This window comes from Actinosynnema sp. NPDC049800, from assembly GCF_040656635.1.
Taxonomy (GTDB): domain Bacteria; phylum Actinomycetota; class Actinomycetes; order Mycobacteriales; family Pseudonocardiaceae; genus Actinosynnema.
Genome location: NZ_JBFAMT010000004.1, coordinates 176,610 through 290,615 on the forward strand (window position 1 = coordinate 176,610; position 114,006 = coordinate 290,615).

The window sequence follows — 114,006 nt, forward strand, 5'->3', positions numbered from 1 at the left end:
CAGAACGGGTCTCGCGCAGGTTGGTGCCCTCCCCGAGGTCCGGCCCTCCGCAGAACGGGTCTCGCGCAGGTTGGTGCCCTCCCCGAGGTCCGGCCCTCCGCAGAACGGGTCTCGCGCAGGTTGGTGCCCTCCCCGAGGTCCGGCCAGGGCGGCGGCACGTACCGAGATCACCAACCCATAGCAGGAAGGCCGCCGCCACTGGCCTCCGAACGCACCACCAATCCGCTCCCGTAACTCAACGACTTGGGGCCGCCGTCGCTGGCGAGGCGTGGCCAGCACCCGACGTCGGCAAGCAGCGCACCGTCATAAGCAGGATGCGAGTGCGCAGAAGGGTGATCGCTTCGTCGACCTGACCGCGTCTGCATAGTAGAGCCGCTAACCATGAGATAGCGTACCCGTCGCCAGAGGCGGCATGAGGACGAAGTAGCACGATTGGCTCGTCGACCCGTCCGTGTTTCACCAACAGCCTGGTCAAATCATAGGTACGGTCCTTGGTATCAGCATGCGGACGGAACAAGGTAATCGCCTCGTCGACCTTGCCTCGGCCGATGAGCAGGTCGGCCAACCGGTAGGCAGCGTGCGTGTCGCCAGCTTTTTGCGCGGTTGGTGAGCTCGCCGATGTGACCGTGTTCTGCGAGTAGGTCGGCCAACGGGGAACGGGCGTAGTCGTGGCCAGCATCGACATGGGTTTGCAACAATGCGATTGCCGCGTCCGCTTGGCCTTGATTGCTGAGCAAGTTGACCAACCGAGTGGTGGTGTATTCCCGGCCGACGCCGACGTGGTTGCGCAACAGCAGGATTGCTTCGTCAACCCGGCCGTGTCGCTGCAATAAATCTGCCAATTCTACGACGGCTAGATCGTCCAGGTCTCAGCTTCGGCACGTAGAAAGGATATTGCTGCGTCGCTTTTGCCGCGTCTTTCGGCGTTGTGGACTAACAGTGGTTTGTCATCGATGTGGTGATGGTGGACGAGAGCGCTTCAGGCATCATCGGGGAGGTAGGTGGCGTGGCGGACGCGTAGGGCGTGTTGGTGGAAGTAGTCGGCTACTTCGTAGCTGGCGGTCTGTCCCATCTCTGCGGCGACAGGGGTGAGGGTTGCAGCGGCACCGTGAAGGGGTGTGGTCGCGTAGGCCAGGGCGTGGTCGAGCCAGTTGGCTGGGGCAGAGGCTTGCTGTGCGGGAGTGAGGTAACCGGGTGCAGCTTCGCCGAGGTACTTGCGACTCAACGGAGCTCTGGAGCCGACGCGACGGGCATCGACTGCGGCGTGCCGCGAATTCACCGACCGCAGTGGCGTCGGCGGGGTGTAGCAACCACCACTCCGACACCACAACCCGGAGCGCTTGGAACAGGTTCCGGGTCTTGCCCACTGACGAGTCGCCGGTCAGGAGCACGAACCCGCCGCGTTCACGCGCCACTGTCAGCTTGGTACGCAGGTCAACGTCGAGATCGCGCGGCACGTACAACGGCAACTCGTCCTCGACCCCGTTCGCCGTGTCCGGACCCGTCTCGTTCGGGGTGCTGCGGCTGGGCTGGCCGAGGCCAGCGCGGATGGCGGCGTGCACGCCCAACAACCGGGCTCGAGCCTCCCGGCCCCGCACCGCGCCAGCCGGCCGACGCAGGTGGGCAGTCTTGGCCCGCTCCCAGGCCGCGAGCCACGGCTGTTGGTCCTGGTCCGCGCTCAGCCCACACACGGTCAGGAACGTGACCACCGTATCCCGCGACGGCATCGACTGCCGCCGAACAGGTCACTCAGCGTGCTCTTCGGTAGCGCCGGCTGGCGACCGTCGCGTGCCGGCAGCGCTGCGGCGGTCTCGGTCAGCAAGGCCCGCGTACGCGTGCCAGCCAACGCGGTGAACCCGCGGGCCAGCTCTTCCAGTGTCTGGATGTCCGCTGGGCCGAGGACCTGTTGCGGATCGCCGTCCACCGCATGCCCCCTTCTGTCCGTCCGGCCGTTCGACACCGGACCGCACCGGACACCGTAACCAGGACATCATCTCGCCGTTCCTCCCCTGGTCACGGCCAGGCTCGCCGACTCAGCGTGGCCGGGTCGCTCCGAACCTCTGACCGGACACCCCTCGCGCTTGCTCCACTACCAGTGCCCAGGGAGACCGGCCGGCTCCCCTGCCGTACACCGCGACCTCAGGAGGAGCAATGACCTGCGAGAAGAGCACTGAAACCGCAAGCCTGACGAGACAACGCAAGATCGGGCTCGCCGCACTCGCCGGCGCCGTGTCCGGCGCCGTCCGAGCGATCGCGGCTTGGATCCTCGAACACCTGCTGCCCTAGCCACACCAACCCGGGCGGTGGGCCCGCGCACTCAATGCCGTGCGGGCCCGCCCTCGAGTTGGAGGACCCGCTCATAGCCAACTCGCCGGGCACCACCTGCGCTGACTTACGTTAACCGTGTATCGCCTTCCTAGATGTTGCGGGTCATGACGTTGATGACGGCGGGGCGGGGCTGAACGGGCGGACGGGTCTTCCGACGGCAGGATGAGAAGTGCGACCAACTCGTCCGCCGAGCAGAAAGACCCGTCCGTGCTCCACCGTAACGCCCCGTTGTCCGTCGAAGGCCGCCACCGCCTGGTGCAACGCTGCAAGACCCGCCCGATCGCCCATGTCGCGGCCGAGATGGGCATCTCGCGGCAGTGCGCGTCGCGCTGGGTCAACCGCCACCTGCGCTATGGCGAGGCCGGGCTGCTGGACCGCCCGAGCGTCCCGCACCACCAACCCACGGCCACCTCCGCCGAGGTCGTGGCCAGCATCGAGCGGCTGCGCCGGAACCACAAGTACTCGGCCCGCCGCATCGCCCTGGAACTGGAAGCCGACGGCGTCCGCATCTCGGTGCGCACCGTCGGGCGGCACCTGGCCCACCTCGGCCTGAACCGTCGCCGATTCCTTGATCCGACCGGCGCGAACAACCGGCGTCCCCGCCGGATCACCGCCCGGTGGCCGGGCCACATGGTGCACCTGGACGTCAAGAAGGTCGGCGTGATCCCAGACGGGGGCGGCTGGCGGGCCCACGGCCGCGGCAGCGAGCAGGCCCGACAGGCCGAACGCGCCAAGAACAAGGGCGCCCGCACCGGCTACACCTACCTGCACTCCGCGGTCGACGGGTTCTCCCGCCTGGCCTACACCGAGGCCCTGCCCGACGAGAAAGCGGTCACCGCGATCGCATTCCTGCACCGCGCCAGGGCGTTCCTCGCCGCCCACGGCATCGGCCACATCCACCGCGTCGTCACCGACAACGGCTCCTGCTACCGCGCCCACGACTTCGCCAAGGCCCTGCTCGGAGCCCGCCACCAGCGCATCAAGCCCTACACCCCGCGCCACAACGGCAAGGTCGAACGCTACAACCGCATCCTCACCGAGGAATTCCTCCACACCCGGATCTGGACCAGCGAACAGCAACGCACCGACGCCCTGGCCGTCTGGAACGTGCACTACAACTACCATCGACCCCACACTGCCGCCGGAAACCAACCGCCGGCCACTCGGCTCCATGACGGCGTCACCAACGTCATGGCCTTATACACCAGATGACGCGCCGGTCTGCCCCGGATGCTGTCGTCGGCATGTTCCGCACGGCCGCCACCGCGTTGAGGAAGCCCTCTGCAGTCTTTAGGGCCGTCCAGAGACGGGGACGTACAGAAGGAAGCTTTACCCCAGCACCTTCACTGCCATCAGGCGTTACGGTCACGTTCGCCGCCGCCGCACTGGAACTGGCCGTACTCCACCGTCGGCAACGGCCGATCTGGGCGACGAGCACGACGCATCGCCAGCCACTGGCGATGGCGAATCTGACACCTTCCCCCTTGGCCGCGGAGGACTATCGCGCCTTGTCGGGATGGGCTTTATGTGGACGTAGGGCTCGCAGTGCTTCTGCTGCCCCATAGGTCCCCGCTGCGGCTTCGGCGGCAAGTTCGTCGATACGGTCGTGCTTGGCGAGCAGGGCTACCAACTGTGAAGCAGCCATGAGGCCGGGCATGGGGCTGGCGTCTGTGTGGGGGCGTAGCACGATGATGGCCTCATCAACGCGGCCCTGCTCGGTGAGTAGCTCGGCCATCTGTCCGGCGGCCCACGGATGAGTGTCGGCGTGGGGACGTAGTGCGGTGATCGCGTCATCGACGCGACCTCGCTCGACCAATAGCTTCGCCAATTTCGTAACGGCGTGCGGGCTGATCGTGGCGAGTTCGGCCAGTTTGTCGATGCGGCCTCGTTTAGCGAGTATTTCAGCCAAAGCATTGGTCGCATCCGGATAGGGGCGCACCACGGCGAGCGCCTCGTCAACGAGATCTTGCTCCGCCAACAGAGGTGCCAGTGCGAAGGCCGCCCATGACTTTGTGGTGGCAAGCTGGGTTAGTTCGTCGATACGGTCGTGCTTGGCCAGCAGGTCCGCCAGTGCACTGGCGGCCGGTGGATCGGTGTCGGCGTGGGGACGCAGCAGCGCGATGGCTTCGTCGACGCTGCCGGACTCGGACAGGAGGGGAGCCAGTGCGAACGCAACCCATGGGTCTGTGCTGGCATGGGGGCGAAGCACGGCGATGGCCTCATCTACGCAGCCGAGCTCCAGATATAGCTCTGCCAGTCGGTCGGCGGCCCAGGATTCCGTGTCGGCACGATCATGAAGCCAGTCGAACGCCTCGTTGCCCCGACCCCCCATCAAGAGTAGGTCGACGAGTTGCCTGCCCACGTGTTCGTTGGTACCAGCCTGGGAATGATCCGCGTCAGCATGGTCGCGTAGCACAGCAATAGTGGCGTCATCGACGCGGTCTAACTCAGCCATCAGACGCGCCAGGTGATTCGCAACCGAGGGCTCGGCGCCGGCGTAGAGCTGCAACACACCGATAGCCTCGCCAACGCGGTCGAGTTTGGTCAGCAAGTCGGCCAACCGTATGACGGCGGACGCACCGCTGCCTGCGGCCGTGTTGATTGCGCGCCAGTAGAGGGTCTCGGCGTGCATGTAGTAGCCGCGACGTTCAGCGCTGCCTGCTAGACGAAGGGTGTCGTTGGCATGATGGTGGTTGACGAGGGCTTCCCAAGCGACGTCGGGCAGGTGGACTGTTCGACGGATGCGATGACTGTGTTGGTACAGGTAGTCGGCGACATCATATCCGGAGACCTGTCCCATGCCCGACGATACGGGGGCGAGCGCGGAGGCAGCGCCGTGCAGTTCCATGGTGGCGTACGACAACGCCTTGTCTTCCCAATCCGCAGGCGCTTTGGCTTGTTGGGCAGGCGTGAGATAGCCCGGCACTGCTGCGGCGAGGTAGTGCCAGGTGAGAGGCGCTTGGGCACCGACACGTCTGGCGTCTAGTGCTGCGGTGATAACGGCCTTGCCGTAGCACTGCTTGGCCGGTGCGTGTTCCCAGTGGTGAATCAGTTGCGGTCCGGCCGCCATAACCTGCGTAAACCCGGCGTCAGGGGTGTTCAAAGCGATGCGGATGCGCAGATCGGTGTCGGCCAGATCCTCTGCCCGTTGCCGTTCATTGGGGCTGAACTCGTCGGGCACCGCGATGATTTCGGCCAGCTTGAGTAGTTGCCGGTCGTTCGCGTACCGGTCCGACTGTCCCGGAATGCGCGGTTCAGTGCGAGATTCGTACTCGTCAGGCCATAGCGTTGCCGCGACTACCGTCCCTGCCGATACCAAACTCCGGATGGTCGCTGCTGGCAGGCCGTGGGGGTGGTTGAGGTAGTCCTGCAGTTCGTCCAGCCACACCACCGTCCGGTCCGTCGGTGCGGCAGCGAACTCGCTAACAGCGACGGCGTCAGCGGGGTGTAGTAGCCACCACTCCGGCACAACGTCGCGCAGGGCCTCGAACAGTGCTCGGGTCTTACCTACTGACGAGTCACCTATCAGCAGGACAAACCCACCGCGTTCACGAGCTCCCGTTAGCTTGGCGCGTAGGTCGTCGTCAAGATCCCGCGACACGTACGCCGGTAACTCGTCCTGGGTTCGGCTCTCGGCCCCCTGTAGCCCTACCCTGTCCGGCTGCGCACTGCTGGTCGGGTCGTCAGGAAGCCGGATGGCCGTATGCACACCCATCCACTGAGCACGAGCGTCCCGTACTCGCACGGCACCGGGTGGGCGACGAAGGTGGGCGGTGCTGATTCGCTCCCACGCCACGAGCCATGGTTGCTGGTCCTGCGGACTCGGAAGTCCGCATACGGTCAGGAACGTGACTACGGTATCCCGCGATGGCATGGACTTACCGCCGAGCAGGTCGCTCAGGGTGCTTTTCGGCAGCGCCGGCTTGCGGCCGTCGCGTACCGGCAGCGCCTCGGCGGCCTTGGTCAGCGAAGCCTGCGTGCGTGTTCCGAGTAATTGTGTGAAGGCGTTGGCCAACTCGGCCAACGTCTCGATCCTCGCCGGCTCAAGGACATGTCCCGGATCACCCTTCACGGCGAGCATCATCCCCCTTCCGGCGCGGTGGTTCAGCGCTGGACCACGGATACCGTATCCCCGTACGACCTCGACCGACCAAGCAGCCGAGCGCACCCCACTGGGTTACGAACAGTCCTTAGATGTGACTCTCTGTGGCCGATGGTCACTGAGCTTGCTGTCGACCAGTCGGAGGACTGGTCGGTGCTCTTCCACACTGAGCATCTACCGAACACGGGGAACGGTCCAGGCCAGTTCGTGGGCGAGGTCTGCGATGGTCAGGCCGTGCTCGCAGGCGAGGTTGAATGCCTCGGTCAGGAGTGCGGGCTGTTCGCCGGGGTAGCCGACTAGCGGCTCAGGGGTGAACCCTGGTTGGCCGTTGAGGTCGTGTAGCCGCTGGTAGGCGCGGCTGGCGGAGGAGTCTGAGAGTAGGCCGAGTTCGCGGCAGCGGTAGAGCAAGGAGTGCACCCGACACTCCCCTACGTCGCGGGTGACTCAACAGCGACGGGTGCCACCGGCTGGTGGTCAGCACGGCGGTCTGCGGCCGTCCACGATCTTGGCTGCGCGCAGTTCGAAGACGGCCGCTTAATGTGCAAACCGGTTCTTCTTCAGATCAGCGCCCTGCACTCGGACGCTATCGAATACGGACGGATGGCAGGGGCACTCCGGCTGGCCGTCGGCCGGTTGAGGATCCGTCAGTGGGAAGATGTCGTAATGCGACGCAAGCCTTCTGCGAGAGTCGCCAGCGAGGGAGTGACCCACACCCAGTCGGCCATCCAGGACGAGCTGGGTTGGCTGTTCCGCGAGCAGCCCACTGAGGACTACGGCATTGACGCGCATGTCGAGGTTGTCGACGGCGAGGACGTGCGCGGGCGGCTGCTGGCCCTGCAGATCAAGAGTGGAATGAGCTGGTTCCGGGAGACTGCGCCTAAAGGCTGGTGGTTCCGGCCAGATGCCGAGCATGTGGCCTACTGGCTCAACCACTCCCTGCCGGTGGCTGTGGTGCTGTACCACCCGGAGACCAAGCGCTGCTACTGGCAGCTGGTGAACCGCCAGACGCTCCAAGAAACATCCGCAGGCGGCTGGAAGCTGCTGGTGCCGGAAGCCCAAGTACTGGACGCAAGCGCGGCGGACAGGCTACGCAAGGCCGCCGAGGGCGACCCGTACGTCCTGCGTATCCGCCAGCTACAGCTCGCGAAGACGTGGATGGAGCTGCTGGCCAGTGGCAAGCGACTGGTGGTGGATATCGAGGAGTGGATCAACAAGACGTCAGGACGCGGCTCCATCTCGCTGGGCGTGGACCACGAGGACGGCGAGAAACCTGAGGAGCTGGCCAGTTGGGGCGTGTTTCTCGGCATGGCGAGCTACGCCGAGGTGGTGCCGCGGCTGTTCGCATGGGCGGACGTGCAGGTGCACGAAGAAACCTACGAGGACGCGGAGTACGACCAGTACAAGGCTGAGTGCGTTATCTACGACAACGAGGGTGACAGCTTCGTCACCGAGGACTTCGCCGAGTGGCGCAGCGGCAGGTTGGCGCAGGGACTAAGGCCCTACGCCAACGGCGCCGACGAGGTGGACTTCTGGCGACTGGAGCTGACGCTCAACGAGTTGGGCAAGGCGTTCCTAGTGGTGGACAGGTTTGGGATGGAGGGCGGGAGATTATTGACGTAGGGCTGGTTGCCAACGACCGAGTCGTTCGCGCCATCGCGTTGACCATCGCCATGGTCGTCGCACACACCTCGACTTCCGGTCCGGCAACGTCGCTTCCCCCGACGTCTACAGGGCAGCGCTGGACTCACGTTCAATGCACACACGCGGGACGGGCCGGAGCCCGTCCCATCGGGTGCTACTCGGGTGTGGACAATCTGAAACTCGACTCCACAACCAGACTGCCGACGCGAACCCGCTGGTCAGCACTGTTCCCATCCTTTGGTACTCCCGCCGGGGATTCGAACCTGCGCACCCATGCGAGGCGACCTCGGGTTATCAGACATGTTCGCCGATCCCCATGCGGAGTTGAGTCTCCTGCGCCCGCTCGGCTGCCGCGCTGGCTCCGTAGTGGCGAGGCATGTCCTCGGAGGTCCAGCCGAGCAGGAGCATGAGGTCGCCGGTATCTCCGCCGGCCTTCTTCCACTCATGGGCGAAGTTGTGGCGCCAGCGGTGGGCGTGGACGCCGGTCAGACCGGCGGCCAGGCCGCGCCGCTTGAGCATGATCTTGATGCCGTTGGGGGCCAGGCGGCGGACGCCGCGGTCGGCCAGCCACAGGTCGGGCAGGTCGGCTCCCTTGTGCTTGGCGCGGGCCCGCAGATAGCGGCTCAGGGCGCGGGCTGTCTTGGGGCCGAAGCGGACGCGTCGGTCCTTGTTGCCCTTGCCGTGGTAGTGCGCCGAGTCGGTGTTCATGTCCAGGTCGGCCAGGGTCAGGTTGCCGACCTCGGACAGGCGGGCGCCGGTGTTGTAGTAGAGGCGGATGATCGCTTCGTCGCGCAGTTGGACGAAGTCCTTGCCCTTGCAGGTGCCCAGGACCCTCTTGGTATCGTCGTCACGGATGACGGGGATGAGCTTCTTGGTCGGCTTGGGCTGCTTGACCCGTTCCATCGGCGAGCGGTCGATATCCTCCTCGTCGACCACGAGCCACTTGAAGAACTGCTGCAGGCCCTTGTGCTTGTTCAGCGCGGTGGCCGCCGAGCGGGTGTCGATCATCCACGCCTGGAACGCCTCGACGTGGCCCTTGGTCACCCCGCACGGGTCGTCGGCCGCGTCGTCGGCGTCCGGGTCGGGCGAGTGCTCGGCTAGGTACCGGGCCAGTTGGGCGGCGGCGAGAAGATAGTTGTAGCGGGTCGTCTCCGGGTGGTTGGCCGAACGCAAGGTCCGGTCCCAGTCCCGCAGGTAGCCGGCCCAGGTTTTCGACAGGCCGGTGGTGATCTTGTCCAGGTCCAGCAGGGGCATCGCGGTGGTCCCTCCGAGTCAAGGTGTCGCTGAGCGACGTGCTCGACCTCGAAGAACGAACCAAGATCACAAAAAGAGGGCCCTCGCAGTGTCTGACCTGCGAAGACCCTCTTGGCCGTCGGGACGACAGGATTTGAACCTGCGACCCCTTGACCCCCAGTCAAGTGCGCTACCAAACTGCGCCACGTCCCGGCCGCATCCCGTTGTGGGGTGCGCGCATAGCTTAGCGCACTCCCAACGGGCCTCCGACACGACCCCCCGGGTTGGTCGATCAGGCGGCCTACCTGCGGAAATGGCAGGGGCCCGCGCTTGGCGGGCCCCTGGTCCCCTCGGTCTCGCCGTTCCCCCGGGCGACGCCTCTCGAACTACTATGCGTTCGCCGGGTTTCGTGCACTACCGCCGAAAGTCGAGTCATCTGCGTCAACTTTCGACGCACCCGTCGGTAGGGTCGCGTCGATCACGAAGCCGCCGTCGGCGCGGGCCGTGGTGGTCAAGGTGCCGCCCGCCTGGGTCACCCGCTCCTTCAGGCCGTGCAGGCCGTGGCCGCCCTGGTCGGACGGTGCCGGCGGGGTCGAGGGGCGGTCGTTGGTCACGGTCACGCGTAGGCGATCGTCCTGTTGCGACAGTCGCACGTGGACGGAGGCGTCGGGGGCGTGTTTGGTCACGTTGGTCAGCGCTTCTTGCACCACGCGGTAGGCCGCGCGGCCCGTGGCTGGTGGTGGGGGATGTTCGCTTCGGTCTTCGTAGTCGACCGTCAGGCCGGCTGCACGCGCCCGGTCGATGAGGGACGAGAGGCCGTCGAAGCCCGGGCTCGGCTCGGTGTTGAGGAGTCCGAGCGCCGCACGCATCTCGGCCAGGGCCTCCTTCGCCAACGCACGCAGGCGCAGCGCGGTGTCGCGGGTCTTGACGTCCTCCGTGGTGGCTGCCAGGGCGGCCGACTCGACCGCGATGAGGGTGGCGTGATGACCTACGGCGTCGTGGATCTCACGGGCGATCCGGGCACGTTCCGCCGCACGGGCGCCGTCCTCGCGCGCCTCCACCTCGGCGATCCGGGCCCGGGACGCCTCGGCGAGGCTCGCGGTCAGCTCGCGTCTCGTCGTGATCAGGGCCCCGAGCGCGGTGGGCGCGCCGGCCACGAACAGGCTGAACGCGAACGTCAGGAGCGCGGCGCCGGGAGCCAGGCCCTGGCTGACGACCACCACCGTGGACGGCAGCACGGTCGCCAGGGCCACCCACGTGATCATCACCGGCACGGTGGACTTGCGGCCGATGCGGTACAGGGCGACGACGGTGGGCGGCAGCCCCAGGCCGCCGACCAGGCCGGGCAGGCACGCGAGCGCCGCGACCCAGGGCCGCCACCGGCGCACCGGCAGCAGCGCGCACGCCGCCAGCGCCGTCGGGATCGACCACGTGTACGGGACGTGGTCGGCCAGCAGCACCATCGCGGCGGGCACCACGACGGCCAGGACCTCCAGGACGATCACCACGTGCCCACCTGGTGCGCGACGAGGGCGGCCTGGACGCGGTTCTCGACGCCGAGCTTCGTGAGCACGGTGGACACGTAGCTCTTCACCGTCGCCTCGCTGAGGCCGAGCGCCCCGGCGATGGCGCTGTTCGGCTGCCCGCTCGCCAGCAGTTCGAGCACCTGCCGCTCACGCGCGCTCAGGCCGTCGAGCTGCGGGCTCCGCCGCAGCCTGGCGGCACGCATCCTGGGCAGCAGCCGGGCGGTGATCCGGGGGTCGAGCACGGCTCCCCCGGCGGCCAGGTCGAGCACGGCGCGCACCAAGGCGTCCGGCTCGGCGTCCTTGAGCAGGAAGCCCTGTGCGCCGAGCTCCAGCGCCGCGGTCACGTAGTCGTCCAGGTCGAACGTCGTCAGCACGGCCAGCGCCGGCGGGTCGGGCCAACTCAACAGCGCCCTCAACGCGGCCAGCCCGTCCATGCCCGGCATCTGCACGTCGACCAGCGCCACGTCCGGCCGGCACCGGCGGACGGCCTCCAGCAGGCCGGCGCCGTCCGCGGCTTCCGCCACGACCTCGACCCGGCCGTCCGCTTCGAGCAGGACCTTCAGCCCCCGACGGAGCAGCGCCTCGTCATCGGCGAGGACCAATCGCACCGGCACGACGACAGGCAACAGCATTCCGCCTGCCGGAGCAACCCGCCGCGACGAACGGCCCCCGTCCGGCCGATCACTTCTTCGTGCGCTTCTCCCGCACCCGCACCGAGATGCGCACCGGGCTGCCCTGGAAGTCGAACTCCTCGCGCAGCTTGCGCTCGATGAACCGCCGGTACCCGGCCTCCAGGAAACCGGTGGTGAACAGCACGAACGTCGGCGGACGCGTGCTCGCCTGGGTGGCGAACAGCACCTTCGGCTGCTTGCCGCTGCGCACCGGCGGCGGGGTGGCGGCGATCAGGTCGCTCAGCCACGAGTTCAGCCGGCCGGTCGGCACGCGGGTGTCCCAGGAGTTCAACGCGGTCCGCAGCGCCGGCGCGAGCTTGCGCACCGCGCGTCCCGTCAACGCCGAGATGTTCACCTTCTCGGCCCACGGCACCCGGACGAGCCCGCGTTCCAGCTCACGCACCATCGCGTGGCGCCGGTCCTCGTCCACGAGGTCCCACTTGTTGAACGCCAGCACGCACGCCCGCCCCGACTCCACGACCATCGTCAGCACCCGCAGGTCCTGCTCGCTGATCGGCTCGGACGCGTCCAGCAGCACGATCGCCACCTCGGCGGACTCGATCGCGGCCTTCGTGCGCAGCGACGCGTAGTACTCCGCGCCGGACGCGAAGTTGACCCGCTTGCGCAGCCCGGCGGTGTCGACGAACCGCCACACCTCGTCGTCCAACTCCACCAGCGAGTCGACGGGGTCGACGGTGGTGCCCGCGACGTCGTGCACGACCGAGCGGTCCTCCCCGCTGAGCCGGTTGAGCAGGGACGACTTGCCGACGTTCGGCCGGCCGACCAGCGCGACCCGGCGCGGGCCGCCGCGGACGGCCTCGTAGGTCTCGCGCGGCGTCTCGGGCAGGGCCTTGAGGATCGCGTCGAGCATGTCGCCGGACCCGCGTCCGTGCAGGCCGGACACCGGGATCGGCTCGCCGAGGCCGAGCGACCACAGCGACGCGACCTCGGACATCAGCCGCTCGTCGTCGACCTTGTTCGCGACCAGCAGCACGGGCCGCTTCGACCGGCGCAGCAGCTTGACGGCGGCCTCGTCGTTGGTGGTCGCGCCGACGGAGGCGTCGACCACGAACAGGATCGCGTCGGCCGTGGCCATCGCCAGTTCCGCCTGCGCGGCGACGGAGGCCATCATGCCGACCGCGTCGGGCTCCCAGCCGCCGGTGTCGACCACGGTGAACTTGCGGCCGTTCCACAGCGCGTCGTAGGCGACCCGGTCGCGGGTCACGCCGGGCACGTCCTGCACGACCGCCTCACGTCGGCCGATGATGCGGTTGACCAGCGTCGACTTGCCCACGTTCGGGCGGCCGACCACGGCCAGCACGGGCATCGGCGGCGTGCCGCCCTCCTCGCCCTCCACCGTCTCGTCGAACGCGGTCCAGTCGGACTCGTCCGCCCAGGTGCCGTCCAAGTCCGTCATCTGACTTCTCCTCGCTGACTGTCGAGCTCGGCCACCAGCGTGGCCAAGCGATCGCGGACCTGCTCGGTGGCCTTCACGAGCGCCTGGCGACCCTTGTCACTCGGCAGCTCGAACGGCTCACCCACGAGCACGTCCACCACGGGCCGGAACCGCCGTCGGGTTCCGGGCGGGCGCAGGGTGCCCCGGCACGCGACGGGCACGACGACCGCGCCGGTCGAGCGGGCGAGCCACGCCGCGCCGGCCTGCGCCTCGGCCACGTCGCCCGTGCCGCGGGTGCCCTCGGGGAACACGCCCACCACGCCACCGGCCCGCAGCACCTTCTGCGCGGCGAGCAGCGGCGCCCGGTCGGGCTCGCCGCGCCGCACGGCCAGCTGGCCGATCTTGCGCAGCAGCGTGCCCGCCACGCCCTTGAACATCTCCTGCTTGATCAGGAACACCACGCGCCGGGGCAGGAGGCCGAACAGGATCGGCCCGTCCGCCATCGAGCTGTGGTTGGCCACGACGACCACGGGGCCTTCGAGCGGTATCCGCGAGACGCCGCGCGCCCGCACGCGGAACAGTGCCCGCAGCGGTGTGCGCCCGATCCACCGGCCGACGTCGTGCAGCCAGGGCGCCGACCCCCCGGGGAGCTGTCCGGTCACCCGCGCACCCGTCCGCTCGGCTGGGCCAGCAGCCCGTGGGCGTCCACCAGGTCGAGCAACGCGGCCAGCGTGCCCGGGAGGTCGAGCGACGTCGTGTCGAGCACGACCGCGTCGTCGGCGGCGCGCAAGGGCGACACCGCGCGTGACGAGTCGTAGGCGTCACGCCGCTGCACGTCGGCGAGCGTGGCGTCCAGCGTGGACTCGCGGCCGGACGCGCTGTCCTGCTTGGCGCGGCGTTGGGCGCGGGCCTCGGCGTCGGCCGTCAGGTAGACCTTGAGCGGCGCGTCGGGCACGACGGCGGTGCCGATGTCCCGGCCTTCCACCACGATGCCGCCCGCCTGCTCCAACGCCTCCGCGATGATCCGGCGCTGCTCGGCGACGAGCAGCTCGCGCACCGCGGGCACGGCCGAGACCGGCGACACGGCCAGCGTGACCTCGGGGCCGCGGATCTCGGCGCCGACGTCCGCGCCGTCGAGGACCGTGGTCGAGCGGTCCGGGTCGGTGCCCTGCACGACCAGCGCGGCGCTCGCGACCTCGGCGACCTCGGCCGCGTCGGCGAGGTCGACGCCGGCGCGGAGCACGGCCAACGTGACCGCGCGGTACATCGCGCCGGTGTCGAGGTAACGCGCGCCCAGAGTGGCCGCGAGCCGGCGCGCCGCGGAGGACTTGCCGGTGCCGGAGGGCCCGTCGAGGGCCACCACGCCACGCAGCTCACCGTGTTCCACGGGATTTCCTCCTCAACGCGACGACGGTCGTCAACCTCTGATTGTGCCTGGTGTGGCCCGTCACACCCGCATCAGGGCCAGTCCTCGCCCTCGTCGACCGGGCAACTCCCGCCCGGTCACGCCGGACGCCGCCGGTGGGGCGAGGAAGATCACGGGCGCGCCTTCCGGCGTGACGAGGGTGGCGCGTGGGCCACGACGTCGGCTCCGGTTTCGTGTGGGGCTGCTCGGTATGGCGGTCAGGCCAGCAGCACCACGTCGACCTTGACCGCAGACCCCCTTGCCCAGAGTGGGTGCATCGAGGGCACGCGGTCTCAGAGGCACCGGGGGCGCGCAGCCTCGCCTGGGACGTCGGCCCGTTCTACGATGCACGACGCTGCGCAAAGGGCCCTCGATGCACGACGCTGCGCAGGGGCCCTCGATGCACCACGCTGGGCAGGGGTTCTCGCTGCACCCACGCTGCGCAGGGGTCCTCGCCAAGGGGACCCCTGCTTTTATCCTGCCGGCAAGGTCTGACGGTGTGGGCGCTCGCGAGCCAGGCTGTGGACTACTCGTCAAAGGGCCGGGAAGCTGTGGACTACTCGGCGGCGGCCGGTTGACGCCGGGCCCGGTCGACAGCGGCGGCGGAGGCGTCGTCGCCCTCGGCCCGCAACCCGGCGACCACGCCGTCGACGTCGGCCGAGGGCCGGTTCTGGCTGAGCTTCCACTTGGCCTCGACCCTGGTGATGGCCACCTCGACCCCCACCACGGCGCGCAGCTGGCCGGCGATGAACTTCCCCGGCGCGTCGTCCACCGCCCAGGGCCGCTCCCGACCGGCTTCGTGCTTCCCGGTCAACTCCCGCACCGCCCGCCCGACCCACTCCGGATCGTCGTGGAACGTGACCTGCCCGTGGACGTGCGCGGTGATGTAGTTCCACGTCGGCACGACCCGCCCGTGCTCGGCCTTGCCCGGGTACCAGGACGGCGAGACGTAGGCGTCCGGCCCGCGCACGATGACCATCCCCTCCCCCACCACCGGGAGCCGCCAGTGCTCGTTGTTGCGGGCCAGGTGCCCTCGCAGCACCCCGGCCTCTTCGTCGTAGACGAACGGCAGGAACGTGGCGACCAACCCCCGCTCCGTGGCGGTGACCAGGTCGGCCGCGCCGTGCCGCCGGAGCAGGTCACGGACGGACTCGTCGTCGGGCGCGAAGTGAGCGGGCACGTACACGTCACCAGCGTGGTCGCCGAAGTGGTATCAGGAAATAGCCACTCACCATCAAACCGAGAGTGCCAGTCGACAGCCTCGGTCCAAGTCGGCGAGCAACAGCCCGCTGCGCGGCTTCGGCGTGAAGTAGGTGCTCTTGCGCGGCATCCGACCGCCCGCCTCGTGCACGGCCAGCACGTCCGCCAGCGGCACGGGCGCGATCAGCAGCACGGCGTCGACCCCCTCGGCGGGCACGTCACCCGTCACCGGGCGCACGTGCGGGCTCTCCGGATCCAGCCCGAGCGCCTTGTCCAGCAGCACCGCCTCGACGAACGCGTGGTCCACGCCGGCCGACGGCAGCTCGACCCGCACGGCGGACGACCCGGCCACCACGACCACCACACCCGGTGACGGGCGGGTCGCCGCGTCGACCGGCGTCACCACCAGCCCGAGCCCCCGCCACGCGACCACCATGTCCGCCAGCGACAGCCCGCTGCCCGCCACGGCCCGGTGGATCGGCCCGATCCGTAGGTCCGGACCGGCCGTGACCAGCGCCAACAGCCCCGACAGCCCGGCCGACGCCGCCACCCGGTGGTTGCCGTCGGCCACCATCAGCGGGTGCTCGCCCGCGGCGTCCAGCAGGGCGTCCTGCCGTTCTCCCGGACCGACGAGCCACAGCCAGTGCCGCCGCCCGCCGGGATCGACCACGGACACGGCGGGCTCGTCGTCGACCTCCGCCACCAGCCGGGTCAGCCGGACCTCGCGGGCCACGGGCACCAGCATCGCCGCGCTCGTCACGCAGCCGAGGCCGGCCAGCACGCGGGCGCGTTCGGCGACGACGTCCGGGTACACCTCCTCGGTGTGCCCGACCGCGGCCGGGTCGACCATGCACAGCAGTCCGTGGGCGGTGCCGTCCGGCCCGTCCACCCGGTACGGCGCGACCACGTCCCGCACCTCGCGGTAGGCGTTGCGCCGCAGGTGGGCGAGTTCCGCGACGGCGTGCGGCAGGGCGTCGAGCAGGCTCGACCCGGCGGCCAGCGCGGCGGGCGTGCGGTGCGGGTGCTGGACCGCGAGCAGCGTGCCGGGACGGGCGCGGGCCAGCGCGGCGACGATCCGCTCCGGCTCGGCGAACTCGTCGACGTCCGGCCCGGGCACGCGGTCGCGCACGACCCAGCCTCGATCGATCGGGCGAACCAGTCCTGTCACTCGACTAGGATCACATGGTGTGAACGTCGAGGTGACGCCGCTTCCGGGGATCGGCACCCGTCAGGACTTCATGATCCGCGCGGGCCGACGGATCGGGGTGATCACGCACCGTGACGGCAAGTTCGAGCTGATCGTCTCGTCTCTCGACGACCCCGACGACTGCACGGCGTCCATAGCGCTGACGCCCGCCGAGGCGAGCACCCTGGCCGGGCTGCTCGGCTCGCCGCAGCTCGTCGCGCACCTGCAGGAGCAGCAGCGCGAGGTCGCGGGGATCTCCACCAAGCAGTTCCCGATCGTGCCCGGCTCCCGGTTCGACGGCAGCCCGCTGGCCGAGACCGAGCTGCGCACCCGCACCGGCGCGTCCATCGTGGCCGTCGTGCGCGCGGGGTCGGTGCACCCGTCGCCGCGCCCCGACTTCGTCTTCCAGGGCGGCGACCTCGTGGTCGTGGTCGGCACGGCGGACGGCCTCGGCGCCGCGGCCGAACTGCTGGGCGGTGGCTGAACACCTTGCACAGCACCGCACTCGCGCTGATCCAACTCGGCGCGGTCTTCTTCGGCCTGGGCCTGCTCGGCAAGATGGCGTGGCGGATCGGCATCTCCCCGATCCCGCTCTACCTGATCGGCGGCCTGGCCTTCGGGCAGGGCGGCCTGGTGCCGTTGCACGGCATCGAGGACTTCACGCACCTCTCCAGTGAGATCGGCGTCATCCTCCTGCTGCTCCTGCTCGGCCTGGAGTACTCGGCCGCCGAGCTCGTGACGGGGCTCAAGCGGTCGTGGACGGCCGGGCTCATGGACATCGTGCTGAACGCGACGCCGGGCGTGATCGCGGCGCTGATCCTGGGCTGGGGGCCGCTGGGCGCGCTGGCGATGGGCGGCGTCACCTACATCTCGTCGTCCGGGATCATCGCCAAGGTCCTCGGCGACCTGGGCCGGCTGGGCAACCGGGAGACCCCGGTGGTGCTGTCGGTGCTGGTGTTCGAGGACCTGGCGATGGCGGTGTACCTGCCGATCCTGACCGCCGTGCTGGCGGGCGTGAGCTTCGTCGGCGGGCTGACCGCGGTGGGCATCTCCCTGGCGGCCATCACGGTCGTGCTGGTGATCGCGCTGAAGTTCGGCCGGTACGTGTCGGCGCTGGTGGACAGCCCCGACCCGGAGGTGTTCCTGCTCAAGGTGCTCGGCGCGGCGCTGCTGGTCGCCGGTGTGGCGTCCGAGCTCCAGGTGTCCGCGGCGGTGGGCGCGTTCCTGCTCGGCATCGCGATCTCGGGGTCGACGGCGGAGAACGCCACCCGGATGCTGGAGCCGTTGCGCGACCTGTTCGCGGCGATGTTCTTCGTGGTCTTCGGCCTGAACACCGATCCGGCGTCGATACCGCCGGTGCTGGCGCTCGCGGTGGCGCTGGCCGTGGTGACGACGCTGACGAAGGTGGCCACCGGGTGGTGGGCCGCGCGGCGGCAGGGCATCGGTCGGATGGGCCGGGCGCGGGCGGGCGCGGCGCTGGTGGCGCGCGGCGAGTTCTCGATCGTGATCGCGTCGCTGACGGTCGCGTCCGGCGCGGTGGACCAGCAGCTGGCGGCGTTGGCGACGGCCTACGTGCTGCTGATGGCGGTGCTGGGGCCGGTCGCGGCACGCGTGGTGGAGCCGTTGGCCAGGAAGTTCACCCGAAAGCGTGGTCCCGCACCGGCGACGGCCTGACCTGTATCTCTTCGGGCCCTGACGGCTCCACTACGGCATACGAACACGCTCGGCGCTCGCGGCCAACTCTTCCGGCCGATTGAGCCCGAGCGTGATCCGGCGCTACACCTGACTGCCGTCCAACCCCGAAGGGGGTCGTCATGTCACAACCAACGGAAGCCGAGACGACCGGCCGCTTCCTCGTGCTCCTCGACGACAAGTCGGTCACGGCCGGCGCGAGGGAGATGAACCGGGTCGCCGGGATCAGCGCCGCGAGCACCGCGGACTCGGCCACCAGGGCCGAGGTCGCCGCGGCCGATGGCGTCATCTTCCAGGACCTCGGCATCGCGGTGGTCAACGCGACACCGGACCAGGTCCAGCAGCTGACCCGGGCCGCCGAGGCGCCGGGCCCGATCTCCGTGGTCGAGGCCGAACGGGTCGTGCACGCCTACACCGCACCGCCCGACACGACCGCGGCGCCCACCGTGGACGAGTCGGTGTTCACGTGGGGCTTGCAGGCCGTCGGCGCGAACATCAGCTCGGCCACCGGCAAGGGCGTGCGCGTCGCCGTGCTCGACACCGGTTTCACCGTCGCGCACCCCGACTTCGCGGGCCGCACCGTGATGACGCAGTCGTTCGTCCCCGGTGAGACGGTGGACGACGCGCACGGCCACGGCACGCACTGCATCGGTTCGGCTGCGGGCCCGCGCAAGGCCGCCAGCGGCGGTCCCGGCTACGGCGTCGCGTACGAGGCGGAGATCTACGCGGGCAAGGTGCTGTCCAACCAGGGCAGCGGCACCGACAGCGGCATCCTGGCGGGCATCGAGTGGGCCATCGCCAACGGCTGCGCGGTCGTCTCGATGTCGTTGGGCGCGAGCGTGCGACCGGGCACGCCGCACTCGCAGATCTTCGAGCAGGCCGCCATGCGCGCGCTGGCGAAGGGCACGTTGATCATCGCGGCGGCCGGCAACGAGAGCAACCGGCCGGGCAAGGTCGCGCCGGTCGGCCACCCGGCCAACTGCCCGTCGATCCTCTCCGTCGGCGCGGTGGACGTGCAGCGGGCGATCGCGTTCTTCTCCTGCGGCACGGTCGACACCGTCGGCCAGGTCGACATCGTCGGCCCCGGCGTGGACGTCTACTCCAGCTGGAACAAGGAGGACGGCGGCCTGGGCATGCACAAGCGCATCCAGGGCACGAGCATGGCCACGCCGCACGTCGCGGGCGTCGCGGCGCTCATCGCGGAGAAGCACGACGCGCGCGGGTGGGAGCTGTGGGCGAGGCTGGCGCAAACCGGTCGTCGCCTGGGCTTGCCTTCCACGGATGTGGGTGCAGGATTGGTGCAAGCTCCCTGAGCCCCTGACGGAGGCGCCCGTGGACAAGGTCGTGGTCTCGGTCGCCGACGACAGCGTGGCCGACCTGCCCACCGTCGTGGCGGCGTTGCGTGACGCCGGGATGGTGGTCGAGCAGGTGCTGGAGGGGTTGGGCGTGGTCACCGGGCAGGTCGCTCCGGGGGTGGGCGACCTGCTCGGTGCCGTGCCCGGCGTCGCGCACGTGGAGGTGGACCGGGCGGTCCAGCTGCCGCCAGAGGTCTGACCAGGGCGTTTCCCGGGCGGGAGGTTCCGCCGATCACGGTGCGCCTTCGCCGGCGTCACCCGGTCGGAGGACGAGAGGTTTGGCGTGGCCACCTCGGGTAACCGGTTGCTGGAGACGAACCGGTCGACCGAGGAGGTCGAAGACGATGAAAGCCCTGCTCGCCGCGCAGACGGTGCAGGCCCAAGGCATCGGTGACGCCACCGGTGACGCCCTGCGCAACGTGGTGACCTTCCTGCCCAAACTCGTCGGATTCCTCGTCGTGCTGCTCATCGGGTGGATCGTCGCCCGGGTGCTGCGCGCGGCGGTGAAGAAGCTGCTGGCCCGCCTGCACTTCGACCGCGCCGTGCAGCGCGGTGGGCTCAGCGACGCGATGGCGCGCTCCAAGTTCGACGCCTCGGGGCTGGTTTCGCAGATCGTGTACTACGCGGTGCTGCTGATCGCGCTCCAGATCGCGTTCGGGATCTTCGGCTCGAACCCGGTGAGCACCCTGCTGACCGAGATCGTGGCCTGGCTGCCGAGGGCGATCGTCGCGATCGTGATCATCGTGGTCGCCGCCGCCATCGCGCGGGCCGTGCAGGACATCACCTCGCGTGCGCTCGGCGGGCTGTCCTACGGGCCGACGCTCGGCAAGATCGCCTCGTGGTTCATCATCGCGCTCGGCGTGATCGCGGCGCTGAACCAGATCGGCGTCGCCACCACCGTCACCACCCCGATCCTGATCACCATCCTGGCCACGGTCGGCGGTATCGCCGTCATCGGCGTCGGCGGTGGCCTGATCAAGCCCATGCAGCAGCGGTGGGAGGGCTGGCTGACGAAGGCCGAGAACGAGGCGCCGCAGGCCAAGGCGCAGGCCGAGGCCTACCAGCGCGGCCGTGAGGACGTGCAGCGGACGGCGCAGGGCGTGTCGCCGGCCGAGCAGACCACCCGGATGACCGAGACCCCGGCGCACGCGGCGAGCATGCCGACGCCGCCGGTGGGCCAGCCGATGCCGCAGGCCCAACCGACCCGACCGGTTCAGCCGCACCCCGGCCAGTTCCCCCCGGGCGAGCAGCGCTGACCGGCGCCACCGTCCGCTGACAACCTGAGAACGCTACGCAGGGGTCCTCGCCAAGGGGACCCCTGCTTTTATTTTGCCGGCACCCACCGACAAAAACGGCAGGCCGAAGCGCCGCCGGCGCGTTCAATGCCACCGGTGCCGACCCGGGTCAGAGGAACTGCTCAGGCAGTCCGCCGGGGCGTCGATGGCCGGGCTCCGCGGAACTCCACGTGCGACCGCCGCCCGGGCCCAGCCTGCTTCGCCGTGCTCTCCGCTCGGCCGCCAAGTCCCGGAACACCGAGTTGACGGTCGACACCACGGCCAGACCCACGAGGAACGTGAAGGCGATCGACGTGACGCGGTCGTCGTCGTAGTCGGCCCGCGTCGGGTCGCGCGGGTGGTAGCGGATGGCCACGAGGTCCCCGGGACGGCGGGCTTCGCCTTCCTTCGGGAGCGTGGCGGTGACCGACCGGCCATCGGCGGTCGTGAACCGCACCACCGGGCGCCACGGGGGATGCGTCGCCTTGCTGTGCTCGACGCGCACCACCTCGGCGTCGACCGAGACCGTCGTCAGCTCCGTCGCGACGTAGACGACGCCGAGGACGAGACCGCCCAACGCGGCGATCACCTTCAAGGCTGTGTTCACCTTCACGCCCCCGCGGTCGGCTCCCGACCTCAGGCTAGCCGGCGTGACGTGGTGCGATCGGCGTTTCCGCGCGAGACCTGGCCCTAGCCTTCCAACGCCGGTTCGTCGCGCCGGGCGAGGTGGCAGACGGAGGCCAGTCTCAGCGTCAGCCAGTCCGCGTTCGCCCAGTCCACGATCGCCGGTGGCTCCCAGCCCTGCGCCTTCGCCTCGTCGAGCACGCCCTTGGCGTACCCGGCCAGCAGCACCGCGCCGGCCACCGCCGCCGCCGGCACGCCGAACGCGAGGATGTCGCGCACCGCCGCACCGTGCTGGTCGATCGCCGCCAGCACCCCCGGCGCCAGGACGCCAGGCGCCAGCACCGCCGCAATTCCGAGTTCGTCGCTCAACCGGTCCAAGAACCGGCGAGCGGGGAAGTCCCTCCAACCGCTCACAAGGCCGACACCCTACGCTGTGCGGGGCAATCGACCCACCATCGAACACGTGTTCTATGATCACGCCGGGTCGAGCCGGATGCGCAGAGAGGACGACGAGAACGTGCAGGCGGACACGCTCGTGGAGCAGGAAGAGACGGTGGACGCCGAGGCGCCCGCCGCACCCGTGCAGCAGGAGGTCGCACCCGTGGCACAGGCAGAGCAGCCCGAACAGCCCGCGGAGGCCAAGCCCGCGGCGAAGCGGCCCAAGTCGACGGCCAAGAAGACCCGCACGGTCGAGCTGACGCTGACCGTCACCGGGACCGCCGACGGCGAGTGGCAGGCAGACCTGGTGCACGGCACCAAGCGGGTCGTGCAGGGCCTGACCATCTCGGCCGCGGCGGTGTCGCGGGCGGCCAAGGAGCTGCACGACGACATCGCGGGCGGTATCGACGAGGTCATCGAGGCGGCCCGCGCCCAGCACCGCACGCGGATGGAGGAGCTGGAGGCCGAGCTCGCGAAGGTCAAGGCCGCGTTGGCCGAACTGAGCGACTGACCTGCCCGGGACGGGTGCCGCCGCCCGAGCGTGAGCGACGGCACCCCACCTTTCGGCCGATCATCGCGCGGTCGACGTCAGCCGGCGTCTATTTGGTAGACGAGCTGGTAGCGGTCACTGCTCATGGTGATGTAGTTGACCTCGACCGCGCGGTCGCCCGCGAAGGCCACCCGGATCACCTGGATCACGGGGAAGCCGAACGGGACCCGCAGGAGTTCCGCTTCACGAGGCTGCGGTGAGCGTGCCGACACCACCTCGGTGAAGTGGGTCAGCTCGAAGCCCAACTCCTCCAGCCGCGCGTAGGTCCCGCCCGGCCCGGTGTCGACCTCTTCGACCCGGGTGCCACCGGCGATGTCGGCAGGCAGGTACGACACGGCGAGCTGCACCGCTTCGCCATCGGCACGCATGACGCGGTCACGCACCACCACCTCGTGCTCCCGCCCCGCGTCCAGCCCGAGGTGGGAGCGGACGTCTTCGCTCGCGTGCTCCCGGCGGATCTTCACCGTGACCGCGGGCTGCCACCCACCGGCCGCCGCATCGGACATGAACGTTCCGCGCCCCTCGGTCCGCTCGGCCTTGCTCAGGCGGTTGCGGGCAAGCCGGACGATCGGCTTCCGCTCCGAGACGAACCACCCCTTGCCGGCCACGCTCAGCACCAGCCCTTCGGCCCGGAGCTGGTCCATCGCGTTCTGGACGGTTTGCCGGGCGACCCCGAAGCGGTTCATCAGGACGCTTCCCGACGGCAGCCGTTCGCCTGGTCCGTAGACGCCCTGGTGGATCTCCCGCCGGAGTTCCTCGGCGATCTCCATCCACGGCTTCATCTGCACCATCACTCCATCGTAGAACCTATCTAGACAGCTCCGGACCCTTTGAGTAGCTTCAACATCGTCAACCTATCTAGGTAGCCTAGATAGGGCCGGGCCGAAGCAAGAGGAGAGTTGTCCACAGATGGTGAAGCAGCAGGCCAAGTCGGATGCGACCGAGCACTCGGTCTACCTCAGGGTCTCCGGTGAGGCGGTGTTCGACGAGTCGATCACCGCCGACGGCGACTACGAAGTCAGCTTCGACCGCGCCGCGACCGTCGCGCTGAGCCCCGACGCGGCCGAGAAGCTCCACTCGATGCTCGGCAAGCGGATCCCGGAGCTGCGCGGGAGCGCCACGACCGAATTCGCCTAGGCCGAGCCGAGCCGAACCTCAGCGTGACGGGTCGAGGACCAGTTTTCCGGTGGTGCGGCGGGCGCGCAGGTCCTCGTGCGCCCGGCGCACCTCGGACAGGCCGTACTCGCCGCCCGGCACGGCGCGCAGGTCGCCCGCCAGGACCAGGTCGAACAGCTCGGCCATGGCGCGGTGGACGACGCGGCCCGGGAGCTTGAACGCGTGCGGCAGCCACATGCCGGCGACGGTGGTCGAGTGGACCAGCAGCTTGCCCGGGGCGATGGGGGTCGGCTGCTCCCGGCTGGCCATCCCGTAGAACGCGAGCCGCCCGAACGGCGCCAGCGCGGCGATGCTCTGGTCGGTCACGGCGCCGCCGGTCATGTCCAGCACGACGTCGACCCGCCGCCCGCCGTTGGCCTCGCGCAGCGCATCGGTCATGTCCGCCGCGGTGGAGTCGACCGCGACGTCCGCGCCCAGGTCCAGCGCGAGCTTGCGCTTGTCCTCGGTGCTCGCGGTGGCGATGACGCGTCCCGCGCCCCACTTCTTCGCCAGCTGCACGGCCAGCGACCCGACCCCGCCGGCGGCGGCGTGCACGACGACGCTCTCCCCCGGCTCGAGGTGCGCGCTGCGTCGCAGCAGGAGCCAGGCCGTCGCCCCCTGCACGACCATGCTCAACGCGGTCAGGTCGTCCACCCCGTCCGGCACGTCGAACGCGGTCGCCTCGGGCACCACGGCCTTCTGCGCGTACCCGCCGAAGTTGGTGAGGCCGACCACGCGCCGGTCGCCCGCCGTGCCGACGACCTCGCCGCCGGGCACCAGCGGCAGCTCCATCTTCGACAGGTAGGAGTTCTCGGCCTGGTGGGTGTCGGCGTAGTTGAGGCCCGCGCGGCTGACGTCGACGAGCAGTTCGCCCTCGCCCGCCACGGGGTCGGGCAGCTCGACCTCGGTGAGGACCTCGGGTCCGCCGAACTCGGTGATCTGGATGGCGCGCACGGTGCTCAGTTCTCCTTGGCGATCGGGTCGTGGTCGAGCCGCACGCGTTCACCGGTGGCGGTGCGCGGGCCCGGCGGGTTGGGGAAGGTGAAGGGCGCGCTGGGACGTCCGGCCTGCACGAACCAGCATTCACCTGGTTTGCCGTCGCGCAACACGGAGACGAACGCGTCGACCACGTCGTCCACGCTCATGACCGGCATCCCCGCGGACTCCAAGGCGGACTTGAAGCCGGTGATGATGGCCGTGTCGGCGAACGACGGGCACACCGCGTTAACGGTGATGCCGTCGGCGGCGACGACCGGCGCCAAGCCGCGCACCAGGCCGACGACGGCGGCCTTGTTCGCGCCGTAGAGGGGGTCCATGGGCATGGCCATCAGGCCCGCCATGCTGGCGGTGGCGACGATGCGCCCGCCGCCCCGCTTCTTCAGCTCGGGCAACGCCGCGTGCACGCCGAACACCACACCGTCGAGGTTGATGCCCATGACCGCGCGGTACCGCTCGGCGTCGAAGTCCTCACCCAGGCCGAAGCCGGTGGCGATGCCGGCGTTGAGCACGGCGATGTCGAGCCCGCCGAACCGCTGCACGGCCGTCGCGACCGCCGCCTCGCTGTGCCGGGGGTCGCGCACGTCGCAGTGCGCGAACACGCCGCCGATCTCGTCGGCCACGGCCTGGCCCCGCGCGTCGTCCACGTCCGCGACGACGACGGACGCGCCGGCGGCGGCCAGTCGGCGTGCCACCCCCGCGCCGATGCCGTTCGCGGCACCGGTGACCAGTGCGACCTTGCCCGAGAACTCCACCGCGCCTCCTCTGGCTGGCATTCCGACCAGTCGGTATGGTTCTCCTGACACGCTCTGGCGTCAAGGCGACGTCGCCGGTAGGTTACTAAGCGGTTGCTTAGGCCCGCAGATCAAGGAGGACTGACCGTGGCCGAGACGGACGCACGGGTGGCCATCGTCACCGGTGCCGCACGCGGCATCGGCGCCGCCGTAGCCACGCGGCTCGCGCAGGACGGCATGGCCGTCGCGCTCCTCGACCTCGACGAGGACAGCTGCGCGGAAGCCGTGGAGAAGATCAAGGCCTCCGGCGGGACCGCGATCGCGGTGGGCGTCGACGTCAGCGACAGCGCGGCGGTGGACGCGGCCGTGCAGCGGGTGGCCGACGAGCTCGGCGCGCCGACCGTGCTGGTCAACAACGCGGGCATCCTGCGGGACAACCTGCTGTTCAAGATGACCGACGACGACTGGGACGCGGTGATCAACGTCCACCTGCGCGGCACGTTCCTGATGAGCCGGGCGGTGCAGAAGTTCCAGACGGCGGCGCAGTGGGGCCGGATCGTCAACCTGTCCAGCACGTCGGCGCTGGGCAACCGGGGCCAGGCGAACTACTCCGCCGCCAAGGCGGGCCTGCAGGGGTTCACCAAGACGCTCGCGATCGAGCTGGGCAAGTTCAACGTGACGGTGAACGCGATCGCGCCGGGGTTCATCGCGACCGACATGACCGCCGCGACGGCGGCCCGGGTCGGCGTCGACTTCGAGGACTTCAAGAAGGGCGCGGCCGCGGCGATCCCGGTGCAGCGCGTCGGCACGCCCGAGGACATCGCGCACACGGCGTCGTTCCTGGTCAGCGAGGGCGCCGGGTTCGTGTCCGGTCAGGTCATCTACGTCGCCGGCGGACCGAAGGACTGACCATGCGGGTATTCGCTGACCTGGAGGAATTCGCGGCCGCCAAGGGCGAGCACCTCGGCCACGGCGAGTGGCACGAGATCACGCAGTCGGAGATCAACCTGTTCGCCGACGCCACCGGCGACCACCAGTGGATCCACGTGGACCTGGAGAAGGCCGCCGCGGGGCCGTTCGGCGCGCCGGTCGCGCACGGCTACCTGACGTTGTCCCTGATCCCGTTGCTCGTGCGGGACATCTACACGGTGCAGGGGCTGGCCATGGGCGTGAACTACGGGTTGAACAAGGTGCGCTTCCCGAGCCCGGTGACCGTCGGGTCGCGGGTGCGGGCCGGGGCCGAGCTGGCGGAGATCACCGACGCGGCGCAGGGCAAGCAGGCGGTGGTGAAGGTGACCGTCGAGATCGAGGGCAACCCGAAGCCCGGCTGCGTGGCGGAGACCGTGGTCCTGCTGGTGCCGGCCGCCTGAACCGACGGGCACGGCACTCGTCCGGGTGCCGTGCCCGGTCACGGTGACGGCGGGCCCACTTCCAGGTCGCCGCTGTAGGTGTCCTTGATGTGCACCCGCACCTTCCGCTCCCTGCCGTCGTCCATGAACGTGCAGCTGAACGTGACGCCTTCCTTGATGGCGATGTGGCCGGGGCAGGGCGCCGAGCTGTCGTCACCGCTCCACCCCGTGATGCCGGAGTCGGGGTGCTGGTCGCGGAGCTGGTCGAACACCTTGGCGGACAGCTCCATCCGGTCGAACGTCCGCATTTGCTCCAGCTGCACGGTCGCGGTGCCGGAGAGCACGGCGACCGTCAGGACCAGGGCGCACACCGCGGTCACCACGGCCGACAGTGCCAAGGTGACGCGCAAGTAGATCGGCATGCGAAGTATGTAACCGATGAGGCGCCACGCCGGCGGCGTATTGGCCGAGATGTGGCACAACGGTGCTGTGGCGACGGTGACGCCGACCGGCCCGCGGCGGCGAGGTGGAGTTCGACGACGGCGCCCGGCAGGCGTTCGCCGAGGCCCCGGCCGGCAGCACGCCCGGGCGGCCGCGGGGTCTGACGGCTCAGGCCCGCGCCTCGCGGGCGACGCGTTCCAGCTTCGCGTGGTAGGTCTCCCAGTCCACCGACGGCAGGTTGTCGCTGCCCGCGCGCAGACCGGCCGTGCCGTCGACCAGCTCGCGGACGATGTCGGCGTGGCCCGCGTGCCGGTTGGTCTCGGCGATCACGTGGATCAGGACGAGGTGGAGGGTGACCGCACCGCGGTCACCCGGCCACCACGGCACGGCGCCCGGCGAGTCCAGGTCCAGCGCCTCGATCGTCCCGTCCGCGTGCGCGCAGGCACGGCGGTAGAGGGAGACGACGTCCTCACGGGACTCCTCGGCCGTCGCCCACATGTCCACGTTGGGCTCGTCCTCGAAGTCCGCCCACGGCAGCGGCTCGGGGAACGGGCGGCCGAACGTGTCGCCGAAGTAGCCGACCTCGATCCCCGCCAGGTGCTTGACCAGGCCCAACAGGTTCGTCCCGGTCGGCGTCAGCGGACGGCGCGCGTCGTAGGGCGACAGGCCCTCCAGCTTCCACAGCACCGCTTCACGCGCGGACCTCAGGTAGCGGTGCAGGTCGGACTTCACGAAGAACCCTCCGAAACGGGACGCAAGGACGCGAGCAGGAGGTCCGCGAAGTGCCGGCCGACCTGCTTGGCCGACATCGGCCCGTCCGCGCTGTACCACTGGCCGAGGTGGTGGACGGTGCCGAAGAAGTAGTGCACGGTCAGGTCCGCGGGCACGTCCGTGCGGAACACGCCGGCGGCCTGCCCCTCCTCCACCAGCGACCGGAACCGCTCGTGGTAGCGCCGCCGTTCCGCCCGCATCTCGCGCCGCTTGTCCTCGGCCAGGTGGTCGGCCGAGCGGAAGTACACCCGCGCCTGGTCGAAGTTGTCCACCGACGTGACCACGACGTCGACCGCCGCCGCGTGCAGCCGCTCGGCCACCGGCGCGGACCCGGACGCGAAGTGGTCCAGCCGCTCGGTCTGCATCCGCAGCAGGCTGCCGTAGATCTCGTGCAGCAGGTCGTCCTTGGACCCGAAGTAGTGGTACATGGCGCCCTTGGTGACGCCCGCCAGGTCCACGATGTCCTGCACCGCGACCCGGTCGAAGCCCTTGGCGGCGAACAACCGCGTCGCGGCGTCGATCAACCGCTCCGGTACCGATGCCATGGGCCAAGCATCGCACGCCCCCTCACTGGAACATCGCGATCGGCAGGATGACCAGCTCCCGGGTGTCCTCGTTCCACGACTGCACCTTGCCCAGGCAATGGGCGTTGAAGGTCCCTTGGGGCACCGAGTCACCCAGCAGCCAGCGGTCGCCGCACTCCAGCCGCACCTGTGGACCGTCCTCGGCCGGTTCGCCGACCGGAGCGAGGAACACCGTCGTGCCGTTGCTCTGGGACGTCATCCGGCACACGCCCTCCACCCACACGTACCGGGTGACCCGCCGCAGCCTGAGCGGACCGGTCGCCATCTCCCACGAGGCCATCAGCCGCTCGAGGGCCGTGTTCCGCAGCACGGTGCGCTCGTCCAGGTTCACGTACACGATGTCGTCCCTGTTCTCCAAACCCTTGACCATGTCGCCGACCAGGTCGACCGGCTCGAAGACCTCCTGGACGACCCTGGTCTGCCCTCTTCTGGAGGAGAACTGGCCGATCTCGCCCAGTCCCGGAACGGCTATCTTGCCGTCCTTGGTGAGCTCGGCCGTCGACGTGACGTCGGCGGGGAACCGCGGGATGTCGATCATCGCGATGATGCGCGACACCATCTCCCCGTCGACGTAGACGGGAGGGCCCGGTGTCGGTGACAGAGCGGACTTGCGCGCCGCGCGCCAGGCGAGCACCGCCACCCCGACCGCCACGACGAGCGCCAGGACGGTCACGATCCACACGAGCAGCCACGGCCACCACACCGACCACCACAGTTCCCTACCGACAGCCACGGATCTCCTTCACCGCCTCCAGCAGCGACCCGGTGGTGGCGTCCACCACCCGCCCGCCGGTCGCGCGCGCCACCCGGTCCAGTTCCACCGGGTCGGCCTCGCCGAACCGGATCGCGTACGTGCGCGCGGGCGGGTCCGGCCACTTGCCCAGGAACTCGTCCGCGCTCATCCCCGCGTTGTTCTCGCCGTCGGTCATCAACACCACCGTGCCGTCGCCGACGATCCGGTAGGCGTGGTCGAGCGCCGACCAGATCGCGGTGCCGTCGTCGGCCAACTCGGCCGACGCCAACGCGCCGGCCAGCACTTCGAGGTCCGCGGCCTGTCGCACCACGATGCTGCGCTCCTCCATCACGGTTCCCGCGAACCGCACGAGCACGACCGTCTCCCCCACCCGGAACCGGTCGAACCCGCCCGCACGGCCGAGCGTCGCGAACGCCTCTCGCAGGCCGGCGATCCGCGGGCCCGCCATGGACGTCGAGTGGTCGAGCACGAACACCACCCGGCCCTGCTCGCCGGCCCGGTCGTAGGCGGCCAGCAGGCTGTTCAAGACCTCCTGCGTGCCGGGGAAGTACAGCGCGGTGCCGATGGGCTCGCGCAACTCCTCGGTCCGCTGGACCTGGGGGTCCACGGGCCGGCGCGAGGTCCGCTCCATGATGGCCCGCTGCGCGGACGGCGAGCGCAGCCACTCGACGGCCCGGTCGTACGCGGCCCGCTTGTCCGGCTTGAGCAGCATCAACGGGTAGTCGGACAGGACGATGCCGTCCTTCGGGTACACGACCTCCAACGGCTCGCGGAGCCGCCCGGACGCGTTCAGCGACAACACGGTCGACTCGTACGCGACCACGGCGTCCACGTCGTCCTGCCGCCGCACGTACTCGTCACCGACCTCGGCCGCGCCGGACGCGCCGAACGCCTGGCCGGTGAGGAAGCCCTGGAGCTTGTCGCAGGTGACGTCCTCGGGCCGCAGCGCCGCACCGGTGCCCGCGGCGGCCGTCGCCACGCCGATCAACGCCGCCATCCCGCTGCCGGACACCCGCGGGTCGGCCATGCCGAAGCGCAGCTCCCCCGCCGCCGCACGGCTCGCCACGTCGGCCCACGAGGCGCCGCGCAACGCCTCCGCCTTGCCCGCCTTCACGCCCAGCACGAGCGGCGAGAGCATCGTGGGGGTGGACAGCGGCAGGTCCACGCCCTTCAGCGCCAGGTACCGGTTCGTGGACAGCCACGCCAGGTCGTGGTCCGCGCCGCCCGCCGCCAGCTCCTCGGCGGCCCGGATGGTGCCCCTGCGGTCGAGCTTCAGCTCCACCCCGGTGTCCCGGCGCAGGTCGGCCAGCAGCGGCTCCAGGTCCGCCAGCTCGGAACTGGCCAGCACGGTCAGCGCGGCCGGTTCGGGCGTGCCGGTGGTGCAGCCGCCGAGGACCGCCGCGGCCACCAGGAGCAGGACCGGCAACCTCATATCGGCACCCGGATCTCCGGGCAGTCGCCGACCTCCCTGATCATGGCCTCCAGGTTGTCCGGCCTGGGCAGCAGGCCTTCGGTGCTGCTCAGGGCGGGCTCCGGCAGACCGCGTTCCCTCAGCAGGTGGGGCAGGGCGGTCGGCTCCTTGTTGTCCAGCCGGAACCCCAGTTCCAGGGCACGTCGGCGCAGACCGGGGTCGTCGCGCACCAGGTCGCCGACCAGCTCCCCGGCCGGGCTGAACGCGATGAGCCGCGGCTCGGTGCGGTGGTGCGCGTCGGGGTAGAGCAGCACCCGGTCGGTGTCGGCCGCACCGGTCCGCGCCACCGCGGTGAACTGGTGCGCGATGTACTGGTGCTCGTACATGACGCCGACCGGGGCGCTGGTGCGGCCGTCGGGGTGGAAGAACGAGGTGCCGATGCCGGAGCCGTGCAGGCCCTCGATCTCGAACACCGGCTTGATCCTCTCCGCCACCTCCGGCGCGCTGCGCTCGTTGGGCGGGACGGAGTTGTTGGCCGCGAACGCGACCAGCCCGAGCCAGGCCGAGCCGGAGTAGGAGTCGCACGGGTTCGGCGTCTGCGCGACGACCTGGTTGCGGTTGTCGACGCGCGGGTCCACCTGCGCCCAGGTCTTCGTCGGCGCGCCGTTCCCGGGGAGGGACAGCTCGTTGACGAAGACGTCCAGCTTGAGGGTGTAGTAGAGGCCGAGGCCCTTCTCGTCGTCCTGCTTCACCGCCGCGCCGGCGCGCACCAGGGCTTCCGCGTACTCCCTGAACGCGCCCAGCACGAGGGGGCTCGCGAACGGGTAGTAGGCCCGACCGCCGAACCGCTCGTGGATCAGCTCGGCCGAGGCCTGGCCGGACGGCATCACGAAGTCGAACTCGTGCACCCGGTCCTGCCGGTCCCTGATGAGCTGCCGCGAGCCGCCCGAGTCGGTGACCTGCACGTCGACGCCGTGGGACATCAGGATCCGGCGGACCTCGGGATCCTGGAAGTACACGATCTTGGACGCCATCATGGCGCGCACCACCGTGATGCCCCGGAACGGCAGCGCGATCGTGCCGGACGTGAGCATCGCGATCACACCGGCGAGCGCGACCGCCACCGATACGCCGAACGGCAGCAGATAGCGCTTGCGCAGGTAGATCGCCCGGGTCTTCGGCCTGCGGACGGCGAAGGCCGGCTCTGCGGTGGAACGGTTCGCGACCACGGAACTCCCCCGTGCGGACGGCGATCTCCCCTGCCTACCAGGCTAGGTCGTCGCGCCGCCGCGGTGGGTTACAAGTCGGGTGATCAGCCTCCGAGGGTCACGCCGCCGTCGACCACGAACGTCGCGCCGGTGGTGTAGCCGCCCGCCGCCGACGCCAGGAAGACGACGGCCGCGGCCAGCTCCTCCGGGTCGCCCACGCGGCCCAGCGGCAGCCGGGAGATGTGCGCTTCGAGGTAGCCCTCGGGGTACTGGTCGGTCATCTCGGAGGCGAAGTAGCCCGGCGCGAGCGCGTTGACCCGGATGCCCTTGCGGCCGGTCCACTGCTGCGCCAGGTCGCGGGTCAGGCCGAGCAGACCCGCCTTGGACGCCGAGTACGCCGCCTGCGGCAGGCCGCCGGAGACCAGGCCGAGCACGCTGGAGACGTTGACGATCGAACCGCCGTTCGCCATCACGGCCGCCGCCGCCTGCGCCATCCAGTACGCGCCGTTGAGGTTGACGTCCATGACGCCGAGGAACTGCTCGGGCGTCTCCCGGGACGCGGGCACCGCCGACGCCACGCCCGCGTTGTTCACCAGCACGTGCACCGGGCCGAACTCCGCCGCGGCGCGCGCCACCTCACGGCAGTCGTCCGGCTGCGCCACGTCCGCCCGCACGACCAGCGCGCGCCGACCGGCGTCCTCCACCAGCTGGGCGGTGTCCTTGAGCCGGTCGGCCCGCCGGGCGGCGAGCACCACGTCCGCGCCCGCCTCCGCCAGGCCCTTGGCGAACGCCACCCCGAGGCCCGAGGACGCGCCGGTGACGATCGCGACCTGCCCGTCCAGCCGGAACTTGTCCAGGATTCCCATTCAGCTCAACCTCTCCAGGATGATCGCCATGCCCTGACCGCCGCCGACGCACATCGTCTCCAGCCCGAACTGCGCGTCACGGGCGCGCATCCCGTTGATCAGGGTGGTCATGATGCGGGCGCCGGTGGAGCCGAACGGGTGGCCGAGCGCGATCGCGCCGCCGTGCACGTTCAGCTTGTCCATGTCGATGCCGAGCGCGCGCTGGCTGCCCAGCACCTGCACCGCGAACGCCTCGTTGATCTCGACCAGGTCGATGTCGTCGACGGTCAGGTTCGCGTGCGCGAGCGCCTGCTTGGTGGCGTCGACGGGGCCGAGCCCCATGATCTCCGGCGAGAGGCCGGACACGCCGGTGGACACGATGCGCGCCAACGGGGTCAGGCCCAGCTCCTTGGCCCGCACGTCGCTCATCACGACCACGGCCGCCGCGCCGTCGTTGAGGGGGCAGCAGTTGCCGGGCGTGACGGTCCCTTGTGGACGGAACGACGGGTTGAGCGCCGACACCGCGTCGTAGGTGACGCCACGGCGCGGACCGTCGTCGGTGTCGACGACCGTGCCGTCCGGGAGGGTGACCGGGGTGATCTCGCGGGCGAAGAAGCCGTCCGCGATGGCCTTCTCCGCCAGGTTGTGCGAGCGGACGCCGAACTCGTCCTGGTCACGTCGGCTGATGCCGAGCGCGGTGGCGACGTTCTCGGCGGTCTGGCCCATCGCGATGTAGTAGTCCGGCAGCTCGCCGTCCTCGCGCGGGTCGTGCCACGGCTCGTTGGTCTCCGCGGTCCGTTGAGTGCGTTCGCGCGCGGCGTCGAAGAGCGGGTTGAAGTGCGGGTCGCCGTGCCGGTAGCGGGAGACGCACTCCACGCCGGCGCTGATGAACGCGTGGCCCTCGCCCGCCTTGATGGCGTGGAAGGCCATGCGCGCGGTCTGCACGGACGACGCGCAGAACCGGTTGACCGTGGTGCCGGGCAGGGTGTCCAGGCCGAGCTGCACGGCGATGCGGCGGGCCACGTTCTGCCCGTGCTCGTCCTGCGGCTCGGCGCACCCCAGGTGCAGGTCGGTGATCTCGGCGCGGTCCAGCTCGGGGACCTGGTCGAGCGCGGCGGCGACGATCCGCGCGGCCAGGTCGTCCGGGCGCAGGTCGACCAACGAGCCCTTGCGCGCCCGACCGATCGGGGAACGCGAGGTGGCGACGATGACAGCCTCGGGCATGGCGGTGCTCCTGTGTCTAGAGGCCGAGGTCGCGGCCGATGAGTTCCTTCATGATCTCGTTGGAGCCGGCCCAGATCCGGGTCACCCGGGCGTCCATCCAGGCGCGCGCCACGCGGTACTCGGTCATGTAGCCGTAGCCGCCGTGCAGCTGCACGCAGGCGTCGATGACGTCGTTCTGCACGTCCGCGCTCCACCACTTGGCCTTGGCCGCGTCCACGGCGGTCAGCTCGCGGCGGGTGTGCGCGTCGGTGCACTGGTCCAGGAACGCCTGCGTCACGTCGATCCTGGTGACCAGCTCGGCGAGGGTGAACTTGTTGTGCTGGAAGGAGCCGATGGCCTGGCCGAACGCCTTGCGCTCCTTGGTGTACTCGATCGTCTCGAGCAGGATCTGCTTGGCGTGGGCCAGGTTGGAGATCGCGCCGCCGAGGCGTTCCTGCGGCAGGCGTTCCATCATGTAGATGAAGCCCTGGTCGACCTCGCCGATGACGTTCTCGGCCGGGATGCGCACGTCCTCGAAGAACAGCTCGGCGGTGTCGGACTCGGGCTGGCCGACCTTGTCCAGCTTGCGGCCGCGCTCGAAGCCCTTCATGCCGGTCTCGACGGCGAACAGGGTGATGCCGCGGGCCTTCTTCTCCGGGCTGGTGCGCGCGGCGACGACGATCAGGTCGGCGGAGAAGCCGTTGGTGATGAACGTCTTGGAGCCGTTGAGGACCCAGTCGCCGCCGTCGCGCACGGCGGTGCTCTTGAGCGCGGCCAGGTCGGAGCCGCCGGAGGGCTCGGTCATGCCGATGCCGGTCGTCAGCTCGCCCGAGCAGAACCTCGGCAGCCAGCGCTGCTTCTGCTCGTCGGTGCACAGGTCGACCAGGTAGGGCGCGACGACGTCGCCGTGGATGCCCAGGCAGGACGACATGCCGGCGCTGACCTTGGACAGCTCCTCGCCCAGCACGGCGTTGAACCGGTAGTCGTTCGCGCCGCTGCCGCCGTGCTCCTCGGGGACCTCCAGGCCGAGCAGGCCCTGCTTGCCCGCTTCGAGCCACACGTCGCGGTCGATGTGGCGCTGCTCGACGAACCGCTCGTAGTTCGGGGTGAGCGTGCGGTCGCAGAACGCCCGCGCGGTCTCGCGGAACGCTTCGTGGTCGGGTTCGAACAGCGAGCGGCGCACTCTCGTTTCCTCCATACTAAGCGGTTGCTTAGGTCTAAGCGTGTGCTTAGCCTGCGGTATCGTTCGGGTTCGTGTCAAGGAGGGCCGGCTGTGACGACGACCAGTGGTGAGTTCGCGCTCCTGGATGAGACGTGGTCCTCGGTGACGCCGCCGGCGGCCAGGCGGATGCTGATCGCCGCCGCGGCCGCGTTCTCGGTGCGGGGGTACCACGCGACGACGACCCGTGACATCGCGGCGCAGGCCGGCATGTCACCCGCGGCGGTCTACATCCACTACCGGTCCAAAGAGGAACTGCTGTTCCACATCTCGCGGATCGGGCACGCGACGTCGTTGTCGGTGTTGACGGGCGTGTCCGAGGTGGACCCGGTGGCGCGGCTGGCGGCGGCCGTGCGGGCGTTCGCGTCGTGGCACGCGGAGTACCACACGACGGCGCGGGTCGTGCAGTACGAGCTGAGCGCGTTGACGCCGGAGCACCTGGCCGAGGTGGTGGAGCTGCGGCGGCGGATCGAGGCGGCGGTGCGCGACATGGTCTCGGACGGCGTCCGCGCGGGCGCGTTCGACGTGCCGGACGTGCGCGGGGCGACGTTGGCGGTGCTGTCGCTGTGCATCGACGTGGCCCGCTGGTACCAGCCCGCCGGCCGCCGCACGCCGACCGAGATCGGCGACCTCTACGCGGACCTGGTCCTGCGCATGGTGGGCGCCACCACCTGACCCGCGCGTGCCCTGCGCCCGAAGCGCGTGTCCTACGTCCCGGCACCTCGAGTTGAACGCTCAGGACGGCGAGCCGTGCGCTGAGCGTTCAACATCGGTGTTCCGACCGTAGGACACGCGGGCTAGCGGACGGATTTCTTGCCGTAGAACCCTGCGACGAGGCTGACGCCGATGGCGGCGATGATCACCTGCACGATGATCTCGATCCAGTCGATGCCGGGCGTGTCCTCCACGCCGAGCGCCCGGGCGATGAACGTGCCCAGGAACGCCGCCACGATGCCGACGATGATCGTCAGCCAGATGGGGATGGCCTGCTTGCCCGGCGCGATGAGCTTGCCCAGCAAACCGATGATGAGACCCACGATCAGAGCGCTGATCACACCGCCGATGCCCACGATGCCTCCTGCGGGTTAGTCGCCTTCGAAGAAGTCCCCGACCGCGTCGAGGGCCTCATCGGTCATCATCCCCACCGCAGACGCCGTCCGCAGCGCCAGCGGCGACCGGGCGAGCCCTGCCCGCACGCCGCGGCGACGTCCGCGCGGGCCGCCCTAGTGGCCGAAACCGTGGGAAGATCGCCTCCCGGAGACCTGGTCCATCCACTGGTGCAGCAGCGCCGCCCAGTCCGTGCGGATCACCTCATCGTGCGACATGGCGAAGTGCCCGAACGAGTCGCCGCCCGCCCGGAACAGCCCACCGCGGCGGTCGGCCTCCAGCACCACGTACAGCCGGTGCGGGTCGGCGACGAAGGTCAGCTCCAGCTGGCTGATCTTGGCCAGGAACTGCCCCGGCGGCAGGAACTCGATCTCCTGGTAGAACGGCAGCTGCTGCGGCACGCCCCGGATCCGCCCCGACTCGTTGTCCGCGCGCTGGAAGCGGAACCCGAGGGCGCCGAACGCGTTCAGCACGTGCTCCTGCGAGCGCATCGGGTGCACGGCCACCGGGTCGAGGTCGCCCGGGTCGACGGCGCCGCGCACCTCCAGCTCCGTGCGCAGGCCCATCGTCATGCCGTGCAGGTGCTGCCCGTGCACGACGGTCACCGGCGTCTCCAGCGGCACCGGGAACTGGAACGGCAGCACCAGGTTCTGCCCCGGCGCGACGACGATCTGCCTGCCGACGACGACCCGCGCGAACTCGACGTTGCGGTTGTGCTCGTTGTCGCCGCTCTCCACCTCGACCCGGGTGACGAGGGACAGCTTGACCTCGTCGATCTCGGCGGGGTGGTCGCCGCCCGCGATGCGCACCTCGCCGGTCAGCGCCTCGCCCGGTCGGGTGTTCGGGTTGGCCAGCACCGTGTCCACCGACGGACCGCCGACTCCGAACGCGCGCAACATCCTCTTGAAAACCACGGTGGGTGCCTCCTGGCCTGCTCTGTGTCACGCCCTTGACCTCGGGTTTCTTCAAGGACGCCTCGACAGGTGCATCGGTTCCCCCTGGACGAACGCTAAGCGCGGATGCCACTATGCGACCGCGGTCACATACTAAGCGGTCGCTCAGGAGGTTGAAGTGCCCACGCTGCTCGTCGCCAACCGGGGAGAGATCGCCGTCCGGGTGCTGCGCGCCGCCGCCGACCTCGGCTGGCGGACCGTCGCCCTGGTCACCGACTCCGACGACGCGCACGGCCGGTTCGCCGACCGCGCCGTCCGGCTGCAAGGCTCCTACCTGGACGTGGACGCCGTCCTCGCCGCCGCCGACGGGTGCGACCTGGTGCACCCCGGCTACGGGTTCCTGGCCGAGAACGCCCGGTTCGCCCGCCGCTGCGCCGAGGCCGGGCTGACGTTCGTCGGACCGCCGCCGGAAGTGCTGGAGCTGCTCGGCGACAAGAGCCGGGCCCGTGCCCTGGCCGCCGAGGTCGGCGTGCCGGTGCTCGCGGGCGCCGAGGACGAGTTCGAGGACTTCTTTCGCGCGCACGGCGCGGTGGTCGTGAAGGCCGTGGCCGGTGGCGGCGGCAAGGGCGTGCGCGTGGTGCGCCGCCTCGCCGACCTCGCCGCGGCCGTCGAGCGGTGCCGGGCCGAGGCGCTGGCCGCGTTCGGCGACGGCACGGTGTTCGTCGAGGAGCTGCTCGAACCCGCGCGGCACGTCGAGGTGCAGCTGGTCGGCACGACGGTGCTCGGCGACCGCGACTGCTCGTTGCAGCTCAGGCACCAGAAGCTGGTCGAGGTCGCGCCCGCGCCCGACCTCTCCCCCGACCTGCGGTCCGCGCTGCACGACGCGGCGGCCACGATCGCGCGCGCCGTCCGGTACACCGGGCTGGGCACGGTGGAGTTCCTGGTCGCGCCGGACGGCCGGTTCGCGTTCCTGGAGGCCAACCCGAGGCTCCAGGTCGAGCACACCGTCACCGAGCAGGTCACCGGGCTGGACCTGGTGCGCGCGCAACTGCTGCTCGCGGCCGAGGTCGAGCCGGACCTGACGCACACGCCACGCGGCAGCGCGCTGCAACTGCGCGTGAGCCTGACGTCCGCGGGGCGGCTGTCGGCGTTCGTCCCGCCAACAGGACCGGGCGTGCGGGTCGACACGCACGCGTCCGTCGGCTACCGGGCCGGCCTCGGCTTCGACCCGTTGCTGGCGAAGGTCGTGGTGCACGCCGACGACCTGGAGACCGCGCTGCGCCGGGCCCGCCGCGCGCTGGACGAGTTCACCGTGGACGGTGCGCGCACGAACATCGGCTTCCTGCGCGGGCTCCTGGACCACCCGGACGTCCTGAAAGCGCACACGGGCCTGGTCGACTCACTGCCCCGGGAGGACACCGGAGCGCGCGCTCCCGTGCAGGGAACGGTCGTCGCGATCGAGTCCGGCACGGTCGTCGTGGAAGCGATGAAGATGCAGCACGTCGTGCCGATCGGCGACGCGCGGGTGCTGGTCGAGGTCGGCGACACGGTCGCGGAGGGCGCGTTGCTGGCCGAGGGCGTGGACCTCGCCGTCGAGGAGAAGGCCGTCGAGGTCGACCTGGACGACGTGCGGCCCGACCTCGCGGAGACGTTGGCGCGCCACGACTTCTCACGTCCCGAGGCGGAGGCGAAGCGGCACGCGGCCGGCCGCCGCGCGGTCCGGGAGAACATCGCCGACCTGTGCGAGGAGTTCGTGGAGTACGGCGGACTGGCCATCGCCGCGCAACGCCGCCGCCGGTCGTTGGACGAGCTGGTCGAGCGCACGCCCGCGGACGGGCTGGTGGCGGGCGTCGGCCGGGTGAACGGCGGCCAGGTCGTCGCGATGTCCTACGACTACACGGTCATGGCGGGCACGCAGGGTCTGCGCAACCACGCCAAGAAGGACCGGATGTTCGAGCTGGCCGAGCAGCGGCGGCTGCCCGTGGTGCTGTTCGCCGAGGGCGGCGGCGGGCGACCCGGCGACACCGACCACGGCGGCGTCAGCGGGCTGGACTGCCTGGCGTTCCACCTGTTCGCCAAGCTGTCCGGGCTGGTGCCGCTGATCGGCATCGCGTCCGGCCGCTGCTTCGCCGGCAACGCCGTGCTGCTGGGCACGTGCGACGTGGTCATCGCGACCCGTGACGCGACCATCGGCATGGGCGGCCCGGCGATGATCGAGGGCGGCGGGCTCGGCGTGTTCCGGCCCGAGGAGATCGGGCCGGTGGACGTTCAGGTGCCCAACGGCGTGATCGACGTGCTCGTGTCCGACGAGGCCGAGGCCGTCGCGGTGGCCAAGAAGTACCTGTCGTACTTCCAAGGTCACCCCGATGGGACGCGCACCGACGCCTGGGAGTGCCCCGACCAGCGGCTGCTGCGGCACCTCGTGCCGGAGAACCGGGTCCGCGCCTACGACGTGCGGACCGTGGTGGAGACGCTCGCCGACACCGGCTCGGTGCTGGAGCTGCGGCGCGAGTTCGGCCGCGGCATCGTCACCGCCCTTGCCCGGGTCGAGGGCAGGCCGCTGGGGCTGATCGCGAACGACCCCGGCCACCTCGGCGGCGCGATCGACGCCGACTCCGCCGACAAGGCCGCGCGGTTCCTCCAGCTGTGCGACGCGTTCGACCTGCCGGTGGTGTCGCTGTGCGACACGCCGGGGTTCATGGTCGGGCCGGACGCCGAGCGCACCGCGACCGTGCGGCACCTGACCCGGATGCTCGTGGCCGGCGCGAACCTCGACGTGCCGTTCGGGTTCGTGGCGCTGCGCAAGGCCTACGGGCTGGGCGCGCAGGCAATGGCGGCGGGCAGCTTGAAGGTGCCGCTGTTCGCGGTGTCGTGGCCCAGCGGCGAGTTCGGCCCGATGGGGCTGGAAGGCGCGGTGCGGCTCGGGTACCGGCGCGAGCTGGACGCCATCGACGACCCGGCCCAGCGCAAGGAGATGTTCGAGGCGATGGTCTCCGCCGCCTACGAGCACGGCAAGGCGCTCAACGTGGCGTCCGCGTACGAGATCGACGACGTGATCGACCCCGCCGACACCCGGCGCTGGATCACCACCCTGCTCACCGGCCCCGACCCCGTCCAGGTCAGGACCGGCAAGAAACGCCCGTTCGTGGACACCTGGTGAAAGGGAACAAGCACATGGTCACGACCGCTCCCCCCGAGCGGCGCACGTTGCGCAAACTCATGGCGGCCGGGCTCGTCGGCTCCTCGCTCGAGTGGTACGACTTCTTCATCTACGCGACCGCCGCGGCGCTGGTGTTCCCCAAGTTGTTCTTCCCCGAGGCGTCGCCGCTGATCGGGCTGCTGCTGTCGTTCAGCACGTTCTGGGCGGGGTTCATCGCCCGACCGGTCGGCGGGCTGGTGTTCGGGCACGTCGGCGACAAGTTCGGCCGCAAGCCCGCGCTGGTGACGTGCCTGGCGCTGATGGCCGCGGCGACGTTCCTGATCGGGCTGCTGCCGACCAGCGCGACGCTGGGCGTGATGGCGCCGGTGCTGCTGGTGGTGCTGCGGTTCCTCCAGGGGATCGCGGTGGGCGGGCAGTGGGGCGGTGTCGTGCTGCTGCTGACCGAGACCGCGGGGCCGCAGCGGCGTGGGTTCGCCGGGACGTTCGGGCAGGCGGGCGTGCCGCTGGGCGTGATCCTGGGCAACGTCGCGTTCCTGGTCGTGGGCGCGACCGTGCCGGCCGCTTCGTTCGCGACGTGGGGGTGGCGGGTGCCGTTCCTGGCGAGCGCGCTGCTGTTCCCGGTGGTGCTGTTCATCCAGTTGAAGGTCGAGGACAGCCCGGTGTTCCGGGAGATCAAGGAACGGCGTGGCGACGGTCCCGCGCCCGCGCCGTTGCGGGAGGTGCTGCGGACGCACCGCAAGCCGGTGCTGCTCGGCGCGGGGCTGATGTTCGCGTCCAACGCGGTGTTCTACGTGAGCATCGCGGGCGTGCTCGACTACGCGACGCGTGAGCTGGGGTTGGCGCGGAACTCGGTGCTCGTGGTGACGCTGCTGTCGTCGCTGGTCAGCGTGCCGGTGATCCTGCTGGCGGGGCGTTGGTCGGACCGGCACGGCAGGCGTCCGCTGATCGTGGCGGGCGCGGTGGCGATGATCGTGTGGGCGTTCCCCTACTTCTGGCTGATCGACACCGCGTCGCTGGGGCTGATCTTCGTCGCGCTCGCCGTGTCGGGGGTGGGGTCGAGCCTGGTCTACGGGCCGGTGGCGGCGTACCTGGCGGAGCTGTTCGAGCCGGGGGTGCGGTACTCGGGGGCGTCGCTGGCGTACCAGCTGGCGTCGATCCTGGTCAGCGGCGGCACACCGTTCATCATGACGGCGTTGCTGGTGGCGACCGGTACGTCACTGTCGGTGTCCGCGTTCCTGCTGGTCATGGGCGTGGTGACGCTGGCCTCGGTGCTCGGCTTGCGGGAAACCCACAAGGTCTGACATGAGCCGAATCCACTAATCCGGATTCAAAGCGGACTGCGACTATCCTCCTCGCGCCTCAATGGACCATCAGCGAAGGGGACGCTTTGACAGGATCGCTGCACGCGGGCGGGGAAAGCGGCAACGACGGCTGACGCCGCTTCCTGGATGACAATCGAGAGGGGTGCCGATCAGGCACCCCTCTCCTTCAGTTCAAGACGCATGCCCATGCCGTGGCGCATGGGCAGGTCGAACCCCTCGAACACGAAGATCGACCGGCCGCTCTCGTCCTCGGCCGGGCCAAGGGTGAAGCCGTTATGGTCTTCCTCGAAACCGATGGGCTCATAGTAGGCGTCGTATCCGCGAGGAAGCGCTACCTTGTACCGCGCATGCCTCACCGGAGTGGCGAACCTGAATGTGAAGTCGTCCGGCGTCCGGTCCCGCATGAGCGGCGCACACATGCCAGGCCACTCGATCTCCACCGCAATGGTGATCTCGCTGTCTTCCGGTGGTGGCTCGGGGAGGTGGACGATCAGGACGAACTTGCCATCGGCGACCCACGTCGACGTGGTCGTCAAACTCGCTCCCGGCAGGTCACCGCCCAGGAACCTCCGCACCGCCACGCCGATCTGGCGCCGGTACCTGGAGGGCTGCGGCCAGCCGCAACCTTGGACCAAGGGCACCACCCACAAGTCCTTGCTCAACACCTTGGCCCGGATCGTGGTCCGCCTGCGCGCGTTCCCGTTCGAGTCGACTCCCACGAACTCGTCCCAGTCCACTATCCGATACGCAGGGCGCTGATCGCCGGACGCGACATCGACCAACTGCGAAATTATCGTCCGATATGACTCGACCTGTCGAACCAATCCGCGGCGATCGGCCAGCAGAAGCAGACCGAGCGAGAGCAGCACGAGGATCGCGGCCACCAGCGCGCCGGCTTTGACGGCGGCACTCCCCAGGATGGCGCCGAGGAGCACGGCGAACGACAAGACGCCGACGACCGCCTTCACGACCACCGGCGCGCCTTCGTCGGCGAGGAGGTCGTCAAGCCAGTGGACGAACCGTTGCAGCACGGCGGCCCCCTACACGCTTGGTCACGCCACGGAGTCGGAGATTATCGACCGGTAGTCACGATTGGCAGCACCCGAGCGGCCCAGCGGGCTCGGATCGCGCGAGGTTCGCCCGCTCGGCGGCAGCACCGCCCGCAGCACCGCGGGGCCGTCCGGGAACAAGATCGACTCGTCTGACGAGTGAACTGTCAACCGGGTGACGTGCGGAACGTTGTGCGCTTGCCGTACGTTGCCGTGCCGTGACCACTCTCCTGGGACGGTTCAAGCAGCGGATGCGGCGGTTCGCGCAGAAGCCCGGCTCCGCCGACCTCACGCCCTACCGGAAGCTGCTCGACGAGGTCAACGAGCAGTCCGAACGCGTGAAGAAGCTCAGCGACGAGGAGCTGACCGCCGCGGCCGCCGCGCTGCGCGACAAGTCGGACTTCGGCCGCCCCGAGCTGGTGGAGGTGTGCGCGCTCGGCCGCGAGGCCGCCGACCGCGCGCTCGGCCTGCGCCCGTTCGACGTGCAGATCCTCGGCGCGCTGGGCCTCCTGGAGGGCCACGTGGTCGAGATGGCCACCGGTGAGGGCAAGACGCTCTCCGGCGCCATCGCCGCGGCCGGCTTCGCGTTGCGCGGCGACCAGGTGCACGTGGTCTCGGTCAACGACTACCTGGCCCAGCGCGACGCCGAGTGGATGGGCCCGCTCTACGAGCTCATGGGCGTGAAGGTCGGCTGGATCAACCAGAGCTCCAAGCCCGAGGAGCGCCGCGCCGCCTACCAGGCCGAGGTCATGTACGCCTCGGTCTCGGAAATCGGCTTCGACGTGCTGCGCGACCGGCTGGCCACCGACGAGGGCAACCTCATCGTGCCCAAGCCGCGCGTCGCCCTCGTCGACGAGGCGGACTCGGTCCTGGTGGACGAGGCGCGCGTGCCGCTGGTCCTGGCGGGCTCCACGGCGGGCCCGGCGGTCGACCCGGCGCTGGCCGACCTGGTCAAGCGGCTGCGCCGCGACCTGCACTTCGAGATCGACGACGAAGAGCGCAACGTCTACCTCACCGGCGCGGGCAGCGAGCTGGTCGAACGGGCGCTCGGCGGCATCGACCTGTACTCCGACGAGCACGTCTCGACCACGCTGAGCAAGGTCAACGTGGCCCTGCACGCGCAGGTCCTGCTGCACCGCGACGTGGACTACATCGTCCGCGACGGCAGGGTGCACCTGATCAACGACACCCGGGGCCGGATCGCGAAGCTCCAGCGCTGGCCCGACGGCCTCCAGGCGGCGGTCGAGGCCAAGGAGAACGTGGCGACCACGGACGCGGGCGAGGTGCTCGACTCGATCACCGTGCAGGCGCTGCTCAGCCGCTACCCCACGGTCTGCGGCATGACCGGCACCGCGGTGGCCGTGGCCGAGCAGCTGCGCGACTTCTACCAGCTGGAAGTGCTGGTCATCCCGCCGAACGTGGAGACGATCCGGGAGGACGAGGCGCCCCGGCTGTACGCGACGCTGGAGCAGAAGGAAGCAGCCGTCGTCGCCGAGATCAAGGAGGTCCACGAGACGGGCCGCCCGATCCTGGTCGGCACGCTGGACGTGGCCGAGTCCGAGCGCCTGTCCCGCAAGCTCGCCGAGGCGGGCCTGGACTGCGTGGTGCTCAACGCCAAGAACGACGCCGAGGAAGCCGCGATCATCGCCGACGCGGGCTCGTTCCAGCGGGTCACCGTCTCGACCCAGATGGCGGGCCGCGGCACGGACATCCGGCTCGGCGGGCACGACTCGACCGACCGGGAGCGCATCGCCGAGCTCGGCGGCCTCTACGTGATCGGCACCGGCCGCCACTCCAGCAGCCGGCTGGACGACCAGCTGCGCGGTCGCGCGGGCCGCCAGGGCGACCCCGGCGGGTCGGTGTTCTTCTCCTCGTTGCAGGACGACCTGGTCACGCAGTACGTGCCCGACCACGACGAGCCGGCGGAGGTGGACGAGGACGGCCGCATCACGGACTCCGGCACGCTGCACACCGTGGAGCACGCGCAGCGCGTCGCCGAGGGCGTGCACCTGGAGATCCACCGCAACACCTGGCGGTACAACAAGCTGATCGAGCACCAGCGCCAGCTGCTGCTGGAGTACCGGGACAAGCTGCTGCGCACCGACCTGGCGTGGCAGGAGCTCTCCGAGCGCAAGCCGGACAAGGCGCACGAGATCAAGGACCTGGACACCGACGTGAAGGTCGGCGCGGCCCGGTTGATCGCGCTGCACCACCTCGACCAGCGGTGGAGCGACCACCTGACGTTCCTGACCGACCTGCGCGAGGGCATCCACCTGCGGGCGCTGGCGCGGCAGAACCCGCTCGACGAGTTCCACCGGGAGGCGATCCCGGCCTACCACAAGATCATCCCGGACGCGTGGGACGAGGCGGAGGAGACCTTCGCCAAGGTGGAGATCGACGCCGACGGCGCGCACCTCGCCGAGGCGGGCGTGCAGCGCCCGAACACCACCTGGACCTACCTGGTCAACGACAACCCGTTCTCCTCGGGCCTGGAGGAGACGTTCAAGGGCCTGGTCAAGCTGGTCCGGCGCCGCTGACCGCGTCCGTGCGCGGGCCGGGAGTCAGGCCCGGCCCGCGCACGGCGTTCAGCGAACGGGTGCGGAGACCTTCCCGTCCTCGACCGGCGCCGCCTGTCGGGGCAGCTTGGAGCGTCTCGGCATCCGCTGCGCCACCGCCTGCTCGGTGAGGGTGCGGATCTCCGCCAGGATGTCCAGGTGCTGCTGGGACGGTGGCGGACCGACGAGGTTCGAGTGGTCGAACGCGGTGCGTTCGGCACGGTGGGCCAGGTTCTGGATGCGCCGGATCAGGTCCCACTCCTGGTCAGTGCGCGTAGAGCGCCGTTGCTCAGTCACCCCGGAAGCAGACACCTCACGCCGGGTGAACGTAAATCACCTGGCAGTGCGAACTTCGCTGGGTCAACTCAGCTACCCCCGCCAGGGCGCTCGAAACGCACCGATCGTGGTACTCAAGGTTCCACCGCCGGGCGATCGGCCACACCGTGCACGCGGGGACGTCCAGGACACGGCCGTTAGGACGGTCACGGCGATCGGTGACAGCCCGGTTATGCACCGATCGACGTCACCTGTGGCAGTGAAAATCCCGATTACCGCCCTTGGTGACGCGGCGTCGTGCAATCCCCCGGTGTGAGGGTCACTCGCAGGTGTGCCGCCGATGGCTCCGCACACCACATCCGCCCCGCCGGCCATGGCGTCCGGACCCATTTCGCGGCCCGGCGGGCCGACTTACCGTGCCTCGGGTGAACATCGTCGTTCCACTGATCGCAGCGCTCCTCGCGACGACGGCGCAGGCCGTTCCCGCGTCCGCCGAAGGGTGCGGGCCACTGCGCGTTCCCGGTGCCGAGCACCAGGAACTGACCCACCTCGCCGACCTGTCCACCGCCGGCGGCCGCACCGACCCCGCCGACTGGGCCGGCCTGACCCCGGCGGGCCTGCCCGCGCCGACGCCCGTGCCGGGCACCCAGGTGGACGGCTACTTCCCCGACTCCTCGACCGGCAACACCAACCACGGCTGGGCGCACGACTCGCAGTTCGTGATCCGGCTGCCGGCGCGCTGGAACGGCGGCCTCGTCGTGGCGGGCTCGCCCGGCGTGCGCGAGCAGTACGCCAACGACCGCGCGATCAGCGACTTCGTGCTGGCCCGCGGTTACGCGTTCGCGTCGACCGACAAGGGCAACACCGGCGTGGCCTTCCACCGGGACGGCAGGCGGCCGGGTGACGCGATCGCCGAGTGGAACCACCGGGTCACGCAGCTGACCCGGGCGGCGAAGGCCGTGGTGGCGCAGCGGTACTGCCGACCGCCGTCGCGCACCCTGGCCACCGGCATCTCCAACGGCGGCTACCTGGTGCGGTGGCAGCTGGAGAACCGCCCCGAGCTGTACGACGGCGGCGTGGACTGGGAGGGCACGCTGTGGACCGCCGAGGGCCCGAACCTGCTGACGTTCCTGCCGCCCGCGCTGAAGGGCTACGCCACCGGTGACAAGGCGGCGGTGGTGGCCGCCGGGTTCCCGGCCGAGTCGGAGTTCCTGTGGCCGTTCCACCACCAGTACTACTGGGACCTGACCCAGCGCATCTACCGCGAGGAGCTGGACCCGGGCTGGGACGGTGACGCGGAGGCGGGCACGCCGTTCTGCGCGCCCGGCACGCCGCTGTGCGACGCGGACTACGACTACGCCGCACGGCCGCAGGCGCAGCGCGCCGTCGAGCGGATCGCGCTGACCGGCCGGATCGGCAAGCCGCTGCTCACCCTGCACGGCACGTTGGACGTGCTGCTGCCGATCTCCCGCGACTCGGACGTCTACGCGGACATGGTGCGCAAGGCGGGCCGCAGCGCGCTGTTCCGCTACTACCGGATCGAGGGCGGCACGCACGTGGACTCGCTGTTCGACGCGTTCCCCGACCGGCTGCGGCCGCTGACGCCGTGCCACCGGTCGGCGTTCACCGCGCTGGAGGGCTGGCTGACGGGCACGCGCCCACCCGCGTCGACCACCGTGCCGCGCCCGGCATCCGTGACCGCCACGGAGTGCTCGCTGGCGTAACCGAAACCGTCCCGCCGCTCGGCTCGCACTGGGGGCAGCCGAGCGGCGGGACACCGGCGTCCGGCGCTTCCGCGCTTCTGGGCCCGCCTGCCGGGCGTGCGGATCTCCAGGGCTCAGCGACGACCGGGCGACGACATCACGGGCCGAGCACCTTCATGAGCTTGAGCGCCAGTTGGACTTCGAGCACCCGGTCCGGCGACTGCCAGTCCTCGCCCAGCAGGCTCGCCACCCGGTCCAGCCGCTGCACCACCGTGTTCACGTGCACGTGCAGCTCGTCCTTGGCGCGGCTGAGGTTCGCGCCGCACGCGAAGTACGCCGTGACGGTCCGGACCAGCTCGGTGCCGCGGCTGGAGTCGTAGTCCAGCAGGGGGCCGAGGGTGGAGCGCACGTACCCGGCGACGTCCGCCCGGTCGCCCAGCAGCACGCCGACGAAACCGAGGTCCGCGAGCGTGCCGCCGGTCCCCTTGCGCCCCAGCTGCAGCAAGGCCTTCAGGCACCGCACGGCCTCTGCGTGCGCGGCGGCCACGGCTTCCGGGCCGTGCGCCGGACCGCCCGAGCCGACGGTCACCGGCAGGCCGACCGCCTTGCCCAGCACCCGGGTCGCGTCCTCCGCCGCGCACGCCAGGTCCGCGCCGGGCAGCACCAGCACCACGTGCTCGCCGTGCACGCCCGCCAGCCCGCGGCACGACGACGCGTGGTGCGCGGCGGCGGCGAGGAGCCGGTCACGGGGACCGTCCGCGACCAGCACCACGTGGTCGGCGGCCAGCTCGACGCCGACCCGGCGGGCACGGGCGCGCAACGCGACCGAGTCCACCCCGGCCGTCAGCAGGTCGGTGATCAGCTCGCCGCGCACCTTGTTCTCCGCCTCGGCGACCGTGCGGCGCAGCAGGAGCAGCAGGGCGGTGACGACGCCCGCGCGTTCGAACAGCCTGCGGTCGGCGTCGCCGAGGTCCGGGCGGTCGGTGAGCGTGATGCCGCCCAGCAGCTCGCGGCCCGCCAGCACGGCGCACACCCACGTGCCGTCCTGCGGGATGGCCCGGCCGCTGGCGCGGGAGGCGTTGACCGCCGCACGGGGCGTGAGCGCGCGGGTGGTGCCGATGCGGGCCAGCTCGACGCCGTCGTTGTCGTGCACCACGATCCCGCCGTCGAGCACCTTGGCCACGGCGGCGGCCACCTCGGGCACGTCCGCGCCGCGCAGCACCAGGTCGGTGAGCCGGTCGTGGGCGTCCTCGGCGCGGCGCATGGCCTCGTTGTGCGCGCGGATCGTCTCGCCCGCGGCCCGGGTCTCCTCCAGCAGGTGCGCGGTGTCCAGCGCGATCGCGGCGTGGTCGGCCAGCGACGACAGCAGCGCCACCTCGTCGGGCGGGAACTGGCGCGGCGAGCGGTTGGCCGCGTAGAGCACGCCGATGACCCGGCGGTCGAGCTGGAGCGGCACGCCCAGGATCGCGACCAGGCCCTCGTCGCGCACGGCCGCGTCGATCGGGCCGGTGTGGTTGAACCGGTCGTCGGCGAAGTAGTCGGCGGTCACGTAGGGCCGCGCGGTCTGGGCCACGAGCCCGCCGAGCCCTTCGCCCATGCCGAGCCGGACCTGTTGGAACAGCGCGGAGATCGAGCCGTCGGTGACCCTCATGTAGGTGCCGCGACCGGGCTCGTTCATGCTCAGGTAGGCGATGTCCGCGCCGAGCAGCAGCCGGGCGCGCCGCACGATCGACCGCAGCACGGCGTCCGGGTCGCGCACGCCGGCCAGGTCGTTCGCGGTGTCGAACAGCGCTTCCAGCTCGGCCTCACGACGGCGGTGCGCGGTGAGCGTGCGGCGGATCCGCAACGCCCACTCCGTGGCGCGGGCGATGTGGTCCAGCTCGGGATCCGGCACACCGGCCGCGCGGGCCGCGGGGAGCACCGCCGCCAACCGCTCGCTGCCCGCGTCGGTCGCGAGCAGGTCGAGCAGCTCCAACAGGTGCTCCACCGCGTCCGCCTCGCTCATACCGTCATGCTCGCACCGACGCCGTGTCCGCGTCGGTCCGGTTCAGGGAGCTGCCCTTCGTCTCCTTGGCCACCACGACCGCGATCACGGTCAGCACGCACATGCCGATCACGTACACCACGATCGGGAACGAGCTGTCGTAGGCGGCGAGCAGGGCGGTCGCGATGAGGGGCGCCACGGCGCCCGCGCCGATCGACGCGAGCTGGTAGCCGATGGACGCGCCCGAGTAGCGCACCTTCGTGCCGAACAGCTCCGAGAAGAACGCCGCCTGCGGGCCGTACATCGCGCCGTGCAGGACGAGGCCGACGGTGACCGCGAGCGTCATCGGGAAGAACGACTTCGTGTCCAGCAGCGCGAAGAACACGAACATCCACAAGCCGATGCCGACCGCGCCGATCAGGTACGTGGTGCGGCGGCCGATCCGGTCCGACAGCGCGCCCCACATCGGGATCGTGACCAGGTGCGCGAACGACGCGATCAGCACCGCGTTCAACCCCGCCGAACGCGGCATCCCCAGTTCCGACGTGATGTAGACCAGGATGAACGCGGTGATCACGTAGTACGACACGTTCTCCGCCATGCGGGCGCCCATCGCGATCAGCACCTCGCGCCAGTGGTCGCGCACGACGGCCACGATCGGGGGCTTCTCCTTGAGCTTGCCGGCCTCGATCTTCTTTTGGGCCTCCAGGAACACCGGCGACTCGGACACGCTGAGCCGGATCCACAGCCCGATCAGGACGAGCACGCCGGAGAGCAGGAACGGCACCCGCCAGCCCCACGACAGGAACGCCTCGTCGGACTGCACGGCGGCCAGCACCGCGAGCACGGCGGTCGCCAGCAGGTTGCCCATCGGCACGCCCGCCTGCGGCCAGGACGCCCAGAACCCACGCCGCTCCGCGCTGCCGTGCTCGGACACGATGAGCACCGCGCCGCCCCACTCGCCGCCCAGCGCGAAGCCCTGGATCAACCGCAGCAACGTCAGCAGCAGCGGCGCGGCCACGCCGATCGCGGCGTAGGTGGGCAGCAGGCCCATGGCGAACGTCGCGCCGCCCATCAGCACCAGGCTGAGCACGAGCAGCTTCTTGCGGCCGAGCTTGTCGCCGAAGTGGCCGAACACCAGGCCGCCGAGCGGACGGGCCAGGAAGCCGATCGCGTAGGTGAGGAAGGCGAGCATGGTGCCCACGAGCGGGTCGCTCTGCGGGAAGAACAGCTTGTTGAACACCAGGGCGGCGGCGGAGCCGTAGAGGAAGAAGTCGTACCACTCGATGGTCGTGCCGATGAGGCTGGCTATGACCACCTTGGCGAAGGACTTCTTCGGCTGCGGAGGGGCGGCGTTCGTCATGTCGGTCACCACTTCGTTGGGGAGGGGGGCGAACGGGGGCTACTGGGCGGTCCAGCCGCCGTCGATCGTGAACGACGAGCCGGTGACGTGACCGGAGTGCGCGCCGCACAGCCACAGCACGACGGAAGCCACCTCGGCCGGTTCGATGAGCTGCTTGATGGCGTGCCGGGTGAGCATCACGTCGGCGAGCACCTGCTCCGGCTCGATGCCGTGCGCCCGGGCCTGGTCGGCGACCTGGTTCTCCACCAGCGGGGTGCGCACGTAGCCGGGGCTGACGCAGTTGCTGGTCACGCCGTGCGGCGCGCCTTCCAGCGCGATGACCTTGCTCAGCCCTTCCAGGCCGTGCTTGGCGGTGACGTAGGCGGACTTGAACGCGCTGGCCCTGGCGCCGTGCACGCTGGAGATGTTCACCACCCGACCCCAGCCGCGCTGGTACATGTGCGGCAGGGCGTGCCGGGCGAGCAGGAACGGCGCGGTGACCATGACCCGCTGCAACAGCGCGAACCGGTCGGGCGGGAACTCGTGCACCGGCGCCACGTGCTGGAGGCCTGCGTTGTTGACCAGGATGTCGACCTCGGCGGGCAGGTCGCGGACGGGGTCGTCGGCGGCGAGGTCGACCACGTGCTCCATGCCGCCGGTCTCGCGGGCCGCGTCGGCGACCGAGTCGCCGTCGCGGTCGACGAGGTGCACCTTCGCCCCGGCGCGGGCGAGGGCGACCGCGCAGGCCCGACCGATGCCGCTGCCGGCGCCGGTGACCAGGGCGGTTCGACCGGACAGGTCGTCGCTGTGACCGGGAACACTCGTCATGGCCCGAAACGCTAGGTGACCTGCGGTGCACCGGACATGTGACGAAGCCCTACAACCTCCGGACAGCCCATGTGTTTAGCCGACAGTTAGCCCGGGAATGATCGGATTGCCCAATACCGGGTGAAGTGATGGTGCGGCCGTAGGTAGGCTGCTTTGGCCCGTTCGGGGGACGTACGAGGTTTTGGGGGTTACGAAGTGTCACTCACGCCGATCTACGACGACCTGCTGCGCGAGTTCGAGGGGATCATCCTCGTCAGCGAGGCGGCCGAGGCGGTCCAGACCGCCGCACCGGCTGCGGCGCAGGCCGACGAGCCGACCCCGGACGAGGGCTGACCAGGGCGTTCAGGACGTCGGGGCCCTCTTCGAGGCGATGAGGGCTTCGACACCGTCCAGCAGCAGCCGCAGCCCGAACTCGAACTGGTCGCCCGCGTACGGCGAGACTCCCTCCCGCACGGCCGCGACCAGCGCCGGGTACGGCTCGAAGTCGACCAGCTCGGCCAGCACGGCGTCGCGTTCGCGCATCTCCTCGGCGCTGGGCTCCGGCGCGTCGAGGCCCAGCCTGGCCTGACCGCGCACGTAGGCGTCGACCGACTCGACCACCGCCATCTTCTCCGCCTCGGACAGGCCGGTGCCCTCCAGCACGCGCAGCGCCGAGTCCATCCACCGCAGCAGGCCCGGTCCGGGCGCGGCCACCGTCGCGACCAGGTGCAGCACCCACGGGTGCTTGCGGTAGCCCTCGTGGTCGGCGCGCGCCCACGCCTCCAGCTTGGCCCGCCAGTCGCCCGGCCGGTCGTCCGGCAGCGGGTCGTCGGCCCCGATCGAGTCCGCCATCAGGGCTTCCAGCTCCGCCTTGCCCGGCAGGTAGGTGTAGAGCGAGGCCGTGCCGACGCCCAGCTCGACGGCCACCCGGCGCATCGACAGCGCGGCCAGGCCCTCGGTCTCCGCGATCCGGATCGCGGCGGCCACGATCCGCTCCATCGTCAGGCCGCGCCGGGGACCGCGGGCGGGGCGGCGGGCGTCCTTCCACAGCAGTTCCAGCACTCGCCGCTGCGCGTCGTCCTTTGCGTCCATGGTGAAACTCAGTATACCGTTCGGAGTTGTACGAACGGTGTTCGAAGTTTTGGGGGACGACGTGGACCGGGGGATGGCGCGGGAACGGCGGACGTTGACGGCGGCGACGCTGGCCAACGGGCCGACCGAGCTGATCGACTTCGTGCTGCCGCTGTGGGCGGGCGCGGCCATCGGGCTGAGCGCGACCGAGGTCGGCGTGCTGATGGCGGTGGAGCTGGCGCTGTCGGTCCTCGTCCGGCCGCTGGCGGGCGTGCTGGCGGACCGGTGGGACCGGCGGCACACCGCCGCCATCGGCGCGCTGCTCTACGCGCTGTCGTGCGCCGGGTACGCGGTGGCCCAGGGCGCACCGCTCGCGTACGGCGCGGCGGCCGTGGGCGGTGCGGGTGGCGCGTTGCTGTGGGTCGCCGTGCGCGCGATCGTCAGCGAACGGCTGGCCGAGGACAGCGCGGTGTTCCCGCGCCTGCTCTCGGCGCAGGAGACGGGCTCGTGGGTGGCGTTCGTGGTGGGGCTGGCGCTCATGGGCTCGATCGGGTACGCGGGGCTGTTCTGGGCGTGCGCGGCGGCGTGCGCGGCGGCGGCGGTGTTCCTGCTCGTCGCGCCGAGGCGTCGGGAAGGCGGCGGCCGGGGCGTCGCGGCGGCCGGGCTGGGCGCGGTGGGCAGGCGGTTGCGGCCGATGCTGTTCGCGGTGGTGATGACCATGGCGGCGGAGGCGGCCGTCGGGTTGCTGCTGCTCCTGCACCTGCAACGCGGGTTCGGCCTGGAGTTGCGGGAGGTGGCGTTCGTGTTCCTGCCCGGCGCGATCGCGATGAGCGCCGCCGCCGAGTACCTGCACCAGTACGTGCTGCGGTTCGGCAGGCGGCTGGTGCTGGTGTGCGCGTCGCTGGCCAGTTGCGCGTTCGCGGTGAGCCTGGCGTGGGCGCCGAACCCGTACGTGATCGCCGGGCTGTGGGTGCTCAGCGGGTTGGCGTGGGCGGCGGTGATGCCGGTGCAGCAGGCCGTGATCGCCGAGGCGGCCGACGGTCAGGTGGGGCGCGCCATGGGCGTGTACGAGGCGGCGTGCCTGGTCGGCGCGTTGATCGGCAGCCTGGCGGCGGGGTTGTTGTACGACGGCGCGCACTGGTGGGTGGCGTGCGTGGTGGCCGCCGGGATGATCCTCGCCGGTGCGGTGGTCGTGCCGCGTGCGGTGCGGCGGCTCGGCGTGCCCGACATCCCGGTGGTCAAAGCCTGACCGGGCTCCTTCTCGGGCCACTACCGTTCGGCTTCGGACGGTGCCGAGGTTCTGGGGGGGCGACGTGGACGCACCGGGTGTGCTGCGGGAACGGCGGGCGTTGAGAGCGGCGGGGTTGGTCGGCGGGCCGATCGAGCTGATCGACCTCGTGCTGCCGCTCTGGGCGGGGGCGGCGATCGGCTTGCGGGCGACCGAGGTGGGTGTGCTGGTCGCGGTCGTGGCGGCGTTCGCGCTGCTCGCGCGGCCGGTCGCGCGGGTGCTGGCGGAGCGGTGGGACCGTCGGCACACCGCCGCGGTCGGCGCGGCGCTCTACGCGCTCGCGTGCACGGGGTACGCGGTGGCCCAGAGCGCACCGCTCGCGTACGGCGCGGCGGCGGTCGGAGGCGCCGGGGGCGCGCTGCTGTGGGTCGCCGTGCGGGCCATCGTCGGGGAACGGGAGGCCGACGACACCGAGGCGTTCCTCCGCGTCACCTCCGCCCGGGACGTGGGGGCGTGGCCCACCGCCGTCCTCGGGCTGGTGTTCTTCGGGATGGTGGGGTTCGCCGGGTTGTTCTGGGCGTGCGCGGCGATGTGCGTGCTCGCGGCGGTGATCCTCTTGACCGCGCCTCGCCGCCCGACGGGCGCTGACGAGGGTCGGGAGGACAACGCGCCGGCCGAGGTGGGCACGGGACGGCGGTGGCCGGCGTCGGTCGCGGAGGCGATGGCGGCGGCCGCGGGGGCGGCCGTCGGGCTGCTCCTCGTCCTGCACCTGCAACGCGGGTTCGACCTCGGGGTGGTGCAGGTGGTGCTCGTGCTGGTGCCCGGCTCGATGGCGGCGGGACTCGCCATCCTGCACGTGCGCCGGCACGTGTCGCGGCACGGCCGCAGGCGGGTGTCGGCGGTCGGGTCACTGGTCGGTTGCGCGACCACGCTGGGTTTCGCGTTGGCGCCCAACCCGTACGTGATCGCGGGGCTGTGGATGATCAGCGGGGCGGCCTGGGGTGCGGTGTTGTCGGTGCGGCAGGCCGTCGTCGAGGCGTCGGCCCGCCCGGTCCTGGGCGTGCAGGACACCGCGGGCCTGGTCGGGCTGGTGGTCGGCAGCCTGGCGGCGGGGTTGTTGTACGACGGCGTCCAGTGGTGGGCGGCGTGCGTGGTGGGTGCGGCGATGGTCCTCGCGGGCGCGGTCGCCCTGCGGTTGGCCGTGGACCTGCTCGGGATCGCCGACGCCCCGCTCGCGAAGGCCTAGGAACGCGGACGGGCCGCCGGGTGCGTGTGCCCGGCGGCCCGATCCGTGGAGCGACCGCCGGGTGCGTGTGCCCGGCGGCCCGTTCGCGGAGCGCTACTTCGGTTGCGGCAGCAGGTCGGCCGGGACCGGCTCGTCCTTCTCCAGCGCGCCGAACAGGCGCAGCGCGTTGTCCCGGTCCCACTGCACGACCGAGCCCGCGCCCGGCACGGTCGGCGTGCCGCCCACCGGCACCGTCACCGTGTCCACTCCCCCGCCCATGGCGAACGCCATGCCCGCGAGGTGGTGCAGGTGGTCGTCGGAGTTCACCGAGATCGAGTCCGTGCCGGCGAACAGCAGCGGGAACGCCTTGAACGGGTTGGCCAGCGTGCCGAAGCTCGTCGCCTTGTCCGTCAGCGCGGCGAGGAACTTGCGCTGGTTCTCCACCCGCTGCAGGTCGGCCGTGGCGAACGCCCGCGAGCGGACGAAGCCCAGCGCCTGCGCGCCGTCGAGCTCCTGGCAGCCCGGCTGGAGGTCCAGACCCGCCAACGGGTCCTGCATCGGTTCCTCGATGCACATGTCCACGCCGCCGACCGCGTCCACGATCCCGGCGAAACCGCCGAAGCCGATCTCCATGTAGTGGTCGACGTGGATGCCCGTGGCGCCCTCCACGGTCTGCACCAGCAGCGACGGCCCGCCGAACGCGAACGCCGCGTTGATCTTGTTCTTGCCGTTGCCCGGGATGTCCACATAGGAGTCGCGAGGGACACTCACCAAAGTGGACTTCCCGGAACCCTCCGGGATGTGCAGCAGCATGATGGTGTCCGTGCGCCGACCGCCCGCGTCACCGGTGGACAGCGCGGCCTTCTGCTCCTCGGTCAGGTCGTCGCGCGCGTCCGACCCGACGAGCAGCCAGTTGGTGCCCGGCGTGTCGGCGGGCCTGCCCTCGTAGTCGGTCAGCGCGTCGATGCGGCGCAACGACCCGTCGACGTAGAACCACATGCCGACGCCGAGCGCCAGCAGCAGCACCAGGACCACCCCGATGATCCGCCCGATTCTCGGCTTGCGGCGTCGGGGCGCCGGACGTCGTCCGGCCTGCTGGTACGCGGCCTGCTGCCCGTACCCGCCCGGTGGCGGCCCGCCCTGTGGCCCGCCCTGTGGCCTGCGCTGCCGCGGTTGCCCGCCCTGTCGGTATCCGCCTTGCTGATACCCGCCCTGCTGGTATCCGGCGCTCATCAAGCGACCCCGTCCGTGTGTCGGTCACTGCTCGCACCTAAAGACGCGGTGCGCGGCAAGAGGTTGCCACCCTAGTGCCACGACCGGCGGCCTCCGCCCCGTGTTCCGGCCCTCGGACGGGTGCATCGCGGCGGAGGTCGTCGGTCGTGGCACTACCGGTCGGGCGGCAGCACGAGCGCGGCCAGCAGGCGGTCCAGCTCGGCCTCCGGGTCGTCGGTCAGGCCGGTGTGCGCGGGCGAGGTCTGGACGATGGTGCTGCGCGGCGCGGTCAGCCAGCGGAACCGCTGACCCGCTGTGGTGCGCGACACCGGACCCGCCGTAGGCACGCCGTCGCACGACAGCCCCAGGTGCTCCAGGGTGGCCCGCAACACCTCCACGTCCAGGAACGGGTCCAGCGCCAGCACCCGGCGCTCGTCGACGTGCACGCGGGCGCCGAGGAAGTCCAGGTCCTTGCAGTAGACGAGCACGCCGACGTTGACGAACTCGCCGCGCTCCTGCCTGGGCACGGCGCGCAGCAGCGCGTACTCAAACACGTGCGGCACGTGCGGCCTCCAGTGCGTCGACCCACGCCCGCGGCGCGGCCAGGCGGGCGGTGAAGAACGACTCGTACGCCTCGCGCACGGCGGCCGGTGTGCCGAACGCCTCGTCCTGCGCCAGCCACTCGTCGGGCACGAGCGCCAGCACCTCGCGCACCAGGTCGGGCGTGACGCGGGCGGTCAGCTCGGCGTCCACCTCGGCCAGGTCGCCCGCGAACGGCAGCATCAGGTGGTCGGCCGCGTCGAACCGGTAGGTGGCCGCCGGGAACCGCTCCGGCCGCCACGAGTGGTGGAAGTACAGCGACGCGCCGTGGTCGATCAGCCACAGTTCGCGGTGCCAGAGCAGCGTGTTCGGGTTGCGCCAGCTGCGGTCGACGTTGAGCGTGAGCGCGTCCAGCCACAGCAGCCGGGTCGCGGTCTCCCGGGACGGCTCGCGCACCACCGGGTTGTAGTCGAACGAGCCGGGCAGGTAGTCGAGCCCGAGGTTGAGCCCGCCGCTGGCCTTGAGCAGCTCCTGCACCTCCTGGTCCGGCTCGGCCCGGCCCAGCTCCGGGTCCAGGTCGACCAGCACGATCTCCGGCACCCGGAAGTCGAGGCGGCGGGCCAGCTCGCCGACCACGATCTCGGCGACGAGCGCTTTCACGCCCTGGCCCGCGCCGCGGAACTTGAGCACGTACATGCCCAGGTCGTCGGCCTCGACCAACCCCGGCAGGGAGCCGCCCTCCCGGAAGGGCGTGACGTAGCGGGTGGCCGCGACCTGGCGCAGCCCGTTCGAGTGGTTCACGGTGTTAGTTTGCCGCTGCTCCGCAGACGGCGGCGAGGTCGCCTGGAAGTCGACCGTTCGCGCCCCGATTTCCGACGATCGAAAAGCGTGATCGCCGGAAATGGGGACGCGAACGATCGACGCGACCTCGCGGGGCGGCGGGCGGTGACCGCGTGGGGCAGTCGGGGTCTAGCGGCGGCGGGCGATCTTGCCGGGGAAGCGGGCGATCTGGCGGGGGTGGCGGGCGATCTTGCCGGAGGAAGCGGGCGAGCTGGCGGGGGGTGGCGGGCTGGTCAGGTGGCGGTGGTCGGGGTGTCCGCGCGGGTGGTGGCGTCGGTCAGGGCGGGGAGGTAGCCGGATTCCTGGCCTGCCCGGTTCGGGTGGTAGGAGCGGTCGACGGGGACCAGGACCAGGCCGTTCAGCCACGGCTCGTCGGCGCACACGCCGTGGTCGTCGAACCGCTCCCGCACGTCCGCGAACTCGAACCCGGCCGCCTTCGCCCGGTCGCCGGTCACCTCGGCCAGCACGTCCGCCGCCCGGTTCACCGCCGCCCGCTTCGGCCCGCTCATCAGGCACCACGTCTCGTGCGAGAACAGCCGCGGGTAGCCGAGCACCACGACCTCGGCCGACGCGGACCTCCGGTCGGCCACCACGCCGTACAGCGAGTCCAACCGGCCGGGCAGCTCGCCCCGGATGAACGCCTCGGCCACGTCGACCCGCTGCACGCACTCCTCGTCGTTGCCCAGGGTGCACGTCGTCATGACGTCGCCGAACCCGGCGTCGTTGCCGCCCGCGGTGATGGTGACGAGCGTGGCGCTCGGCGTGATCCGCTCCGCCTGCCCGGTCACCTGGTCCGTCTTGGCGCCCGCGCACGCGACGAACACCAGGGACGCGCCGTTGCGCTTCGCCCACAGGCTCGGGTACGCGTGCGGGCTCCGCCGGCAGTCGTCGGACGCCTCGCCGCCCGCGCCGAGGCCCGCCGCGTAGGAGTCACCCAACGCGACGAGCTCCGGCGCGACCGGTACAGGTGTGATGGCCATCAGCAGCGCGATCGCGAGCATCTTCATGCACCGGTGCCTACCACTGTGGACAGTCCCGCCGGCGGAAGTTAACCCGTCGGGAGTTACCTCGTCAGGGCGACGCAGACCGGGATCGGCGCGGCGGACGTGCTCGTCAGCCGCAGCTTCCCGGTGCTCCGGTCCACCTCGAACGTGGTGATCGTGTCGGAGTTCTGGTTGGCCGCCAGCAGGAACCGGCCGGACGCGTCGAGCGCGATGTGCCGGGGGAACTTCCCGCCCACCGGCGTCGCCTCGACCAGCCGCAGCGCCGCGCCGCCGCGTTCCACCGCGAACACGGCCACGCTGTCGTGACCCCGGTTGGACAGGTAGGCGAACCGCCCGTCCGCCGACACCACGATCTCCGCCGGGTAGTTGCGCGGCGTGGTCGGCGCGCCGGCCGGCAGCGTGCTCACCTTCTGGCCCGGCGTGAGCACGCCCCGGTCGTAGCCCGCCACCACGATCGTGGAGTCGAGCTCGTTGGCGATGTAGGCGTGCTTGCCCGACGGGTGGAACGCCAGGTGCCGCGGCCCCGCGCCGGCGTGCACGCGCGCGGTGGCGGCCGAGGTCAGCTTGCCGTCACCGCTGAGGCGGTAGCTGTAGACCGAGTCGGTGCCCAGGTCGACCGCCAGCACGAACTCGCCCTTCGGGTCGGCCAGCACCTGGTGGGCGTGCGGCCCGTCCTGCCGGTCCGGGTCCGGTCCCGCGCCGGTGTGCACGACCAGGTCCGTGCGCTCGCCCAACCCGCCCCCGGGCAGCACGGGGTGCACGGCCACGCTGCCCGAGCTGTAGTTGGCCGACAGCAGGAAGCCCCGGTGCAGCGCCAGGTGGCACGGGTCCGCGCCGCCGGTGCTCCGGCTGCCGATCACCTTCGGCACGCCGTCCGGGCCGACCGCCAGCGCGGTCACCTCCCCGTCGGACTTCTCGTTGACCGCGTACACCCACCGGCCCGCGTCGATCACGAACGACGGGTTCGGCACGTCCGGCACCACGCCGGTGACGCGCAGCCTGCCCGTCGCCGGGTCGTACGCACCGAGCCCGAGGCCCGTGCCACCGCCCGCCCAGGACGTGTAGGTGCCCAGGTAGGCGCGGACCTCCTCCCGTGCCCCGGACTCGTCCGCTCGCGCGACACCCTCGGTCATCAGCAACCCCGTTCCCACGCCAACGGCCCCCAGGAACCGCCGCCTGTCCAGAACCACACCGAACCTCCGCTCGACCGCCCGCGGCGGCTCCCACAGTGGCCTGGACCACTGGGCACGAGCAAGAGGCGCGCCGAAGATCGCGACTAGCGCAGCGGGTCGGCTTCCCGGAGCCGTGCCAACTCGACGGCCGGATCGTACGAGGGTTCCGGGTAGGCGGGCGCCAGGCCGCGCAGCGCCTCCAGCAGCAGCCGGGCCACCACCCAGTTCCGGTACCACTTGCGGTCCGACGGCACGACGTGCCAGGGCGCGACCTTCGTCGAGCACTTGACCAGCGCGTCGGAGTAGGCGAGCTGGTAGCGGGAGAACTTGGCCCGCACCTCCAGGTCGCCCGGGTTGTACTTCCAGCGCTTGAGCGGGTCCTCCAGCCGGGCGATGAGCCGTTCGCGCTGCCGTTCCGGCGAGATGTGCAGGAAGCACTTGACCGCGGTCACGCCCTGCTCCGCCAGCTCCGCCTCGAACGCGTTGATCTGCCGGTACCGGCGCCGCCACTCGGTCGACGGCACGAGGTTGTCCACCCGTGCGACCAGCACGTCCTCGTAGTGCGAGCGGTCGAACACGCCGATGTAGCCCGGCTGCGGCACCTGGCGGCGGATGCGCCACAGGAAGTCGTGCCGCAACTCGGTCCGGGTCGGCTTCTTGAACGACGCGATGTGCAGGCCCTGCGGGTTGACCAGGCCCGCGACGTGCCGGATCGTGCCGCCCTTGCCGGAGGTGTCCATGCCCTGGAGCACCAGCAGCACCCGCCGGCTGCCCCCGCCCGTGCCCTCCGCGTACAGCGCCTCCTGGAGCCGGTCCAGCTCACGGCCGATCACCGCCATGTCCGCGGCGGCCTCCGTCTTCGACCGCGGCCCGACCGGCGTCGCGGCCGGGTCGACCTTGGCGAGGTCGAAGGCTTCCGGGTCCACCCGGAAGGCGTCTGATATCGACTGGACCTGCGCGGACTTGTCGGCCATCGTCGGAGAGTAACCCGCCGATCTTGGGCTTGCCGATCGCACAACGAATCGCCGCCAAAACGTCCGATTGCGCAACGAACATGACGGATGCGCAACGCCTGACGGATGAATTCGCTGGCGCAGGCCCCTTAGTGTTGGTGACATGACCGCCATGGCCGCAGCTCTGAGCTCCCAGCACTTCATCTCGCTCGACGAGGAATGGAGCACGCACAACTACCACCCGCTGCCGGTCGTCATCTCGCACGGCGAAGGCGCGTGGGTCACCGACGTCGACGGACGCCGCTACCTGGACTTCCTGTCCGGCTACTCGTCGCTGAACTTCGGCCACCGCCACCCCGACCTGGTCGCCGCCGCGGTCGAGCAGCTCGGCCGGGTCACGCTGACCAGCCGCGCGTTCCACCACGACCAGTTCGGCCCGTTCTGCCGCGAGCTGGCCGAGCTGACCGGCACCGAGATGGTGCTGGCGATGAACTCTGGCGCGGAGGCCGTCGAGTCGGCGATCAAGGTCGCCCGCAAGTGGGCGTACCGGGTGAAGGGCGTGCCGGCCGGCACGGCCGAGATCGTGGTCGCCGGGTCGAACTTCCACGGCCGGACCACCACGATCGTCTCGTTCTCCACCGACGACACCGCGCGGGAGGACTTCGGGCCGTTCACGCCGGGCTTCAAGGTCGTCGAGTACGGCTCGCTGGAGGCGTTGCGCGACGCGATCACCGAGCGGACGGCGGCGGTGCTGCTGGAGCCGATCCAGGGCGAGGCGGGCGTGGTCGTGCCGCCGGCGGGCTACCTGGCGGGCGTGCGGGCGCTGTGCGACGAGCACCACGTGCTGATGATCGCGGACGAGATCCAGTCCGGCCTGGGCCGCACCGGCGAGCTGCTCGCGCTGGACCACGAGGGCGTGCGCGCCGACCTCTACACGCTGGGCAAGGCGCTGGGCGGCGGCATCATGCCGGTGTCGGCGGTGGTCGGCAGCCGCGCGGTGCTCGGCGTGCTGCGGCCCGGTGAGCACGGGTCGACGTTCGGCGGCAACCCGCTGGCGTGCGCGGTCGGGCGGGCCGTGGTGCGGCTGCTGGCGACCGGCGAGTTCCAGCAGCGGTCCCGCGAGCTGGGCGCCCACCTGCACGCGCGGCTGGGCGAGCTGGTCGGGCGCGGGGTGGCCGAGGTGCGCGGGCGCGGGCTGTGGGCGGGCGTCGAGATCGCGCCCGGCGGACCGCGCGGCCGTGCGGCGTCGGAGGCGCTGGCCCGGCTGGGCGTGCTGTGCAAGGAGACGCAGGACACGACCCTGCGCGTCGCTCCCCCGCTCGTCATCACGCGCGCGGAGCTGGACCGGGGCGTCGACGCCGTCGCCGAGGTTTTGGGCACTGTGTCCGATTGACCCGCTTCCGTTCCACACGGACCGACCACGGACCGTTACCGCAGGTCACAGACGTGTCGCGGCACACGTATCCCGTCGTGGCGTGACGCATCCTTACCCGCATGGGTGAACGCAAGCGGGCCGAGGCGGCCGTCGCGCTGGGGCAGTGGGTCGAACCGGAAGAGGTCCTGGCGCGCGGCCGCGAGCTGCGGGCGGCGGTGAGCCACCGGGCGCACCGCGAGCTGCGGCTCGCGCCGGACCGGCCGTCGGTGGTCGAGTTCGTGGACGCGTCGAACGAGGGCCGCCTGCCGGACCTCGTGCCGCTGCGGATCGGCCGGATGCTCGTCTCGCCGTTCGCGTTCTTCCGGGGCAGCGCCGGGCTGATGGCGGGCGACCTGGCCGTGGGCGCGCGCAGCGGGCTGGACGCCCAGCTGTGCGGTGACGCGCACGCGGCCAACTTCGGCCTCTACGGCACGCCCGAAGGCCGGATCGTGATGGACATCAACGACTTCGACGAGACGCTGCCCGGCCCGTGGGAGTGGGACCTGAAGCGACTGGCGACCTCGCTGGTGCTGGCGGGCCGGGAGGGCGGCGTGTCGGAGAAGGGCTGCCGGGACGCGGCGTCCGACGCCGTGCGCGCCTACCGCGGTGCGGCGCGGCACCTGGCCGAGATCCCGTTCATGGAGTCGTGGAACGCGCTGGGCGACGAGTCGGCGTTGTCCAAGACGAAGGCCGACGACCTGCTGGACGACTTCACCAAGGCCGCGTCCAAGGCGCGCAAGAACACCAGCGCCCGGGTGGCGGCCAAGTGGACCCGGCGCGAGGGCGAGCACATCCGGTTCGTGCCGGACCCGCCCGTGCTGTCCCGGATCTCCGACGAGGTGGCGCGGTCCGTCGTGGACGCCCTGCCGTCCTATGTGGACACGCTGCGCGAGTCCCGGTACGAGCTGATCATGCGCTACAGCGTGTCGGACGTGGCGTTCCGCGTCGTCGGCACCGGCAGCGTGGGCCTGCGCAACTACCTGGTCCTGTTGCACGGCAACGGCGACGAGGCGCTCGTGCTGCAGGCGAAGGAGGCGCGACCGTCGGCGCTGGCGCCGTTCCTGGGCGCGCCGCCGGTCAAGCACGAGGGCAAGCGGATCGTGCACGGCGCGCGGCTCGTGCAGGCGGAGACCGACATCCTGCTCGGCTGGACCACGATCGAGGGCCGGGACTACATCGTCCGGCAGTTCCGCAACCGCAAGGGCGAGATCGACGCGACCACGTTGAAGCGGGACGACCTGGACGACTACGGCCGGCTCGCGGGCGCGCTGCTGGCCCGCGCGCACAGCCGGTCGGTCGACCCCCGGCTGCTGGCGGGGTACTGCGCGGGCGGCGAGGAGCTGGACGAGGCGATCGCCCGGTACGCGCTGGACTACGCCGACCGGACGTGCGCCGACCACGAGGAGCTGGTCGCGGCGGTCAGGTCCGGCCGGCTGCCCGCCGACCGCGGATGACCTGCCGGGCCACCTCCACGTCCACGCGCGGAGTCCAGCCGCGCCCGGGTCGACGCCAGGGAGTGCCGAGGCGGCGACGGAGCGCTAGGTTGGCTCAGGTGGACTCCCTTGGGGTGGACTGGATCGGGCTGATCAGGCACGGCGAGAGCACCGGCAACGTGGCGAGCGAGGCCGCGGAGTCGGCCGGTCACGAGGTCGTGGACCTCCTCGATCGCGACGCGGACGTGCCGCTGTCGGACCAGGGCGAGCGGCAGGGCCGGGCGCTGGGCCGGTGGTTCGCCGCCCTGCCGCGCGAGGAGTGGCCGGACCTCGTGGTCTGCTCGCCGTACCGGCGGGCCATCGACACCGCGCGGCTCACCGTGAGCGGGCGACCGCGGTCACGGGTCGACGAACGGCTGCGCGACCGCGAGCTGGGCGTGCTGGACCTGCTGACCAGCCACGGCGTGGCGGCGCGGTACCCGGAGGAACGGGCGCGCGAGCGGCGGCTCGGCAAGTTCTACTACCGGCCGCCGGGCGGTGAGTCGTGGGCGGACGTGGCGCTGCGGCTGCGGTCGCTGCTGCGCGACCTCGACGGGCGGCGCGTGCTGCTGTTCGGGCACGAGCTGCAGGCGTTCCTGCTGCGCTACCTGCTGGAGTGCCTGCCCGAACCCGACCTCGCCGCGTTCGCGCGCAACACCGTCGTGCCCAACGCCTCGCTGACGTCGTGGCGGCGTGAAGAGGGGCTGTGGGTGCTGGAACGCGAGTTCGAGACCGGTCACCTGGTCGAGCGGGGCGTCGAGCCGACGGAGTCCGAGGACGCGTCGACCCGCACGCCGGAGCCGAGCGCCCGCTAGCCCCGGAACGTCCGCACGACCAGGTGCGTGGTGGCCGCGACGACCAGCGCGCCGGTGACCACGTGCGCCGCCACCAACGGCGCCGGCAGCGCCAACGCCTCCTGCACCGAGCCGATCACGCCTTGGACGACCGACAGCGCGAGCGCGGCGAACGCGGCCGCGGTGCGCAGCACGATCGCCGCACCGAGCTGGAGGCCGACCAGCACCACGACCGCCTCCGCGTGCCACGCGGCCACCTCGGCGAGGTCGTAGCCGAACCGGCGCGCGTCCTCGTCACCGCCGTGCGGACCGCTGCCGGTGACCAGGATGCCCAGCACGACCACGGCGGTCAGCGCCACGGGCATCGCCCTCATGCCGTACCGGAGCCGGAAGTCGGCCGGCGCGGTCGGCACCGCGTCGGGCCTGCCGAGCCGGTCGACCAGCACGACGAGCGCGGCGACCAGCACCATGCTGACCAGGAAGTGGACCGCGACGATCTCGGGCGCGAGGGCGCGGCGCACGCTGGGGCCGCCGATCAGGCCTTGCAGACCCACGCCGACCAGCACGCCGACGGCCAGCGGCAGCGTCTTCGGCGGACGGGCGCGGTGCCGGGCGACCGCCACCATCAGGACCAGCACGACGAGCCCGACGACGACGCCGAGCACCTGTGTTGGAGTGCGCTGCCTCCGGCGTCGCGGGCTCGGTCGCCTGGAAGTCGGTCGTTCGCGCCCTGATTTCCCGACGATCGAAAAGCGTGATCCCCGGCAAATGAGGACGCGAACGACCGACGCGCCCTCGCGTGGTGGTCCGCCGGCGATGCGTCGGAAAGCTGCCAGACCCGGCCGCACCGCCCAGGCAGCCCGGATCGCGCTACCGGGCGCGCTTGACCCGCGTCTCGTCCCACACCGGCTCGTCCACCTCGACGACCTCGCCGTCGGACCGGAACAGCAGGAACCGGTCGAAACCGCGGGCGAACCAGCGGTCGTGCGTGACCGCGACGACCGTGCCGGTGAAGCCTTCCAGGGCGTTCTGCAACGCCTCGGCCGAGTTCAGGTCGAGGTTGTCGGTCGGCTCGTCCAGCAGCAGCAGCGTGGCGCCGGACAGCTCCAGCAACAACACCTGGAACCGCGCCTGCTGGCCGCCGGAGAGCGTCTCGAACCGCTGGTCGCCCTGCTTGCCGAGGCCGTAGCGGCTCAGCACGGCCATCGCCGCGCCCCGGTCGAGCCCCTTGCGGCCGCCCTCGCCGTGCCACAGGACGTCGACCAGCGTGCGGCCGATCCACTCCGGGTGCTGGTGGGTCTGCGCGAACAGGCCCGGCACCACCCGCGCCCCGAGGCGGCACACACCCGTGTGCGCGACGTCGCCGCCGCCGAGCAGCCGCAGGAAGTGGCTCTTTCCCGACCCGTTCGAGCCGAGCACGGCCACGCGGTCGGAGAAGAAGACCTCCGTGCTGAACGGCTTCATCAACCCGGTCAGCTCGAGGTCCTCCACGGTGATGGCGCGCACGCCGGTGCGGCCGCCGCGCAGGCGGGGCGTCACCTTCTCGTCCGTCGGCAGCTCCGGCGGCGGACCCGCCTCCTCGAACTTCTCCAGCTTGGCCCGCATGACCCGGTACTTCGCCGCCATCACCTCGCTGATCCTGGCCTGGATCTGGAGCGTGCGGACGAGCTCCTTGAGGTGGTCGTGCTCCTCGTCCCACCGCCGGTGCAGCTCGGCGAGCCGGTCGATGCGGGCCGCGCGGGCGCCGTGCCAGGTGCCGAACGAGCCCGCGTGCGTCCACGCCGAGTGCGCCTCCACCGTCACGACGTGCGTCGCGGCGACGTCGAGCAGCTCCCGGTCGTGGCTGACCAGCAGCACGGCCTTGCCGGTCTCGCGCAGCCGGTCCTCCAGCCAGCGCTTGCCGGGCACGTCGAGGTAGTTGTCCGGCTCGTCGAGCAGCAGCACCTGCTCCGGGCCGCGCAGCAGCGCTTCGAGCACCAGCCGCTTCTGCTCGCCGCCGGACAGCGTGCGGACCTCGCGGAACCGGGCCCGGTCGAATGGCACGCCGAGCGCGGCGACCGTGACGGTGTCCCACAGCACCTCGGCGTCGTAGCCGCCGACCTCGCCCCACGCGGTGATCGCGTCGGCGTAGCGCATCTGGGTCGGCTCGTCGTCGGTCTCCATGAGCTGGAGCTCGACCTCGTCGAGCGCCTTCGCGGCGGCGCGCAGCGACGCGGGCGACGCGGCCAGCAGCAGGTCGCGGACGGTGCTTCCGTCCCGGACCGAGCCGACGAACTGCGGCATCACGCCGAGGCCGCCCTGCACGCGGACGCTGCCCGCGGTGGGCGTCAGCTCGTTCGACAGAATCCTCAGCAGGGTCGTCTTGCCGACGCCGTTCGCGCCGACCAGGGCGACCACGCTGTTCGTGCCGACCTTGAACGACACGTCGCGGAACAGCTCGCGGCCGTCGGGCAGGCGGAAGGCGAGGCCGTTCGCGTCCAGGTATCCCACCCGCGCATGGTCGGCCATGGCCACCGCGGAGGGCCAGCGGATTAGGCCGGATCCGCGAAGTGTGACGCACCTCCCCGACCACCGGGGTCGGTCGACGGGCGTGACCGGGCGCGGCGCGACTGCGCGATGAGCTGGTGGGCGCCGGCCCGCTCGTGCGGGACCGCGGGGCGGTCCCGGCTCACCGCCAGGTGTAGCCGCGCATCAGCATCAGCAGCGCGCCGAACCCCAGCGACGCCAGGGCGGGGCCGAACGCCCCGAGGAACAGCAGCAGCACACCCAGACCACCGAACGTGGCCACGAGGGCGTAGCTGAGCACGGGGTGCCGGGGTTTGCCGGCGACGAGCGCCGAGGCCAGGCCCGGCTCCTCGTCCGCGAGTCTGCTCTCGATCTCACTGAGGGTGCGGCGTTCCGCTTCGCTCATCACGGCCGAGGGATACCCGGCGCCCCACCCGCAAAACCACCCCGAACGGGGGCCTGAGCAGGCAAGATCAGCGCGACAGGGCTACAAGCCGCGATACCGCCCGCAGGTACTTCTTGCGGTAGCCGCCGCGCAGCATTTCGGCGGTGAAGAGCTCCGAGAGCGGCTCGCCGGACACCGCCACTGGGATGTCCCGGTCGTAGAGGCGGTCGCCGAGCGCCACGAGCCTCAGCGCCACCGCCTGGTCGGGCGCGGGCCGGACGTGGCGCAGGTGCACCGCGGTCACCCCGTCCACCAGCCGGCCGTAGCTCGACGGGTGGATCCGGGCCAGCGCGGCGCACAGGTCGGCGAAGTCGTCCAACGTGCTGCCGGGCGTGCTCACGGCCTTGGCCACGAGGTCCTCGTCGGCCATCGGCGGCGGCGCGTCGGGCAGGCCGCGGTGGCGGTAGTCGGGGCCGTCGACCCGGACCACGGTGAACTTCGCCGACATCGACTGGATCTCGCGCAGGAAGTCGGCGGCGGCGAACCGGCCCTCGCCCAGCTTGTCCGGCAGCGTGTTCGACGTGGCCGCGACCGACACGCCCGCCGCGATCAGCTCCTTGATCAGGCGGGTGACCAGCATCGTGTCGCCCGGGTCGTCCAGCTCGAACTCGTCGATCGCGAGCAGCTTGTGCGCGGACAGCCGGCGGACGGTCTCGCCGAAGCCCAGCGCGCCGACCAGGTTGGTCAGCTCGACGAACGTGCCGTAGGCCTTGGGACCGGGCACGGCGTGCCAGACCGAGGCCAGCAGGTGGGTCTTGCCGACGCCGAACCCGCCGTCGAGGTAGAGCCCGGGCTTGGCGTCCTCGGCGCCCGACCGCTTGAACAGCCGGCCGAACACGCCCCGGCCGCCGCCCTCGGACACGCGTTCGGCGAACTCACGGCCGGCCCGCACCGCCGCGGCCTGGCTCGGCTCGTCCGGGTTGGGCAGGTAGGTGGCGAAGCGGACCGCGTCGAAGCGGGGCGGCGGGACCATCGCGTCCACCAGCTCGTCCGCGGCGACGTGCGGGGTGCGGTCGGACAGGCGCGGCGGGGCGGACATGACCGGATCGTAACGGCGTGCTGGGATGTGGCGGTGCGGATGTTGTGGCCACCACGTGACGGCGAGATCACCGACGACGAGCTCGAACGGCTCTACGACTACCCCGACGGGCTCGACCGGCCGTGGGTGCAGGTGAACTTCGTGTCCAGCGTGGACGGTGCGGTGTCGGTGGCCGGGCGGTCCGAGGGGCTGGGCAACGAGGCCGACCGCAAGGTCTTCATGCTGGGCCGCGACCTGTGCGACGTGGTGCTCGTCGGCGCGGGCACGGCCCTGGTCGAGGGCTACCACGGGGTCAAGGCGGGCGAGGTGCGCGCGTCCCGGCGGGCCAGGCTGGGCCTCGCGCCCGTGCCGCCGGTCGCCGTGGTGACGGGGCGGTGCTCGATCGAGCCGACGTCCACGCTGCTGACCAGCACGACCGTGCCGCCGATCATCCTGACCACGCGGGCCGCGCCCCGGGAGCGGCGTGACGCGCTGGCCGCGGCGGGCGCCGACGTGGTCGTCGCCGGCGAGGAGACCGTGGCCATGGACCTGGCGCTGGCGGCCCTGCGCGAGCGCGGCCTGCACCGGGTCGACTGCGAGGGCGGGCCGAAGGTGTTCGGCGCGTTGATCGACGCGGACCTGGTCGACGTGCTGTGCGTGACGTTCTCCCCGCTGCTCGCGGGAGGTGACGCGGGTCGGATCTCGAACGGTCCGCTGCCGCCGGCGCCCCGGTCGCTGGAGCTGGCGTCGGTGCTGCACCACGACAGCGCCCTCCTCCTGCGGTACCGCAAGGTGACGCCTGATCCGGTGACGTCCGGCCCGTCCACGCCCTGATCCGGATACGGTCCGCTCCCGAACGTGCACGCACCGATTCGGAGGGACCGCCGTGGCCCAGAGCACCGCCGTCAAGCCGGAGACCGGCACCGCGCCGCGTGCGGCCGACGACACCGAGCAGGGCAGGACCACGATCGCGTCGTCGGTCGTGCAGAAGGTCGCGGGCATCGCGGCCCGGGAGATCTCCGGCGTGCACGCCGTCGGCGGCGGGGTGTCGCGGGCGTTCGGCGCGTTGCGCGAGCGCATCCCGGGCGCGGGCACCGTGAACACCGCCGGCGTGGCCGTCGAGGTGGGCGAGAAGCAGGCCGCGGTCGACCTGGACATCATCGTCGAGTACGGCGTGAGCATCGTCGACCTCGCGCGGGCGGTGCGGCGCAACGTGATCGGCCAGGTCGAGCGGATGACCGGGCTCGAGGTCATCGAGGTCAACATCGCGGTCAACGACATCCACCTGCCCGAGGAGGACGAGGAGACCACGCCGACCACGGGGTCCCGGGTCGAGTGACGGACGTGGCGGAGGACGTCGAGGCGGCGGTGCTGGCCCACCCGGAGGTGGCGCGGCTGGACGGCGCGTTCGCCTCCTACCTGCCGGGACGGCGCGTGCTCGGCGTCCGGGTCGGCGCGCGGGTCGAGGTGGCGGTGGTGCTGCGGACCGACCGGCCGATCGGCGAGGTGGTGCCGGAGCTGCGGGCGCGGGTGACGCGGGTGGCGGGCGCCGCGCCCGTGGACGTCGTCGTGGCCGATCTGGAGTGGGAGAGCTGATGAGCGCGACGCAGACGGGTCTGCTCGCGGGCCTGGTCCTCGGGCTGGCCGCGACCAGCGGTTTCACCGCCTTCCTGGTGACCCTGGCGGTCGGGGTGATCGGCCTGGTCGTGGGCCGGGTCCTCGACGGCGAGCTCGACCTCGGCGACCTGCTCGGCCGGGGCCGCGACAAGTGACCGACGCGGAGGGCTCGCTCGAGATTCACCCGACCGTGGTGCGGAAGGTCGCGGCGCACGCCGTCCGGCTCGTGCCCGGCGCCGAGCCGAGCGCGGTGGTCAAGGTCGACGAGGTGGAGGGTGACCTGGACCTCGCGGTGAAGCTGGCGTTGCGCTACCCGGCGCCCGTGCGCACGGCCGCCGCGGACGTGCGGCGGCGCGTGACCGAGGAGGTCGAGCGGATCACCGGCTACCGGGTCCGCTCGGTGGCGCTGACGGTGTCCGCGCTGCGCGCCGAGACCCGGCCGCGGGTGGTGTAGGTGCGGGTCCTGCTGCGGGTGCTGTCGCCGTTGCTCGGGTCGGCGCTGGCCGCGGCCGGCGCGCTGCTGGTCGTCGCGGTCGCCCGGCACTGGTCCGGGCACGGGTGGCCGACGTGGCCGGACTGGTCCTGGGTGGACCGACCGGTGCTCGTGACCGGCGCGTGCGTGGCCGTCGGAGGGCTGTTCCTGCTGGTCGTGGCGTCACGGGCGGGGGTGTCGCAGGTGCCGCTGGACGACCCGGCCGACGGCGTGCGGGTGGTGACCACGCCCGCGTCGCTGGCCCGCGTGGTCGGGCACCGGGTGCGGGCGGAGGACGGGGTGGTGGACGTGTCGGTCACCGCGTCGCGGCGCAAGGTGCGGGTCCGCGCGACCAGCCGCCTGCACGACGAGGCGTCGTTGCGGCCGCGGCTGCTGGAGGTGGCCCGGGCCGCGGTGGACGACCTGCCGATGCCCGTGCGGCCGAAGGTGTCGGTCATCGTCATCTCGCCGAAGGACCGACCGTGAACCGCTCGAACCGCGCCGAACGCGTGCTGGCCGCCGTGCTCGGCGTGCTCGCCCTGCTGGTCGGCGGCGCCGCCGTCGTGCTGCACCGCTTCGCCGTCGACCGGCCGGTGCTGGACCCCGTGGTGCTCGACTGGGCCCGGCGGCACCTGCTGCCCGTCCGGCTCGGGCTGATCGCGCTCGGCCTGCTCGCCGTGGTGCTCGGGCTGTGGTGGGCGTGGCGCGCGGTCCGCCCCGAACGGCACCCCGACCTGCTCCTGGACGACGTGGTCGTCACCGCCAAGGCGCTGGCGGCGGCGGTGCGCGCGGACGCCGAGCAGGTGCACGGCGTGGCCGGCGCGAAGGTGGCCGTGGTGGGCGGGCGCGCGTTGCGGCTGCGGTTGACGCTGCGGCACGGCGCGGACGTGCGCCGGGTGTGGCGGGAGTTGGACGGTCGGGTGCTGTCGCGGGCCCGCGCCGCGCTCGGCGTCGAGGTCCTCCCGACCGCGGTGCGCCTCGATCTGGCGAAGAGGCAGCGCCAACGCGTGCGCCGGGCCCGGTCACCCGGCAGGATGGCCGCGTGGCGCTCCCGTTGACCCCTCCCGTGCAGCCGATGCTGGCCACCTCGGTGGACGAGATCCCGACCGGCTCGGACCTCGTGTTCGAGCCCAAGTGGGACGGCTACCGCTGCCTGGTGTTCCGCGACGGCGACGAGGTGTTCCTCCAGTCCCGCAGCGGCAAGCCGCTCAACCGGTACTTCCCGGAGGCGGAGGCCGCGCTGCGGCGCACGCTGCCGCCGCGGATCGTCGTCGACGGCGAGCTCGTCGTGGCCAAGGACGACAAGCTGGACTTCGACGCGCTGTCCGAGCGGATCCACCCGGCGGAGAGCCGCGTGCGGCTGCTGGCGGAGCGGACGCCGGCGAGCTTCGTGGCGTTCGACCTGCTGGCCCTGGGCGACGAGCTGCTGCTGGAGCGGCCGTGCACGGAGCGCCGGTCCGCGCTGGAGGGGCTGATCACGCCCGGCGACGGCCTCTACCTCACGCCCGCGACCACCGACGGCGACCTGGCCGCGCAGTGGTTCGAGCTGTTCGAGGGCGCGGGCCTGGACGGCGTCATCGGCAAGCCCGCCGCCGGCGAGTACACGCCGGGCAAGCGCACCATGATCAAGGTCAAGCACGCCCGCACCGCCGAGTGCGTGGTGGCCGGGCTGCGCTGGCACAAGGACACCGAGCCGGGCACGGCGGTCGGTTCGCTGCTGCTCGGCCTGCACGACGACGCGGGCGTCCTGCACCACGTCGGCGTCGTCGGCTCGTTCAAGGCGGCCGAGCGGCGGGCGTTGGCCGAGGAGTTCAAGGACCTCATCACCACCGACGAGCACCCGTGGCTGGTGGAGCCGGACGGCCGCCGGCTGCCCGGCGAGATCAACCGGTGGCGGGGCAAGCACGCCGACTGGGTGCCGTTGCGGCCCGAGCGGGTGCTGGAGATCGCGTACTCGCAGACCGAGGGCGGCGCGCCCGCCCGGCTGCGGCACAACGGCCAGTTCCGCCGCTGGCGGCCCGACCGCGACCCCGCGTCGTGCGGCTACGACCAGCTCGAGCAGCCCGCGCGCTACGACGTGGAATCGGTGCTGCGAGGCGAAGTTCGCCCCGCGTGACCGCTCGGGTGAGTACCGTGGTCGGCTGTGGCCGAGGTAGCTGACGTGAACGTGCTCATCCGGGAGTTGGACGATCGCATGCAGCACGACTGCCGGCGGCTGTCGGCGTGGCGGGTCGTGCACCGGACGACCGGGCTGTTCTACACCGTGGTGCTGATCTTCGTGCCCGCCGTGCTGGCGGTGGGCTTCACCTCGTCGGAAACGCCGCTGGGCAAGGTGCTGCTGCTCATGGCGGCGGTGGTGGGCGGGCTGAACGTGACGTTCCGGCCCTACCTGCACAGCCTGAACCGCCGCAGCGCCGTGAACACCATGCGCCGGCTGCGCGACGAGTTCCGCGCCGACGTGGCCGCCACCGTCGAGGGCGAGCTGCTGGCCGTCTACCGCAAGTACTCGGCGACCTACGCGACGATCTTCGAGGAGCGCGGCGGCGAGCTGATCGACGGGCGGCTCAGCGTGGAGGAGCCGCCGCCCGACCCGCCGGCCAAGCCTCAGCACTGAACCTCAGCTGCGGGCCGCGCGCACCTTCGCCACGAAGTCGTCCACGCCCTGCCGTGCGACCTCACGCCCGATGAGGTCCAGCGGCAGGTCGTCGAGCCGCTTGAAGCGCACGCAGCTCTTGCCCATGTCGAGCTTCCGCCCGGTCGCCTCGAACTCGGCCCGGAACTCCTGCTCGCGCTCGCCGTACACGCCCATCAGGTACAGCGAGACGTGGTTCTTCTGCGACGCGAGGGACACGTACCCGAGCGGCTGCCCGTTGTAGGTCTTGCCGGACACCTCCAGCGGCACCGAGTAGGTGATCATCCCCCACTGCACGCCCTCGACGTACCCGGCCGGCAGGTTCGCCAGGATCACGTCCCGCACCGCCGACACCGTGGAGCGCCGGTCCTCCGGCAGCTCCGCGAGGTACTCCTCGACCGTCCCGGCCTTGCTCCGGACCACTCCTCACACCTCCGGTCTGCCGGTCCGGGTGGCGCCGATCGACGCCAGCACCACGCAGAACACCGCGACCCACTGCGCGGGGCGCAGCGCCTCGTGCAGCAGGACCAACCCGGCCACCGCCGCGACGGCCGGCTCCAGGCTCATCAGGATGCCGAACACGCGCGGCGGGATCTTGCGCAGCGCCTCCAGCTCCAGCGAGTACGGGACCACCGACGACAGCAGCGCCACCGCCGCGCCCGCGACGAGCACCACGGGGTCGAGCAGCATCGTGCCCGCCTCGGCCACGCCGAACGGCAGCGCCACGGCCGCGCCGACCACCATCGCCAGCGCCAGGCCCTTGCCGTCGGACGTGCGGCTGCCCAGCGCCGCGGTCAGCAGGATGTAGCCGGCCCAGCACGCGCCCGCGCCCGCCGCGAACAGCACGCCGGGCAGCGACAGGCCGCCGTCGACCCTGGTCAGCAGCAGCACGCCGGTCGCCGCGAGCAGCGCCCACACCCCGTCCAGCCAGCGCCGCGACCCGATGACGGCCACCGCCAGCGGGCCGAGGAACTCGATGGTGACCGCCGCGCCCAGCGGGATGTGCTTGATCGCCTGGTAGAAGCTCAGGTTCATGGCGCCGAGCACCAGCCCGTAGCCGAGGACCACCGCGTACGTCCGGCGGTCCAGCCGCAGCGACGGCCGCCACACCGCGAGCAGGATGAGGGCGGCCAGCACGAGCCGCAGCGTGACCGTGCCCGCGGCGCCCGCCAGGGTGAACAGCTGCTTGGCCACGGCGGCGCCGACCTGCACGCTGACCACGCCCAGCAGCACCAGCGCGGGCGGAGGTATCGCGCCGAACGCCTTGGCCGCGATCGTGACCGGCCCGGAGCGGTGGAGCCTGCGTTCGGGGATGCCCTCGACGTGCACTGTGACCACGCGGACATCCTGCCCCAGCCCGCTCACCGAAGTCTCACCTGGACTGTGTGAGGCTCTGCACCGAACCTCTGGGGCAACCAGCCCACCGGGAGTCCAATGCCGTGGGAGAGAGCGAGGGGACCGCTGTGCCGCGTCGGCGTCACGCCGCTTCGATGTTGGTGGCTCTGAGCGCGCTGGCCGCGTGCAGCGCGGGTCCGTCGACCCGGCCGGTGATCGCCGTGCACGGTGACGGCGAGGAGCCGTCGTCCGTCACCACCCCGTCCGGTCCCCGCGAGGTCCCGCCGCTGGAGAGCTACGAGACGCCCGGGCTGTCCTGGTCGTCGTGCACGGACTCCGCGCGTGCCCGGATGGGTGATTCCGCGCCGGCCGGCACGTGGGAGTACGAGTGCTCGCAGCTCACCGTGCGGCTGGACGTGCCGAGCCGTCCCGGGCGGGGCAACTTGGGTATGTCCCTGCTGCGCGTGGGCACGGGCGGCAGCCCCTTGGTGGTGGTCGGCGAGGCGGGCGGCGAGCCTGGGACGTTGAAGGCGGCGCGGCTGGCGGCGAGCCTGCCCGCGACGGTGCTGAGCACGTTCACGCTGATCGGTGTCGACCGGCGGGGCACCGGCGAGTCGGACCCCGTGCAGTGCGTGCCGGACGCGGCGCGGGTCGGGATCGTGGAGGCCGATCCGGGGGCGGAGTCGAACGAGGACCTGGTCGACGCGTACACGTTGGCGAGCCGCGAGTGCGTGCTCGACATGGAGAACCGGTTGCCGGCGGTGGACTCGTGGCGTGCGTCGGCCGATCTCGAGCAGCTGCGCGAGGCGTTGGGCGTGCCGCACCTGAACGCCATCGGGCTCGGTGAGGGTTCGCGGGTGCTGACGCTGTACGCGTCGCGGTTCCCGGACCGGATCGGGCGGATGGTGTTCGACGGCGCGCCGGACCCGACGTTGGACGTGACGGCCGTGATGCAGACGCGGGCGGTGGCGGCGGAGGAGACGTTCTCGGCGTTCCAGAAGGACTGCGTGGTGCGCGGGTGCCCGTTGGGGGCCGGTGCGACCGATCGGTACAAGGCGTTGCTGGACTCGCTGCGGGACCGGCCGTTGCGCGGCGGCGATTTCGACCTCACGCCGGGGACCGCCACGGAGGCCGTGCTGGCCGGCTTGGCGGACCGGTCGCGGTGGGGCGCGCTGGCTGACGCGATCGTGGCGGCGGAGGGTGGTGACGGCGCCAAGCTGGGTGCGTTCATCGAGCCGCTGCTGCTGGAGCGGGACGACGACCCGCCGCGCATCGACGCCGGGATCATCACGGGGTGCAACGACACGACGACCCGCGTGCCGCCGGAGCGGGTGGCGGGTTTGACGGAGGACTGGCGCACCAAGCACCCGATGTTCGGTGCTCACTTCGCGCGCAAGCTGCTGGCCTGCGGCCCGTTCCCGGTGCCTCAGGCGGTGAAGGTGCCGAGGCTCGTGGGGGCGCCGCCGGTGCTCGTGCTGACCACGGCGTCCGACCCGGTCACGCCGCGTGAGGGCGGGGAGCGTGCGGCGCAGGCCCTGCCGGCCGGGGTCGTGGTGGGGTGGCAGGGCGGCGGGCATGGCGCACTCGGCCAGTCGGCGTGCGCGACGAAGGCCGCGGAGGAGTTCCTGGTGGACGCCAAGGTGCCGTCCAACGGCACCGCCTGCCCACCGTGAGGCCGGCACCACGTCACCCGGCACCCCGACCGCAACCCCGCTACCCTGCCCGCGGACCCTCCCGCGTCCCACCCGCCAGGGCCCACGACAACCAAACACGATCGAGTGAACCTGGCCGGAAAGTGTACGGAAACACTGTTCCCGTACCTCGGTTGAAAAACCAGCGGACCCGCCGAAACCACCCCCGACCGCCCACCACCCGGCACCCACCACCTGGCAGCCGGCACCCGGCAGCCACCACCCGGCAGCCCGGCACCCGTCACAGCAGCCCAACCAGCCGCCAACCCCCCGGACCCTGGCCCCGCCGCCCCGAGCCCTGCACCCGCCGAGCCCGAACGCGACCCCGCCACGAGACGGCCACCGCACACCCTCTCGGCGAACGACGGCCCTGACGCACCACGGACCTGACGACGCCACGGACTCGGCAGCACGGACTCGGCAGCACGGACTCGGCAGCACGGACTCGGCAGCACGGACTCGGCAGCACGGACTCGGCAGCACGGACTCGGCGGCACGGACTCGGCAGCACGACGAGCCCGGCAGCACGAGCCCGACGGCACGACGAGCCCGGCAGCACGAGCCCGACGGCACGACGAGCCCGGCAGCACGAGCCCGACGGCAGGGCGCCTGACCCCCGCGACATGGCGTGTCCGCAGAGGTGATCCGGGCGCGGAACCCTGGGTGCGAAGTCCCGGCCAGGTGGATCCGGGCCGCGAACCCGAGCGGGCGTTCGGACGGCGCGCGAAAGGCCAGCGGCGGCCGGTAGTCGGCGCGAAAGCTGGCGGTGGGTCGGCGCAAAGGCCGGCGCCGGCGGCGGGGCGGCGCGAAGGGCCGGCGGCGGGCGGTGGGGCGGGCGAAAGACCGGTGGCGCTCGATTGGCGGCGGTGGTCGGTGGTGGTCGGTGGTGGTCGGTGGCCCGGACCCCGGCTCGCTGGGGCGGGCCGGGGTCGGGTGGTTGCGGTTTGCGGCCTGCTTGGCAGGCGCGGGATGGACTAGCAGGTGGAGCAGCACCCGCAGCCGGGGCCCGTGCAACCCGAGCACCCGCAGTTGTGGGCTTGAGCGTGCTCAGCGGTCGTGATCTCAACAACCATCTTGTGCCTCCGCGGCGTCGAGGGACTTCGTGCGACCGAAGGTATTTCGACCCCACGGTCCGCCCCTACCGCCGGCCAGGGGAAGTACCCTCACCCGATCGCGGAACGCCAATCATCAATACGTTGCAATACGTGTTCTCGCCAGGTCAGCACCCGCTCCCGCCCGGTCAGCCGGTCAGCTCGTCCAACGCCCGCTGGGCCGCCTCCAGCTCCGCCCGCAGCTGCTCCACCCGCGCGAGGTGGCGTTCGCGGGCCGCGCTGAGCACGCTCTCGACCGCCTCGTCGACCTCCGGCGGCAGCAGCTTCGACGCCTGCGACACCGCCGACGCCGCCACCGGCGCGGCCTTCAACGTGCGCTTCGACCCCCACTGCACGTCGACCGTCCACTCGCCGTCCGCGGTCGACGTGAGCGTCACGGTCACCTCCGCCGGCTTCGCCTGCTTGCGCGCGGCCGGTCGGCGTTCCGCCGGCGCCGCGGGCGCGGCAGGCGCCGGAGCGGGCCTCGGCTTGGGCGGGGCGGGCGCCGGCGTGTAGATGTGCTCCACCGGCGCCACCGGCGGCGGGGTTTCAGCGGCGGGCGCCGGGGTGCGCTTGCGCGGAGCCGGCTTCTCCACGGTCAGCTCGGCCGGCGAGAACGACAGCTCGTCCTTCTCCCCCGTCGGCCGCACCTGGATGAAGTCCCCCTCGGCGGGTTCGGTGAACGCCACCACCTTCGCCGACCGCCCGGCCTCCACCCCGACCGCGGCGGAGGTGAACCAGACCGCGGGCGGTCGGCCCGCGGCCAACTCCGCACGCAGGTGGTCGATGTCCTGCGGGGACAACGAGCTCTGCTTCGCCTTCGCCATCGCCTACCTCCACGACTTGCACAAGATCTGTCGGGTGCAGCTTGCCCTACCCCACCGACAATCCCGCGAGCTGCCGGTCGTGGGCACGTCCCAGCGCCCACTGCGCGACCACCGATCCCACGAGCGCGAGGAGCATGTCCCAGTGCGTGTCCCACACATCACCTTGCGTGCCAAGGAAGTCCGTCGCCGACTCACCCCCGATCACCGCGCCGGCCCACTCCACGAACTCGTAGCCCGCGCTGACCGCCAGGCACGTGGCCGACACGAGGAAGAACGTCCACCGCCCCGGCCGCAGCGGCGTCCGGCGCAACAAGATCTCCCGCGCCAGCACCGCGGGCACGAAACCCTGCACGAAATGGGCGAACCGGTCGTAGTGGTTGCGGTCGGTCCACAGATCGCCGAACGGCACCTCGGCGTAGGTGTAGTGGCCGCCGAGCGCGAGCACCAGCGCGTGCCCGAAGATCAGCCAGTACGCGAGCGGCGTGAGCGGGAACCGGCGGCGCGTCCACGCCAGCAGGGGCAGCGCGATGAGGATCGGCGCGACCTCCAGCAGCCAGGTGACGTAGCTCTTGGGCCGGATGGCCGACACCGCGACCGCCACCACGACGAGTACCGCGAGGGTGACCGGCAGGCGGTCCCTTGGCTGCATCCGGCGATCCTGCCACCAACGGGCCGCCCCGCGCATCAGTCCACAGTGGACGGGCGGCGGAGGACAACGCCCCCGCCGCCCGCGCGACCCCTAGATCGGGTTGCCGTTCGTGCCGCAGATGCGACCCGCGTTGACGCAGTTCCGCACCCGTCGTTCCAGTTCCGGCTGGTCCCACGCGTTGATGAAGTCACCGTGGAAGGTGTACCCCGGCGCGTTGGTCACGTTCACCCCGTTCACCGTCCCGCCCAGCGACAGCCCGCCGCCGTTGACCGGGTAGGTGATCAGGAACTCCAGCCTCGGCAGGACCACGTTGTGCGTGGACGGGCACGACCCGTTCCAGAACACGATGTGGTCCTTGTGGTTGGCGCTGTCCAGGTCCCGGCCGTTCCAGCAGGTCGGGAAGTCGAGGTAGGTCTCCAGCTTGGTGCCGGCCGGGCAGTTCATGAAGTCCCGGCTCGACGGCGACTGCGTGGTGCACGACCACCGCGCGGACGGGTTCTGGTCGGGGCTGGTCGCCCGGGCGTTGCCGACGACGTACCGCAGGTCCGGCGGGTACGCGACGGCGCGTTGCATGTCGTGGATGCCCTGGTAGTACACGGTGACGCTCTCCGGCGCGACCGGCTGCCCGTTCTTGTAGAGCGTGGGCACCCAGTAAGCGGACAGGTCGACCAGCGGGTCGCACGTGGTGCCCGCCGCCTTGAGCGACGTGTACGTGGACGACGCGTTGGTCGACCGGTTGCCGAAGAACTCGTGCACGTGCGACACGCCGGTCTGGTTGGGGTAGATGATCGGGTCGTTGCCGGACCGGTGGCTCGCGCGGCAGTTGGCGCGGAACTCCGACGCGGCCTGGATGCCGGCCTGCTGTTCGATGGCCGCGGCCTGGTGCGCGTCCGGTGCGGCCGGGTGGTTGTCGTGGTTCACCAGGGGGCCCGCGCCCGCCGGCTGGTAAGCGACCACCGACCCGATCAGGGCCAGTGCCAGCGCGACGGACGCGGCGCCGATGACACCTCTCAATCTCGCGTTCATCCGATCTCCTCCGGGTGGAGCGGGATGCGGCGGCAGGTCTAGGAGCCGAACGTGATCCAGTTGACGTTGACGAAGTCGGCGGGCTGGCCGCTGGTGAAGGTGAGGTAGACGTCCTGCTTGCCGGTCAGGCCGGCGATGTTGGCGGGCACGGTGCGCCAGCTCTGCCAGCCGCCGGTGTTGGCGATGGCGAAGCTGCCCAGCGGCGTGGCAGTGGGGCTGCCGACGCGGACCTCGACCAGGCCGCTCACACCACCCGCCGCGCCGCTGGCGACCCGGGCGATGAACTGCCGCCCGGTGCGGGAGCCGAAGTCGACGCCGCGGAAGAGCGCCCACTCGCCGTTGGCGATGCCGGCGATGTTCTGGCCGCCGCCGCTGTCGGTGGTCGTCTCCTTGAACACGCCCTTGTGCTCGTCGTAGGACTCGGCCTGGATCGTGGCGAAGGCGTCCCGGCTCACGGGCGGAGCGGTCGTGGTCGTGGTGGTGGTGGTCGTCGTCGTGGTCGTAGTAGTGGTGGTCGTCGTCGGGTTCACGCCACCGGAGCCGGAGTCGACGCCGCTGCCGGCCGGCCCGCGCCACGCGGTGGACGACGCGGGCACGGACAGGGTCTGCCCGTCGGAGAACGTCACGGTGGCCGTCGTCGTGCCCGGGTTGTAGGCCACGTAGGTGCGGGCGCCGTTCTTGCTCAGCACGGCGTGCGTCGGCACGTTCGCGGTGACGGACGTGTCGGGCGTGCCGTAGGTGTTGAGCGACGTGATCCAGTGGTAGGCGTGCGCCCGCGAGTCGCCGTCCTCCGGCGGCAGGCCGGAGCCGTAGTTCGCCAGCGCCTGCGCCGGGTCGGCGAGCGCGAGGAACTGGGTGATGACGTCCTTCCACTCGACCTCGGTGCCGCCGTTGTTGGCGCGCAGCTCGTTGACGTTCTGGAGGATGTCGGCCTTGTAGTCCGCGTGGTACAGCGAGCCGCCGGTGATCGGCAGCATGTTGATGCCGTGGATCTCCTCCGGGTTCGCCGTCCACCACGTGCTGTAGCTGGCGCCCGCGCCCCACACCATGCCGACCGTGCCGTGCTGGAAGGACGCCGGGAACACCGTGTCGTCCTTGTCGAACCAGTACTGGGCGATCGTGCTCTCCTGCGTGGTGTGCAGGTAGATGCCCGCGTCGCGCAGCGCGGTGTCACCGGTCGCCTGGCCGAACAGCACCGCGGCGGTGGCGAACATCATGCCCTCGGACGAGGACTCCTCGTTGTTGCCGTGCGCGAAGCCGGCGTGGCCGGACGCCCAGCCGTGGCCCGCGTAGGCGTCGAAGTTGCGCAGGAACGGGAAGCGCGACTCGCCGCGGTCGTAGTTGTTGGCGTCCTTGACCAGCAGCTTGACCATGCCGCCGTACCGGGAGTCGGAGGCCCAGGTCGGGTCGTGCTGCGCCAGGACGGCGGCGGCCAGCACGTAGTAGCCGGCGTGGAAGTGGTGGTCGTTCAGCTCGGCGTCGGTGCCGTAGGAGGCCTTGTAGCCGGTCAGCGCGCCCCACGTGGCGTCGTAGACGAAGTGGTTGCCCGCCTCGCCGGACGACGCGGTGAGCCAGTCGGAGAGCCGGTCGCGGACCATGCCGAGCAGCCGGTCGCGGCCGTCGGTGTAGCCGATCTGGTTGGCCACCCGGGCCAGCGCCGCCAGGCGCCACAACGCCTTGCCGGTCCAGTAGGTGTCGCCCGCGCCCTTCCACGGGTCGGCGGCGTTGAGCTCCTGGTCGATCTCGGCGCGCAGGCGGTTCTTGTCGGCTGCCGAGGACAGGGGGAGCGCCGGCAGGACGCCGTTGAACGTGCTGCGGGTCGTGAACGACGAGCCCTCGCGCAGCCGCATCTCACCGCGCGGCGAGGTGTAGCGGTAGCCGGTGACGGTGTCGGTGGAGTTGAGCCACTGGTGCCGGTAGAGGGCCTGCAGGGTGCCGGTCTGGGTTCCCTGGCGCGCCGTGGTCGTGGCCGTGTAGGTGGCCGTGAGCTGGGCGTTCGCCGAGTTGTACGTCCAGTTGACCTTCGTGTCGGTCACGAACGAGAACGCGTAGCGCTGGAACAGCGAGAGCGCGTCGCGGCTCGGCAGCACGGCCACCGAGAAGAAGGCGGCCGACGAGGTGGCCTCGGCGGTGCCGACGACGTTCCAGTTGCTCGGCGAGAACAACGCGTAGTCGCGGCCGTTGATCGTGACGCCGAGGGTGGTGCCGGTGTTGCTCCAGATCGTGGTGGCGCCGTTGAAGCCGACCCTGGCCGCGCCGCCGGTGGCCTCCGCGTACACGTACGGCGAGCCGTGGCCGATGGTCGTGCGCAGGGTGCGCGTCCCGTCGGTCCACAGTGGACTGACCGTCCAGTCGGACCAGCCGTCGACCTGGGTGCGCGGCGCGTTGAGGCCGCTGACGCCGACGAACAGGTCGTCGGTGTGCATGAACTCGTAGAACCGGCCGTCCGGGGTGATGTTCGGGCTGGTCGGGTAGCCGACGCCGAGGCCCTGCGCCGCCGCGTGGAACGTCAGCGGGTGGGCGTACATGTTCTCGGAGTACGGGTTGCCCGGATAGCGCTGGAAGGCCAGCGACGACCACCAGTCGTTGGTCGGGACCGGGCGGCCGGCCATCCGGGCGGTGACCTTCGGCGTCACGGGCGCGCCGTTGGAGTCGGACGGGCCGACCGCGCCCGCCGGGCGGGTGGTGGCGTAGCTGCCTGCGCCGACCGTGACGGCGCTTGCCGTTCCGGGCAGGGCGAGGGGGATCGCGGCAGCCGCGGCCACGGCGACCGCGAGGGCCGCCAGGTGGGGGCGGATTGAACGCACAGGGACCTCCAGCAGGGACTCACAGCTCTGTGAGAGCGCTCTCACGCAAGCCAAACGGTAAACCGCAGGTGAGGCGTGTGTCTACGGTTGGCCGCTACTGACTCTGTCAAGAGCCGGGCTGGTCCTCGACGCGGAGGCGGTACTCGCAGCCGTACTCGACGGCGTACTGGAGGTCGTAGTGGTGCACGATCTTCGGGCCGCCGTGCAGGTGGACGTGGGTGACGGTCGGCTTCGGGGACTCGGGCGGCTTCGCGTGCGAGTCGACCCGGCCGTCGAGGGGACCACCGACGAACCGCACCACGTACGCCTGCGTCATCGGCCTGCCTCCCTCTCTTCGGCGTTGCCCCCATGGTACGAGAGGACCAGTCGGATCGCGGCTGAACCGCTGCCGGAAACAGCCGGTCGGCCGAAGGTCAGGTCCGGAACCAGTGGTCGGCCAGGTCGTCGAGCGTGGTCGCGCCGGTCGGCACCTCGCGCAGGTACCGGGCGACGTTCGAGTAGACGTGCAGCAGCGTGCAGGCCGGCACCTTGCGCGGGTCGACCGTGCGGCCGTAGCCGTCGTGCAGCGCCTTGTTGGCCGCGCGTTCGCCGCGGGTGAGGAAGACGCCGGTGGCGACGAACTCCTACTCGCGGGCGGCGCGCATCGCGGGCTCGAAGTCGAACAGGCCGGTGAGGCGGCCCTCGTCGACCAGCAGGTGGGCGCTCATCACCTCGGTGTGCGCCGGCACGAGTTCCGGGTGCCCGAGGTCGACGGAGTCGAGGAAGTCGGGTACCTGCTCCAGCCACCCGGGCGCGAGCCCGCGGTCACGCTGCCGCGCGACGCACGGCGGGAGGCTGGAGCGTTCCCGCGGGGTGGGCGAACGATTACCGGTCCTCGCCCGACTGCTCGTCGGCTGTCTCCTCGTCGGTCTTCAGCGAGCCGTCCTCGCCGAGGCCGACCCTGTCCAGCACCCCCCAAATGGCGTGGGCGACGGCCGCGTAGTCGCGGGCGGGCACGTCGGCGGGCAGCAGGACTTCGAGGCGTCGGGCGTTCATGCGGCCACCCTGCTCCCAGCCCACCGGGCCACGCGATCCCCCGTCCGTGGCGGGTGGACCACGAGTCCTCCCGCGTCCTCGCCGCACGGCCGCCCGACGTGCGCACTCCGGCGGCCGACCGACCCGCCTCCCGCCCCCTCGGGTCGGCCGCACACCACCCGGGCAGGTGACCGTCAGTCGCCGAAGATCCTGGTCGGGTCCCCGGTGAACCAGGCGTTGTCGATGCGGAGGCGGCGGATCACCCACCGCTCGCCGTCCCGCACGAGGACCACGTCGTAGGGGTTCTTCAGCAGCGCGAACACGCCGTGGTCGGCGGCGAGCAGGTGCTGCGCCTCGACCAGCGCGGTCAGCCGCGCGGTGTCCCCGTCGACCGCGATCCGGGCGTTGGTCACCTGGTGGGTGGTGTCGACCCGTCCGGTGAACATGCCCAGGACCGTGGTCACGATCGCGTCCCGCCCGGACATCAGCGGCGGTCGCGCGCCCCACTTCGCGGCGGCGGGCCGGAAGTCCAGCTCGGCGTCGGCGGCGAAGGCCGACGCGAACAGCGCCCGGTCCTTCAGGTCCTGCCCGAGGCCGAAGCGGTGCAGCGCGTCGAGGACCTCGACCCGGTCCCGCAGCTCCCGCACCACCGCCTCGCCATCGCCGGCGGACAGCGCGCGGTCATCGGTGACGTACATCAGGTGCTCCTGTCGAAGGTTGATCGGCAGGTCCACCCTGCAGCCGGCGGGATCCGGGAACAACGCCGCGTCGTGCCACGATCGTGAAGCGACGGTTGACGATGCGGAGGTCCGGGCGTGCTCGAACGACACGAGATCGACGCGTTCCTCACGCTTGCCGAGGAGCTGCACTTCAGCCGCACCGCCGAGCGGCTGCACGTGTCCACCGCCCGGGTCAGCCAGACGATCCGCAAGCTCGAACGGCGCGTCGGAGTCCCGCTGTTCGACCGGACCAGCCGCCGCGTGGAGCTCTCGCTCGCCGGACGTCGGCTGGAGGAGGACCTGCGGCCGGCGTGGCACCAGGTCGCCGCCGCGCTCGCCCGCGCGATCGAGGCCGGCCGGGGCTTCACCGGGACGCTGCGGGTGTGCTTCACCGGAGCCGCGGGCGGCCAGCTGCTGGTCGGCGTCACCGAGCTGTTCCGACAACGCCACCCCGACTGCGACGTCGAGATCAGGGAGGCGCAACCGGCCGATCTCATGCCGTGGCTGAGGGACGGCACCGTCGACCTCGCGCTGACCACGTTCCCCGTGCTCGAACCGGACATCACCACCGGACCGGCCCTGGTCTCGGAGGCCAGGTTCCTCGCCGTGCCGATCGGGCACCCGTTCGCGTGCCGCGACCGCCTCTCCGTCGAGGACCTGGCCACCGTTCCGGTGCTGCGGCTGCCCGACACGCTGCCCGAGTCCCTGCGCGCCGACCACACCCCGGCGACGACCCCCGCGGGCCTGCCGATTCCGGCCGGGCGGTCGGCCGCGACGTTGCAGGAGCTGCTCACCCTGGTCGGCGCCGGGCACGGCGTCCTGCCGGTGGGCGCCAACGTCCGCCGCTACTACGCCCGCCCCGACACCGCCTACGTCCACCTGCACGACGCGCCACCCGTGCACTGGGGCCTGCTCTGGCGCACCGACAACGCCACCGCCCGCGTCCGCGCCTTCAGCACCGCCGCCGACGACTACGTCACCGCGCGCTGACGACGTCACCCGGAGATCGTCACGCCGCGCTGGACGGCCGGACGGGCAACCGGCCTGACTCCCGCGCTAGTTCCGCTTCCGCGACGGCTGCACGCGGGGCGGTTCGCCGGGCATCTTCGGGTAGTCCGGCGGGTAGGGCATCTCGCCCCGGTCGTCGGCCTCGTACCACTCCAGCAGGCGCTCGATGCCGAACGCCTCGTCGTCCAGGGACGCGTGCGGGTCGCCGTTCTCGGCCAGGTAGGCGGGCACGGTGAGGACGTCGAAGTCGTCCGGGTCCACAGTGGACAGGCGGTCCCACGTCACGGGGGTCGACACGGTGGCGCGAGGTGTGCCGCGGACCGACCAGGCGGACGCGATGGTGCGGTCGCGGGCGGCTTGGTTGAAGTCGAGGAAGACCCGTTCGCCGCGCTCTTCCTTCCACCACGACGTGGTCGCCTTGTCGGGCACGCGCCGTTCCACCTCACGTGCCAGCGCGATCACCGCGTGCCGGACGTCCACGAAGTCCCACTCGGGCCGGATGCGCACCGCCACGTGGATGCCGCGACCGCCGGACGTCTTCGGGTACCCGGTGAACCCCAGCTCCTCCAGCACCTCCCGCAGCACCATCGCGACCGCGACCGCGTCCCGGAAGTCGGTGCCCGGCTGGGGGTCGAGGTCGACGCGCAGCTCGTCCGGCCGATCGGTGTCCGCACGCCGCACGGGCCACGGGTGGAAGTCGAACGTGCCCAGGTTCGCCGCCCACGCGAGCACCGCGGGCTCGGTCGGGCACACCTCGTCCGCAGGTCGCCCGGAGGGGAACTTGATGCGCGCCGTCTCCACCCACTCGGGCGCCCCCTTGGGCAACCGCTTCTGGTAGAACGCCTCCCCGGTCACCCCGTCGACGTAACGCTTCAGGGTGGTCGGCCGGTCGCGCAGCACGCGCAGCAACGGCTCCGCGACCGCCAGGTAGTACTCGACCACCTGGATCTTGGTGATCCCACGCTCGGGGAAGTAGACCTTGCCCGGGTTGGACACCCGCACCACGCGTTCGCCTACGTTCAGTTCCACAGCCTGGGCCACGCGGGCGAGCCTAACAACGAACCACGTGCCCAGCGCGATGATCGCCCGACACGGCCGTGACCACGAACACCACCCTCCACATCGCCCACACCGGTCCGGTGCGCGGGCTCAGCCGGGCGCTCGCGCCGCCAACCCGGTGACGAACGCCTCCAGCGCCAGCTCGAAGCTGTCGTGGTCCAGCTCGCGGGCCACGGCGGGCAGGAGGTGGGCCTTGTCCAGGTTCGGGTACCGGTCGCGGTAGAAGGTCTGGTCTTCCGAGAAGCCGCTGGAGAACGAGCTCAGCGCCGCGCCGAACACCAGGTACATCAACGACGCCGCGATCATCGTCGCCTCGCGCCGCGACCAGCCCGCCGAGACCAGCCCGCCGTGCACGACGTCCAGCCGCCGCAGCGACGCCTCGCGGTGCGCCGGCCCGTACGCCAGGAACGGCACGATGTTGGGGTGCGCGGCCAGCGCCGCCCGGTAGGAACGGGCGCAGCTGCGCAGGCCGTGCCGCCAGTCGCCGCCCTCGAACCCGGACACGTCGACCCGCTCCAGGATCCCGGCGGCCACCTCGTGCAGCAGGTCGTCCTTCGTGCTCACGTGCCCGTACAGCGACGCGGCCTGAACTCCCAGCTCAGAGGCCAGTTTGCGCATCGACAGGCCGTCGAGCCCGTCCCGGTCGATGATGTGCAGCGCGGCGGTCCGGATGCGCGAGGCACTCAGGATCGGGCTCCTCGGCATGTCCGCTCCCCTTGCCTGTGGTCGATTCCGCGCCTAGGTTAGATAACCTAACACCGTTCGGTTAGGAGGTCACCCCGGTGGATCTGCGCATCTCCGACGAACACCGGCAGCTCAAGGAGCTGGCACACCGGTTCACCGAGGAGCGGATCGTCCCGCACGCCACGCGCTGGGACCGGGACGAGGCCATCGACCGCGACCTGGTGCCCGCCCTGGGCGACGTCGGTTTCCTCGGTCTCGGCATCGACGAAGCGTACGGCGGCTCGGGCGGCGACCACCTGGCGTACTGCCTGGTGCTCGAGGAGGTCGCCCGCGGCGACTCGGCCGTGCGCGGCATCATCTCCGTCTCCCTCGGCCTGGTCGGCAAGACGATCGCCAAGCACGGCACCGAGGCGCAGAAGCAGCGGTGGCTGCCGGGCCTGTGCTCGGGCCGCGAGCTGGGCTGCTTCGGCCTGACCGAGCCGGGCACCGGCTCCGACGCCGCGTCACTGGCCACCAAGGCCGTCCGCGACGGCGACGACTGGCTGATCACCGGGCGCAAGGTGTTCATCACCAACGGGACGTGGGCCGACGTGGCGCTCGTCTTCGCCCGAACGGGTGGTCCCGGCCCGAAGGGCATCACCGCGTTCCTGGTGCCGACCGACTCGCCCGGCTTCACCGCCACGGAGATCCGCGGCAAGCTCGGGATGCGCGGCCAGGCCACCGCCGAACTGACCCTCGACCAGGTCAGGGTGAGCGACGCCGACCGGCTCGGCGACGAGGGCACGGGCTTCAAGCTGGCCATGGCCGCCCTCGACCGGGGCCGGATGTCCGTCGCCGCCGGGTGCGTCGGCGCGGCCCGCGGGGCGCTGGAGGTCAGCGTCGCGTACGCCAAGCAGCGCGAGCAGTTCGGCAAGCCCATCGCCGGTTTCCAGCTCGTGCAGGAACTCCTGGCCGACATGGCGGTGGAGACCGACGCGGCACGCCTGCTCACGTGGCGGTGCGCGGACCTCGCCGACCGCGGCGAGCCGTTCGGCACGGAGGCGTCCATGGCGAAGCTCTACGCCAGCGAAGCCGCCGTGCGCGTGGCGAACAACGCCATCCAGGTCTTCGGCGGGTACGGCTACGTCGACGAGTACCCCGTCGGCAAGTACTTGCGGGACACCCGCGTGACGACCCTCTACGAGGGCACCAGCCAGATCCAGAAATTGCTCATCGGCCGGGCGCTGACCGGCGTCAACGCGTTCGCGTAGAGGGAGGACGGCATGGACTTCACGCTCGACGAGGAGCAGAAGGAGATCCGCGACTGGGTGCGGACCTTCGTGCGCAAGGAGGTGGCGCCGCTGGAGCCGGAGGTGCTGCGCCGCGAACGCCTCGGTCAGCCCGGTCTGACGCGTGACGAGCTCAAGGAGCTCCAGGACAAGGCCAAGGCGGCGGGCTTCTTCGGCGTGCTCACGCCCCAGGAGTACGGCGGCATGGGCCTGGGCGCGCTCATGACGGCGCTGTTGGAGGCCGAGCTGGGTCGCACGTTCGTGCCGTTCCGGTTCGGCGGGTACGCGGACAACATCCTGTTCCACGGCAACGAGGAGCAGAAGCAGCGCTACCTGCTGCCCACGATCTCCGGTGAGCGGGTGTCGTGCTTCGCGATCACCGAGCCGGGCGCGGGTTCCGACGCCAAGGCCATCCGCACGTCCGCCCGCAAGGAGGGCGGCGAGTGGGTGATCAACGGCGAGAAGACGTTCATCACGCAGGGCAACGAGGCCGACTTCGTGATGGTGTTCGCGGTGACGGACAAGGAGAAGGGCGCGGACGGCGGCGTCACGTGCTTCCTGGTCGACCGGGACATGGGCTGGAAGTCCGAGCCGATCCCGACCATGGGCCAGTGGGGTCCGGCCGCGCTCGTGTTCGAGGACGTCCGCGTGCCCGAGGAGAACGTGCTCGGCGAGGTCGGTCGCGGGTTCAACCTGGCCATGCAGTGGATCGGCCAGGGCCGCTACCTGCTGCCGGCGCGGGCGCTCGGCTCGTGCGAGCGGCTGGTGGAGATGGCCATCGAGCAGGCGAAGACCCGGGTCACGTTCGGTCAGCCGATCGCCGAGTACCAGGCCATCCAGTGGATGATCGCGGACTCGGCGGTGGAGATCGAGGCGTTGCGCTGGCTCGTGCTGCACGCGGCGTGGCTGGTCGACCAGGGCGCGGACTCGCGGCAGGCGCAGTCGATGGCGAAGCTGTACGGCGGCATCAAGGCGAACGAGATCGTGGACCGGGTGCTGCAGATCCACGGCGGCATGGGCTACACGCGCGAGCTGCCGATCGAGCGCTGGTACCGGGAGCTGCGGCTGCTGCGCATCTACGAGGGCACGGACGAGATCCAGCGCCGCACGATCGCCCGCAACCTGCTCAAGGGCCACGCGAAGGTGACGGGGACGCTCGGCTGACCCGCTTCGGTCGGGCTTGACGGGGTCGCCGGCTCCGCCAAGCCCGACCGGCCCCCGTCAAGACCACCCGGTCGTGATCTTGCCACTGTCGAACGCCAGTTCGAGAATGGACCCATGACCAACAGAGGTAGGGCAGACCCCACCAGGGCTCGGGGAGCGCGCACCAGGGACTGAGCGCGATCACCCGACCACGATGAGTGCATGCGATCACGACCGGCGCTCTTCCCGTCCGACCTGACGCGTCAGCGCATCACGACACCCGCGGGCACGTTCGACGCCGTCGCGACCGGCCCCAGCACCGGCCGCAAGGTGTTGCTCCTGCACGGCGCGCTGGAGTGCGGGATCGAGTGGCGGCACCAGTTGCGGGCGTTGGCGGCCCACGGGTACCGGGCGGTCGCGCCGGACCTGCGCGGCTACTCACCGGGCGTGCGGCCGCGCCGGGCAAGCGCGTACGGGCTGGACCACCTGGTGCGGGACGTGGTCGAGCTGGCGGACGCGCTGGAGTGGACGAGGTTCGACCTGGTCGGGCACGGCTGGGGCGCGATGGCGGCGTGGGTCGCGGCGGCGAGGTTCCCGCTGCGGGTGCGCACGGTGACGGCGGTGTCCGCGCCGCACCCCGGCGCTCTCGCCGAGGCGGTGCGCACGGACCCGGACCAGCGTCGTCGGTGGGCCCGCCTCGTCCGCCTGCCGGAGCCCGGTGTCGCGGAACGCGCCCTGCTGGCGGACGACGGCGCGCGGCTGCGTGCCGGCTGGCCGTCGGCGATCCCGCCGGAGCGGGCGGCGCAGTACGTGCGGAAGCTGGCCGAGCCGGGCGCGCTGACCGCGGCGCTGAACTGGTACCGGGCCAACGACTTCACCGAGGGAACCGCCGCGGACCTCACCGACCTCCACCGCCCGGTCTCGGTGCCCACCCGGTACCTGTGGGGCGAGGAGGACGAGATCATCTCGCCCGACACTGCGCAGAACGCGGCGCGGTGGACCACCGGCCCGTACTGGTTCGAGGTGCTGCCGGGCGTCGGCCACTTCGTGCCGGAGGAGGCCGCGGAGGAAACGACCCTGCACCTGCTCGACCACCTGGCCACCTACTGACCCACCCCCGACCGAACCGCCAGAAGCCCTCACCTCCACCGCCGGCCCAACCCCCGCCGCCGCCGATGCACACGACCGCCCCGGTTCGACCCGACCCACTGCGCCCGACCCACTGCGCCCGACCCGTTGGCGGCGGACCCGGCACGCCCGATCCATTGCCGCCCGAGCCGTTGCCACGCGGACCCAGAGCGGGCCCGGAGCCGGCTGGAGCCTTGTCAGCCGTAGTCGGCGAAGATCCGGCGTTCGATGCCGTCGACGGTGATGTCACCGCCGTGCGGAAGGATCCACTGCGGCCTGGTGTGGCCGAACGGAACGCCGACGCAGACGACCGCCTCGGGGTGGTAGCGGCTCACCACCTCGACGACCGCGTCACGCTGCTCGGCCCGCAGCCGCGCCCGGTCCGCAGCAGGCGGCCGGCGGGTGAAATCCGACACCGGCGGCCGGGCCACCAGGACCGCGTCCACCGCGCCGAGGACGCCGCGTTCGCCGAGCGAGCGGACGATCCAACCGACGTTGCGCGCCGGCAGGAGTTCCTCCGACGTCTCGATGATGAGCACGCCGCCCTGCAGAACGTCCGGCGGGAACGGGAACCGGCCGGCGGTCAGGATCCACTCGATCACCTCCAGGCAGCCGCCCCAGGCGCAGCCGGTCACGGAGCGGGCCGGGCCGGGCCAACTCCAGGGCTCCGTCGCCTCCCGCTCACCGAAGGACTCCAAGGCGCGCGGGTCGGCCCAGTCGATGCCGACGTCCTCGGACTCACCCGGATCGGTGATCTCCAGGCGCTCACCGGTCAGCAGGGCCGCCCGCAGCGACCGGGCGTGGACGTCGTCCACGGCGGGTCCGGGGCCGAGGTGGACCTGGGAGGAGCCGCCGTAGAAGCTCGCGATGCCGTTCGCCCAGAGCCAGTGGTGCAGGTTGGTGTTGTCGCTGGTGCCCAGGAACGGCTTGGGATCCGCCCGGGCGAGGTCCGCGCGCAAGTGCGGGATCACGGTGATCTGGTCCTCACCGCCGACCACGGCGAGGATGCCGCGGATCTGCGGGTCCGCGAACGCGGCGTTGACGTCCGCGGCGCGCGCCACAGGTGTCGCCCCGACGTCCCGCGTCGTCGGGTACTCGACCGGAATGAGGCCGGTCACCTCGGTGAGCCGGCGCATCGCCTGCTCGTGCACCTCGGGAAAGGCGCCTGCAGCCGCGAACGACGGAGAGAGGACCGCGATGCGATCACCCGGTCGGGCCTTCGGCGGGTGGACGAGGTCGAGCGCCATGCCGAAGATCCAAACACGACTGCGGCGGATGCGCGCTCCCCCGCCGAGCGGCCGTCAGGCCAGGCTGGTGAGCATCTGGGCGCAGACGCGGGCCAGGTGCTTGCGCATCACGTCGGACGCGCGGGACGGGTCGGTGGCGGCGATGGCGGCCACCAGGGCGTCGTGGTCGTCCAACGACGCGTGCTGGTGCGGCGGGTCGTCGCGCAGACCGCTGCGCAGCAACACCACCCGCTGCTGCGCCAGCCGCACCTGCTCGGCGATCCGAGGGCTGCGCGCCGCGTCCAGCAACGCCTGGTGGAACGCCAGGTCCAACCGGTACGGGAAGCGCTCACCGGCCGAGTACGCCCGACGCGACTCCTCGCACACCGCGCGCAGCCGCACGACGTCCGCCTCGGTCCGCCGTGACGCGGCCAGCTCGACCGCCGCGCACTCCAGCGCGGTCCGCAGCTCGAACAGCGCCCGCACGTCGGCCTCGTCCGAGATCGGCACGGAAGCGCCCCGGTGCGGCGCCAGGACCAGCAGCCCCTCGGACGCCAGGTGCCGGATCGCCTCGCGCAGCGGTCCCCGCGAGATCCCGAGCCGCTGGGCCAGCTCGACCTCGTTCACCCGCGCCCCGGGCGGAATGTCGCCGGTGAGCACCAGCTCGCGCAGCACGTCCACGGCCTGACCGGCCAAGCTCAGGTGCAAGGGGGGTCTGACGTGCTCACCGCCGGGCGCCGCCTCGTGGCTAGACCGCGTCCGGGGAGCGTCCTGCTTCATCACCGACCACCACCCGGGCACACCAGAACGTGCGCGCCGGCATCGCCCGCCGAGCCACCTCGGGCTCCAGCCGGTGGCGACACGTGACCAGCACAGTGATCAATATAGCGAACCGGCCCGCGGCGGGAGCGAGGCTCACCGACGGCTCGGAACATGCCACGTGTCACGAACGTCTCCTAGCGCACCGGGTCGCCAACGATGTTAACTGTCGACAGTTGGCAGCGCACACGCGCACAGGGTGGAGGTACCGGCATGGCACACGAACTGGTCGCCGAGGTCTGGCGTGGCGAGTTCCTCGAGTCCGTGCACCACGGCTCCGTCATCGCCCTCGACCGCACAGGCCGCGAAGCGCTGGCGCTCGGCCGCCCGCACGACACCGCCTACCCGCGCTCGTCCAACAAGCCGATCCAGGCGCTGGCCATGCTCCGCCACGGCCTCGACCTGAAGGACGAGCTGCTCGCCCTGGCCTGCGCGAGCCACTCCGGCGAGGACTTCCACGTCGACGGCGTCCAGCGCATCCTGCACGCGCACGGCCTGACCGAGGCCGACCTCCAGTGCACCCCCGACCTGCCGATCGGCGAGGACGCCCTCCGGGCCCACCTGGCCGCGGGCCGGGCCAAGGCGCCGGAGTACATGAACTGCTCGGGCAAGCACGCCGCCATGCTCGCGACCTGCGTCGTCAACGACTGGTCGACCCGGGACTACCTCGACCCCGCCCACCCCCTCCAGCGGGCCATCCGCGACACCCTCGAGGAAGTGGCCGGCGAGCGCGTCGGCGCGGAGGGCGTCGACGGCTGCGGCGCGCCGTTGCTCGGCATCAGCCTCACCGGCCTCGCGCGGGCGTTCGCCAAGCTGGCCGGCGCGCAGGACGGCCCGGAGCACCGGATCGCGCAGGCCATGAACGCCTACCCGGAGTGGGTCGGCGGCACGGGCCGCGACGTCACGAAGCTGATGCGGGCGATCCCGGGCGCGGTCGCCAAGGACGGCGCGGAGGGCGTCTACGCGATCGGCCTGCCGACCGGCGAAGCCGTGGCGTGCAAGATCGCGGACGGCTCCAGCCGCGCCAGGGCGGTGGTCCTGGTGGCCGCGTTGCGCAAGCTGGGAGTGGACGCGCCGGACGAGTTGGCCACGTTCCCGGTCCTCGGCCACGGCAGGCCGGTCGGCGCGGTCCGGCCGTCACCCGTCCTGGCGAGTTGAGCCGCCCGGCCGCTTGAAACGCCGGCTACGCTGGGTCCCATGGCCAGCGCCAGAGCCGCCGACGCACCGGACGATCGCCCACTGGGCAGCATCGACGACGAGCTGATCGGACTCGACCCCGACGACCCCGAGACGAGGGCGTTCGCCGAGCACCTCGGCCGGATGCAGCAGCAGCCACCCAGCTTCACCATCGAGGGCACGGTCGCGGGCGTCGGGCAGTTCGCGGACTCGGCGAACCGGGCGGGCGGCCTGCGCAGGCTCACCGCGGTCGTCGTGGTGGGCCTCATCCTCCTGGGTGTGCTGGTCAGCGTCTGGTACTACCTGGGCACCCTCGTCTGGGTGTTCTTCTACTGACTTCCGCCGACGTTTCGGCCGCCGCGGTTTCGACTAACGTGGAGGTATGGAACCTGTCGTCGGCGCCACCCCGAAGGTGGTCCACTCGGAGCTGGAGTGGCGGGAGATCCTGACCCCCAAGGAGTACGCGGTGCTGCGCGACGCGGGCACCGAGCCGGCCTGGGTCGGCGAGTACACGGACACCAAGACCGAAGGCGTCTACGAGTGCCGCGCGTGCGGCGCGGAGCTCTTCCGCAGCGACACGAAGTTCGACTCGCACTGCGGCTGGCCGTCGTTCTTCTCGCCGCTGGCCGGTGACGCGGTGATCCTGCGTGAGGACCGCGCGCACGGCATGGTCCGAACGGAGGTGTTGTGCGCCACGTGCCACAGCCACCTCGGGCACGTTTTCGAGGGTGAGGGCTACGCCACCCCCACGGATCAGCGCTACTGCATCAACTCGGTGAGTTTGCGTCTGGTCGAAACCCCCGGTGGTCGAGCAGACTGAAGGCGCTACTCCGAATGATGACTGATCCACTCCAGGAGGAATCATGCGCATCTTCAAGGGCACTGACGGCGAAGGCTCCGGCGGCGTGGACGGCGCGTCGTCCTCCTGACGGACCACCGGCGAACCGGCCAACCCTAAGGCTTGCTCAAGCCCCCTTGCTGGAGTGTGGCCTGGCGCACACGATTGCCTCCTAGCTGGTGGACCTGGTTCCACCGAGGGCCACAGGGGGTGGACCGTGGAGCGACCGTGGGGGCTTTCAGGCCCGGAATTCCTTGAGCTGTACTGGATCGCTCTGGCCGGGTCACTGGTCTTCGCGATCTTCGTCCGAGTGCGCCTGCGGGGGACGCGGGGAGACGCCCCCGCGGGTGCGCTCGGGTTGCTGGACATCGCTTACCTGACCGGCGGGCCACGTCGAGTGGTCGAGACGTCGGTCGCGTCGCTCATCGACTCGGGCGCCCTGGTGGCCGCCCGCAACGGGGCCGTGCGCCTCGTCGGCTCGCCCGTCGCCGACCACCCGGTCGACCAGGCCGTGCTCGCCGACGCGAAGCGCTACCGCTACCGGACGTTGACGCTGCTCATCACCTCGGTGTCGGAGAAGGACGCGCCGCGCGAGGTCGGCCGCCGGCTGTCCGAACAGGACTACCTGGTCGCGCCGGACGTGCTGAAGAGGCGGTTGCGGACGGGTGTCGCGCCGATGGCGCTGTTGTTCGTCGTCGGTGTCGCGCGCTGGATCACCGAGCTGGCGGTCGGCGCGCCCGAGTGGACGATGTCGTGGCAGCTCGTGCTGACGGGCTTGCTGATCTGGGGGTTGTCGCAGGCGGCTCCGTGGACGCGCACCGCCAAGGGGCGCGACGCGGTGGCGAAGGCTCGCGCAGGCGAGATCACCGGGGGGTGGGGAGGGACCAGCTCGGCGAACGCCGCCGAGCTGGTCGCTCTCAACGGTTTCACCAGCCACCCGAGCATCACGTTGCGTGCCGCCGCACGGCCGCGTCCGCCTGCTCGGAAGGCGTCACGCGGTGCTCGCGCGAGCAGCGCGTACAGCGCGACGAGCGGCGGCAGCACCTGCAGCGGCGGCGGTGGCAGCAGTTGCAGCAGCAGTAGTGGGAGCAGCTGCGGTGGCGGGAGCAGCTGTGGCGGCGGGGGCGGCTGCGGTGGTGGCGGCGGGGGCTGACGGGGTTCTTACGCTTCCGTGACCACGGCCGTCATCGGCCTGACGGCTCCTAGGGTGGCGGCCATGACGTTCCTGTGGTGGTACGGCCCGGCGCTCGTCGCCGCGGTGCTGGTGGGCCTGCGGTGGAAGCGGGTCGCCGGCGACGTGCCCGACCGGCCGCTGTCGTTCGAGGAGATCGGTTACCTCGGTGGTGGCCCGGTGCGGGCGGTCGAGGTGGCGTTGGCGGGGTTGGTGGCCGAGAACCGGGCGCGGGTGTCCGGTTCGGTGGCCGCGGCGGTGCCCGGCGAGGAGCAGCCGGCCACCGCGTTGCAGGCGGTCGTGCTCGCCCGGCTCACGCCGCCGCGTGACCTGGACGAGCTCGTGGTCGGCGCGGCCACCAGCGGTCCCGCCCGGCAGATCGGGCAACGCCTGGTCGCGGGCGGTCTGCTGGTGTCGCCGCGGCGGCGGTTGGCTCGGGCGGTGCTGTCGGTCGTGCCGGTGGCGGCGCTCGTGGTGGTGGCTGTTCTCGCAGGTCCGGGCGGGTGGGTGACGGTCACCGCGCTGTCGGTCACAGGCTTGCTCGGAGTCCTGCTGCTGCTGGGTCCGCCGCCCGTCCTGACCAGGAGGGGCGCGTGGGCGTACGAGGAGGCCACGGCGGGCCTCGCACCGGTCGACCCGGCCGAGGTGACCGCCCGCTACGGCCTGGTCCGCACGACGTCGCGCACCGCCGGACCGCCCGTGCCGCGCAAGGGGTCGGCACGGGCGGAGACGGCGGTGTTCGACGGCGAACGGGCGGAACCGATCGCACCTGCGGAAACGTCACAGGCACCGCTACCGCGGCGCAGGCGTGCCGTGGTGGTCGAACCGCAACGCTGGCAGCGGCGCAACGGCTGGCTGGTGGCAGGCGGGTGGTTCGCCGGTGGGTGGTTGGCCGCGGAGTGGTTGGAGGGCGATGACGGTGGCGACTCAGTGGACGCCGACTTCGGCGGGTTCGGCGGGTTCGACACCTGAGCCGGGGCCCGAGCAGCAGGGCTTGCTGGTCGGCGGGCCGGGCCGCGCGGCCGAGGTCGCGGTGGTGTCGCTGGTCGAGGCGGGCGCCGTGCGGATCTCCCGCGAGGGCTTGGTCTCGGTGGTCGGACGGCCTGGTCACGGCTGGAGCCCGTTGCAGGCGTACGTGCTGCGCTCCGCGCCGAGGACGCTGGGCGAGCTGATCACCGCGACGGCGTGGAGCGCGGAGGCCCAGTCGCTGCGGCAGCACCTCGTGGACGTCGGCCTGGTCACGCCGCCCGGTCGGCGCAAGGCGCTGCGCACGCTGCGCCTGCTCGTGGTGGCCGCCGTCGTGGTCACGATGATCGTGGCGGGCGCGCTCGACCTGCCGTTCGCGTTGGCCTTCTTCACGGCGGTGGCGGGGGCGGTGGTGGCGGTGGTGCTCGGGCGGCTGAGTCGTCCGCTGACCGCCCGGGGACGGCAGGTGGTGCGGGCGCTGAAGCAGGTGGCCGTCTCGCCGAACCGGATCGCGCTGGTCGCCTACTACGGGCTGCTGGGCAAAGTCGAGCGCCACCACGTGTGGGAGGTGCTGGGCATCGCACCGGCCGCGGCGGCGACACTGCGACGGCGATCGCGCGGCAGCGGGTCGGACGGCGGCGCGTCGTGCGGCGGTGGGTGCGGCAGTTGTGCCAGCAGCAGTTGTGGCGGGAGCAGCAGCAGTTCCGACAGCGGCGGCTCGTCGTGCGGTGGTGGCGGTTGCGGCGGCGGTGGCGGCGGCGACTGATCGGGTCGAAGGCGACGAGGAGGCGGTGGCACGTGGAGAAGCTGGGTGTCGGCATCGGGTGGCGGCCGGAGATCGACCTGACCGTCGAACGCCTGCCGGGCATCGACTTCGTGGAGGTCGTCGCGGAGAACCTGCACGTGGGGCACCTGCCCGAGTCCGTCCTGCTCCTGCGCGAACGGGGCATCCCGGTGCTGCCGCACGCGGTCTCCCTCTCGCTCGGCGGCGCGGAACCCGTTGACGCGCAACGGGTCGCGCACCTCGGCGCGCTGGCCGAGGCGCTCGACGCCCCGCTGGTCAGCGATCACGTGTGCTTCGTGCGCGCGGGCGGCCTCGACTCCGGCCACCTCATGCCGCTCCCCCGCACCCGCGACGCGCTCGACGTGCTCGTCGCCAACGTCAAGGCCACGCAGCAGGACCTGCCCGTGCCCCTCGCCCTGGAGAACGTCGCCGCGCTGCTCGACTGGCCGGACGGCGAGCTGACCGAGGGCCAGTTCCTCGCCGAGCTGGTCGACCGCACCGACTGCCACCTCCTGGTCGACGTCGCCAACCTCTACGCCAACGCCCGCAACCTCGGCACGGACGTGGCCCGCTTCCTGGACGAGATCCCGCTGGAACGCCTCGCCTACGTGCACGTCGCCGGCGGCGAGGAGCACCAAGGCGTCTACCACGACACGCACGCGCACGCCGTGCGGCCCGAGGTGCTGGACGTGCTGGCCCAGCTGCGCGCCCGCGTCGACCCGCCCGGCGTGCTGCTCGAACGCGACGACGACTACCCCGCCGACGCCGAACTGGCCGACGAGCTGGCCGCGATCCGGGCGGTGCTGGGATGACCGGACCCCAACGGGACCGGTTGGCCGCGGCGCAGGCGGAGCTGCTGCGGGCGCTCCTGGCCGACGGCGACGTGCCCGAGGGGTTCGACGCGGAACGGGTGCGCATCGAGAGACGCGCGTTGCTCAACAAGCGGCGCGGGATCGTGGAGATGCTCCGGCCCGAGGTCGCCGTCGAGCTGGGCGACCGGTTCCGGCCCCTGTTCGACGCCTACGCCAAGGAGCACCCCAAAGAGGTCGGCACGCGCTTCCGCGAGGACGCCGCGCGCTTCGCCGAGTGGGCGACCGCCCGGGGCGAGCTCCAGCCGCCGAGGAGAAGACGGTGGTGGCGGCGCGCAACCTGATCGGCGTCCCGTTCCGTCCCACCGGCATGTGGAGACGGACCTGGCCGTTGGGCGTGCTGCTGCTGGCCACCGCGTGCGGCCCGATCGAAGGCGTGGCCTGCACGGCGATCGGCACTCGCACCGGCGTGAGCGTGGAGGTCGCGCACCCCGAGGCGGCTTCCGCGAAGATCGAGGTTTGCTGGGACGGCTCCTGTGCAACCCCCTCGCTGGAGCTGTACCCGTCGAGCAGGGTTGCCGAGACGACCTGCACCGGCACTTCCCCGGACGACTCGTGCAGCGCGCGTTCCGAGCCGACGGGAGGCAAGCACGGGTTCGCCGACCTCCCCGACCTGCCCGCGCAACCGGTCACGGTGACCTTGACGCTGCTGGACCAATCCGGTTCTTCCCTGGTGGACCGGAATTTCGTGCTGACCCCCGAAATGGTCTACCCCAACGGTCCGGACTGCCCATCGGGTGGTCCACAGGCAGGTATCTCAGTTGGTGCCGACGGCTCTATTACTGAACGGTAGGTAACCGTTTACTCGGCTGAATTGGTCAAGAACATGCCGACCAATCAGCGGCTGTCCGCCCTTCCCGAACCCTCTAGCGTCGGTGACGTCAAGGGCAACGTCGCTCCCGGTACATCCGCCGCCACCGCGGGTAGCAGCCCTTCCGGCCGCGTACCCGCCATGCGCGGCACTCACCGGGAGGTTCGAGACAGTTGAAGAGCAAACGCATCCGTGGCATGACGTGGGGAGCCGTGCTCGTCGCGGCCGGCCTCACGGCGAGCGGTCCGGGGGTGTCGGGGGCGGAGGACGCCCCACCGGTCACCGGCGAGCACCACGAGGTCACCCTGATCACGGGCGACCGGGTCGTGCTCCTCGATGACGAGGTCACCGCCCTGGTCGCCGCTCCGGGACGAGAACGCACGGTGTTCCACAGCTACCGGCGCGACGGGCACCTGCACGTCGTGCCGCGCGACGCGGCGAAGGCCGTCTCGCAGGGCAGGCTGGACCCGAGGCTGTTCGACGTCACGGGGCTGGTCGAGGCCGGCTACGACGACGGCAGCCGCGACACCCTGCCCCTGATCGTGACCGGCGAGCAGGAGCCGGCGACGGCCGGTCTGCGCGTCGGCCACCCGCTGCCCGCCGTCGGCTCGTACGCCGCGCAGGTGGTCAAGTCCGAGGCCGCGGACACCTGGCACACGCTCGTGTCGAGGGCGAGCGTGCGCAAGGTGTGGTTGGACGGGTTGCGCCAACCGGGTCTGGACCGCTCCACCGCGCAGATCGGCGCGCCGACCGCGTGGCAGGCCGGGCACACCGGCAAGGGCGTGAAGGTGGCCGTGCTGGACACCGGCGTCGACCAGGACCACCCGGACCTGGCGGGCCACGAGGTCGCCGAGCGCAACTTCACCGACGACCCGGACAACACCGACGGCGTCGGGCACGGCACGCACGTCGCCGCGACGATCGCGAGCTCGGGCGCGAAGTACAAGGGCGTCGCGCCGGACGCGGACCTGCTGGACGGCAAGGTGTGCGTGCTCTCGGGCTGCCAGGAGTCGGCGATCGTGGCGGGCATGCAGTGGGCCGCCGAGCAGGGCGCGGACATCGTGAACCTCAGCCTCGGCGGCGGCGACACCAGCGAGCTGGACCCGTTGGAGGAGGCCGTGAACACGCTGTCCGCGCAGACCGGTGTGCTGTTCGTGGTCGCGGCGGGCAACAACTCCCGCCCCGAGACGATCAGCTCGCCGGGCAGCGCCGACGCCGCGCTGACGGTGGGCGCGGTGGACCGGCAGGACGGCATCGCGCCGTTCTCCAGCCGCGGCCCGCGCGTCGGCGACGGCGCGGTCAAGCCCGACATCACCGCGCCCGGCGTGGACATCGTGGCCGCGAAGTCGAGCAGCGGCACGGTCGGCACACCGGCCGGCGACGGGTACGTGTCCATGTCGGGCACGTCGATGGCGACGCCGCACGTCGCCGGCGCGGCGGCGGTCCTCGCGCAGCAGCACCCGGACTGGACGGGCGCGCAGCTCAAGGCGGCGCTGGTGGCGTCGGCGAAGAACAACCCGGCGCTCACCGCGTTCGACCAGGGCGCGGGTCGGGTCGACCTGGCCAAGGCCATCACGACCTCGGTCACCGCCGAGCCCGCGAGCCTGGCCATGGGCCTGCAGAAGTGGCCGCACGGCGACGACACCCCGGTCAGCAAGACCGTGACCTACCGCAACGACGGCACCGCGCCGATCACGTTGTCGCTGGCCACCGAGGTCAAGGCTCCCGACGGCGGCGCCGCGCCCGCCGGTCTGGTCGGCGTGTCGCCGGCGAAGGTGACCGTGCCGGCGGGCGGCGAGGCGACCGCCTCGGTCACCGCCGACACCCGGCTCGGCACGCAGGACGGCCTGTACGTGGGTTCGGTGGTGGCGACCGGCGGTCCGACGCCGCTGCGCACCGCGCTCAGCGTGAACCGCGAGGTGGAGAGCTACGACGTCACGTTCGACTTCGTGGACGGCGCGGGCGCGCCCGCGGCCGACTACTACACGTCGATCATCGGGCTGAGCAACGGCACGTTCGCCTTCCCCTACGACGCGGACGGCTCGTTCACGCTGCGGCTGCCCAGGGGCGAGTACTTCACCAACTCCGACGTGCAGACCGACGACACGCGGTTGGCGCTGCTGCCCCGGCCGGGGCTCAGCGTCACCGCGAACACCACGGTGACGCTCGACGCGCGCACGGCCAAGCCGTTGAAGATCACCGCACCCGACGCGGGCGCGGAGGAGGCGTTGGGCGACGTCACGATGGCGCGCAACCACGGCGACCGGCAGGCCAGCGTGAGCACGGCGTTCCTCGGCGGGTTCGGCCCGAACGTGTCCATCGCGCACGTCGGACCGGAGCTGGCGGCGGGCGACATGACCGCGTTGCTGGGCGCGCAGTTCCGCGGCACGCCGGTCGGCGACAAGCCGGTGACCTACCGGTTCGCCTGGACGCAGCAGGGGAAGATGCCGGTCGGGTTCGTGAAGGACGTGGCCGCGACCGAGCTGGCAGAGGTGCGGACGACGTTCGGCCCCGGACCGGCGGGCCGCCGGTTCGGGCACGGCGGCAACCCGATCACCGCGGGCGGTGTCGGCGGCTGGGCGTGGCTGCCGGACGTGGCCTCGCCCGGTGAGGCGATCAACCGGGTCACCACGGACCTGGCGTGGTCGTGGGGCTTCCTGCAGTTCGGCGCGGAGGGCGCGGTCGAGGCGACGTTGACCTCGCCGGAGCGCACCTACCAGCGGGGCGGCACGCACGACGAGCGGTTCAACGACCCGGTGTTCTCCCCCGCGCTGCCCGAGGCGCGCTCGCCGTACCTGGCGCGCAGCGGCGACGAGATCAGCTTCGCGGTGCCGCTGTTCACCGACCGGGCGGGCAACGGCGGCAACGCGGCGGTGTCGTCGGCCCGGACCACGTTGCTGCGCAACGGGACGAAGGTCGGCGAGACGTCGTACGCGGCGAACGGCCTGTTCGAGGTGCCCGCGGGCGCGGCGGCCTACCGGGTGGAGACCGACGCGGTGCGGGCGACCGGCACGTCGGAGTTCGCCACGAAGGTGAGCGCCGCGTGGACGTTCCGCTCGGACACGGCGGCGACCGACCGGTACGTGCCGCTGCCGCTGTCGGTGGTGCGCTTCACGCCGGAGCTGGACGCCGGCGGCGCGGCGCCCAAGGGGCAGGCCCTGCGCGTGCCGCTGACCGTGCAGCAGCAGGACGGGGCGGTCAACGGCACGATCGGCCGGATCGACGTCGAGGTGTCGTTCGACGACGGCGCGACGTGGACCGCGGCGCCGGTGTCGGGGGGCGTCGCGACCATCTCGAACCCGAACGCGGCCGGCTACGGCTCGGTGCGGGTGAAGGCGACCGACAGCAACGGCAACGCCTTGGAGCACACCGTGATCAGAGCTTACAAGATCGCCTGATCGAGCCCGGAAGGGGCGTCTGCGACCGGCGGGCGCCCCTCCCGGCGAGCAACGCCCGTTGGGCTGCTCGGCCGCCCGCACGCACCACTTTGGGCCGCTGAATCCGCTCCCCCGGCTGGATAGCGTCGAAACGTCGGGGGGCGACGTCCAATCGGTTCACCGCACTTCCACCCCGCCTCCCGCAGGCGCGTTCCACAGCGCGCTCAACCAGATTCGGGAGGTATCTGCGTTGAATCCGAGATCACGAAGGCGCGGCGTCGCTTGGGGTGCCGCGCTGCTGGCGGTCGGACTGGCCGCCGGCACCGCCACGGCTGTCGCGTCACCCGCACCACCACCATCAGCATCACTCAACGTCGCCGACGGCGAGCGGCACACCGTCACCCTGATCACCGGCGACCGGGTCGTCGTCGCGGGCCAAGCGCTCCTGTCGGTCACGCCGGGCCGCGACCGCGGCGGCATCACGTTCCACCGGTTCCTGCGTGACGGCCACCTGCACGTCATCCCGCGCGACGTCGCCCGGCCGCTCGCCGACGGCAAGCTGGACCTGCGGCTGTTCGACGTCACCGGACTCGTGGACGCGGGCTACGACGACGCGCGCCGCGACACCGTGCCGCTGATCATCACCGGCGACCAGCCGCGCACCGGCGGCGTCGAGGTCACCCGCGCGCTGCCCACCATCGGTTCGGTGGCCGCGCGCACCGCGAAGTCCGAGGCCGCCACGGCCTTCCAGGGCCTGGTGAACGACCCGGGCGTGAAGAAGGTCTGGCTGGACGGCATCCGCAAGCCGAGCCTCGACCGCTCGGTGGCCCAGATCGGCGCGCCCACCGCCTGGCAGGCCGGGTTCACCGGCAAGGGCGTGAAGGTCGCCGTGCTCGACAGCGGAGTCGACCAGACGCACCCCGACCTCGCCGGCCGCGAGGTCGTGGAGCGCAACTTCACCGAAGACCCCGACAACAGCGACCTGGTCGGCCACGGCACGCACGTCGCCGCCACGGTCGCCAGCGCCGGCGAGAAGTACCGGGGTGTCGCGCCGGACGCGCAGCTCCTCGACGGCAAGGTGTGCTCGTTGAACTGCGCCGAGTCCTGGATCGTCGACGGCATGCAGTGGGCCGCCGACCAGGGCGCCGACGTGATCAACATGAGCCTGGGCGGCACGGACACCCCGGACGTCGACCCGCTGGAGCAGGCCATCGAGACCCTGTCCGCGCAGACCGGCACGCTCTTCGTGGTCGCCGCGGGCAACTCCGGTCGCCCCGAGACGCTGAGCTCGCCGGCCAGCGCGGACGCGGCGCTCGCGGTCGGCGCGGTCGAGCGGGACGACGCCATCGCGGACTTCTCCAGCCGCGGCCCCCGCGTCGGCGACGGCGCGCCGAGGCCGGACGTCACCGCGCCCGGCGTGGACATCGTCGCGGCCAAGTCCAGCACCGGCCAGATCGGCACACCCGTTGGCAACAAGCACATCGCCGTTTCCGGCACGTCCATGGCCACACCGCACGTCGCGGGCGCGGCGGCGTTGATCGCGCAGCAGCACCCGGACTGGAACGGCGCGCAGCTCAAGGCCGCGCTCATGGCCTCCGCCAAGAACAACCCGGCGCTGACCGCGTTCGACCAGGGCACCGGCCGCGTCGACCTCACCAAGGCCATCACCACCACGGTGACCGCCGACCCGCCGTCGCTCGCGCTCGGCCTGCAGGAGTGGCCGCACGAGGACGACGTCGCGACCAGCAAGGAGTTCGCGGTCCGCAACACCGGCACGCAACCGGTCACGCTCGACCTCACGATCGACGCCAAGGGACCCGGCGGCACGCCCGCGCCGGCCGGTGTGTTCACCGTCAGCCCCACCACGGTCACCGTGCCCGCGGGTGGCGAGGCCAAGGCCACCGTCACCGCCGACACCAAGGCGGCGACCGCCGACGGCGCGTACGGCGGCACGGTCCTCGCCTCCGGCGGCGGCGTCGAGCTGCGCGTGCCGGTGGGCGTGAACCGCGAGGTCGAGAGCTACGACGTGGCGTTCGACTTCATCGACGCGGAGGGCAACCCCGCGGTCGACTACGTCGCGTTCGTCATCGGTCTCGACAACGACAAGTTCGTGGTGCCGAGCGGCACGGGCGGCAAGGCCACCGCCCGGCTGCCGGTGGGCGAGTACATGTTCGTGGGCGAGGTGCTGACCGACGGCACGAACAGCGCCGTGCTGCCGCAGCCGAGCCTGCGCGTCAGCCGCGACACCACAGCGGTCACCGTGGACGCGCGCAAGGCGAAACCGATCTCCATCACGTTCCCCGACCCGAAGGCGGAGCCCGACTTCGGCGACCTGCTGATCACCCGCAGCCGGGACGGCGAGCTGGTGACCGCCCTGGGCGCGGGGTTCGCGGGCGGCTTCCGCACGGTGTCGATCGGGCACCTCGGCCCCGAGCTGCCCGCCGCCGACGTGTCCGTGCTGGTGAGCACGCAAGCGGTGGGCACACCGGTCGGCACGACGCCGGTGACCTACCGGTTGTCGTGGGCCGAGCACGGCAAGGCGCCCACCGGCCTGGTCCGGGCGCCGACCAAGCGGGACCTGGCCGAGGTGCGGTCGGAGTTCGCCGCCGGTCCGGCGGGCAAGGAGCACCGGTTCGCGGGCTTCCCCGTGCTGCCCGGCGGGTTGAGCGGTCTCGGCGTCGAGACGACGGTGACCGCTCCGGGCAGGTCCCTCGACTACGCCACCACGCCGTCGGGCGTCGAGTGGGTGTGGTCGCTCGCGCAGTTCGGGCAGGACGGGATCGAGGCGCAGTTCGACTCGCCGCTGCGCACCCACCAGCCGGGGCGCACGTACCACGAGCGGTTCAACCGGCCGGTGTTCGGGCCGGCCATGCCCAGGTCCCCGTTCCCGTACCTGGCCCGGGCGGGCGACGTGGTCGGCTTCTCGCTGCCGCTGTTCGGCGACCGGGACGGCAACGCCGGCCGGTCGGTGACGTCGTCGGCCCGGACCACGTTGCTGCGCAACGGGGTCGTGGTCGGTGAGACGGGCGAGGCGGCCGCCGGCCGGTTCCTCGTGCCGCCGGGTGCGGCCGACTTCCGCGTCGAGGCGGAAGCCGTGCGCGCGCCGGGCGTCTCGGAGTTCTCGACGGCGGTCAGCGGCGCGTGGACGTTCCGCTCGGACACCGTGCCGGGTGACCGGTTCGCGCCGCTGCCGTTGACCGTGGTCCGGTTCACCCCCGCGCTCGACGCGAACGGCGTCGCGCCCGCCGGCCGGGTGCTGCGGGTGCCGCTCGTGGTCGAGCAGCAGCCGGGCGCGGCCAACGGCCGGGTCGACCGGGTCTCCGTCGAGGTGTCGTTCGACGACGGCAAGTCGTGGACGTCGGCGCCGGTGGTCGGGCGCACCGCCCTGGTGCGCAACCCCGCCGCGGCCGGGCACGCCTCGCTGCGCGTGAAGGGCGCCGATCGCGACGGCAACACGTTCGAGCAGACCCTGATCCGGGCCTACAAGATCGGCTGAGCGAGATCGGGTGACGAGAGGGGGCATTCGCTCGATCGGATGCCCCCTCTCGCACACCATCGACGGTGAGTGATCACCGGCTACCCCGTTCGAGGGGTGAACTCCCCACGAAGAGACGCTGTCTTCACCCTGACGGGTGGATAGCGTCGAAGTCGTTGGGGGGCTTCGACTGTTCCGGTACTCCGCCGCACCGTGAGCCGGCGGCGCCTTCCGACGCGCGCGTTTCCGCAGCGCGACAACCAGATTCGGGAGGTATCTGCGTTGACGTCGAGATCACGAAGGCTCTGGGTCGGGTGGGCGGCCACCGCCCTCGCGGCCGGGCTCGCGGCAGGCACGGCAACGGGGGTTGCCGCCGCGACACCGGAGCGGCACGACCAGGTCGCCGGGCACCGCCTGGCGACCGTCACCCTCATCACGGGCGACCAAGTCCTGCTCAACGGACCCACGTCCGGCTCGTTGCGGGCCGGCCCCGGCCGTGAAGGGGTCGTCGTCCACACGTTCCACCGGGACGGCAACCTGCACGTGGTGCCGGCCGACGCGCTCGACGCGGTGGCCGAGGGCAAGCTGGACCTGCGCCTGTTCGACGTCACCGGGCTGGTCGAGGCCGGCTACGACGACGCGCGGCGCGACACCCTGCCGCTGATCATCACCGGCGACCAGCCGCGCACCGGCGGCGTCCACGTGACCCGCGCGCTGCCCACCGTCGGCGCGGTCGCCGCGACCACGGCGAAGGCCGAGGCCGGCACGACGTTCCAGGCCCTGGTGAACGACCCGGGCGTGAAGAAGGTCTGGCTCGACGGCCTGCGCCAACCCAGCCTCGACCGCTCCACCGCCCAGATCGGCGCGCCGACCGCGTGGCAGGCCGGGCACACCGGCAAGGGCGTCAAGGTCGCGGTCCTCGACGGCGGCGTCGACGGCGCGCACCCCGACCTGACGGGCAAGGAGGTCGCGGAGCAGAACTTCACCGAGGACCCCGACGCCACCGACGTCGACGGCCACGGCACGCACGTCGCCGCGACCATCGCCAGCTCCGGCGAGAAGTACCGGGGCGTCGCGCCGGACGCCCAGATCCTCGACGGCAAGGTGTGCGTCCTCCAGGGCTGCGCCGAGTCGTGGATCCTCGGCGGCATGCAGTGGGCCGTCGACCAGGGCGCCGACGTGGTCAACCTGAGCCTGGGCGGCAACGACTCACCGGAGCTCGACCCGCTGGAAGAGGCCGTGAACACGCTGTCCGCCCAGAGCGGCACGCTGTTCGTGATCGCCGCGGGCAACTCGGGCCGTCCCGGCACGGTCGGCTCGCCGGGCAGCGCGGACGCCGCGCTCACCGTGGGCGCGGTCGAGCGCGACGACAGCATCGCGTACTTCTCCAGCCGCGGTCCCCGCGTCGGCGACGGCGCGGTCAAGCCCGACATCACCGCACCGGGCGTGGACATCGTCGCGGCGAAGGCAGCCACCGGCAGCATCGGCACGCCCGTGGACGAGCACCACGTGGCGCTGTCCGGCACTTCCATGGCCACGCCGCACGTCGCGGGCGCGGCGGCGTTGATCGCGCAGCAGCACCCGGACTGGACGGGCGCGCAGATCAAGGCCGCGCTCATGGCGTCGGCCGAGCACAACCCGGCGCTGACCGCGTTCGACCAGGGCGCGGGCCGGGTCGACCTGGCCGAGGCCATCACCACCTCGGTGACGACGGACCCCGTCAGCCTGTCCATGGGCCTGCAGCAGTGGCCGCACACCGACGACACGCCGGTCACCAAGGAGCTGACCTACCGCAACGGCGGCGCCGCGCCGGTCACCTTCCCGGTGTCCGTCGAGGCCAAGGGCCCGGACGGCAAGCCCGCGCCCGCCGGCATGTTCACCGTCGCGCCGACCACCGTGACCGTGCCCGCCGGCGGTGAGGCCAAGGTGACCGTCACCGCGGACACCAGGGTCGGCGCGGTCGACGGCGCGTTCTCCGGCACGGTGGTCGCCGGTGACGTCCTGCGCACGCCGGTGGCCGTCGACCGCGAGGTGGAGAGCTACGAGGTCGAGGCGACGTTCCTCGACGCCGACGGCCAGGCGCCCACCCGCTACAGCGGCACGGTGATGGGCCTGGACAACGACACGTTCACGTTCCTGGACGGCACCGACAACACCGTGACCACCCGCCTGCCCAAGGGCGAGTACCTGGTGTCCGCCACGGTGGTCACCGGTGACGTGGAAGACGGCCGGTTCGCTGTGCTGCCGCAGCCCTCGCTGATGCTCACCGGGGACGTCTCCCTGACGTTCGACGCCCGCACCGCCAAGCCCATCAAGATCACGCCGCCCGACCAGGGCGCGGTGGCGTTCATCGGCGACATCAACCTCGAACGCACGATCGGTGACCGGCGGACCGGGTACGGCGTGGCGTTCCTCGACGGGTTCCCGGAGAACGCCACGATCGCCCACACCGGCCCGGCGCTGGCCGACGACCAGCTCGAAGTCACGATCGGCGCCCAGTACAAGGGCACGCCGGTCGACGGCGCGCAGGTCTCCTACCGGTTCTCGTGGATCGAGCACGGCCGGGTGCCCACCGGCTTCGTCCGGGCGCCGGCCAAGCGCGAACTGGCCGAGGTGCGGACGAGGTTCGGCCCCGGCCCCGCCGCCGACGAGTTCATCCACGGCGGCGGCGCCATCGGCCCCAACGGCTCCGGTGGCTGGTTCGTGCTGTTCCCGGTGAAGCCGGGCAGCGCGGCGGTCGACTACGTCAACACCGCCGATCTCAAGTGGGTCTGGCAGTTCGCCCAGCTCCAGGGCGAGTTCGGGTTCGTCGCGGACTACCGGTCGCCGGACCGCGCCTACCGGCCCGGCGAGCGCGGCCGGGAGAGCTTCAACTTCCCGGTCTACGGTCCCGGCCTGCCCGCGTCCCGCTACGAGTACCTCTCCCGGATCGGCGACCACCTGCTCGTGCAGGTGCCGTTGCTCAACGACGGCGCGAACAACCTGGGCGGGTCCGCCCACGAGACCGCGCGCACCGCGCTCTACCGCGACGGGGCCGAGATCGGCGAGGTGCCGAGGCCGAGCGGGCAGTTCACCGTGCCCGGTGGCGCGGCGGACTACCGCGCGGAGGTCGACTTCGTCCGGGCGCCGGGCATCTCCGAGCTGAGCTCGCGGGTCACCGGCACGTGGACGTTCCGCTCGGACACCGTGCCCGAGGGTGAGCTCCGCAAGCTGCCGATCTCGGTGGTGCGGTTCGCGCCCGAGCTCGACGCGAACGGCGGCACGCCCGCCGGACGCCTGCTGCGCATCCCGTTCACCGTGGAGCAGCAGCAGGGCGCCGACAACGGCCGCGTCCGCAAGGTCGAGGTCGAGGTGTCGTTCGACGACGGCAAAACGTGGTCCAAGGTGCCCGTCGTCGGTGGCGCGGCGCTCGTGCGCAACGCCGACCAGGCAGGCTTCGCGTCCTTGCGCGCCAAGGGCGCCGACAGCTCGGGCAACACGTTCGAGCACTCGGTGATCCGCGCCTACCGGCTCACCCGGTAACCGCGGACCGGAGCGGAGGGGCGTCCGAGGTCGGGCGTCCCTCCGCCCGTGTCACCACGTGTCCTTGCGGAAGATCGAGCCACCTTCGTCCGGGTCGTCGTCCACCGGCGGGCGGCGCGCAGGGGGCGGCGGCTGCTGCTGGAACGGCTGCGGCGGAGGCGGCGGCTGCGGGTAGTTCCGCACCGGCTGCTGGAACGTCTGGGGCGGCTGCTGGTACGGCCCACCAGGCCCACCCGGCCCTGGACTGCCAGGCCCTGGACCGCCGGGTCCGGGCATCCCGGGCGCACCCGCCACGACCGGCGGCGTCGGGCCGAGGCCCAGCTCGGACGGGTCGATCGAGCTGTCCTCCAACAGCGGCGCGGCCAGCGCCTGCACCTGCCGCGACGCCTCCGCCGACGCCTGGAACACCAGGTTGAGCAGGTTCGCCGCCAGCTCGCGGCCGTTGCGCAGGGCCCGGTCGTCGATGCGCAGGTCGACCAGCTGGCCGTTCGCGGTCACGGTCGCGGTCAGCAACCCGTCACCCGACTTCCTGGTCACCCGCAGCCCGGCCAGCTGTCCCTGCAGTTCGTCGGCCTGCTGCTGCTTCTGCTCGGCGAGTTCGGTGATCCGCGCCAGCTTCTGTTCGAGATCTTCTCGCATCGCGCCCTCGATCCGCTGTACTACTGTCTGCCGCAGGCTAGTGCACCGAACGGCGGCGCAATTCGCGATCCGGTGGAACCAGAGCGTGTTCGCGACCGTCCGAGGGATCGATATCGGGGAGGTGGCGCGATGACGGCGAAGTTCGACGTCAAGCTCGACGGCATCCTGGAGTTCGCGGGCACGTCGGTCCGCCGGGGCGACCGGTTCGACCAGGTCATGGCCGCTCTGGAGGCCGCGAAGGTCGGCCGCGAGTCGTTCGGCAAGATGCCGTCCAGCGGTGACGTCTACGCCTCGTACGAAGAGCGCGTCACCTCGACCATGAACGATCTCAAGGAATGCGCCGAGGCCATGCGCGACATCGCCGAATCGGTGCGCGACACCGCCGAGGACTACCAGGGCGTCGACGGCGGAATCGGAGAGATCCTCACAGACATCGTCCAAGGCCTCGAAGGGCTGGCGATTTAAGAAGGTGGGCGGATGAGTCCCAGCACGACCGTCGAGGTCAACAACAAGATCGAGACTTTCCTGAACGGCTGCCCCGGCCCGGTCCAGGGCATCATCCGGCCGCTGCTCAACCCGTTCCTGGAAGCCATCGACTGGGTCGCGGGCGATCCGGACGACCTGATCCGCGCGGCCGACGCGTGGGAGAAGGCCGCCACCGACATCCGCGCGATCGTGTCGGACGAGGCGAGCGCGCGGCAGGCCGTCAGCGGCGTGTGGCAGGGCCCGGCGGCGGACAAGTTCAACGGCAGGCTGACCGAGATCGAGGAGCAGATCGACCAGCTCGCCCAGAACGTGCAGGACACGTCCGGGATGCTGGTCGAGGCCGCCAAGGGCTGCGTCGACTCGGCGAACCTGATCATCGACCTCGTGATCGACCTGATCATGATGCTGGTGACCGACCTGCTGGTCAGCCTCGCGCTCTCGGTGGTCAGCTTCGGCGCGTCGCTGGCCGCCGGCGCCGCCGCGGCCGCCGCCAAGGCCGCGGCCACCCTCGGCAAGGTCTTCAAGATCGTGAAGAAGCTGGCCGACCTGCTGATGAAGCTCTCGAACATGCTGCGCAAGCTGGCCGAGGCCGCCAAGGCGTACAAGGCGGGCCTGAAGGCGATCAAGGCGCTGAAGAAGGCCGCGGGCACGTTCAGCAAGGAAGGCATCGCGCTCGGCGTGGCCAAGTCGATCTACACCGCGCCGGTGCGCATCCCGCTGGGCCAGGTGCTGGGCGAATCGGTGCCCGGCGGACCGGCGGGCGGACTGTTCAACATGGGCAAGGACGTCTACAACTACGCCACCGACGACGACTGATGCCACTGGTCGACGACCTCAAGGTGTGGGGGGACGACGCGCGGCGCGTGCTCGCCCCCGGTGAGGCCCTGCTCGCGATCACGTCCGTGGGCGTGGCCTACGGCGCGCGCGGCGGGGCCGAACCGGACTTCTGGACCACGCCGGCGGGTCGGGTCGCCGACCGGGTGAACCGGGCCGTGCCGGAGCCGAAGGGCTGGGTCGGCAAGGCGTTGGCCGGCGTCGGCGGGGTGGCGTTCGCGTCGCCGTCGCTCGACCTGCCGGCCGACTTCCCGGAGAGCTGGATCGGCGGGCGCACGTGCTACGGCCCGGCCGGGTCGTCGGCCAGGCAGCTCGAAGCGGTCGTCACCGGGCACAGCTTCTTCGCCGTGACGTCGCAGCGGGTCGTCGTCCTGGTCGCCGCCGACGACCGGATGAGCGTGGCCTGGGCGGCGCCGCGCGACGTCGTGGCGGCGGCCAGGCGCCGTCCCCGGCTCCTCGCGCGGGGACGGTTCGGCCTGGTGTTCCGGGACGGCTCGTGGATCGTGCTCGGCACGTTCGGCGCGCACGTCGGCAGCGCCCACGCCAAGCGCGTCGTCGCCGCCCTTACGGCAGGTTCGTGACCAGCTCGGCGGCCGGCACGCGGGTGCCGGTGTAGAACGGCACCTCCTCGCGCACGTGGAGACGAGCCTCCGTGCCGCGCAGGTGCCGCATGAGGTCGACGATGCGGTGCAGCTCGTCGGCCTCGAACGCCAGCATCCACTCGTAGTCGCCCAGCGCGAACGACGCGACCGTGTTCGCCCGCACGTCCGGGTAGTCGCGCGCCTCCTTGCCGTGGTCGGCGAGCATGCGGCGGCGGTCCTCGTCCGGCAGCAGGTACCACTCGTAGGACCGCACGAACGGGTATACGCACACGTACTTGCGCGCTTCCTCGCCCGCCAGGAAGGCCGGGATGTGGCTGCGGTTGAACTCGGCGGGCCGGTGCAGCGCGACCTGGCTCCACACCGGGGTGGACACCCGGCCGACGGCGGTGCGGCGGAACCCCGTGTAGGCCTGCTGGACCTGCTCGATCTCCTCGGCGTGCCACCAGATCATGTAGTCGGCGTCCGCGCGCAGGCCCGCCACGTCGTACACACCGCGCACCACGACGCCCTTGGACTCCAGGCCGTCCAGGTACTCCTGCGCCTCGGAGGCCGCCGGACCGCGGTCGTCGGGCAGGCGACCGGGCTCGACCCGGAAGACCGACCACATGGTGTAGCGGATGGTGTCGTTGAGTTCGTTGTAGTTCAGGCGGGCCATGGCCCAATCCTCTCACTCACCCGGCGCGGGGCAGCACGTGAGCGGCGACACGCGCGGCGGCGGCGTCCCCGGTCGCGATGCACGCGGGGATGCCGACACCGTGCAGCGTGGCGCCCGCCACGGCCAGGCCGGGCACCGCGTCGACCGCGTCCTCGATGCCTTGGACGACGTCGAGGTGGCCGACGCCGTACTGGGGCAGGCCGCCGCCCCAGCGGGTGACCACGGCGTCGATCGGCTGGGCGGTGACGCCGGTGAGCTGCCGCAGGTCGTGCCGGACGGCCGCGATCAGCTCGTCGTCGTCGCGCTGCAACAGGTGCGCCTCGCCGTGCCTGCCGACGCTGCCGCGCACCAGCACCGGCTCGCCGGCCAGGTGCGCCCACTTGCGGCTGGAGAAGGTGAACGCCTTCGCGGTGAACGGCACGCCGTCGGCGGCCCGCTCGTCCTCCGCCAGCAGCACGCCGGACCGCTCGGGCAGCTCGGTGCCGGGCGGCAGGGCCAGCGCCACCACCGCCATCGACGCCAGCTCGACCTCGGCGTAGCGGCGGGCCGCGGCGGGCGCGACGTCGGCGAGCAGCTTGCGCGCGGCGGGCGCGGGCACGGCGAGCACCACGCCGTCCACGTCCAGGTGCCGCGGCGCGGCGGCGGAGCCGATCTCCAGCCGCCACCCGTGCTCGCGGCGGATCAGGGCGCGCACCGGCAGGCCGAACCTGATCTCGGCCGCGGACGCCTCGGCGAGGCGGTCGACCAACGTCGACAGGCCATCGCGCAGCGTGCCGAAGACCGGCGGTCGGGTGACACTCGGCTGGGGTGGCGCGGGAATCGTGGTCGCGGCGGCGGCCAGCAGCGAACCGACGCCCGAGTCGAGCGCGCGGGCGAGCTGCGGCATGGTCGCGCGCAGCCCGAGCACGTCGGTGCGACCGGCGTAGACACCGCCGAGCAGCGGCCCGACCAGGCGGTCTCCCACCTCGGGGCCGAACCGCTCGCGCAGCAGCGCGCCCACGGACACGTCCGCGCCGTCCAGCCGGATCGGCGGCAGGTCGGGTTCGGCGGCGACCCGGCGCAGGCCCTCGTGCGACAACACCTGGCGCACGGCGTCGACCGACGCGGGGACACCCATCAGGGTTTGCGCGGGGATGGGCCGGGTGTCGCCGGCGGCGTGGATGCTCGCGGCGACCTTCGCCGGGTGCACCAGCTGGTCGGCCAG

Annotated in this window: 110 protein-coding genes, 1 tRNA gene and 1 pseudogene (1 of these 112 cut by a window edge); 53 read left to right on the forward strand and 59 right to left on the reverse strand. The window is 71.7% G+C overall.

The features are described from left to right. The first annotated feature begins 668 nt into the window (after window positions 1-668). The 3 genes from AB0I91_RS07820 (at window position 669) to AB0I91_RS07830 (ending at window position 3,540) form a co-directional block, all read left to right on the forward strand. Window positions 669-833: a hypothetical protein gene (locus AB0I91_RS07820; protein WP_499635940.1), complete on the forward strand. Its 165-nt coding sequence runs from the start codon at window positions 669-671 to the stop codon at window positions 831-833. 1,318 nt (window positions 834-2,151) lie between these two features. Further along, on the forward strand, window positions 2,152-2,286 hold the full coding sequence (locus tag AB0I91_RS07825; RefSeq protein WP_499635943.1) for a hypothetical protein: 135 nt from the start codon (window positions 2,152-2,154) through the stop codon (window positions 2,284-2,286). Between the two features lie 249 nt (window positions 2,287-2,535). After that, a complete protein-coding gene (locus AB0I91_RS07830) occupies window positions 2,536-3,540 on the forward strand; it encodes an IS481 family transposase (protein ID WP_499635946.1) in 1,005 nt (334 codons plus the stop codon). Between the two features lie 286 nt (window positions 3,541-3,826). Here AB0I91_RS07830 and AB0I91_RS07835 read toward each other — a convergent pair whose 3' ends face one another. Further along, on the reverse strand, window positions 3,827-6,412 hold the full coding sequence (locus tag AB0I91_RS07835; protein WP_499635949.1) for a tetratricopeptide repeat protein: 2,586 nt from the start codon (window positions 6,410-6,412) through the stop codon (window positions 3,827-3,829). 720 nt (window positions 6,413-7,132) lie between these two features. Between AB0I91_RS07835 and AB0I91_RS07840 the strand changes: the two genes are divergently transcribed. Continuing rightward, window positions 7,133-8,050, forward strand: coding sequence for a DUF4365 domain-containing protein (locus tag AB0I91_RS07840; protein WP_499635952.1), 918 nt, complete (start codon window positions 7,133-7,135; stop codon window positions 8,048-8,050). Between the two features lie 315 nt (window positions 8,051-8,365). Here AB0I91_RS07840 and AB0I91_RS07845 read toward each other — a convergent pair whose 3' ends face one another. From AB0I91_RS07845 to AB0I91_RS07885, 9 genes are all read right to left on the reverse strand, one after another. After that, window positions 8,366-9,325, reverse strand: coding sequence for a tyrosine-type recombinase/integrase (locus tag AB0I91_RS07845; protein ID WP_499635955.1), 960 nt, complete (start codon window positions 9,323-9,325; stop codon window positions 8,366-8,368). A 118-nt stretch (window positions 9,326-9,443) separates the two neighbouring features. Continuing rightward, window positions 9,444-9,517: transfer RNA gene (locus AB0I91_RS07850), tRNA-Pro, on the reverse strand. Window positions 9,518-9,693: 176 nt separating this feature from the next. Next, the gene (locus AB0I91_RS07855) at window positions 9,694-10,812 is read right to left on the reverse strand and encodes a sensor histidine kinase (RefSeq protein WP_499635958.1); all 1,119 of its coding nucleotides are present in this window, start codon (window positions 10,810-10,812) and stop codon (window positions 9,694-9,696) included. Continuing rightward, window positions 10,806-11,462 (reverse strand): response regulator, encoded by a 657-nt coding sequence (locus AB0I91_RS07860; protein WP_499635961.1) that lies wholly within the window; start codon window positions 11,460-11,462, stop codon window positions 10,806-10,808. Before AB0I91_RS07860 ends, AB0I91_RS07855 begins: the two co-directional genes overlap by 7 nt. Before the next feature lie 49 nt (window positions 11,463-11,511). Next, the gene (der, locus tag AB0I91_RS07865; RefSeq protein ID WP_498782214.1) at window positions 11,512-12,918 is read right to left on the reverse strand and encodes a ribosome biogenesis GTPase Der; all 1,407 of its coding nucleotides are present in this window, start codon (window positions 12,916-12,918) and stop codon (window positions 11,512-11,514) included. After that, the gene (locus tag AB0I91_RS07870; protein ID WP_499608478.1) at window positions 12,915-13,559 is read right to left on the reverse strand and encodes a lysophospholipid acyltransferase family protein; all 645 of its coding nucleotides are present in this window, start codon (window positions 13,557-13,559) and stop codon (window positions 12,915-12,917) included. The genes der and AB0I91_RS07870 overlap by 4 nt, the downstream gene beginning before the upstream one ends. Then, window positions 13,556-14,284 (reverse strand): (d)CMP kinase, encoded by a 729-nt coding sequence (gene cmk / locus AB0I91_RS07875; protein ID WP_498782210.1) that lies wholly within the window; start codon window positions 14,282-14,284, stop codon window positions 13,556-13,558. The genes AB0I91_RS07870 and cmk overlap by 4 nt, the downstream gene beginning before the upstream one ends. 574 nt (window positions 14,285-14,858) lie before the next feature. Further along, window positions 14,859-15,488 (reverse strand): FMN-binding negative transcriptional regulator, encoded by a 630-nt coding sequence (locus AB0I91_RS07880; RefSeq protein WP_498782208.1) that lies wholly within the window; start codon window positions 15,486-15,488, stop codon window positions 14,859-14,861. 48 nt (window positions 15,489-15,536) lie between these two features. Beyond that, window positions 15,537-16,670, reverse strand: a complete 1,134-nt coding sequence (locus tag AB0I91_RS07885; RefSeq protein WP_499635963.1) for a DUF1015 family protein — start codon at window positions 16,668-16,670, stop codon at window positions 15,537-15,539. Window positions 16,671-16,689: 19 nt separating this feature from the next. Between AB0I91_RS07885 and AB0I91_RS07890 the strand changes: the two genes are divergently transcribed. The 5 genes from AB0I91_RS07890 to AB0I91_RS07910 all read left to right on the forward strand — a co-directional run bounded on the left by AB0I91_RS07890 (window position 16,690) and on the right by AB0I91_RS07910 (window position 20,991). Beyond that, entirely contained in the window at window positions 16,690-17,172 is a 483-nt protein-coding gene (locus tag AB0I91_RS07890; protein ID WP_498782204.1) for a cation:proton antiporter regulatory subunit, read from the forward strand. A 5-nt stretch (window positions 17,173-17,177) separates the two neighbouring features. Then, window positions 17,178-18,362 (forward strand): cation:proton antiporter, encoded by a 1,185-nt coding sequence (locus AB0I91_RS07895; RefSeq protein WP_498782202.1) that lies wholly within the window; start codon window positions 17,178-17,180, stop codon window positions 18,360-18,362. 140 nt (window positions 18,363-18,502) lie between these two features. Then, window positions 18,503-19,693 (forward strand): S8 family serine peptidase, encoded by a 1,191-nt coding sequence (locus AB0I91_RS07900; RefSeq protein ID WP_499635965.1) that lies wholly within the window; start codon window positions 18,503-18,505, stop codon window positions 19,691-19,693. 19 nt (window positions 19,694-19,712) lie between these two features. Next, entirely contained in the window at window positions 19,713-19,934 is a 222-nt protein-coding gene (locus AB0I91_RS07905) for a hypothetical protein (RefSeq protein WP_498782198.1), read from the forward strand. Window positions 19,935-20,079: 145 nt separating this feature from the next. Next, a complete protein-coding gene (locus AB0I91_RS07910; protein ID WP_498782196.1) occupies window positions 20,080-20,991 on the forward strand; it encodes a mechanosensitive ion channel family protein in 912 nt (303 codons plus the stop codon). A gap of 148 nt (window positions 20,992-21,139) precedes the next feature. Here the strand turns inward: AB0I91_RS07910 and AB0I91_RS07915 are convergent, their stop codons facing one another. Together AB0I91_RS07915 and AB0I91_RS07920 are read right to left on the reverse strand one after the other, a co-directional pair. Next, entirely contained in the window at window positions 21,140-21,616 is a 477-nt protein-coding gene (locus AB0I91_RS07915) for a DUF3592 domain-containing protein (RefSeq protein ID WP_498782194.1), read from the reverse strand. A gap of 83 nt (window positions 21,617-21,699) precedes the next feature. After that, window positions 21,700-22,047, reverse strand: coding sequence for a DUF6401 family natural product biosynthesis protein (locus tag AB0I91_RS07920; RefSeq protein ID WP_498782192.1), 348 nt, complete (start codon window positions 22,045-22,047; stop codon window positions 21,700-21,702). A gap of 49 nt (window positions 22,048-22,096) precedes the next feature. Between AB0I91_RS07920 and AB0I91_RS07925 the strand changes: the two genes are divergently transcribed. Further along, window positions 22,097-22,582, forward strand: coding sequence for a DUF6319 family protein (locus AB0I91_RS07925; RefSeq protein ID WP_498782190.1), 486 nt, complete (start codon window positions 22,097-22,099; stop codon window positions 22,580-22,582). 77 nt (window positions 22,583-22,659) lie between these two features. Here AB0I91_RS07925 and AB0I91_RS07930 read toward each other — a convergent pair whose 3' ends face one another. Next, entirely contained in the window at window positions 22,660-23,412 is a 753-nt protein-coding gene (locus AB0I91_RS07930) for a GntR family transcriptional regulator (RefSeq protein WP_499635968.1), read from the reverse strand. Window positions 23,413-23,530: 118 nt separating this feature from the next. Between AB0I91_RS07930 and AB0I91_RS07935 the strand changes: the two genes are divergently transcribed. Beyond that, window positions 23,531-23,758: a hypothetical protein gene (locus AB0I91_RS07935; protein WP_499635970.1), complete on the forward strand. Its 228-nt coding sequence runs from the start codon at window positions 23,531-23,533 to the stop codon at window positions 23,756-23,758. A gap of 18 nt (window positions 23,759-23,776) precedes the next feature. Here the strand turns inward: AB0I91_RS07935 and AB0I91_RS07940 are convergent, their stop codons facing one another. Both AB0I91_RS07940 and AB0I91_RS07945 read right to left on the reverse strand, forming a co-directional pair. Next, the gene (locus tag AB0I91_RS07940) at window positions 23,777-24,730 is read right to left on the reverse strand and encodes a quinone oxidoreductase family protein (protein WP_498782184.1); all 954 of its coding nucleotides are present in this window, start codon (window positions 24,728-24,730) and stop codon (window positions 23,777-23,779) included. 5 nt (window positions 24,731-24,735) lie between these two features. Further along, on the reverse strand, window positions 24,736-25,548 hold the full coding sequence (locus AB0I91_RS07945) for an SDR family NAD(P)-dependent oxidoreductase (protein WP_499635973.1): 813 nt from the start codon (window positions 25,546-25,548) through the stop codon (window positions 24,736-24,738). A gap of 105 nt (window positions 25,549-25,653) precedes the next feature. Between AB0I91_RS07945 and fabG the strand changes: the two genes are divergently transcribed. Both fabG and AB0I91_RS07955 read left to right on the forward strand, forming a co-directional pair. Further along, window positions 25,654-26,415 carry a 3-oxoacyl-ACP reductase FabG gene (gene fabG, locus AB0I91_RS07950; protein ID WP_498782180.1) on the forward strand — a complete coding sequence of 254 codons (762 nt, stop codon included), beginning with the start codon at window positions 25,654-25,656 and terminating at the stop codon, window positions 26,413-26,415. Window positions 26,416-26,417: 2 nt separating this feature from the next. Next, window positions 26,418-26,876 carry a MaoC family dehydratase gene (locus tag AB0I91_RS07955; protein WP_499608497.1) on the forward strand — a complete coding sequence of 153 codons (459 nt, stop codon included), beginning with the start codon at window positions 26,418-26,420 and terminating at the stop codon, window positions 26,874-26,876. 38 nt (window positions 26,877-26,914) lie between these two features. Here the strand turns inward: AB0I91_RS07955 and AB0I91_RS07960 are convergent, their stop codons facing one another. The 9 genes from AB0I91_RS07960 to AB0I91_RS08000 all read right to left on the reverse strand — a co-directional run bounded on the left by AB0I91_RS07960 (window position 26,915) and on the right by AB0I91_RS08000 (window position 35,255). Continuing rightward, window positions 26,915-27,277: a DUF4333 domain-containing protein gene (locus AB0I91_RS07960; RefSeq protein ID WP_498782176.1), complete on the reverse strand. Its 363-nt coding sequence runs from the start codon at window positions 27,275-27,277 to the stop codon at window positions 26,915-26,917. A 187-nt stretch (window positions 27,278-27,464) separates the two neighbouring features. Continuing rightward, window positions 27,465-28,028, reverse strand: coding sequence for a DinB family protein (locus AB0I91_RS07965; protein WP_498782174.1), 564 nt, complete (start codon window positions 28,026-28,028; stop codon window positions 27,465-27,467). After that, complete coding sequence (locus AB0I91_RS07970) at window positions 28,025-28,612, reverse strand: TetR/AcrR family transcriptional regulator (protein WP_498782172.1); 588 nt, start codon at window positions 28,610-28,612, stop codon at window positions 28,025-28,027. The genes AB0I91_RS07965 and AB0I91_RS07970 overlap by 4 nt, the downstream gene beginning before the upstream one ends. 22 nt (window positions 28,613-28,634) lie before the next feature. After that, a complete protein-coding gene (locus AB0I91_RS07975; protein ID WP_498782170.1) occupies window positions 28,635-29,384 on the reverse strand; it encodes a hypothetical protein in 750 nt (249 codons plus the stop codon). Then, window positions 29,371-30,837, reverse strand: coding sequence for a substrate-binding domain-containing protein (locus AB0I91_RS07980; RefSeq protein ID WP_498782168.1), 1,467 nt, complete (start codon window positions 30,835-30,837; stop codon window positions 29,371-29,373). Before AB0I91_RS07980 ends, AB0I91_RS07975 begins: the two co-directional genes overlap by 14 nt. Next, a complete protein-coding gene (locus tag AB0I91_RS07985; RefSeq protein WP_498782166.1) occupies window positions 30,834-32,045 on the reverse strand; it encodes a hypothetical protein in 1,212 nt (403 codons plus the stop codon). The genes AB0I91_RS07980 and AB0I91_RS07985 overlap by 4 nt, the downstream gene beginning before the upstream one ends. 83 nt (window positions 32,046-32,128) lie before the next feature. Then, window positions 32,129-32,890, reverse strand: a complete 762-nt coding sequence (locus AB0I91_RS07990; RefSeq protein WP_498782164.1) for an SDR family NAD(P)-dependent oxidoreductase — start codon at window positions 32,888-32,890, stop codon at window positions 32,129-32,131. Then, window positions 32,891-34,093 carry an acetyl-CoA C-acetyltransferase gene (locus AB0I91_RS07995; RefSeq protein WP_499608506.1) on the reverse strand — a complete coding sequence of 401 codons (1,203 nt, stop codon included), beginning with the start codon at window positions 34,091-34,093 and terminating at the stop codon, window positions 32,891-32,893. A 16-nt stretch (window positions 34,094-34,109) separates the two neighbouring features. After that, window positions 34,110-35,255, reverse strand: a complete 1,146-nt coding sequence (locus AB0I91_RS08000; protein ID WP_498782160.1) for an acyl-CoA dehydrogenase family protein — start codon at window positions 35,253-35,255, stop codon at window positions 34,110-34,112. Window positions 35,256-35,420: 165 nt separating this feature from the next. Here AB0I91_RS08000 and AB0I91_RS08005 point away from each other — a divergent pair, with 165 nt between their 5' ends. Then, entirely contained in the window at window positions 35,421-35,966 is a 546-nt protein-coding gene (locus AB0I91_RS08005; protein ID WP_499636147.1) for a TetR/AcrR family transcriptional regulator, read from the forward strand. A gap of 122 nt (window positions 35,967-36,088) precedes the next feature. Here AB0I91_RS08005 and AB0I91_RS08010 read toward each other — a convergent pair whose 3' ends face one another. Together AB0I91_RS08010 and AB0I91_RS08015 are read right to left on the reverse strand one after the other, a co-directional pair. After that, on the reverse strand, window positions 36,089-36,361 hold the full coding sequence (locus AB0I91_RS08010) for a GlsB/YeaQ/YmgE family stress response membrane protein (RefSeq protein WP_053718253.1): 273 nt from the start codon (window positions 36,359-36,361) through the stop codon (window positions 36,089-36,091). A 153-nt stretch (window positions 36,362-36,514) separates the two neighbouring features. Then, complete coding sequence (locus AB0I91_RS08015; RefSeq protein ID WP_498782158.1) at window positions 36,515-37,312, reverse strand: sporulation protein; 798 nt, start codon at window positions 37,310-37,312, stop codon at window positions 36,515-36,517. 157 nt (window positions 37,313-37,469) lie between these two features. Between AB0I91_RS08015 and AB0I91_RS08020 the strand changes: the two genes are divergently transcribed. Together AB0I91_RS08020 and AB0I91_RS08025 are read left to right on the forward strand one after the other, a co-directional pair. After that, window positions 37,470-40,451, forward strand: coding sequence for an acetyl-CoA carboxylase family protein (locus tag AB0I91_RS08020; RefSeq protein ID WP_499635978.1), 2,982 nt, complete (start codon window positions 37,470-37,472; stop codon window positions 40,449-40,451). After that, window positions 40,448-41,752 carry an MFS transporter gene (locus AB0I91_RS08025; RefSeq protein WP_499608510.1) on the forward strand — a complete coding sequence of 435 codons (1,305 nt, stop codon included), beginning with the start codon at window positions 40,448-40,450 and terminating at the stop codon, window positions 41,750-41,752. Before AB0I91_RS08020 ends, AB0I91_RS08025 begins: the two co-directional genes overlap by 4 nt. Window positions 41,753-41,922: 170 nt before the next feature. Here AB0I91_RS08025 and AB0I91_RS08030 read toward each other — a convergent pair whose 3' ends face one another. Next, window positions 41,923-42,804, reverse strand: a complete 882-nt coding sequence (locus AB0I91_RS08030; RefSeq protein ID WP_499635981.1) for a hypothetical protein — start codon at window positions 42,802-42,804, stop codon at window positions 41,923-41,925. A 236-nt stretch (window positions 42,805-43,040) separates the two neighbouring features. Between AB0I91_RS08030 and secA2 the strand changes: the two genes are divergently transcribed. Further along, entirely contained in the window at window positions 43,041-45,359 is a 2,319-nt protein-coding gene (secA2, locus tag AB0I91_RS08035; RefSeq protein WP_498782150.1) for an accessory Sec system translocase SecA2, read from the forward strand. Between the two features lie 48 nt (window positions 45,360-45,407). Here the strand turns inward: secA2 and AB0I91_RS08040 are convergent, their stop codons facing one another. Beyond that, complete coding sequence (locus tag AB0I91_RS08040; protein ID WP_499635984.1) at window positions 45,408-45,674, reverse strand: hypothetical protein; 267 nt, start codon at window positions 45,672-45,674, stop codon at window positions 45,408-45,410. Window positions 45,675-46,069: 395 nt separating this feature from the next. Here AB0I91_RS08040 and AB0I91_RS08045 point away from each other — a divergent pair, with 395 nt between their 5' ends. Continuing rightward, the gene (locus tag AB0I91_RS08045; protein WP_498782146.1) at window positions 46,070-47,377 is read left to right on the forward strand and encodes a tannase/feruloyl esterase family alpha/beta hydrolase; all 1,308 of its coding nucleotides are present in this window, start codon (window positions 46,070-46,072) and stop codon (window positions 47,375-47,377) included. A gap of 136 nt (window positions 47,378-47,513) precedes the next feature. Here AB0I91_RS08045 and AB0I91_RS08050 read toward each other — a convergent pair whose 3' ends face one another. The 3 genes from AB0I91_RS08050 to AB0I91_RS08060 are packed head-to-tail and all read right to left on the reverse strand — an operon-like array spanning window position 47,514 to window position 51,510. Beyond that, window positions 47,514-49,361: a helix-turn-helix domain-containing protein gene (locus tag AB0I91_RS08050; protein ID WP_499635986.1), complete on the reverse strand. Its 1,848-nt coding sequence runs from the start codon at window positions 49,359-49,361 to the stop codon at window positions 47,514-47,516. A gap of 4 nt (window positions 49,362-49,365) precedes the next feature. Then, the gene (locus AB0I91_RS08055; protein ID WP_498782142.1) at window positions 49,366-50,703 is read right to left on the reverse strand and encodes an MFS transporter; all 1,338 of its coding nucleotides are present in this window, start codon (window positions 50,701-50,703) and stop codon (window positions 49,366-49,368) included. A 39-nt stretch (window positions 50,704-50,742) separates the two neighbouring features. After that, window positions 50,743-51,510, reverse strand: a complete 768-nt coding sequence (locus tag AB0I91_RS08060) for a 3-hydroxybutyrate dehydrogenase (protein ID WP_499635989.1) — start codon at window positions 51,508-51,510, stop codon at window positions 50,743-50,745. A 195-nt stretch (window positions 51,511-51,705) separates the two neighbouring features. On the opposite strand from AB0I91_RS08060, the gene AB0I91_RS08065 reads away from it, so the two are divergent. Next, a complete protein-coding gene (locus AB0I91_RS08065) occupies window positions 51,706-51,843 on the forward strand; it encodes a hypothetical protein (protein ID WP_498782138.1) in 138 nt (45 codons plus the stop codon). 9 nt (window positions 51,844-51,852) lie between these two features. Here the strand turns inward: AB0I91_RS08065 and AB0I91_RS08070 are convergent, their stop codons facing one another. Further along, window positions 51,853-52,581, reverse strand: coding sequence for a TetR/AcrR family transcriptional regulator (locus AB0I91_RS08070; protein ID WP_499608519.1), 729 nt, complete (start codon window positions 52,579-52,581; stop codon window positions 51,853-51,855). A gap of 37 nt (window positions 52,582-52,618) precedes the next feature. Here AB0I91_RS08070 and AB0I91_RS08075 point away from each other — a divergent pair, with 37 nt between their 5' ends. Both AB0I91_RS08075 and AB0I91_RS08080 read left to right on the forward strand, forming a co-directional pair. Further along, window positions 52,619-53,809 carry an MFS transporter gene (locus tag AB0I91_RS08075; RefSeq protein WP_499635992.1) on the forward strand — a complete coding sequence of 397 codons (1,191 nt, stop codon included), beginning with the start codon at window positions 52,619-52,621 and terminating at the stop codon, window positions 53,807-53,809. A 40-nt stretch (window positions 53,810-53,849) separates the two neighbouring features. After that, complete coding sequence (locus AB0I91_RS08080; protein ID WP_499635995.1) at window positions 53,850-55,034, forward strand: MFS transporter; 1,185 nt, start codon at window positions 53,850-53,852, stop codon at window positions 55,032-55,034. Between the two features lie 93 nt (window positions 55,035-55,127). On the opposite strand, the gene AB0I91_RS08085 is transcribed toward AB0I91_RS08080, so the two are convergent. From AB0I91_RS08085 to AB0I91_RS08110, 6 genes are all read right to left on the reverse strand, one after another. Further along, on the reverse strand, window positions 55,128-56,246 hold the full coding sequence (locus AB0I91_RS08085; protein WP_499635998.1) for an LCP family protein: 1,119 nt from the start codon (window positions 56,244-56,246) through the stop codon (window positions 55,128-55,130). A gap of 152 nt (window positions 56,247-56,398) precedes the next feature. Beyond that, entirely contained in the window at window positions 56,399-56,788 is a 390-nt protein-coding gene (locus tag AB0I91_RS08090) for a DUF3037 domain-containing protein (RefSeq protein ID WP_498782128.1), read from the reverse strand. Further along, window positions 56,772-57,566: a HipA family kinase gene (locus AB0I91_RS08095; RefSeq protein ID WP_498782126.1), complete on the reverse strand. Its 795-nt coding sequence runs from the start codon at window positions 57,564-57,566 to the stop codon at window positions 56,772-56,774. Before AB0I91_RS08095 ends, AB0I91_RS08090 begins: the two co-directional genes overlap by 17 nt. 272 nt (window positions 57,567-57,838) lie before the next feature. Next, window positions 57,839-58,612 (reverse strand): SGNH/GDSL hydrolase family protein, encoded by a 774-nt coding sequence (locus tag AB0I91_RS08100; RefSeq protein WP_499636000.1) that lies wholly within the window; start codon window positions 58,610-58,612, stop codon window positions 57,839-57,841. A 56-nt stretch (window positions 58,613-58,668) separates the two neighbouring features. Then, window positions 58,669-59,742 (reverse strand): lactonase family protein, encoded by a 1,074-nt coding sequence (locus AB0I91_RS08105; RefSeq protein ID WP_499636003.1) that lies wholly within the window; start codon window positions 59,740-59,742, stop codon window positions 58,669-58,671. A gap of 143 nt (window positions 59,743-59,885) precedes the next feature. After that, on the reverse strand, window positions 59,886-60,755 hold the full coding sequence (locus tag AB0I91_RS08110; protein ID WP_499608530.1) for a PPK2 family polyphosphate kinase: 870 nt from the start codon (window positions 60,753-60,755) through the stop codon (window positions 59,886-59,888). Between the two features lie 142 nt (window positions 60,756-60,897). Here AB0I91_RS08110 and rocD point away from each other — a divergent pair, with 142 nt between their 5' ends. From rocD to AB0I91_RS08125, 3 genes are all read left to right on the forward strand, one after another. After that, a complete protein-coding gene (gene rocD / locus AB0I91_RS08115) occupies window positions 60,898-62,127 on the forward strand; it encodes an ornithine--oxo-acid transaminase (RefSeq protein WP_498782118.1) in 1,230 nt (409 codons plus the stop codon). 101 nt (window positions 62,128-62,228) lie between these two features. Further along, the gene (locus tag AB0I91_RS08120; RefSeq protein WP_498782116.1) at window positions 62,229-63,602 is read left to right on the forward strand and encodes a DUF2252 domain-containing protein; all 1,374 of its coding nucleotides are present in this window, start codon (window positions 62,229-62,231) and stop codon (window positions 63,600-63,602) included. A gap of 98 nt (window positions 63,603-63,700) precedes the next feature. Next, the gene (locus tag AB0I91_RS08125) at window positions 63,701-64,435 is read left to right on the forward strand and encodes a histidine phosphatase family protein (RefSeq protein WP_498782114.1); all 735 of its coding nucleotides are present in this window, start codon (window positions 63,701-63,703) and stop codon (window positions 64,433-64,435) included. On the opposite strand, the gene AB0I91_RS08130 is transcribed toward AB0I91_RS08125, so the two are convergent. The 4 genes from AB0I91_RS08130 to zapE form a co-directional block, all read right to left on the reverse strand. Then, complete coding sequence (locus AB0I91_RS08130) at window positions 64,432-65,079, reverse strand: COX15/CtaA family protein (protein ID WP_499636006.1); 648 nt, start codon at window positions 65,077-65,079, stop codon at window positions 64,432-64,434. The genes AB0I91_RS08125 and AB0I91_RS08130 overlap by 4 nt on opposite strands. 205 nt (window positions 65,080-65,284) lie before the next feature. Then, window positions 65,285-66,904 carry an ABC-F family ATP-binding cassette domain-containing protein gene (locus tag AB0I91_RS08135; protein WP_499608537.1) on the reverse strand — a complete coding sequence of 540 codons (1,620 nt, stop codon included), beginning with the start codon at window positions 66,902-66,904 and terminating at the stop codon, window positions 65,285-65,287. Window positions 66,905-67,082: 178 nt separating this feature from the next. Then, window positions 67,083-67,325, reverse strand: coding sequence for a DUF3040 domain-containing protein (locus AB0I91_RS08140; RefSeq protein WP_106618954.1), 243 nt, complete (start codon window positions 67,323-67,325; stop codon window positions 67,083-67,085). Between the two features lie 67 nt (window positions 67,326-67,392). After that, window positions 67,393-68,403 carry a cell division protein ZapE gene (gene zapE / locus AB0I91_RS08145; RefSeq protein ID WP_499636009.1) on the reverse strand — a complete coding sequence of 337 codons (1,011 nt, stop codon included), beginning with the start codon at window positions 68,401-68,403 and terminating at the stop codon, window positions 67,393-67,395. A 39-nt stretch (window positions 68,404-68,442) separates the two neighbouring features. Between zapE and AB0I91_RS08150 the strand changes: the two genes are divergently transcribed. The 9 genes from AB0I91_RS08150 to AB0I91_RS08190 are packed head-to-tail and all read left to right on the forward strand — an operon-like array spanning window position 68,443 to window position 73,085. Then, a complete protein-coding gene (locus tag AB0I91_RS08150) occupies window positions 68,443-69,216 on the forward strand; it encodes a pyrimidine reductase family protein (RefSeq protein ID WP_498782815.1) in 774 nt (257 codons plus the stop codon). 52 nt (window positions 69,217-69,268) lie between these two features. Next, on the forward strand, window positions 69,269-69,721 hold the full coding sequence (locus AB0I91_RS08155) for an Asp23/Gls24 family envelope stress response protein (protein ID WP_498782676.1): 453 nt from the start codon (window positions 69,269-69,271) through the stop codon (window positions 69,719-69,721). Window positions 69,722-69,726: 5 nt separating this feature from the next. Beyond that, on the forward strand, window positions 69,727-69,978 hold the full coding sequence (locus AB0I91_RS08160) for a hypothetical protein (RefSeq protein WP_498782678.1): 252 nt from the start codon (window positions 69,727-69,729) through the stop codon (window positions 69,976-69,978). Continuing rightward, window positions 69,978-70,154, forward strand: a complete 177-nt coding sequence (locus AB0I91_RS08165) for a hypothetical protein (protein WP_498782680.1) — start codon at window positions 69,978-69,980, stop codon at window positions 70,152-70,154. Before AB0I91_RS08160 ends, AB0I91_RS08165 begins: the two co-directional genes overlap by 1 nt. A 38-nt stretch (window positions 70,155-70,192) precedes the next feature. Further along, window positions 70,193-70,453: an Asp23/Gls24 family envelope stress response protein gene (locus AB0I91_RS08170; RefSeq protein ID WP_498782682.1), complete on the forward strand. Its 261-nt coding sequence runs from the start codon at window positions 70,193-70,195 to the stop codon at window positions 70,451-70,453. Beyond that, window positions 70,454-70,957 carry a DUF6286 domain-containing protein gene (locus tag AB0I91_RS08175; protein ID WP_499636013.1) on the forward strand — a complete coding sequence of 168 codons (504 nt, stop codon included), beginning with the start codon at window positions 70,454-70,456 and terminating at the stop codon, window positions 70,955-70,957. Next, window positions 70,954-71,529 (forward strand): alkaline shock response membrane anchor protein AmaP, encoded by a 576-nt coding sequence (locus AB0I91_RS08180; protein ID WP_499636015.1) that lies wholly within the window; start codon window positions 70,954-70,956, stop codon window positions 71,527-71,529. Before AB0I91_RS08175 ends, AB0I91_RS08180 begins: the two co-directional genes overlap by 4 nt. Next, entirely contained in the window at window positions 71,514-72,587 is a 1,074-nt protein-coding gene (locus AB0I91_RS08185; protein WP_498782688.1) for an ATP-dependent DNA ligase, read from the forward strand. The genes AB0I91_RS08180 and AB0I91_RS08185 overlap by 16 nt, the downstream gene beginning before the upstream one ends. Before the next feature lie 27 nt (window positions 72,588-72,614). Then, window positions 72,615-73,085: a hypothetical protein gene (locus tag AB0I91_RS08190; RefSeq protein WP_499608546.1), complete on the forward strand. Its 471-nt coding sequence runs from the start codon at window positions 72,615-72,617 to the stop codon at window positions 73,083-73,085. Window positions 73,086-73,088: 3 nt separating this feature from the next. Here the strand turns inward: AB0I91_RS08190 and AB0I91_RS08195 are convergent, their stop codons facing one another. Together AB0I91_RS08195 and AB0I91_RS08200 are read right to left on the reverse strand one after the other, a co-directional pair. After that, window positions 73,089-73,526, reverse strand: coding sequence for an iron chaperone (locus AB0I91_RS08195; protein ID WP_498782692.1), 438 nt, complete (start codon window positions 73,524-73,526; stop codon window positions 73,089-73,091). Between the two features lie 3 nt (window positions 73,527-73,529). Continuing rightward, complete coding sequence (locus AB0I91_RS08200) at window positions 73,530-74,432, reverse strand: EamA family transporter (RefSeq protein WP_498782816.1); 903 nt, start codon at window positions 74,430-74,432, stop codon at window positions 73,530-73,532. A 161-nt stretch (window positions 74,433-74,593) separates the two neighbouring features. Here AB0I91_RS08200 and AB0I91_RS08205 point away from each other — a divergent pair, with 161 nt between their 5' ends. Next, window positions 74,594-76,111 (forward strand): alpha/beta fold hydrolase, encoded by a 1,518-nt coding sequence (locus AB0I91_RS08205; protein ID WP_498782695.1) that lies wholly within the window; start codon window positions 74,594-74,596, stop codon window positions 76,109-76,111. Window positions 76,112-77,369: 1,258 nt separating this feature from the next. Here AB0I91_RS08205 and AB0I91_RS08210 read toward each other — a convergent pair. The 8 genes and pseudogenes from AB0I91_RS08210 to AB0I91_RS08245 all read right to left on the reverse strand — a co-directional run bounded on the left by AB0I91_RS08210 (window position 77,370) and on the right by AB0I91_RS08245 (window position 84,241). Continuing rightward, window positions 77,370-78,047, reverse strand: coding sequence for a DUF6319 family protein (locus tag AB0I91_RS08210; protein ID WP_498782697.1), 678 nt, complete (start codon window positions 78,045-78,047; stop codon window positions 77,370-77,372). A gap of 46 nt (window positions 78,048-78,093) precedes the next feature. Then, window positions 78,094-78,696 carry a DUF2238 domain-containing protein gene (locus tag AB0I91_RS08215; protein ID WP_499636018.1) on the reverse strand — a complete coding sequence of 201 codons (603 nt, stop codon included), beginning with the start codon at window positions 78,694-78,696 and terminating at the stop codon, window positions 78,094-78,096. A gap of 90 nt (window positions 78,697-78,786) precedes the next feature. After that, window positions 78,787-79,722, reverse strand: coding sequence for a DUF1996 domain-containing protein (locus AB0I91_RS08220; protein ID WP_498782701.1), 936 nt, complete (start codon window positions 79,720-79,722; stop codon window positions 78,787-78,789). Between the two features lie 38 nt (window positions 79,723-79,760). Then, the gene (locus tag AB0I91_RS08225; RefSeq protein WP_499636021.1) at window positions 79,761-82,529 is read right to left on the reverse strand and encodes a glycosyl hydrolase; all 2,769 of its coding nucleotides are present in this window, start codon (window positions 82,527-82,529) and stop codon (window positions 79,761-79,763) included. A 106-nt stretch (window positions 82,530-82,635) separates the two neighbouring features. Further along, complete coding sequence (locus AB0I91_RS08230; protein WP_230571353.1) at window positions 82,636-82,845, reverse strand: DUF8847 domain-containing protein; 210 nt, start codon at window positions 82,843-82,845, stop codon at window positions 82,636-82,638. Window positions 82,846-83,152: 307 nt separating this feature from the next. Next, window positions 83,153-83,344, reverse strand: a pseudogene (locus AB0I91_RS08235) (phosphotransferase); the annotation flags it as partial. A gap of 49 nt (window positions 83,345-83,393) precedes the next feature. After that, the gene (locus AB0I91_RS08240; protein WP_498782706.1) at window positions 83,394-83,564 is read right to left on the reverse strand and encodes a hypothetical protein; all 171 of its coding nucleotides are present in this window, start codon (window positions 83,562-83,564) and stop codon (window positions 83,394-83,396) included. 173 nt (window positions 83,565-83,737) lie between these two features. After that, entirely contained in the window at window positions 83,738-84,241 is a 504-nt protein-coding gene (locus AB0I91_RS08245; RefSeq protein ID WP_499636024.1) for a nuclear transport factor 2 family protein, read from the reverse strand. 117 nt (window positions 84,242-84,358) lie between these two features. Here AB0I91_RS08245 and AB0I91_RS08250 point away from each other — a divergent pair, with 117 nt between their 5' ends. Beyond that, window positions 84,359-85,252 (forward strand): LysR family transcriptional regulator, encoded by an 894-nt coding sequence (locus AB0I91_RS08250; RefSeq protein ID WP_499636027.1) that lies wholly within the window; start codon window positions 84,359-84,361, stop codon window positions 85,250-85,252. A 66-nt stretch (window positions 85,253-85,318) separates the two neighbouring features. Here the strand turns inward: AB0I91_RS08250 and ligD are convergent, their stop codons facing one another. Further along, window positions 85,319-86,311 carry a non-homologous end-joining DNA ligase gene (gene ligD / locus AB0I91_RS08255; protein ID WP_499608558.1) on the reverse strand — a complete coding sequence of 331 codons (993 nt, stop codon included), beginning with the start codon at window positions 86,309-86,311 and terminating at the stop codon, window positions 85,319-85,321. 108 nt (window positions 86,312-86,419) lie between these two features. After that, a complete protein-coding gene (locus AB0I91_RS08260; RefSeq protein ID WP_498782712.1) occupies window positions 86,420-87,034 on the reverse strand; it encodes a TetR/AcrR family transcriptional regulator C-terminal domain-containing protein in 615 nt (204 codons plus the stop codon). A 77-nt stretch (window positions 87,035-87,111) separates the two neighbouring features. Between AB0I91_RS08260 and AB0I91_RS08265 the strand changes: the two genes are divergently transcribed. The 3 genes from AB0I91_RS08265 (at window position 87,112) to AB0I91_RS08275 (ending at window position 90,534) form a co-directional block, all read left to right on the forward strand. After that, entirely contained in the window at window positions 87,112-88,263 is a 1,152-nt protein-coding gene (locus AB0I91_RS08265) for an acyl-CoA dehydrogenase family protein (protein WP_499636029.1), read from the forward strand. A 12-nt stretch (window positions 88,264-88,275) separates the two neighbouring features. Next, the gene (locus tag AB0I91_RS08270) at window positions 88,276-89,445 is read left to right on the forward strand and encodes an acyl-CoA dehydrogenase family protein (protein ID WP_498782716.1); all 1,170 of its coding nucleotides are present in this window, start codon (window positions 88,276-88,278) and stop codon (window positions 89,443-89,445) included. Window positions 89,446-89,646: 201 nt separating this feature from the next. Further along, a complete protein-coding gene (locus AB0I91_RS08275; protein WP_499636031.1) occupies window positions 89,647-90,534 on the forward strand; it encodes an alpha/beta fold hydrolase in 888 nt (295 codons plus the stop codon). 215 nt (window positions 90,535-90,749) lie between these two features. Here AB0I91_RS08275 and AB0I91_RS08280 read toward each other — a convergent pair whose 3' ends face one another. Together AB0I91_RS08280 and AB0I91_RS08285 are read right to left on the reverse strand one after the other, a co-directional pair. Further along, window positions 90,750-91,799 (reverse strand): S66 family peptidase, encoded by a 1,050-nt coding sequence (locus tag AB0I91_RS08280; protein ID WP_499636034.1) that lies wholly within the window; start codon window positions 91,797-91,799, stop codon window positions 90,750-90,752. A gap of 54 nt (window positions 91,800-91,853) precedes the next feature. Next, window positions 91,854-92,558 (reverse strand): GntR family transcriptional regulator, encoded by a 705-nt coding sequence (locus AB0I91_RS08285; RefSeq protein WP_499608566.1) that lies wholly within the window; start codon window positions 92,556-92,558, stop codon window positions 91,854-91,856. A gap of 252 nt (window positions 92,559-92,810) precedes the next feature. Here AB0I91_RS08285 and AB0I91_RS08290 point away from each other — a divergent pair, with 252 nt between their 5' ends. The 12 genes from AB0I91_RS08290 (at window position 92,811) to AB0I91_RS08345 (ending at window position 109,586) form a co-directional block, all read left to right on the forward strand. Continuing rightward, window positions 92,811-93,755, forward strand: a complete 945-nt coding sequence (locus AB0I91_RS08290) for an asparaginase (protein ID WP_499636036.1) — start codon at window positions 92,811-92,813, stop codon at window positions 93,753-93,755. 39 nt (window positions 93,756-93,794) lie between these two features. Further along, window positions 93,795-94,109, forward strand: a complete 315-nt coding sequence (locus AB0I91_RS08295) for a hypothetical protein (RefSeq protein ID WP_498782726.1) — start codon at window positions 93,795-93,797, stop codon at window positions 94,107-94,109. 46 nt (window positions 94,110-94,155) lie between these two features. Further along, entirely contained in the window at window positions 94,156-94,593 is a 438-nt protein-coding gene (msrB, locus tag AB0I91_RS08300) for a peptide-methionine (R)-S-oxide reductase MsrB (protein ID WP_498782728.1), read from the forward strand. Between the two features lie 235 nt (window positions 94,594-94,828). Then, window positions 94,829-95,764 (forward strand): TIGR04222 domain-containing membrane protein, encoded by a 936-nt coding sequence (locus tag AB0I91_RS08305; protein ID WP_499608569.1) that lies wholly within the window; start codon window positions 94,829-94,831, stop codon window positions 95,762-95,764. A gap of 63 nt (window positions 95,765-95,827) precedes the next feature. After that, a complete protein-coding gene (locus tag AB0I91_RS08310) occupies window positions 95,828-96,754 on the forward strand; it encodes a TIGR04222 domain-containing membrane protein (protein WP_498782732.1) in 927 nt (308 codons plus the stop codon). After that, window positions 96,696-97,514, forward strand: a complete 819-nt coding sequence (locus tag AB0I91_RS08315; protein ID WP_499636039.1) for a TIGR04222 domain-containing membrane protein — start codon at window positions 96,696-96,698, stop codon at window positions 97,512-97,514. Before AB0I91_RS08310 ends, AB0I91_RS08315 begins: the two co-directional genes overlap by 59 nt. A 32-nt stretch (window positions 97,515-97,546) precedes the next feature. Beyond that, window positions 97,547-98,344, forward strand: coding sequence for an MbnB/TglH/ChrH family RiPP precursor modification enzyme (locus AB0I91_RS08320; protein ID WP_499636042.1), 798 nt, complete (start codon window positions 97,547-97,549; stop codon window positions 98,342-98,344). Then, complete coding sequence (locus AB0I91_RS08325; RefSeq protein ID WP_498782736.1) at window positions 98,341-98,685, forward strand: SCO6045 C-terminal-like domain-containing protein; 345 nt, start codon at window positions 98,341-98,343, stop codon at window positions 98,683-98,685. Before AB0I91_RS08320 ends, AB0I91_RS08325 begins: the two co-directional genes overlap by 4 nt. Further along, window positions 98,667-99,194 carry a hypothetical protein gene (locus tag AB0I91_RS08330; RefSeq protein ID WP_498782738.1) on the forward strand — a complete coding sequence of 176 codons (528 nt, stop codon included), beginning with the start codon at window positions 98,667-98,669 and terminating at the stop codon, window positions 99,192-99,194. Before AB0I91_RS08325 ends, AB0I91_RS08330 begins: the two co-directional genes overlap by 19 nt. 191 nt (window positions 99,195-99,385) lie before the next feature. Continuing rightward, entirely contained in the window at window positions 99,386-102,610 is a 3,225-nt protein-coding gene (locus AB0I91_RS08335; protein ID WP_499636045.1) for a S8 family serine peptidase, read from the forward strand. 229 nt (window positions 102,611-102,839) lie between these two features. After that, window positions 102,840-106,085, forward strand: a complete 3,246-nt coding sequence (locus tag AB0I91_RS08340) for a S8 family serine peptidase (RefSeq protein ID WP_499636047.1) — start codon at window positions 102,840-102,842, stop codon at window positions 106,083-106,085. Window positions 106,086-106,346: 261 nt separating this feature from the next. Continuing rightward, on the forward strand, window positions 106,347-109,586 hold the full coding sequence (locus AB0I91_RS08345) for a S8 family serine peptidase (RefSeq protein ID WP_499636050.1): 3,240 nt from the start codon (window positions 106,347-106,349) through the stop codon (window positions 109,584-109,586). A 51-nt stretch (window positions 109,587-109,637) separates the two neighbouring features. On the opposite strand, the gene AB0I91_RS08350 is transcribed toward AB0I91_RS08345, so the two are convergent. After that, window positions 109,638-110,225: a YbaB/EbfC family nucleoid-associated protein gene (locus AB0I91_RS08350; protein ID WP_498782746.1), complete on the reverse strand. Its 588-nt coding sequence runs from the start codon at window positions 110,223-110,225 to the stop codon at window positions 109,638-109,640. Window positions 110,226-110,354: 129 nt separating this feature from the next. Between AB0I91_RS08350 and AB0I91_RS08355 the strand changes: the two genes are divergently transcribed. The 3 genes from AB0I91_RS08355 to AB0I91_RS08365 are packed head-to-tail and all read left to right on the forward strand — an operon-like array spanning window position 110,355 to window position 112,126. Continuing rightward, window positions 110,355-110,690: a hypothetical protein gene (locus AB0I91_RS08355; protein ID WP_499636053.1), complete on the forward strand. Its 336-nt coding sequence runs from the start codon at window positions 110,355-110,357 to the stop codon at window positions 110,688-110,690. A 12-nt stretch (window positions 110,691-110,702) separates the two neighbouring features. Beyond that, entirely contained in the window at window positions 110,703-111,527 is an 825-nt protein-coding gene (locus AB0I91_RS08360; RefSeq protein WP_499608590.1) for a WXG100 family type VII secretion target, read from the forward strand. Beyond that, window positions 111,527-112,126: a hypothetical protein gene (locus AB0I91_RS08365; protein ID WP_498782752.1), complete on the forward strand. Its 600-nt coding sequence runs from the start codon at window positions 111,527-111,529 to the stop codon at window positions 112,124-112,126. The genes AB0I91_RS08360 and AB0I91_RS08365 overlap by 1 nt, the downstream gene beginning before the upstream one ends. Here the strand turns inward: AB0I91_RS08365 and hemQ are convergent. After that, on the reverse strand, window positions 112,110-112,802 hold the full coding sequence (gene hemQ, locus AB0I91_RS08370; RefSeq protein WP_498782754.1) for a hydrogen peroxide-dependent heme synthase: 693 nt from the start codon (window positions 112,800-112,802) through the stop codon (window positions 112,110-112,112). The two genes, AB0I91_RS08365 and hemQ, sit on opposite strands and share 17 nt — an antisense overlap. Before the next feature lie 16 nt (window positions 112,803-112,818). After that, window positions 112,819-114,006 carry the 3' portion of a protoporphyrinogen oxidase gene (gene hemG / locus AB0I91_RS08375; RefSeq protein WP_499636056.1) on the reverse strand. The gene runs 231 nt beyond the window's last position, so the window shows 1,188 of its 1,419 coding nt (coding positions 232-1,419); its start codon lies beyond the right edge, outside the window — the gene reads right to left on this strand; the stop codon is at window positions 112,819-112,821.

Bases quoted from the DNA above. Each gene is read 5' to 3' on its own strand.
- msrB (WP_498782728.1), top strand. From the start codon at position 94,156: ATGGAACCTGTCGTCGGCGCCACCCCGAAGGTGGTCCACTCGGAGCTG.
- AB0I91_RS08285 (WP_499608566.1), bottom strand. From the start codon at position 92,558: ATGAAGCAGGACGCTCCCCGGACGCGGTCTAGCCACGAGGCGGCGCCC.
- AB0I91_RS08270 (WP_498782716.1), top strand. From the start codon at position 88,276: ATGGACTTCACGCTCGACGAGGAGCAGAAGGAGATCCGCGACTGGGTG.
- zapE (WP_499636009.1), bottom strand. From the start codon at position 68,403: ATGTCCGCCCCGCCGCGCCTGTCCGACCGCACCCCGCACGTCGCCGCG.
- AB0I91_RS07845 (WP_499635955.1), bottom strand. From the start codon at position 9,325: ATGCCCCTGCTGGACCTGGACAAGATCACCACCGGCCTGTCGAAAACC.
- AB0I91_RS07910 (WP_498782196.1), top strand. From the start codon at position 20,080: ATGAAAGCCCTGCTCGCCGCGCAGACGGTGCAGGCCCAAGGCATCGGT.
- AB0I91_RS08140 (WP_106618954.1), bottom strand. From the start codon at position 67,325: ATGAGCGAAGCGGAACGCCGCACCCTCAGTGAGATCGAGAGCAGACTC.
- AB0I91_RS08110 (WP_499608530.1), bottom strand. From the start codon at position 60,755: ATGGCCGACAAGTCCGCGCAGGTCCAGTCGATATCAGACGCCTTCCGG.
- AB0I91_RS07935 (WP_499635970.1), top strand. From the start codon at position 23,531: ATGGTGAAGCAGCAGGCCAAGTCGGATGCGACCGAGCACTCGGTCTAC.
- AB0I91_RS08055 (WP_498782142.1), bottom strand. From the start codon at position 50,703: ATGACGAACGCCGCCCCTCCGCAGCCGAAGAAGTCCTTCGCCAAGGTG.
- AB0I91_RS08210 (WP_498782697.1), bottom strand. From the start codon at position 78,047: ATGGCGAAGGCGAAGCAGAGCTCGTTGTCCCCGCAGGACATCGACCAC.
- AB0I91_RS07990 (WP_498782164.1), bottom strand. From the start codon at position 32,890: ATGGGAATCCTGGACAAGTTCCGGCTGGACGGGCAGGTCGCGATCGTC.
- AB0I91_RS08310 (WP_498782732.1), top strand. From the start codon at position 95,828: ATGACGTTCCTGTGGTGGTACGGCCCGGCGCTCGTCGCCGCGGTGCTG.
- AB0I91_RS07970 (WP_498782172.1), bottom strand. From the start codon at position 28,612: ATGGCATCGGTACCGGAGCGGTTGATCGACGCCGCGACGCGGTTGTTC.
- AB0I91_RS07995 (WP_499608506.1), bottom strand. From the start codon at position 34,093: ATGCCCGAGGCTGTCATCGTCGCCACCTCGCGTTCCCCGATCGGTCGG.
- AB0I91_RS07960 (WP_498782176.1), bottom strand. From the start codon at position 27,277: ATGCCGATCTACTTGCGCGTCACCTTGGCACTGTCGGCCGTGGTGACC.
- AB0I91_RS08280 (WP_499636034.1), bottom strand. From the start codon at position 91,799: ATGGCGCTCGACCTCGTCCACCCGCCGAAGGCCCGACCGGGTGATCGC.
- AB0I91_RS08220 (WP_498782701.1), bottom strand. From the start codon at position 79,722: ATGAACGCGAGATTGAGAGGTGTCATCGGCGCCGCGTCCGTCGCGCTG.
- der (WP_498782214.1), bottom strand. From the start codon at position 12,918: ATGACGGACTTGGACGGCACCTGGGCGGACGAGTCCGACTGGACCGCG.
- AB0I91_RS07980 (WP_498782168.1), bottom strand. From the start codon at position 30,837: ATGAGGTTGCCGGTCCTGCTCCTGGTGGCCGCGGCGGTCCTCGGCGGC.
- AB0I91_RS08275 (WP_499636031.1), top strand. From the start codon at position 89,647: ATGCGATCACGACCGGCGCTCTTCCCGTCCGACCTGACGCGTCAGCGC.
- AB0I91_RS08360 (WP_499608590.1), top strand. From the start codon at position 110,703: ATGAGTCCCAGCACGACCGTCGAGGTCAACAACAAGATCGAGACTTTC.
- AB0I91_RS08005 (WP_499636147.1), top strand. From the start codon at position 35,421: ATGCTGATCGCCGCCGCGGCCGCGTTCTCGGTGCGGGGGTACCACGCG.
- AB0I91_RS08295 (WP_498782726.1), top strand. From the start codon at position 93,795: ATGGCCAGCGCCAGAGCCGCCGACGCACCGGACGATCGCCCACTGGGC.
- AB0I91_RS08355 (WP_499636053.1), top strand. From the start codon at position 110,355: ATGACGGCGAAGTTCGACGTCAAGCTCGACGGCATCCTGGAGTTCGCG.
- AB0I91_RS08365 (WP_498782752.1), top strand. From the start codon at position 111,527: ATGCCACTGGTCGACGACCTCAAGGTGTGGGGGGACGACGCGCGGCGC.
- AB0I91_RS07955 (WP_499608497.1), top strand. From the start codon at position 26,418: ATGCGGGTATTCGCTGACCTGGAGGAATTCGCGGCCGCCAAGGGCGAG.
- hemQ (WP_498782754.1), bottom strand. From the start codon at position 112,802: ATGGCCCGCCTGAACTACAACGAACTCAACGACACCATCCGCTACACC.
- AB0I91_RS08350 (WP_498782746.1), bottom strand. From the start codon at position 110,225: ATGCGAGAAGATCTCGAACAGAAGCTGGCGCGGATCACCGAACTCGCC.
- AB0I91_RS08150 (WP_498782815.1), top strand. From the start codon at position 68,443: ATGTTGTGGCCACCACGTGACGGCGAGATCACCGACGACGAGCTCGAA.
- AB0I91_RS07930 (WP_499635968.1), bottom strand. From the start codon at position 23,412: ATGGTGCAGATGAAGCCGTGGATGGAGATCGCCGAGGAACTCCGGCGG.
- AB0I91_RS08085 (WP_499635998.1), bottom strand. From the start codon at position 56,246: ATGAGCGCCGGATACCAGCAGGGCGGGTATCAGCAAGGCGGATACCGA.
- AB0I91_RS08230 (WP_230571353.1), bottom strand. From the start codon at position 82,845: ATGACGCAGGCGTACGTGGTGCGGTTCGTCGGTGGTCCCCTCGACGGC.
- AB0I91_RS08100 (WP_499636000.1), bottom strand. From the start codon at position 58,612: ATGAAGATGCTCGCGATCGCGCTGCTGATGGCCATCACACCTGTACCG.
- AB0I91_RS08060 (WP_499635989.1), bottom strand. From the start codon at position 51,510: ATGACGAGTGTTCCCGGTCACAGCGACGACCTGTCCGGTCGAACCGCC.
- AB0I91_RS07825 (WP_499635943.1), top strand. From the start codon at position 2,152: ATGACCTGCGAGAAGAGCACTGAAACCGCAAGCCTGACGAGACAACGC.
- AB0I91_RS08315 (WP_499636039.1), top strand. From the start codon at position 96,696: ATGACGGTGGCGACTCAGTGGACGCCGACTTCGGCGGGTTCGGCGGGT.
- AB0I91_RS08205 (WP_498782695.1), top strand. From the start codon at position 74,594: ATGTTGGTGGCTCTGAGCGCGCTGGCCGCGTGCAGCGCGGGTCCGTCG.
- AB0I91_RS08050 (WP_499635986.1), bottom strand. From the start codon at position 49,361: ATGAGCGAGGCGGACGCGGTGGAGCACCTGTTGGAGCTGCTCGACCTG.
- AB0I91_RS08070 (WP_499608519.1), bottom strand. From the start codon at position 52,581: ATGGACGCAAAGGACGACGCGCAGCGGCGAGTGCTGGAACTGCTGTGG.
- AB0I91_RS08215 (WP_499636018.1), bottom strand. From the start codon at position 78,696: ATGCAGCCAAGGGACCGCCTGCCGGTCACCCTCGCGGTACTCGTCGTG.
- AB0I91_RS08240 (WP_498782706.1), bottom strand. From the start codon at position 83,564: ATGAACGCCCGACGCCTCGAAGTCCTGCTGCCCGCCGACGTGCCCGCC.
- AB0I91_RS07945 (WP_499635973.1), bottom strand. From the start codon at position 25,548: ATGCCAGCCAGAGGAGGCGCGGTGGAGTTCTCGGGCAAGGTCGCACTG.
- AB0I91_RS07835 (WP_499635949.1), bottom strand. From the start codon at position 6,412: ATGATGCTCGCCGTGAAGGGTGATCCGGGACATGTCCTTGAGCCGGCG.
- AB0I91_RS08325 (WP_498782736.1), top strand. From the start codon at position 98,341: ATGACCGGACCCCAACGGGACCGGTTGGCCGCGGCGCAGGCGGAGCTG.
- AB0I91_RS08290 (WP_499636036.1), top strand. From the start codon at position 92,811: ATGGCACACGAACTGGTCGCCGAGGTCTGGCGTGGCGAGTTCCTCGAG.
- AB0I91_RS08165 (WP_498782680.1), top strand. From the start codon at position 69,978: ATGAGCGCGACGCAGACGGGTCTGCTCGCGGGCCTGGTCCTCGGGCTG.
- AB0I91_RS08120 (WP_498782116.1), top strand. From the start codon at position 62,229: ATGGGTGAACGCAAGCGGGCCGAGGCGGCCGTCGCGCTGGGGCAGTGG.
- rocD (WP_498782118.1), top strand. From the start codon at position 60,898: ATGACCGCCATGGCCGCAGCTCTGAGCTCCCAGCACTTCATCTCGCTC.
- AB0I91_RS07900 (WP_499635965.1), top strand. From the start codon at position 18,503: ATGTCACAACCAACGGAAGCCGAGACGACCGGCCGCTTCCTCGTGCTC.
- AB0I91_RS08245 (WP_499636024.1), bottom strand. From the start codon at position 84,241: ATGTACGTCACCGATGACCGCGCGCTGTCCGCCGGCGATGGCGAGGCG.
- AB0I91_RS08260 (WP_498782712.1), bottom strand. From the start codon at position 87,034: ATGCCGAGGAGCCCGATCCTGAGTGCCTCGCGCATCCGGACCGCCGCG.
- AB0I91_RS08105 (WP_499636003.1), bottom strand. From the start codon at position 59,742: ATGACCGAGGGTGTCGCGCGAGCGGACGAGTCCGGGGCACGGGAGGAG.
- AB0I91_RS07860 (WP_499635961.1), bottom strand. From the start codon at position 11,462: ATGCTGTTGCCTGTCGTCGTGCCGGTGCGATTGGTCCTCGCCGATGAC.